Annotated in this window: 85 protein-coding genes, 1 tRNA gene, 1 pseudogene and 1 riboswitch (1 of these 88 only partly in view); of the genes and pseudogenes, 83 read left to right on the top strand and 4 right to left on the bottom strand. The window is 42.6% G+C overall.

Annotation, left to right across the window (positions count from 1 at the left end; translation table 11 throughout):
- From FXV78_RS00950 to FXV78_RS00605, 70 genes and pseudogenes are all read left to right on the top strand, one after another.
- Positions 1–4,984 carry the 3' portion of a leucine-rich repeat protein gene (locus tag FXV78_RS00950; RefSeq protein ID WP_159308429.1) on the top strand. It extends 86 nt beyond the left edge of the window, so 4,984 of the gene's 5,070 nt are visible here — the last part of the coding sequence; the start codon falls outside the window, past its left edge; the stop codon is at positions 4,982–4,984.
- A gap of 168 nt (positions 4,985–5,152) precedes the next feature.
- On the top strand, positions 5,153–6,628 hold the full coding sequence (locus FXV78_RS00945) for a UDP-N-acetylmuramoyl-L-alanyl-D-glutamate--2,6-diaminopimelate ligase (RefSeq protein ID WP_004844476.1): 1,476 nt from the start codon (positions 5,153–5,155) through the stop codon (positions 6,626–6,628).
- Positions 6,629–6,642: 14 nt separating this feature from the next.
- The gene (priA, locus tag FXV78_RS00940; protein WP_004844475.1) at positions 6,643–8,871 is read left to right on the top strand and encodes a replication restart helicase PriA; all 2,229 of its coding nucleotides are present in this window, start codon (positions 6,643–6,645) and stop codon (positions 8,869–8,871) included.
- Between the two features lie 38 nt (positions 8,872–8,909).
- On the top strand, positions 8,910–9,389 hold the full coding sequence (def, locus tag FXV78_RS00935) for a peptide deformylase (protein WP_004844474.1): 480 nt from the start codon (positions 8,910–8,912) through the stop codon (positions 9,387–9,389).
- Positions 9,390–10,322, top strand: a complete 933-nt coding sequence (gene fmt / locus FXV78_RS00930) for a methionyl-tRNA formyltransferase (protein WP_004844473.1) — start codon at positions 9,390–9,392, stop codon at positions 10,320–10,322.
- Positions 10,323–10,344: 22 nt separating this feature from the next.
- On the top strand, positions 10,345–11,043 hold the full coding sequence (locus FXV78_RS00925) for a zinc metallopeptidase (protein WP_004844472.1): 699 nt from the start codon (positions 10,345–10,347) through the stop codon (positions 11,041–11,043).
- Complete coding sequence (gene rsmB, locus FXV78_RS00920) at positions 11,036–12,382, top strand: 16S rRNA (cytosine(967)-C(5))-methyltransferase RsmB (RefSeq protein ID WP_004844471.1); 1,347 nt, start codon at positions 11,036–11,038, stop codon at positions 12,380–12,382. The genes FXV78_RS00925 and rsmB overlap by 8 nt, the downstream gene beginning before the upstream one ends.
- A 15-nt stretch (positions 12,383–12,397) precedes the next feature.
- Positions 12,398–13,438 (top strand): dual-specificity RNA methyltransferase RlmN, encoded by a 1,041-nt coding sequence (gene rlmN / locus FXV78_RS00915; protein ID WP_004844470.1) that lies wholly within the window; start codon positions 12,398–12,400, stop codon positions 13,436–13,438.
- Positions 13,439–13,450: 12 nt separating this feature from the next.
- Positions 13,451–14,194: a Stp1/IreP family PP2C-type Ser/Thr phosphatase gene (locus FXV78_RS00910; protein ID WP_004844469.1), complete on the top strand. Its 744-nt coding sequence runs from the start codon at positions 13,451–13,453 to the stop codon at positions 14,192–14,194.
- Positions 14,188–16,281 carry a Stk1 family PASTA domain-containing Ser/Thr kinase gene (gene pknB, locus FXV78_RS00905; RefSeq protein ID WP_004844468.1) on the top strand — a complete coding sequence of 698 codons (2,094 nt, stop codon included), beginning with the start codon at positions 14,188–14,190 and terminating at the stop codon, positions 16,279–16,281. Before FXV78_RS00910 ends, pknB begins: the two co-directional genes overlap by 7 nt.
- Before the next feature lie 14 nt (positions 16,282–16,295).
- The gene (gene rsgA / locus FXV78_RS00900) at positions 16,296–17,174 is read left to right on the top strand and encodes a ribosome small subunit-dependent GTPase A (RefSeq protein ID WP_004844467.1); all 879 of its coding nucleotides are present in this window, start codon (positions 16,296–16,298) and stop codon (positions 17,172–17,174) included.
- Positions 17,175–17,177: 3 nt separating this feature from the next.
- The gene (gene rpe, locus FXV78_RS00895) at positions 17,178–17,840 is read left to right on the top strand and encodes a ribulose-phosphate 3-epimerase (protein ID WP_004844466.1); all 663 of its coding nucleotides are present in this window, start codon (positions 17,178–17,180) and stop codon (positions 17,838–17,840) included.
- Positions 17,833–18,486 (top strand): thiamine diphosphokinase, encoded by a 654-nt coding sequence (locus FXV78_RS00890; RefSeq protein ID WP_004844465.1) that lies wholly within the window; start codon positions 17,833–17,835, stop codon positions 18,484–18,486. The genes rpe and FXV78_RS00890 overlap by 8 nt, the downstream gene beginning before the upstream one ends.
- A 404-nt stretch (positions 18,487–18,890) precedes the next feature.
- Positions 18,891–19,868 carry an Abi family protein gene (locus tag FXV78_RS00885; RefSeq protein ID WP_004844464.1) on the top strand — a complete coding sequence of 326 codons (978 nt, stop codon included), beginning with the start codon at positions 18,891–18,893 and terminating at the stop codon, positions 19,866–19,868.
- A gap of 193 nt (positions 19,869–20,061) precedes the next feature.
- On the top strand, positions 20,062–20,715 hold the full coding sequence (locus FXV78_RS00880) for a response regulator transcription factor (RefSeq protein WP_004844462.1): 654 nt from the start codon (positions 20,062–20,064) through the stop codon (positions 20,713–20,715).
- A gap of 1 nt (position 20,716) precedes the next feature.
- Positions 20,717–21,637 carry a sensor histidine kinase gene (locus FXV78_RS00875; protein ID WP_039960083.1) on the top strand — a complete coding sequence of 307 codons (921 nt, stop codon included), beginning with the start codon at positions 20,717–20,719 and terminating at the stop codon, positions 21,635–21,637.
- A 112-nt stretch (positions 21,638–21,749) separates the two neighbouring features.
- Positions 21,750–22,433: an ABC transporter ATP-binding protein gene (locus tag FXV78_RS00870; protein WP_039960081.1), complete on the top strand. Its 684-nt coding sequence runs from the start codon at positions 21,750–21,752 to the stop codon at positions 22,431–22,433.
- A gap of 11 nt (positions 22,434–22,444) precedes the next feature.
- Positions 22,445–25,195: an ABC transporter permease gene (locus tag FXV78_RS00865; protein WP_004844459.1), complete on the top strand. Its 2,751-nt coding sequence runs from the start codon at positions 22,445–22,447 to the stop codon at positions 25,193–25,195.
- 524 nt (positions 25,196–25,719) lie between these two features.
- A complete protein-coding gene (locus tag FXV78_RS00855; RefSeq protein WP_004844457.1) occupies positions 25,720–26,247 on the top strand; it encodes a replication initiator protein A in 528 nt (175 codons plus the stop codon).
- A complete protein-coding gene (locus tag FXV78_RS00850; protein WP_004844456.1) occupies positions 26,247–27,062 on the top strand; it encodes an ATP-binding protein in 816 nt (271 codons plus the stop codon). The genes FXV78_RS00855 and FXV78_RS00850 overlap by 1 nt, the downstream gene beginning before the upstream one ends.
- A 41-nt stretch (positions 27,063–27,103) precedes the next feature.
- Entirely contained in the window at positions 27,104–27,304 is a 201-nt protein-coding gene (locus tag FXV78_RS00845) for an excisionase (RefSeq protein WP_004844455.1), read from the top strand.
- A gap of 110 nt (positions 27,305–27,414) precedes the next feature.
- Entirely contained in the window at positions 27,415–28,545 is a 1,131-nt protein-coding gene (locus tag FXV78_RS00840; protein ID WP_004844454.1) for a tyrosine-type recombinase/integrase, read from the top strand.
- A gap of 83 nt (positions 28,546–28,628) precedes the next feature.
- Positions 28,629–29,726 (top strand): redox-regulated ATPase YchF, encoded by a 1,098-nt coding sequence (ychF, locus tag FXV78_RS00835; protein WP_004844453.1) that lies wholly within the window; start codon positions 28,629–28,631, stop codon positions 29,724–29,726.
- Positions 29,727–29,744: 18 nt separating this feature from the next.
- On the top strand, positions 29,745–30,632 hold the full coding sequence (lgt, locus tag FXV78_RS00830) for a prolipoprotein diacylglyceryl transferase (protein ID WP_004844452.1): 888 nt from the start codon (positions 29,745–29,747) through the stop codon (positions 30,630–30,632).
- A gap of 291 nt (positions 30,633–30,923) precedes the next feature.
- Complete coding sequence (locus tag FXV78_RS00825) at positions 30,924–32,597, top strand: M3 family oligoendopeptidase (RefSeq protein WP_004844450.1); 1,674 nt, start codon at positions 30,924–30,926, stop codon at positions 32,595–32,597.
- 131 nt (positions 32,598–32,728) lie between these two features.
- Complete coding sequence (locus tag FXV78_RS00820) at positions 32,729–34,462, top strand: ABC transporter substrate-binding protein (protein WP_004844449.1); 1,734 nt, start codon at positions 32,729–32,731, stop codon at positions 34,460–34,462.
- Between the two features lie 192 nt (positions 34,463–34,654).
- Positions 34,655–35,617 carry an ABC transporter permease gene (locus tag FXV78_RS00815; protein ID WP_004844448.1) on the top strand — a complete coding sequence of 321 codons (963 nt, stop codon included), beginning with the start codon at positions 34,655–34,657 and terminating at the stop codon, positions 35,615–35,617.
- A gap of 15 nt (positions 35,618–35,632) precedes the next feature.
- Positions 35,633–36,565, top strand: a complete 933-nt coding sequence (opp4C, locus tag FXV78_RS00810; RefSeq protein WP_004844447.1) for an oligopeptide ABC transporter permease — start codon at positions 35,633–35,635, stop codon at positions 36,563–36,565.
- Between the two features lie 25 nt (positions 36,566–36,590).
- Positions 36,591–37,577 carry an ABC transporter ATP-binding protein gene (locus FXV78_RS00805; RefSeq protein ID WP_004844446.1) on the top strand — a complete coding sequence of 329 codons (987 nt, stop codon included), beginning with the start codon at positions 36,591–36,593 and terminating at the stop codon, positions 37,575–37,577.
- The gene (locus FXV78_RS00800) at positions 37,578–38,552 is read left to right on the top strand and encodes an ABC transporter ATP-binding protein (protein ID WP_004844444.1); all 975 of its coding nucleotides are present in this window, start codon (positions 37,578–37,580) and stop codon (positions 38,550–38,552) included.
- A gap of 86 nt (positions 38,553–38,638) precedes the next feature.
- On the top strand, positions 38,639–38,965 hold the full coding sequence (locus tag FXV78_RS00795; protein WP_004844443.1) for a hypothetical protein: 327 nt from the start codon (positions 38,639–38,641) through the stop codon (positions 38,963–38,965).
- A complete protein-coding gene (locus FXV78_RS00790; RefSeq protein ID WP_039960079.1) occupies positions 38,959–39,150 on the top strand; it encodes a hypothetical protein in 192 nt (63 codons plus the stop codon). The genes FXV78_RS00795 and FXV78_RS00790 overlap by 7 nt, the downstream gene beginning before the upstream one ends.
- A 67-nt stretch (positions 39,151–39,217) precedes the next feature.
- Complete coding sequence (gene nifJ / locus FXV78_RS00785; protein WP_009244813.1) at positions 39,218–42,766, top strand: pyruvate:ferredoxin (flavodoxin) oxidoreductase; 3,549 nt, start codon at positions 39,218–39,220, stop codon at positions 42,764–42,766.
- 449 nt (positions 42,767–43,215) lie between these two features.
- Positions 43,216–43,569, top strand: coding sequence for a hypothetical protein (locus FXV78_RS00780; protein WP_004844436.1), 354 nt, complete (start codon positions 43,216–43,218; stop codon positions 43,567–43,569).
- A gap of 16 nt (positions 43,570–43,585) precedes the next feature.
- Positions 43,586–44,071 (top strand): PH domain-containing protein, encoded by a 486-nt coding sequence (locus FXV78_RS00775; RefSeq protein ID WP_004844435.1) that lies wholly within the window; start codon positions 43,586–43,588, stop codon positions 44,069–44,071.
- Positions 44,061–45,542, top strand: a complete 1,482-nt coding sequence (locus FXV78_RS00770) for a PH domain-containing protein (RefSeq protein WP_004844434.1) — start codon at positions 44,061–44,063, stop codon at positions 45,540–45,542. The genes FXV78_RS00775 and FXV78_RS00770 overlap by 11 nt, the downstream gene beginning before the upstream one ends.
- Positions 45,543–45,604: 62 nt before the next feature.
- The gene (locus FXV78_RS00765) at positions 45,605–46,309 is read left to right on the top strand and encodes a LytR/AlgR family response regulator transcription factor (RefSeq protein ID WP_004844433.1); all 705 of its coding nucleotides are present in this window, start codon (positions 45,605–45,607) and stop codon (positions 46,307–46,309) included.
- 2 nt (positions 46,310–46,311) lie between these two features.
- Entirely contained in the window at positions 46,312–47,610 is a 1,299-nt protein-coding gene (locus FXV78_RS00760) for an ATP-binding protein (RefSeq protein WP_004844432.1), read from the top strand.
- 175 nt (positions 47,611–47,785) lie between these two features.
- The gene (locus tag FXV78_RS00755) at positions 47,786–50,776 is read left to right on the top strand and encodes a beta-glucosidase (RefSeq protein ID WP_004844431.1); all 2,991 of its coding nucleotides are present in this window, start codon (positions 47,786–47,788) and stop codon (positions 50,774–50,776) included.
- Between the two features lie 547 nt (positions 50,777–51,323).
- Positions 51,324–51,902 (top strand): glycerol-3-phosphate responsive antiterminator, encoded by a 579-nt coding sequence (locus FXV78_RS00750; RefSeq protein ID WP_004844429.1) that lies wholly within the window; start codon positions 51,324–51,326, stop codon positions 51,900–51,902.
- A gap of 14 nt (positions 51,903–51,916) precedes the next feature.
- Positions 51,917–53,425 carry a glycerol kinase GlpK gene (gene glpK, locus FXV78_RS00745; protein WP_039960076.1) on the top strand — a complete coding sequence of 503 codons (1,509 nt, stop codon included), beginning with the start codon at positions 51,917–51,919 and terminating at the stop codon, positions 53,423–53,425.
- Positions 53,422–54,345 carry a LacI family DNA-binding transcriptional regulator gene (locus tag FXV78_RS00740; RefSeq protein ID WP_009244530.1) on the top strand — a complete coding sequence of 308 codons (924 nt, stop codon included), beginning with the start codon at positions 53,422–53,424 and terminating at the stop codon, positions 54,343–54,345. The genes glpK and FXV78_RS00740 overlap by 4 nt, the downstream gene beginning before the upstream one ends.
- Positions 54,346–54,657: 312 nt before the next feature.
- Complete coding sequence (locus tag FXV78_RS00735; protein ID WP_233447391.1) at positions 54,658–55,992, top strand: carbohydrate ABC transporter permease; 1,335 nt, start codon at positions 54,658–54,660, stop codon at positions 55,990–55,992.
- 10 nt (positions 55,993–56,002) lie between these two features.
- Positions 56,003–56,821, top strand: a complete 819-nt coding sequence (locus FXV78_RS00730) for a sugar ABC transporter permease (RefSeq protein WP_004844424.1) — start codon at positions 56,003–56,005, stop codon at positions 56,819–56,821.
- 23 nt (positions 56,822–56,844) lie between these two features.
- Positions 56,845–58,116, top strand: coding sequence for a sugar ABC transporter substrate-binding protein (locus FXV78_RS00725; protein WP_004844423.1), 1,272 nt, complete (start codon positions 56,845–56,847; stop codon positions 58,114–58,116).
- 11 nt (positions 58,117–58,127) lie between these two features.
- Positions 58,128–59,981: a glycoside hydrolase family 13 protein gene (locus FXV78_RS00720; RefSeq protein ID WP_004844422.1), complete on the top strand. Its 1,854-nt coding sequence runs from the start codon at positions 58,128–58,130 to the stop codon at positions 59,979–59,981.
- A 140-nt stretch (positions 59,982–60,121) separates the two neighbouring features.
- Positions 60,122–61,564, top strand: a complete 1,443-nt coding sequence (locus tag FXV78_RS00715; protein WP_039960075.1) for an NAD(P)/FAD-dependent oxidoreductase — start codon at positions 60,122–60,124, stop codon at positions 61,562–61,564.
- Positions 61,551–62,825 (top strand): NAD(P)/FAD-dependent oxidoreductase, encoded by a 1,275-nt coding sequence (locus FXV78_RS00710; RefSeq protein WP_004844420.1) that lies wholly within the window; start codon positions 61,551–61,553, stop codon positions 62,823–62,825. Before FXV78_RS00715 ends, FXV78_RS00710 begins: the two co-directional genes overlap by 14 nt.
- Position 62,826: 1 nt before the next feature.
- Positions 62,827–63,195: a DUF1667 domain-containing protein gene (locus tag FXV78_RS00705; RefSeq protein WP_004844419.1), complete on the top strand. Its 369-nt coding sequence runs from the start codon at positions 62,827–62,829 to the stop codon at positions 63,193–63,195.
- A 94-nt stretch (positions 63,196–63,289) separates the two neighbouring features.
- The gene (locus FXV78_RS00700) at positions 63,290–66,217 is read left to right on the top strand and encodes an insulinase family protein (RefSeq protein WP_039960074.1); all 2,928 of its coding nucleotides are present in this window, start codon (positions 63,290–63,292) and stop codon (positions 66,215–66,217) included.
- A gap of 30 nt (positions 66,218–66,247) precedes the next feature.
- The gene (gene era, locus FXV78_RS00695) at positions 66,248–67,147 is read left to right on the top strand and encodes a GTPase Era (RefSeq protein ID WP_004844417.1); all 900 of its coding nucleotides are present in this window, start codon (positions 66,248–66,250) and stop codon (positions 67,145–67,147) included.
- Positions 67,148–67,247: 100 nt separating this feature from the next.
- On the top strand, positions 67,248–67,439 hold the full coding sequence (locus FXV78_RS17750) for a hypothetical protein (RefSeq protein ID WP_009244523.1): 192 nt from the start codon (positions 67,248–67,250) through the stop codon (positions 67,437–67,439).
- Entirely contained in the window at positions 67,381–68,121 is a 741-nt protein-coding gene (gene recO / locus FXV78_RS00690) for a DNA repair protein RecO (RefSeq protein ID WP_009244522.1), read from the top strand. The genes FXV78_RS17750 and recO overlap by 59 nt, the downstream gene beginning before the upstream one ends.
- Positions 68,122–68,228: 107 nt before the next feature.
- Positions 68,229–69,620 (top strand): glycine--tRNA ligase, encoded by a 1,392-nt coding sequence (locus FXV78_RS00685; protein WP_004844415.1) that lies wholly within the window; start codon positions 68,229–68,231, stop codon positions 69,618–69,620.
- Between the two features lie 285 nt (positions 69,621–69,905).
- Entirely contained in the window at positions 69,906–71,690 is a 1,785-nt protein-coding gene (locus FXV78_RS00680; RefSeq protein ID WP_004844414.1) for an adenine deaminase, read from the top strand.
- A 19-nt stretch (positions 71,691–71,709) separates the two neighbouring features.
- Positions 71,710–73,446, top strand: a complete 1,737-nt coding sequence (gene ade, locus FXV78_RS00675; protein WP_004844413.1) for an adenine deaminase — start codon at positions 71,710–71,712, stop codon at positions 73,444–73,446.
- A 29-nt stretch (positions 73,447–73,475) separates the two neighbouring features.
- On the top strand, positions 73,476–75,041 hold the full coding sequence (locus tag FXV78_RS00670) for a hypothetical protein (RefSeq protein WP_004844412.1): 1,566 nt from the start codon (positions 73,476–73,478) through the stop codon (positions 75,039–75,041).
- A gap of 77 nt (positions 75,042–75,118) precedes the next feature.
- Entirely contained in the window at positions 75,119–76,486 is a 1,368-nt protein-coding gene (locus tag FXV78_RS00665) for an aminopeptidase (protein WP_004844410.1), read from the top strand.
- Positions 76,487–76,805: 319 nt separating this feature from the next.
- Complete coding sequence (gene ppdK, locus FXV78_RS00660) at positions 76,806–79,439, top strand: pyruvate, phosphate dikinase (RefSeq protein ID WP_004844409.1); 2,634 nt, start codon at positions 76,806–76,808, stop codon at positions 79,437–79,439.
- 101 nt (positions 79,440–79,540) lie between these two features.
- Positions 79,541–80,167 carry a peptidylprolyl isomerase gene (locus FXV78_RS00655; protein ID WP_004844408.1) on the top strand — a complete coding sequence of 209 codons (627 nt, stop codon included), beginning with the start codon at positions 79,541–79,543 and terminating at the stop codon, positions 80,165–80,167.
- Between the two features lie 109 nt (positions 80,168–80,276).
- Positions 80,277–80,696 (top strand): hypothetical protein, encoded by a 420-nt coding sequence (locus FXV78_RS00650; protein ID WP_004844407.1) that lies wholly within the window; start codon positions 80,277–80,279, stop codon positions 80,694–80,696.
- 31 nt (positions 80,697–80,727) lie between these two features.
- Positions 80,728–82,806, top strand: a pseudogene (secD, locus tag FXV78_RS00645) (protein translocase subunit SecD); the annotation flags it as partial.
- 104 nt (positions 82,807–82,910) lie between these two features.
- On the top strand, positions 82,911–84,215 hold the full coding sequence (locus FXV78_RS00640; RefSeq protein ID WP_004844405.1) for a TrkH family potassium uptake protein: 1,305 nt from the start codon (positions 82,911–82,913) through the stop codon (positions 84,213–84,215).
- 22 nt (positions 84,216–84,237) lie between these two features.
- Positions 84,238–84,900 carry a potassium channel family protein gene (locus FXV78_RS00635; protein WP_004844404.1) on the top strand — a complete coding sequence of 221 codons (663 nt, stop codon included), beginning with the start codon at positions 84,238–84,240 and terminating at the stop codon, positions 84,898–84,900.
- Between the two features lie 18 nt (positions 84,901–84,918).
- Positions 84,919–85,974, top strand: coding sequence for an inorganic phosphate transporter (locus FXV78_RS00630; RefSeq protein ID WP_004844403.1), 1,056 nt, complete (start codon positions 84,919–84,921; stop codon positions 85,972–85,974).
- Positions 85,975–85,988: 14 nt separating this feature from the next.
- Entirely contained in the window at positions 85,989–86,612 is a 624-nt protein-coding gene (locus FXV78_RS00625; protein WP_004844402.1) for a DUF47 domain-containing protein, read from the top strand.
- Positions 86,613–86,641: 29 nt separating this feature from the next.
- Entirely contained in the window at positions 86,642–87,490 is an 849-nt protein-coding gene (locus tag FXV78_RS00620) for a DUF368 domain-containing protein (RefSeq protein WP_004844401.1), read from the top strand.
- Positions 87,491–87,668: 178 nt separating this feature from the next.
- Positions 87,669–88,499: a MerR family transcriptional regulator gene (locus tag FXV78_RS00615; protein WP_004844400.1), complete on the top strand. Its 831-nt coding sequence runs from the start codon at positions 87,669–87,671 to the stop codon at positions 88,497–88,499.
- A gap of 82 nt (positions 88,500–88,581) precedes the next feature.
- Positions 88,582–89,361 carry an SseB family protein gene (locus FXV78_RS00610; RefSeq protein ID WP_004844399.1) on the top strand — a complete coding sequence of 260 codons (780 nt, stop codon included), beginning with the start codon at positions 88,582–88,584 and terminating at the stop codon, positions 89,359–89,361.
- A gap of 51 nt (positions 89,362–89,412) precedes the next feature.
- Positions 89,413–89,511: riboswitch (THF riboswitch) on the top strand.
- 82 nt (positions 89,512–89,593) lie between these two features.
- A complete protein-coding gene (locus FXV78_RS00605; RefSeq protein ID WP_004844397.1) occupies positions 89,594–90,145 on the top strand; it encodes a folate family ECF transporter S component in 552 nt (183 codons plus the stop codon).
- Positions 90,146–90,156: 11 nt separating this feature from the next.
- On the opposite strand, the gene FXV78_RS00600 is transcribed toward FXV78_RS00605, so the two are convergent.
- From FXV78_RS00600 to FXV78_RS00590, 3 genes are read right to left on the bottom strand one after another with little or no spacing between them, the layout of a single operon-like run.
- Positions 90,157–90,759 carry a glycerol-3-phosphate acyltransferase gene (locus FXV78_RS00600; protein WP_004844396.1) on the bottom strand — a complete coding sequence of 201 codons (603 nt, stop codon included), beginning with the start codon at positions 90,757–90,759 and terminating at the stop codon, positions 90,157–90,159.
- Entirely contained in the window at positions 90,756–91,910 is a 1,155-nt protein-coding gene (locus FXV78_RS00595) for an MGDG synthase family glycosyltransferase (RefSeq protein ID WP_004844395.1), read from the bottom strand. The genes FXV78_RS00600 and FXV78_RS00595 overlap by 4 nt, the downstream gene beginning before the upstream one ends.
- A 6-nt stretch (positions 91,911–91,916) precedes the next feature.
- The gene (locus FXV78_RS00590) at positions 91,917–92,363 is read right to left on the bottom strand and encodes a GatB/YqeY domain-containing protein (RefSeq protein WP_004844394.1); all 447 of its coding nucleotides are present in this window, start codon (positions 92,361–92,363) and stop codon (positions 91,917–91,919) included.
- 303 nt (positions 92,364–92,666) lie between these two features.
- On the opposite strand from FXV78_RS00590, the gene FXV78_RS00585 reads away from it, so the two are divergent.
- The 13 genes from FXV78_RS00585 to aspS all read left to right on the top strand — a co-directional run bounded on the left by FXV78_RS00585 (position 92,667) and on the right by aspS (position 114,780).
- Positions 92,667–94,298, top strand: coding sequence for a Na/Pi cotransporter family protein (locus FXV78_RS00585; protein WP_009244511.1), 1,632 nt, complete (start codon positions 92,667–92,669; stop codon positions 94,296–94,298).
- Between the two features lie 350 nt (positions 94,299–94,648).
- A complete protein-coding gene (locus FXV78_RS00580; RefSeq protein WP_004844391.1) occupies positions 94,649–95,035 on the top strand; it encodes a TIGR04086 family membrane protein in 387 nt (128 codons plus the stop codon).
- A gap of 175 nt (positions 95,036–95,210) precedes the next feature.
- The gene (spoVT, locus tag FXV78_RS00575) at positions 95,211–95,756 is read left to right on the top strand and encodes a stage V sporulation protein T (RefSeq protein WP_004844390.1); all 546 of its coding nucleotides are present in this window, start codon (positions 95,211–95,213) and stop codon (positions 95,754–95,756) included.
- 83 nt (positions 95,757–95,839) lie between these two features.
- Positions 95,840–95,983: a six-cysteine ranthipeptide SCIFF gene (gene scfA / locus FXV78_RS00570; protein WP_004844389.1), complete on the top strand. Its 144-nt coding sequence runs from the start codon at positions 95,840–95,842 to the stop codon at positions 95,981–95,983.
- A 96-nt stretch (positions 95,984–96,079) separates the two neighbouring features.
- Entirely contained in the window at positions 96,080–97,501 is a 1,422-nt protein-coding gene (scfB, locus tag FXV78_RS00565; protein WP_004844388.1) for a thioether cross-link-forming SCIFF peptide maturase, read from the top strand.
- Entirely contained in the window at positions 97,488–99,761 is a 2,274-nt protein-coding gene (locus FXV78_RS00560) for a protein translocase subunit SecDF (protein WP_004844387.1), read from the top strand. Before scfB ends, FXV78_RS00560 begins: the two co-directional genes overlap by 14 nt.
- Positions 99,762–99,968: 207 nt before the next feature.
- Positions 99,969–105,269, top strand: coding sequence for an alpha-L-fucosidase (locus FXV78_RS00555; RefSeq protein WP_233447390.1), 5,301 nt, complete (start codon positions 99,969–99,971; stop codon positions 105,267–105,269).
- Positions 105,270–105,551: 282 nt separating this feature from the next.
- Complete coding sequence (gene recJ / locus FXV78_RS00550; RefSeq protein ID WP_004844384.1) at positions 105,552–107,264, top strand: single-stranded-DNA-specific exonuclease RecJ; 1,713 nt, start codon at positions 105,552–105,554, stop codon at positions 107,262–107,264.
- A 56-nt stretch (positions 107,265–107,320) separates the two neighbouring features.
- Positions 107,321–109,627 (top strand): RelA/SpoT family protein, encoded by a 2,307-nt coding sequence (locus FXV78_RS00545; RefSeq protein WP_004844383.1) that lies wholly within the window; start codon positions 107,321–107,323, stop codon positions 109,625–109,627.
- 6 nt (positions 109,628–109,633) lie between these two features.
- On the top strand, positions 109,634–110,254 hold the full coding sequence (locus tag FXV78_RS00540; protein WP_004844382.1) for an MBL fold metallo-hydrolase: 621 nt from the start codon (positions 109,634–109,636) through the stop codon (positions 110,252–110,254).
- A 17-nt stretch (positions 110,255–110,271) separates the two neighbouring features.
- Positions 110,272–111,702 (top strand): coproporphyrinogen dehydrogenase HemZ, encoded by a 1,431-nt coding sequence (gene hemZ / locus FXV78_RS00535; RefSeq protein WP_004844381.1) that lies wholly within the window; start codon positions 110,272–110,274, stop codon positions 111,700–111,702.
- Positions 111,693–112,958 (top strand): histidine--tRNA ligase, encoded by a 1,266-nt coding sequence (hisS, locus tag FXV78_RS00530; protein ID WP_039960068.1) that lies wholly within the window; start codon positions 111,693–111,695, stop codon positions 112,956–112,958. Before hemZ ends, hisS begins: the two co-directional genes overlap by 10 nt.
- 22 nt (positions 112,959–112,980) lie before the next feature.
- On the top strand, positions 112,981–114,780 hold the full coding sequence (gene aspS, locus FXV78_RS00525) for an aspartate--tRNA ligase (protein WP_039960066.1): 1,800 nt from the start codon (positions 112,981–112,983) through the stop codon (positions 114,778–114,780).
- A gap of 220 nt (positions 114,781–115,000) precedes the next feature.
- On the opposite strand, the gene FXV78_RS00520 is transcribed toward aspS, so the two are convergent.
- Positions 115,001–115,073: transfer RNA gene (locus FXV78_RS00520), tRNA-Gly, on the bottom strand.
- Between the last annotated feature and the right edge of the window lie 270 nt (positions 115,074–115,343).

Below are 115,343 nucleotides of genomic sequence, written 5' to 3'. Positions count from 1 at the left end.
GAATGAAGTGCGGGCAGAAGAAGGAACAGTATCGGAACAAAACGAAGTGGGTGTGAAATACGAAGCACTTCCAAAGGAACCGATGAAAACAAGTGCAATTGCAAGTTCTTATCAGGATTCGGCTCAATGGGGAGACGGAAACGCATCACTTGCATTTGACGGAGATGTCAACAAAGGATGGCACAGTCAGTATGATTCCAAGACAGGACCTCACTGGATCCAGTGGTCGCTTGGAGGAGTTCACAACATAGGACGAATTGCTTATCAGGTAAAAGGGACTGGTGCCAACGGAAGATTTAAAGAAATTAAAGTCGAAGTTAAAAACGGAGAAGCTGACTGGCAGACAGTTAAGGAGGAGACACTTGCAGATGTTGGACAGGGCGGTTCCTGTAATATCGATTTTGATGCAGTAGAAGCTACAGATGTAAAGATTACGATCAAGAGTTCGTATAATACATACGAGAGCGGGGTACTGGCATCTGCCGGTGAATTGGAAGTATACAAGGTTGTACAGGAAGTTCTCCAGGGAACAGTCAATGCAAAAATTAATGGTGTAGAAGTGGGCGGAGAGAGTCTGTCAGATGTGATCACAAAGTCCGGTGTGACAGATGAGATTACATCCATTGAATTTGTATCGGGAACAGTGACATCAGAAGATCTGGCATTGTTAAAGGCGAAAGAAAAAGGAATTTTCAAAACCATTGAGACATTCAAATTAAATTTGAGTGATACATTGAAATTTGTGGATAAGAATGGAAAGAACAGCAAGGTGCTCCCGAATTCTGCATTTTATAATTTCTGGGCACTTCATACAGTAGAATTGGGCGGATTTGAGGAGATTGGAAGTCAGGCATTTGAAAATACTTCCTCTTTGGTATCTGTTTCTATTCCGAATGCTGTAAAAATTCAGAATAGGGCTTTCTACAATGGAAAAAAGATTAAAGAGTTGAATTTGGATCATGTGAAAGAAATTGAGACAGAGGCATTTTATCAGTGTAATGCGCTGACAGCACTGAATGTACCAAAAGTTTTGAAAATTGGAGAAAAGGCATTTTACGGCTCTAAGAATCTGAAAGAACTTCAGCTTCCGGCAACACTGGAAACCTTGGGAGACAGTGCATTTGCTGTAGAGCAGAAAAACAGAAGAAAGCTGAATGTGACAAGTGAAAGAGTAACTCCTCCCGTGGTCACACCGGGGAAAAACAATCCGTTTGCGTATGCAGTGAATTCAACGCTGACTGTACCGGCAGAGGCTCGGGAAGCGTATGTCAATGCAGAGCGTTGGGGTGATCCAAAGAATTACAAATGGTGTTCTCTGCAGTTGGAAAAAGATATGACAGCAACGGACACTTATTACATTACCTATCATTGGGAAGATCAGGATAATCTGGCAGGTGTGAGACCGAATAGTGTTGCTCCAACTTTGATTGATGAGAGCAGTGCTTCTTATGGAGCGGATACACAGTATAGAAATGTAACGATTCAGCCGGGACCGGTAGGCCAGGATTATCAGTATGAATTTACAAAGGTTCCGAGGTACAATAAGCGCGGTGAGCCAGCAAAATGGAAGTTAAATCCGGGCAGTTACAGTACAAATTATGAGATCAAGACAGAAAAAACAGGAGATTATGAATTCAAAGCTACTTATACTCTGCGGACAAGAAAACAAGATAAAACAGTCAGTGTCAACTGGGTGGGAGGAGATGCAGAAAACAGACCTGAAATCAAGGTACAGATGAAACGCCAGAAATGGTCCAATACAAGTGCTTATGATGAGGGAGAAGAGATCACTTTAAATATGCAAAATAACTATACTCACACATGGGAGAACATGGTAGAGTATGAGTCCGGAAAAGACAAATATCCATACTATCCGATTTATAGTATTGAGGAAATCAGAGCTGTTGATGGATATGAAGTAACTTACAGTGTGGAGAAGAATGATAAAGATGTATATCCGTTTGATGAAACCGGCAATATTGTGATTACTTGTACAGGAGAAGCAATCCCGGAAGATGTTGTAAAAGTGAATATCAATAAGGAAAGAGAAGCAGGAGGAACCAGTCTGGAGGATGCAGTTGCAAAAGCAGGCATCACGGCAGATCAGGTGACTTCTCTGGAGTTTGTATCAGGTAAGGTGACAGCGGGGGATCTGGAGTACATCCAGAAAAATGTAAATCAGATCCAGGAATTTAAATGTAATCTGAAAAATGGTCTGACATATGAAGATAAGAAGGGGGCGCAGTCAACCGTATTTCCGGGATGGACGTTCTCAGAAAAAGCCAGTCTGACTACAGTTGAATTAGGCGGATTTACAGATATTGGAAGTTATGCATTTTGGAAGACAAAAAATCTGACATCTGTAAAAATCGAAGATGCACAGATAATCAAAGCGTCTGCTTTTTCCGGAGCAGAGAAACTGACAGAGGTTAATATACCAAATGTAACGAAGATTTCTCAGTGGGGATTTAGCAAATGTAGAAATCTGGTAACAGTCAATATGCCGAAAGTGGAAAAAATCGGACCGGGGGCATTTCTTGCTTCAGGATACTTAAATATTACACTGCCGGCAAGTTTGAAATCTATCAGCGGCGCCGCATTTGGAGTTGCAGAATCTTATGGACAGCCTGGAGAGAAAGTGGAGTTCCATGTAGTGATGGAAGGTGCGACACCTCCAACGGTAGAGCCAGAGCATAACGAGAATTCGCCATTTAAGGATGCAGCACAGACTTCTACGCTGGAAGTTCCAGAGGGCAGTGAGGATACTTATCTGAAGTCTGAATTTGGAGATGAGGAAAAAGGAACATGGTGCAATCTGCCATTAAAAGGTATCAGTACAGATGCTACGGTTACCTTTGATGTTAATGGAACACTGACAACAGAAAAAATTCCAGTTGGAGAAATGATCGGTGACAAACTCCCGGAAAATCCAGAGAAAAATGGATTTGTCTTTACAGGATGGAATACTGCAAAAGATGGAAGTGGTCAGGAAGTCACGGACCAGACAGTGGTGGAAGGAGATATGACAGTATTTGCAGTGTTTGATGATCTGAAAGCAACAGATACGTGGACACTCGTATATCACTGGGAAGATCAGGACAATCTGGCAGGTGTGAGACCAGCACTTCTGACACCAAGACTGATCGATGAAAGCAGTTCTGCTAATGCTGCAGATACACAGGGAAATAATGTCACATTCTCCCCGGGACCTGCACCTCAGGACTATGTATATACGTTTGAAAAGGTTCCGCGCTATAACAAGGTCGGTGAAAAAGCCCAGTGGAGAGTCAGCCCGGGAACTCCTGCTAAAAATTATAAGATTACATTAGAAGAGGCAGGAGAACGCGCGTATAAAGCAACCTATGCATTAAATGTCAGAAAACAAGACAAGACTGTCAAAGTAGAATGGGCAGGCGGTGATGAAGCAAACCGTCCGGAAATTAAAGTAAGTTTTGTGAAACGCGGATTTATCAATGACTGGGTAACTGAAATCGAAGAAGTTGTCTTGAATGAAGAAAATGGATATACCCATACATGGAAAGATATGGTCGAATATGAGTCCGGAAAAGAAGAATATCCATATTATCCAATTTATAGTATTGAAGCAATCGAGACGATTGACGGATATGAAACTACTTATAGTGTTGAGAAGATGAAAGATGAGGATGTATATCCGTTTGACGAAAATGGTCAGCTGGTAATCACGAATACGGCTATCGACAAACAGGCGCCGAATGTAAGTGTTAAGGGTGAAGGAAATGGTGACCGCTTCCGCAAGATCACGGGAATTGCTGTACATGATACAGAGGGAGTCAAGGAACTCAAAGTCAATAATACAATCACAGTCATCAACAGCAAATACAAATATCTCACAGATATCGAAAAACTCGGTGTAAAAGAAGGCGAAAACACAGCAGTTGTAACAGACAATGCAGGCAATGCGAAATCCGTGACATTCTACTATGACACAACTGCACCTACATTTAACTGGATCGTAGACAACAAGACACAGGCACAGTCCAAAGAAGTCCGTCTGGAAACAAGTGAAGAAATTCAGCTGCCGGATGAAGGATGGTCACTTAAGGGTGAAGAGAATGGCGTATTTGTTTACGTGAAGACATTCTATGCAAACTGGAAAGATAAAAACTTTACCGTAACAGACCTTGCAGGAAATGTATCAGAGCCACAGTTTGTAGAAGTAAAACGGATCGATAATTCGAGACCAATAGTTGTGGAACTGACACAGGATATTACAGACTGGACAAACAAAGACGTGACAGTGACAATTAAGACATCTACAGATTGTGTGGCACCGGAAGGATGGAAACAGGTTAATAAGAGAACATTCACAAAGGTATTTAATGCAAACGGAGAGTACAGTGTGACGCTGACAAGTGTGACAGGAGTGACAGGAGATGCTCATCTATTCAGTATCACCAATATTGACAAAGAAGCACCGGTTATTGATTATGCAGCTATCGAGGCAGCAAACGGATACAGAAAAGAGATCCCGGTCAATGAGGGTGAAGAGTATACCGAAGAAAAGTTGGTCGAGATGTTCACAAAACCAGAGTGGGTAAGTGACAATTCTGGGACAGCAACATTTAAGGTTGACAAATGGGGATTGGAACACGGTCTGGATGGATATCAGCCATTTACATCCAAGACACCTGGTGAATATAAAGTTCGCTTCTATGCATACGATGCAGCTGGAAACAACAGCAGTTTTGATGTTTATGTGAAAGTATTAGAGCCGGAAGTAGAAGAACGCACGACAACAGTAAATTATACGGTATTTATTGATGGCCGTGTTCGTACCGGACAGTGGACACATACAGGAACTGAGACGGGAGAATTTAGATTTGATCTGTCTATGGTAAAAGAAGATCTGCCGGCAAGCTATGAACTGGAAGAGGGAGAAGAAGGGTATCGGATGCTGCAGTATGGCGATACGACTTCTGTAACGTTCTACCTTACAAGATAGGAAATCTGCAGTATTATTTTGCAGAAGATAACAAACCCGGATGAAAAGGAAAAGATTTCCGATTCATCCGGGCTCTTTTTTCTATCAGCTTTTGCAACTGAGATTGTTTTATGGTATCCTATAGAATGTATGCAGGGATGAAAATCTCTTTGATCAGGAGGAACAGTTATGATTTTAAAACAGTTATTGGAACGTTTGGAATATGAAGTAGTACAGGGGAGTGACAAGATCGAAATTACAACATTGATCAATGACTCCCGTAAAGTAGAAGAAGGATCTGTGTTTGTATGCATCAGCGGCGCTGTCTCAGACGGACATCAGTATGTAGCTGATGTGGCAAAAAAAGGAGCAAAAGCCGTGATCGTGCAGCAGGATGTAGAGGCACCGGCGGGAATGACTGTGATCCGTGTGGAAGACACAAGGTACGCACTCGCACTTGCTTCTGCCGCTTATTTCGGCTATCCGGCAGAGAAGCTGCACATTATTGGAATTACAGGGACAAAAGGAAAGACGACCACGACCTATATGATCAAATCCATTCTGGAGGGAGTCGGACATAAAGTAGGACTGATCGGAACCATTGAGGCCATTATCGGAGAGGAAGTGATTCCGGCAGCGAATACGACACCGGAATCTTATACCATTCATCAGTATTTTGCTAAAATGGTGGAAGCCGGCTGTGACAGCGTGGTCATGGAGGTGTCATCCCAGGGACTGATGCTGCACCGGACAGCAGGGATTCCGTTTGAAATCGGGATTTTCACAAATCTTGGAAAAGATCATATCGGACCGAATGAACACAAGGATTTTGAAGATTATAAAAGATGCAAAGGCTTACTGTTCCAGCAGTGCAGGGTTGGAATTGCCAATGCAGATGACAGGTATTTTAAGGATGTATTTAAAAATGCTACATGTAAAGTGGAGACATTTGGTTTCTGCAAAGAGGCGGATCTGCGGGCTGAAGATGTAAATCTGGTGTCCAGACCGGGATATCTCGGTGTGGCATATCATGTGGCAGGAGTCATGGATTTTGATGTGGAGATTGATGTACCGGGAACATTCAGTGTTTACAATTCACTGACAGCGATTGCAGTGTGCAGACACTTTGATGTGCCGAAAGAGCACATTCAGGCGGCTTTGAAAAAGGCGAAGGTTAAGGGCAGAATCGAGATGGTGAAAGTGTCTGATGAATTCACTCTGATGATCGACTATGCACACAATGCCATGAGTCTGGAGAGTCTTTTGACCACGTTAAAAGAATATCATCCAAAACGTCTGGTATGTCTGTTCGGATGCGGTGGAAACCGTTCCAGAGACCGACGCTTTGAGATGGGAGAAGTGTCCGGCCGTCTGGCAGATCTGACGATCATCACTTCCGATAATCCGAGATTTGAAGAGCCGCAGGCGATCATCGATGACATCAAAGTGGGAATCGAAAAGACGGACGGAGCGTATGTGGAAATCATAGACAGGAAAGAAGCCATCCGTTATGCGATCACACACGGGCAGACCGGGGAGGTGATCGTGCTTGCAGGAAAAGGGCATGAAGATTACCAGGAGATCGAAGGTGTGAAGCATCCGATGGATGAGCGGGTTCTGATTGCGGAGATCTTAACAGAACTGGAAGAGGAACAGAAAAAATAAGCAGGGGAAATGGATTGTTTGCAGATATTATTGTAGATATAAAACATGAAAAACTGGATCGGATCTTTCAATATCGAATTCCGGAGTGGTTAAAAGAAGAGCTGAATGTGGGAATGGAGGTTGTGATTCCGTTTGGGAAAGGCAACCGGCAGACGAAAGGCTATGTGGTAGGAATTTCAGAGACTTGCGACTATGATCTTTCCAAAGTCAAGGAGATCGAAGATATTTCCAGAAATAGTGTAGAGATCGAGGCGAAGCTGATCGCGCTGGCGGCATGGATGAAAGAACATTATGGCGGAACGATGATCCAGGCACTCAAGACGGTATTGCCGATCAAACAAAAAGAGAATGCCAAGATCAAAAAGTATGTCCGTCTGCTGCTTGGCAAAGAACGGGCAGAAGCGCAGCTGCATTATTATCAGCAGAAGAATCAGAAGGCGAGAGCAAGACTTCTGGAAGCACTTCTGGAGGATCCGGTCATTGAATACGAACTGATTACGAAAAAACTGAATATTACGCGCAGTGTCGTCAATGCATTGGAAGAACAGCAGGTGGCAGTTCTGGAATCAGAGCAGGTGTTTCGAAATCCGGTGAAAGAAAAAGAGCAGAGAGCAAAAACTCTTGTGTTTACGGCAGAGCAGGAGCATGCGATCGAGTGCTTCTGGCAGGAGTACAGCAGAGATGTGCGGGCAGCTTATTTGTTGTACGGTGTGACCGGCAGTGGAAAAACGGAAGTTTATATTGAGATGATCCGCCGGGTGGTCAGTGAGGGAAAACAGGCGATTGTCCTGATTCCTGAGATTGCACTGACGTATCAGACAGTGATGCGGTTTTACCGGCGTTTTGGAAATCGGGTATCCATCTTAAATTCCAGAATGTCTGCCGGAGAGCGTTATGATCAGTTGATGCGGGCAAAAGCGGGAGAGATCGACGTGATGATCGGCCCGCGGTCCGCCTTGTTTACACCATTTCCGGAGCTGGGGCTGATCGTTATTGATGAGGAACATGAAACAACTTATAAAAGTGAACAGATACCAAGATATCATGCCAGAGAGACTGCCATAGAGCGGGCAAATCTGGAACATGCCAGCGTAGTACTTGGCTCGGCAACCCCGTCTCTGGAAGCAATGTATCGCTCAAAAAACGGGGAGTACCGCCTGCTGGAATTGAAGAACCGTTCGGGAATGCAAAAGATGGCGAGCGTCTATGTAGCGGATCTCAGGCAGGAGTTAAAAGAAGGCAACCGTTCGATCTTAAGCCGGCATCTGCAGGAGTTGATGGAAGACCGGCTGGAAAAACAAGAACAGATCATGTTGTTTTTAAACAGGAGAGGGTATGCAGGGTTTCTTTCCTGCAGAGAGTGCGGCCATGTGGTAAAGTGTCCGCACTGCGATGTTTCGCTGTCGTATCACAGAAACGGAAAGATGGTCTGTCATTACTGCGGATATGAAGAACCAAGGACACCTGTCTGCCCGGAGTGCGGCTCCAGACATATCGGAGAATTTCGGGCAGGAACACAGCAGATCGAAGACATTGTAAAAGCACAGTTTCCGCAGGCAAGAGTTCTTCGTATGGACATGGACACAACAAGACAGAAAGACGGCCATGAAAAAATCTTGTCTGCATTTGCGAATGGAGAAGCAGATGTACTGGTCGGAACGCAGATGATCGTAAAAGGACACGATTTTCCGAATGTTACGTTAGTTGGTGTGCTGGCGGCAGATATGTCGTTGTATTCAGATGATTATCGTTCCGGGGAGCGCACCTTCCAGCTTTTGACACAGGCGGCAGGGCGAGCCGGACGGGGGCAGAAAGAAGGAGAAGCTGTGATCCAGACCTACACTCCCACGCATTACAGTATCGTAACCGCCGCAGCACAGGATTATGAGGCGTTTTATGAGGAGGAGATCCGGTATCGGCAGATCATGGGATATCCCCCGGTAGAAAATCTGCTTGCAGTTCTGGTAAGCTGTGAGGATGAGGTGCTGTTAGAGACAGGGTGTAAGTATTTAAAAGAGTTTTCGATCCGGATTGCTCCGAAAGAAACTGCGAAGATCATCGGACCTGCAAGTCCGGGAATCGGAAAGATTAATGATGTGTATCGCAAAGTAATCTACATAAAAGATGAAAATTATGATACACTTGTGAGGATAAAGAACGGATTGGAACAATATATTGAAGTAAATCCGGGATATCGCAAGATGCGGATTCAGTTTGATTTCAATCCGATGCATGTTTTTTAAAAGATAACAAAGAATAAATAGAAGGGAACAGTGAAATTATGGCAATCAGAGAAGTCAGGATCATGGGAGATGACATTTTGGAAAAACAGTGCAAACCGGTCACAAAGATGACGATGCGCACAAAAATTTTGATCGAGGATATGCTGGATACGATGTATGAAAAATATGGTGTGGGACTGGCAGCACCTCAGGTGGGAGTCTTGAAGCAGATCGTTGTGATCGATGTGGGAGAAGGCCCGATCGTGCTGATCAACCCGGAGATCATTGAGACATCCGGAGAGCAGACAGGCGAAGAGGGATGCTTAAGCCTGCCGGGCAAATGGGGGATCGTGACAAGACCAAACTATGTGAAGGTACGTGCACTCAATGAAGAAATGGAAGAAGTGGAACTGGAAGGCGAAGGTCTTCTTGCAAGAGCATTCTGTCATGAGATCGATCATCTTGCAGGACATATGTATGTAGAACGTGTGGAGGACGGACTGCATGATGTAGAACCACCGGAAGAGGAGGTAGAATAGATGCGTGTGATTTTTATGGGAACACCGGATTTTTCGGTGGGAACACTGGAAGCGCTGATTGAAGCCGGGCATGAGGTGTGTCTGGCAGTGACGCAGCCGGATAAGCCAAAAGGAAGAGGCAAGGAGATGCAGTTTCCGCCGGTGAAAGAGGCGGCACTTTCTCATGGAATCCCGGTATTTCAGCCGATCAAGGTAAGAGAAGCGGCCTGTGTGGAAGAACTGGCAGGATATAAGGCAGATGTGATCGTAGTGGTCGCTTTCGGACAGATTCTTCCGAAAGCAATTCTGGAACTGACACCATATGGATGTGTCAATGTACATGCGTCTCTGCTTCCGAAATATAGAGGAGCGGCACCGATCCAGTGGGCGATCATTGACGGAGAAGATGTGACAGGTGTGACCACCATGCAGATGGATGAAGGTCTGGATACGGGTGACATGTTGCTTAAGACCGAAGTGCCGATCACGGCAGAAGAGACGGGAGAGAGTCTTCATGACAAATTGTCAAAAGCCGGAGCAGCACTTTGCGTGGAGACATTAAAAGCACTGGAAGAAGGAACCATCGTTCCTCAAAAACAGGGAGAGACTCCTACACATTATGCAAGTATGTTGAACAAAAAAATGGGAAACATCGATTGGAATGCTTCCGCAGAAGCAATCGAGAGACTGATCCGGGGATTAAATTCCTGGCCGAGTGCGTATACACACTGGGAGAATAAAGTGGTGAAGATCTGGAGTGCAAAAGTCTCAAAAGAGCAGACGAAGGCACAGCCGGGAACGGTTACAGATGTGACAAAAGACAGTTTTTCTGTGCAGACAGGAGATGGAACTTTAATCGTACAGGAATTGCAGATTCCGGGAAAGAAGAGAATGAAGACAGATGCATTTTTAAGAGGATATCATCTCGAAGAAGGAACGTTGTTTCATTCATAAATAAAAGGATTGGAGGAAGAGCATGTTTTTTTACTATGATCCTACTTATATATTAGTGATTATCGGAGCCGTAATATGTATGGCAGCTTCGGCGCATGTCAACAGTACCTATCGAAGATATGCACAGGTGCGGAGCCGGTCCGGTATGACAGGGAAGGATGCAGCAGAGCGAATCCTGCATGCAAACGGGATTTATGATGTAACAGTACATCACATTCCGGGCAATCTGACAGATCATTATAATCCGGCAAATAAGACGCTGGGGCTTTCTGATGCAACCTATAACTCAGCATCGGTGGCCGCCATCGGTGTGGCTGCGCATGAATGCGGGCATGCAATCCAGCATGCGAAAGGGTATGCGCCTCTTCAGATCAGAGGTGCTCTGGTACCTGTTGCGAATTTCGGCTCTATGGCAGCCTGGCCGCTGATCATTATCGGATTATTCATGAATGGAAATACAGCAAGTCTGCTGATCAATCTCGGAATTTTGCTGTTTTCGGCTGCAGTGCTGTTTCAGATCGTGACATTGCCGGTAGAATTTAATGCCTCCAGCCGTGCAATCCGTATTTTGGAAACATCCGGAATGTTATATCCGGAAGAATTAAGTCAGACAAAGGCAGTGCTGCGGGCGGCAGCGATGACGTATGTGGCAAGTGCCGCATCTATGATTCTGCAGCTGCTTCGTCTGTTGATCATAAGCGGAGGAAGAAGAGATGACTAAACAGGTGACAGAGAGAGAACTGGTGCTGGCGATCCTGATGGAGGTGACACAGCAGAATGTCTACAGCCATCTTGCATTGAATGCCGTCCTGGAAAAATATCAGTATCTGGAGAAAAAGGAACGCGCATTTATCACGAGAGTGACTGAAGGAACACTGGAGCACATGATCGAACTGGATTATATTTTGAATCAGTTTTCCAAAGTGAAGGTCAACAAGATGAAGCCGGTTATCCGCAATATTTTGAGAAGTGCTGTATATCAGCTGAAGTATATGGACAGCGTGCCGGATTCGGCAGTGTGCAACGAGGCAGTAAAGCTGGCAGTGAAAAAAGGATTCGGCACCCTGCGTGGATTTGTAAACGGAGTGCTCCGCAATGTGGCGCGAGGTCTGGATCAGGTAGAGTATCCCACAGAGGGGATCGAACGGCTGTCTGTTGTGTATTCCATGCCGGAGTGGATTTTAAAATTGTGGAAGAAGACTTATGATCTGGATGTGATCGAATCCATGCTGCAGGCCTTCCAGGAAGAGACACCGGTGACGATCCGGTGTAATCTGGCAAAGACAACGCCGGAAAATCTGAAAGAAAGCCTGCAAAAGGAAGGGGTTACGGTAACGCCGCATCCATATCTGTCCTACGCGTTCTGGATTCAGGACTATGATCATCTTTCAGAGCTGGAAAGTTTTCAAAAGGGAGAGTTTTATGTCCAGGATATCAGTTCCATGCTGGTGGGAGAACTCGCAGATCCAAAGAAAGGGGATCGGGTGATCGATGTCTGTGCGGCACCGGGCGGAAAAGCACTTCATGTTGCAGAAAAACTGCGGGGAACAGGAAGTGTAGAAGCCAGAGATCTAAGCCTGTATAAAGTAGGATTGATCACGGAAAATATCGAGAGAAGCGGTCTTACGAATATTCACGCAGTACAAAAAGATGCGACTGTCTGTGATGCGGATGTAAAAGATGCGGCGGATCTTGTGATTGCAGATCTGCCCTGTTCCGGATTAGGGGTTCTTGCAAAAAAGACAGATTTAAAATATAAAGCAACCGAACAGAGCACCAAAGAGCTGGCAGGACTGCAGAGGGAGATTCTGAAAAATGCTGCGTCCTATGTCCGGCCGGGAGGAACGCTGATCTACAGCACCTGTACGATCAATCCGGCAGAAAATATAGAAAATGTACACTGGTTTTTAAAAGAATTTCCGGAATTTGTACTGGATCCGATCGCGGACAGACTGTGCAGCACTCTTCAGAATAGTGTGGAAGAAGCAGGATGTCTGCAGCTGCTCCCGGGAATTCATAAAAGTGACGGCTTTTTTATTGCCAGATTTGGAAAGAAATAAAAGGATAGAAAAAGGATGAAGAAAGATATTCGCGCATATACATATGAACAATTGGCCGCAGAGATGGAACAGATCGGGGAAAAGAAATTTCGTGCAAAGCAGATTTATGAATGGCTGCATGTAAAGCTTGCTGACAGTTTTGAAGAGATGACGAATCTCTCCAAAGCGCTCCGGGAAAAACTGGAGGCGGAATATGAGATCCTTCCGGTAAAAATGCTGGAGCGTCAGATTTCGAAGATTGACGCAACGAATAAGTTTTTATTTCAGCTTTCTGACGGAAATGTGGTGGAAAGTGTGCTGATGCGCTACAAGCACGGAAATTCCGTCTGCATTTCTTCTCAGGTGGGCTGCCGGATGGGATGCAGATTCTGTGCTTCTACCATCGGTGGGCTGGAGAGAAATCTGTCGCCGTCTGAGATGCTGGGGCAGATTTATCAAATCCAGAAGATCACAGGAGAAAGAGTCTCCAATGTTGTTGTGATGGGAACCGGAGAACCCATGGATAATTATGAGAATTTCCTGACATTTGTCCGTATGCTTACAGATGAACACGGACTGCATATCAGCCAGAGAAATCTCACGGTTTCCACCTGTGGGATCGTGCCGAAGATCCGCGAGCTTGCCATGGAGCATCTGCAGATCACACTGGCACTTTCTCTGCACGGCTCTACTCAGGAAAAGAGAAAGCAGCTCATGCCGGTGGCAAATAAATATGACTTGCAGGAAGTGCTCAAAGCATGTGATTTTTATTTTCAGGAGACAGGAAGAAGGGTGACTTTTGAATACAGCCTTGTTCACGGAGTGAATGACACACAGGAAGATGCAGAGGAACTGATCGGAATCTTAAAATCCCGCAACTGCCATTTGAATCTGATTCCGGTCAATCCGATCAAAGAGCGTGATTTTCAGCAGCCTTCCCGTAAAAATGCGTTGAATTTCAAAAATAAACTTGAAAAAAGCGGAATAAATGTTACTATAAGAAGAGAAATGGGCGCAGATATTGACGGCGCCTGTGGTCAGCTCAGAAGACGCTATGTAAAAACAGAGAATGAGTAAAGGAGAGAGCGTATGAAGACATTTTCCATTACAGATGTTGGGATGGTAAGACAAGTGAATCAAGACTATGTCTATATGACAGACAATTCTCTGGGACCTCTTCCGAATCTGTTTGTTGTAGCAGACGGAATGGGCGGTCATCAGGCAGGTGATTATGCTTCTAAGTATACAGTGGAAGTTTTAAAACGCGAGCTGGAGAATACCAGTGAGCAGGACGTAGAGAGAGCGCTTGTTTCGGCGATCAAGACAGCCAACAGAGAGATCATCAAAAAAGCTTCCGAGGATCCTCATTTAAAGGGGATGGGGACTACGGTAGTACTGGCAACGATCGTCAACCAGATGATGTATTTTGCAAATGTGGGAGACAGCAGGCTGTATCTGATCAATCAGGGTATCGTACAGCTTACAAAAGACCATTCTCTGGTGGAAGAGATGGTACGCCTTGGCGGGATCAAGCCGGAGGAAGCAAAGCATCACCCGGATAAAAATATTATTACGAGAGCAATCGGTGCAAAAGACAGCGTAGAGGTTGATTTTTATGAGCACCGTCTGAAAAAGGGAGACATCATTCTGATGTGTACAGACGGACTCAGCAATATGGTGGAGGATGAAGAGCTGTTCCATATTGTACAGGGGGGCAGAGATATTGTGGAATCTGCACAGTCTCTGGTAGAAACGGCAAAAGAGAACGGTGGTACGGACAATATCGGGATCGTACTGGTAGAGCCGTTCGCAGATGAGGTGAGTATATGTTAAAAGAAGGTATCTTTTTAGGAAAGCGCTATGAGATCCTGGATCGTATCGGTTCCGGCGGTATGGCGGATGTGTATAAGGGCAAAGACCATAAGCTGAACCGGTATGTGGCGATCAAGGTGCTGAAGAGCGATTTTCGCTCAGATGAGACTTTTATCAAAAAGTTCTTAAGCGAAGCTCAGGCAGCAGCAGGTCTGATGCATCCGAACGTAGTCAACGTATATGATGTGGGGCAGGACCGCGGAGTTTATTATATGGTGATGGAGCTTGTGGAAGGCATCACATTAAAAGAATATATCGAGAAAAAAGGCAGACTCTCTGCAAAAGAGACGATCAGCATTTCCATTCAGATGGTGACGGGAATTCAGGCAGCCCACAACCAGCATATCATACATCGGGATATCAAACCGCAGAATATCATTATTTCAAAAGACGGAAAAGTAAAGGTTACAGATTTTGGAATTGCAAGAGCAACGACTTCGTCCAATACGATCAGCACCAGCGTGATGGGATCGGTTCATTACACATCGCCGGAGCAGGCAAGGGGCGGCGTGGTAGATGAAAAAAGTGATATTTATTCTGCCGGTATCAGTATGTATGAAATGGTGACAGGGCATGTTCCGTTTGATGGCGAGTCTACGGTCACTGTGGCGATCAAGCACTTGCAGGAGGAAATTATTTCTCCAATTGTGGAAGTGCCGGATACGCCAAAGAGCCTGGAGAAGATTATTTTAAAATGTACACAGAAGAGTCCTATGTATCGGTATCAGAACTGCGAAGAGCTTTTGCTTGATCTGAAACGGGCACTGGTAGATCCGCAGGGAGGATTTATTTCAAACGGACCAAAAGTGAACAATGTGGATGAGACTGTGGTCATGGATACGCAGGAGATCGCAAGAGTTCAGAATCGGGATTATGACGGTGAGGACTATGATGATCCGGACGAATCCTATGACGACGAGGAGTATGATGATGATTCATACGATCGAAGAAATCGTCGGGAAGATGGCAGAAAAGGCAAAAAAGAAGAAGTCGATCCACAGATGAAAAAGGTCACAAAGATTTTGATGATCGTTGTGGCAGTTATTGTTGCGATCGGAGTGATCTTTGGAATCAGTAAGGCAGTCGGCGGATTCATGCCTGGCAAGGTAGTGACCGAAGAGAAGGAAAAGAAGGTTTCTGTACCGGATATTCGGGGAATGACGGAAGAAGAGGCAAGAAAAGCACTCACAAAGAAGAACATCGGATATCAGTCAGCAGGTCAGGTCGCTTCAGACAAATATGAAAAAGGCGAGATTGCGGAACAGGATCCAAAACCAGGAGAAAAAGTAAAAGAGAATTCGACGGTCACTGTGAAGATCAGCAGCGGACCGGCAGAAAAAACTGCCAAAGTACCGGATGTAACAGGAAAATCTGAGGCGGATGCACAAAAGCAGCTGGAAGACAAAGGGTTTGTTGTGGCATCTGAGACAGATTACAGCGACAGTGTGCCGCAGGGATATGTGATTTCCACAAATCCGACAGCCGGAACAGAGTGGGCAGAGGGCAATACAGTGACAATGGTTGTCAGCATGGGCAAAGAGAAGATCAGTGTACCGGATGTATCCGGTGCGGATCCGGACAGTGCCCAGACTACGCTGCAGGGAGTGGGACTGACACTTGGAAGTGAAAGCTCCAGTGAGTATAGTGATGAGTATGAGGAAGGCACCATTATCCGGACAGTGCCGGCAGCCGGTGAACAGGTGGAAAAAGGAACGACTGTCAATTATGTCCTGAGCAAAGGCAAGAAGACAGAGACTGTAGAAGTACCGACTCTCTCCGGTCTGACAAGAAGTCAGGCAGAAGCAAAGCTTTCCGGATTAGGTCTGACAGCGAATGTGACAGAATCTTATGATTCTACTGTTACAAAAGGATATGTAATCAGTCAGTCTGTGACACCTGGAAGTCAGATCGAAAAAGGGTCAACAGTTGATATTGTGGTCAGTCTCGGACCGGAAAATGTGACACCGGATCCGCCGACAGACGGAGATAACAATAATGGAAATGACAGCGGATCAAACGGTGGTTCATCGTCAGGAGCGAACCACTGACAGCAGAGGAAATTATGCAGGGAAAAATAATCAAGGGAATTGCCGGATTCTACTACGTAAACGTAGTAGAATCCGGTGTTTATGAGTGTAAGGCAAAAGGCGTGTTCCGAAAAGAGAAGATCAAGCCTTTAGTAGGGGACAATGTCCGAATAGAAATACTGGATGAAGAAAATAAGACAGGGAATATTGTGGAGATTTTTCCCAGAAAGAATGAGCTGATCCGTCCGGCAGTGGCAAACATCGATCAGGCACTGGTGGTGTTCGCAGTGACAAAGCCGACGCCGCATTTCAATCTTCTGGACCGGTTTCTGGTCATGATGGAGCGAAAAGAGATACCGGTAGTTTTGTGTTTTAATAAGAAAGACATTGCGACCAGTCCGGAAATTGCAGAATTAGAAGCAATCTATGAGAAATGTGGATATCCGATCGTATTTACCAGTGCACTGGAGCAGGAGAATATAGAAGAAATCCGTCGTCTTCTGCTGAAAAAGACAACGGCGATCGCAGGACCTTCCGGAGTCGGGAAATCGTCTCTGATCAATCTGCTTCAGAATCAGGTGCAGATGGAAACCGGAACGATCAGCAGAAAGATTGAACGTGGAAAGCATACCACAAGGCATTCTGAGCTGATCGCAGTAGATGCGGATTCCTACATTATGGATACGCCGGGATTCAGCTCGCTTTATGTCAATGATTTTGAAAAAGAAGAATTGAAGTACTATTTTCGGGAATTTGCTTCCTATGAAGGGCAGTGCCGGTTTCAGGGATGCGATCACGTGCATGAACCGGGATGTGCGGTAAAAGAGGCGCTGGAAGAGGGAAAAATCCATCCGATCCGATATAAAAATTATCTGGAGATGTATACAGAATTGAAAGAAAAGAAGAGGTATTGATTTATGAAAAACAGAATTGCACCATCGATTTTGTCGGCAGACTTTAAAAGACTTGGCGAGCAGTTAAAAGAGACAGAAGCAGCAGGAGCGGAGTATATCCATTTTGATGTGATGGATGGAATGTTTGTGCCGAGTATTTCTTTCGGAATGCCGGTTCTTGCATCCATCAAAGGGCATACACAGCAGGTGATGGATGTGCATCTGATGGTTACAGAGCCGATTCGTTATGTGGAAGATTTTGCAAAAGCAGGAGCTGATATTCTGACGGTTCATGTAGAAGCATGTGAGAATCTGGTGGAAACTGTGGATAAGATCCATGCATGCGGAATGAAGGCGGGAGTATCGATTAAACCGAATACACCGGTATCTGCACTGGAACCGGTACTGGATAAAACGGAGATGTTTCTGATCATGTCTGTAGAACCGGGATTTGGCGGACAGGCATTTATTCCGGAGTCGTTGGACAAGATCAAAGAATTAAGAAATCTGCTGAATGCAAGAGGGATCCAGGCAGACATTGAAGTGGATGGAGGAATTTACCACAGCAATGTCAAAGAAGTGCTGAATGCGGGAGCGAATGTGATCGTGGCAGGCTCTGCTGTGTTCAAAGGAAATGTGGCAGAGAATGTAAAAGGATTTATGGAGATTTTAAGCGCCAATGAATAGATGGACTGTGATCGTAAGCGGCGGGATGCTGGAAGAAGAATTTGCAAGATCTGTTCTGGAAAATCCGGAGATTGAGTTTATCATAGGAGTGGACAGAGGACTGGAGTTTCTTTACAGGCATGAAATCTGCCCGAATTATATTGTGGGAGATTTTGACAGCGTATCCGGTGAAATTTTAGGGTACTATGAGAAAGAAACAAAAGTGCCGATCCGCAAGTTCAATCCGGTCAAAGATGCCTCAGATACAGAAATCGCACTGCGTTTGTGTCTGGATCTGGGAAGAAAGAATATCCTGATCCTGGGGGCGACCGGAAATCGGATCGATCATATATGGGCGAATGTGCAGTGTTTAAAAATCGGACTGGATGCAGGAGCAGATGTGCGGATCGTGGACAGTCGTAATCGGATCCGGCTCTTGGACCGGGAGATCACACTTTCAAAGAAAGAGGCATACGGACCGTACTTTTCGGTGTTTCCACTGGGAAAGAGTGTGGAGAAATTTAATATTGAGGGCGCGAAGTATCCGCTGAAAAATCATAAATTAACGGCGTATGACAGTCTCTGTGTAAGCAATGCATTTGCAGAGGAGGCGGTCAGGATCACGTTTCCGGAGGGAATCGTGATCCTGATGGAGACGCGGGATTAGAGGAGGAAATAGAAAAAATGAAATTAGGAATCGTTATTATGAGGCCAATTTCATAAATGTCCATATAAGTTGTTAAATGCCTTTAAATGCTGATAGCTAGAGCATTTAGCGGATTTTAGACGTGGATAAAACTCTATATAAATTCATGTAAGTTTTTGAAAAATGGCCCACTTTGTGGCCCACTGACTTTTTGATCGAAGTCCTAATATGGTAAGAAGAAGCGCCTGTATGAGCGCTTCTTTTTTGGAAAAATATTGTAAATATTTTAAGTGATTCTTTGCTGGAAAATTATGAAGTGGCTACAGCTATTAACGAAGTATAAACAATAGTTGCTATTTGTAAAATTCATTGCTATGATATTTATGGAAATGATATAAATAACGGAAAAAGGTTGAGCTTTTACGATGAAAAAGAAACTTACAATAGATGAGCAAATTGAAGATCTCAAGAAAAAAGGAGTTACTTTTGAAATAATGTGTGAAGAGGATGCAAAAAAATTTCTTCGCTACAATAATTATTATTTCAAATTGAAATCATATGCAAAAAATTATCCTATTAATCCGAAAAATGGTAAGTATGTAAATTTAGAATTTGCGTACTTAGTGGAATTGTCGAAGCTAGATATGTATCTTCGAAAAATAATTTTGGGTATGTGTTTAGACGTAGAGCACATACTAAAAACAAGGATGTTATATGATGTCAGTCGAAATGAAAAAGAAGATGGATATAATATTGTCAAAAAATATTTTTGGGCATATCCTAATACAAAGATAGAAATACTACAGAAAGCAAATTCATATAATTTCACATCTGATTTAGCAGAGAAACATTCAATGGATGAGGAATATTCCGTTTGGAATTTGGTTGAATTATTATCATTTGGGAAATTTGTGGAGTTATATACCATATATTATCAAGAGTATAAATCAGCAAATTACAGTGATTATTTACAATCTATTAAATTTTTAAGAAATGCGGCAGCTCATAGCAATTGTTTGATGAGTTCAATTATGAAACCTAAGGGAGAGAAAAAATTTCGAAAGACCATCAAGTTGACAAATGCATTATCTCAGGCTCAAAAGGAAATTAGTTTACATGCTCGTAGTAAATATATGGCTTATCCTGCATTTCATGATTTTGTAGCACTGCTATTTGTTTATAATGACCTTTTAAAGGAGGCTGCTAACCGTAATATGCGTGATAAAACAATGGATGAATTGTACCATTTTTTCTGTGAAAAAGATGGAAGAGTTTTGAAGTACAAAGAGTATTTTGAAAAAAATCAGGTTATTGCTGAAGCGTATAAATTCATTAGTGGAGTAATACAATATATTAAGAAGCAAAATAATAATCCAAAACATAAAAGGTACTTGAAAATTTAGTAGAAAACATATTGACTTTGTGAATGAAATTGGGTAATATATGCACATAGAACAAAAACTTTCGAGGTTTTTATCAGAAATGGTGCTTGCACCAAGTCTGGGTTTGAAAAAAGTCCGTTACAATATGCAGAGGTGTTATGTATATTGTAATGGGCTTTTTTGTATTATATTCTAGAAAAATCAGGAGGTGTGTATGGTAATAGGAATTATAGAAGATGACAATTTGTTGAGAAAAGCCTTAGATACATCATTGCAAAATCAAGGTTATACAACGATTCTTGCTGCTTCAAGAAAAGAAGCAATTAAAAATATAGATAGTTCTGTAGATTTGTTGATTGTAGATATTGGATTACCGGATGGAGATGGAATAAATCTATATCAGGAACTTCAAAAAAATGGAAGAATCCCGGCAATTTTTTTAACTGCAAAAGATGATGAAAAAGATATGTTAAAAGCGTTTGATATAGGAGCAGATGATTATGTGGTCAAACCATTTTCAATAAGAGTATTGTTAAAACGTATTGAAGTTGTTTTAAAGAGAAAGTCAAATGAAAATACTTTTATGTGCGGACAAGTCATTTTGTATTCTGATAGAAAACAGGTTTTTGTTGGAGAGACGGAAATATTTTTGACAGTCAAAGAGTATCAGCTTTTAGAATATCTTATTATGAATCAGAATCAGGTTCTTACAAAAGAGATGATAATGGAAAATATATGGGGAATCGATAGTGAATTCATTGATTCTAACACAATTAGCGTTATGATCAGCAGATTGAAAAAGAAATTAAATGATTCATCGAATGTTATCAGTAATGTATTTGGAATGGGATATAGAATGGGAGATTAGCATGGTTGTAGCAATTTTTACAGTACTTTTAGCAGGTTTCATGCTCGGAGGAAGCACTGTATATTTAGTTGAAAATCATTTTAGAACAAAGGAAATGAACAAAATATATAAACTGACCGAATCTTTAATAAATGGCAATGACTTAGATGATTCTGATATAGGGAAGGAAACGCTTTATTCCAAAACTACCAATCAATTAATCCGTTTACAGGAAATGCTAGAGGGAAGAAGAAAAGAGGCCGAAAAAAGTCGATATGAGATACAGAAATTGATTTCTGAAATTGCACATCAATTGCGGACACCGCTGTCAAATATAAAAAATTATACAGAATTGCTGCAAGAGTCATTGGATGAAACGCAAGAAGTATTGAATACAGAATACATGAAAGACTTGCGAACAAGTGAAGAACAATTATGTTTTTTAGTGGAGAGCTTTATAAAAACTGCTCGATTAGAGCAAGGGATTATACAAGTTCACATGCAAAAAGAAAATCTTGTCGAAACGATTCTAAATGCGTTGGGGCAAATACAGAAAAAAGCAGAAGATAAAGATATCTTTTTTCAAGTAGAATTGCCGGAGAAAATCATTTGCGAACATGATAAAAACTGGATGTGTGAGGCGTTTTATAATGTGTTTGATAATGCAGTCAAATATAGCAAAAGCAACAGTACGATCGATATCACAATGAAACAAACGGAAATGTTTTATAAGATCCAAATAAGAGATTATGGAATCGGGATAAAAGACGGAGAAGAAAACAAAATTTTCCAAAGATTTTATCGAGGCGAACAGGCAAGAGGTCAGGAAGGATGCGGAATTGGTTTATATCTTTCCAGAGAGATTGTTCTATTGCAAAAAGGGATTATGAAAGCAACACAAATGAAGCCCGGGTTGCTCATAGAAGTGAATCTTCCGGTATAGACATTTCAATAGACATTTCGTATGCAATCTGTAAGAAGTTTGTAAGATGTACCATGTAAAATAGAGTATGGCTGAAAAAAGGCAACATTTGCGAAGGGAGTTTACAGAAAAGATGGATATAATTAAAGCCATAAATCTTAAAAAATATTATACATCCGATACATATGAAGTGCGTGCTTTAGATGGTGTGTCGTTGACTGTGGAGGATGGTGAATTTATAGCAGTTGTCGGTACGTCCGGATGCGGAAAGACAACACTTATGAACATCTTAGGAGGTCTTGATACTCCGGATTTTGGAGGTGTCTGGATCAGAAATACAAGTTTAAAAGATCTTAACAAGGAAGAAAGAACGATATTCAGAAGAAGAAATATCGGATTTGTATTTCAGCAATATAATTTGATACCTTCTCTTAGTATACGTGAAAATATTGTCCTCCCAATGAGACTGGATGGCAAGGAAATAGATATAGATTTCTTTAATGAGATTGTAGAATCGCTTGGACTAAAAGATAAATTAGAACGTCTTCCGTCAACACTGTCCGGCGGGCAGCAACAGCGAGTTTCTATAGCACGGGCATTATTAACGAAACCGGCAATTGTCCTGGCGGATGAACCGACCGGAAATCTGGATTCTGTTACAAGTATGGAAGTCGTAGGATTACTAAAATCCTGTGCCGCAAGATTCCATCAGACGACATTGATCGTGACGCATCAAGAGGAAGTAGCGCAGATGGCAGACAGAGTAATACGTATGTCTGATGGGAAAATCTATACAAGAGATTGTAACGATTGTTAGGAGGTATCACTATGTTTCATAAGAATATTCCAAATAACAATAAAGACATAATCCGATTTTTGGCTAAAAATTTTGCGGGCACAAAAAAGGTGAGAAATGCGATTTTATTTTGCTCAGTAGTAATCGGTATTGTTGCTATTACCATGGTATTCGGAATCTCCGTTGGGAAAATACAGGCGGAAGAAATAAGGCTGATCAGAGAAAATGGAACTGCTTCTTCGGGCAGAATAGAAGATGGAACAGAAGAACAATATGCAAAATTAAAACAACTGGATTATATAAAACAGGTTGGGAAAAGCATTTTTGTAGGTGAAGCTACAGACGTTTCAGAGGATAATGCAAAAACGATATGCAACGTAGTGTGGGCTGACTCAGAAAGTTGGAACTTTTTTTTAAAGCCTGCATATACCAATATAATTGGAAGCTACCCACAGAAAAAGGATGAAATTCTATTATCTGAGAGAGCATTGAAAAAACTAGGTATTTCTGAACCAGAACAAGGAATGGAAATAAACTTAGATGTATACAAAGGTGTGTTCGAACATTCGAAAGAAAAATTCAAGCTATGTGGCTGGTATACGGACTCTGGAAATAAATTAGCAATCGGATATATTTCACATGACAAAATTAATGAGTTAAACCTGGAAAAGGGTCCCTATACTTTACTTTTCAGTCAGAGCAATCATTTAAGTAGAAGCAAAACAGAAGAAAAATTATATCAGACATTGCCGATGAAGAGTGCAGATCAGAAGATATACGTTTCTGATACAGCACAATATACTGCCGTTTCTAAATTCGCAGGTGGATATGAGCTGGTGATATTGGGAACGCTAGGTATTTTGTGTGGAATATATTTCCTTGTGCGTAATGTTCTTTGGATATCCATGAGTGAAGATATTCAAAATCTCGGATTGCTTCACACAATTGGAGCTACAGAAAGACAGATTACGAAAATTTACCGGAAGCAAATGAGGTCACTTATGTTAAAAGGTTCTGTCTTGGGAAGCTTGCTCTCTGTAGTGATTTTAGTCTTAATGATACCGGAAATATTAGGGTTTCATTTTTATCAGGAAATGGGAGGAAACACGATACTTTCCTTTTTCAGACCGTGGATTCTTTTGCTTTCTGTTGTATTTGTAAATGGAATTTTGTGGATGGCATCAGAAGGAGTTATTAGAAAAATAACGAAGCTGTCTTGTATTGAGAGTGCAACTTATGATGGAAAAATGGGTGACAGAAAAATAAAACATCCTGGGAAACTGGTGTTGAAACGCTCTGAAACAGGAGAAATGTTTTATATTGCATTGGGAAATATAATGCGTCATAAAGCACGATTTATCATTACAAGTATTTCCATATTTTTAGGAGTCCTGTCTTTTATTCTAATGAATGTACTTACAAATGGATGCGATTATAAGCATCTTCTTGAGAAACGTCCTGATTTTTTGCTGGCGGGAGAGTTTAGTGAATTCGGGAAAAGCCAGGGATGTGGGGAAGAATATAAAACCAGAGAAATCGATGTTGATCCTTTACTGACACAGGGAGATGGTGTAGAACTGTTGTATGACAATGATTATGATGAATTTTCACCAATCTCTCAAGAGTTAGAGAAAAAACTATACGAGATAGATGGTATTGATTGGGAGAAGTCCAATCTGATTGAAGGAGCCTATGTAGATACGGTTATATCTAAGAAAGGCATTCGTCCCTATGACGAGGGGCTTTCGAATCTTACAAATGACAATATGGTGGAAGGATTCAGCTGGGACACTGTGCAGATTTTAAATGAAAATCAAATCTTGTCGATTAAGAAATACGTGCAGGATAATCAATTGAATATTGACGTAAAATCTTTGGAAGAAGGAAATGGCGTATTAATTATACATGATCATATGCTGACTCCGGAACAACAAAAACTTGCAGATAAAGCAATTGGAGAACCGGTATATTTTAAAACGCTGCTTTCAAAAGAAGATGCGATTCGTAGAAAAGAACAAAATAATTCTGATAGTAAAGAGAAACAACAGGAAGACGATTTCCTAGAAAAGGAATCAGAAACATTTACTCTATGCGGTTATTTAGACAGGCAAAGCGAGAATTTCCCGGAAATACATCAATCTTGGCATGGAGAAGGCAACTTATATTATTTTATCAGTGAGAAAGGCTTTCAAAAGATACCGACCGAGAAAAAGATATTAACAATGGAACTAACTGCCAATCCGGAAAAAGAACCTTATGTGAAAACACAGATCAGCGAGCTGATATCCGAGGAAAATAAGAAACGATCCGAAATGACAGAAGTATCCATGGATGAAGGAACCGGCGAAGCAGGAGTTTTTGTTATCTGTAAATCAGATCTGATGCAGCAAAAAGAAACATATATGAGAGGAAATCGAATCCTCTTAGGTGCTGTAAGTATCATATTATTCATTGCGGGATTGACCAATTATTGTAATGTTATATTTACAGGGATGTACGCTCGGAGAAAAGAATTTGATATTATGAAAAGTATCGGGATGACCGATAAGCAAATGAAATTAATGCTTTTTGGAGAAGGCAGTTATTATTTTATGTGTGTGATGGGATTGTTGTTTACTGCGGGAGTGGCAGTCTTGGTTGGTGTGAAAATTTATATGGAAAATAAATTGTCATATTTTACATTTCATTGGCCGATTCATGTTATGGTAGGTGTAATGTTTTCTTTAGTGCTTATTAATGTTATGGTTACACATTTTTTGAGTTATTATCCAAAAGACATATAATATATAGGCTCAAATGGTGAAAGTACCCATTTGGGCCTATTATTGTATGAATTCATGCGTTACAACCAGAGCAAGATCCACCCGTGTATTACAGTATTGTCATTTTGACAATTTTGTATTACTTACGAGTAGCAGACTTGATGGGGATTACGTCCCCATACCCACGTGAAAATATAATTGCAAGCAATTACATTTTAGCAGATACGCAAGCGTTTCTGAGTAAGCGTCACAGACAACAAAATAATGAAATTTTGATAAGGCATTCACCTGGAATAGGTGAGTGTTTTTTGTTTTTAAGTATTCAATTAACCGAAAAAATAAAAAAGTTTTTCATCAGGGGGCTGTAAAAATGCCTCTCAGCGTTTCGTTTTATGTAAGGGTGTTTTGGACAGGAAAAAATAAAAAAATTTTATCAAGAACCTGTATTTATGCTCTTCATCTTTTGTATATGTATAAGAACATTTTTTAGCCGGCATAAAAATGATTTTTACAACAATTAGAAACAGAAACGAGGCGAGAAAAGAATGAAATATGAATACATGAAGGAGTCAGAGAAGATGCTTCAGTACTTCCAGTTTCCGAAGTTTTTGCTCAAACTGCGCATTTCCCAAACTGCAAAATTTCTTTATATGATTTTGTATGACCGGGCACGGATATCGAGAAAGAATAGCTGGATAGACAAGTATGGAAATGTTTATCTGATTTTTCCGATAGAGGAATTGTCTGTTCAAATCGACAAATGCAAATCTTCTGTAAAAACAGCATTGAAGGAATTAGATGATGTGGGACTATTGGTTCGCAGATCTGGTGGTTTTTCAAAACCCAATCATTTATATGTAAAAATTCCATCTGATGAGATAGGTTTACAGCCGGTTGACGATAAGGCGGTTGAAAAGATGGTTGCAACAGAGTCGGAAAAGCAACCTTCATCTGGTCGTAAAAATGGCTGTACAGGAGTCGGAAATGTGGCACCTAGTAAAGTAACTGAGAAATATAAAAGAAATAAATATCATGAAGTAAATTATTGCTATGTGGAAGGAGAGAGTTTGTGATGAGAGAAGAAGATACCGTATGTGTAGGCAGTGATGGTTTGCAATATTGCAAAGTCTGTGGGGAAGCGAAAGAAGCATTTTTTCCTAAGGGTGACTTTATGGGGATGAAGAAACATTCCAGGCAATGTGCTTGTGACAGAAAAGCGTATGAAGAAGAACAAAAATATTTTAAAGACAAAGAACACCGGGAATTAGTCAGCAGAAATACGAGTATCTGTTTTGACGAGAGCAGAATGGAAGAGTGGACATTTGAGAACGCAGATATGTCGGATGCAGTCATGCATAGAGCAAAAAATTACGTTGATAACTGGAATGAAATGAAAAGAAATCATATAGGTTGTTTGTTCTGGGGACCGGTTGGTACCGGGAAAAGTTATGTTGCCGGATGCATTGCCAATGAACTTCTTAAGCAGGAAGTAACGGTGAAGATGACAAATTTCAATACCATTATCGATGATATATTTCCACTGGCAGACAAAACGGAATATATCAATGCATTGGCTTCTTATCAGCTTTTGATTATTGATGATCTTGGAGTGGAACGAAATTCGGAATATGCGTTAGGAATTATTTTCAGTGTCATAGACCGCAGGATCCGTTCGGGACGCCCTTTGATTATCACAATGAATCTTCCGCTAAATGAAATAAAAAGCGAGACCATGTTGGATAAAAAGCGTATCTATGACCGCATTTTAGAAATGTGTACGCCAATGTATGTTGGAGGCACAAGCAAACGAGAAGTGATTGCAAGTATGAAAATGGAGAAAGCAAAAACGTTGTTGAATACAAAGAATGATTGTGTGTATTGCGGATAGAAGTGTATGCTACACACGTTAAACAATAAGGAAAGGATTTTATGAACAAACAATATGTTGCAATATGTGAAAAAGTGGCTCTTACAATTGAAGAGGCAGCAGAATACAGTAATATCGGACAAAATAGAATAAGTAGTCTTTTGAAAGAACCGAGATGCCCTTTTGTGCTTTACGTAGGCACGAAAAAACTTGTAAAGAGAAAAGAATTTGAAAAATTCATTTCGGAAAGTGTGGAAATATAAATGAATGACAGTAGATGGGAGATGAGATGAAAATGAATATTCACAAAAATAAGATGCTATGGTATAATACAAGGTACTGTATTAGGGCTTCTTATGAGAGGAGCTGAAATATGGGAAAAGATTTAAAAGGCAAAGAACTTGGCAAGGGAATATCCCAAGAAAGTACGGGATTATACTCAGCCAGATTTGTAGATCGGTTTGGAAAGAGAAAACATAAACGATTCAAAAAGCTGCAAGAGTGCAGAGCATGGATTGCAGATGCGACTTATGTGGATGAACATAGTGATATTTCAATGCCATCAGATATGCTGGTCAATCAATGGTTTGATTATTGGATTGGGATAAAAAAGAAAATAGTCCGTTCCAATACTGTTCGCAATTATACGGAGAGATATATTAAAAATATTAAACCGGTAATTGGGGAGATGCCACTATCAGACGTGAAACCACTTCACTGTCAGAAAATATTTTATGATATGGCAGATCAGGAGTATCGTACATCTACAATTTATCAGGCAAGAATTGCATTATACAACATGTTTGAGTATGCAAAAGAAAATGAAGTCTTGTGTAGCAATCCCTGTAAAAAATCTGTGAAAAGTGATATGGGAAAGCCATCTGAGAAGAAGGTTGCATTAACAAGAGACATACAAAAAACATTTTTACAATACGCAGAAGGTCAAAGCTATGAAAATCAGTATCGTTTTATACTACAAACCGGATTGCGAACAGGCGAATTGGTAGGATTGAAATGGAAAGATGTCGATTTAAAATCCAAAACAATTCAGATTCGCAGAAGTATGGAATATCGTTACAGTGCAAAGAAGTGGCGTATCGGAGAACCAAAGAGTAAATCAGGTTACCGCACGATACCCTTAACAGAAGAAGCGGTTGCTATACTAAAAAAACAAAAAGAAAAGAATAAGAGGATTTCAGAAATTTCAACAGAATGGGAAGAATTTGTGTTTCTGTGTCGAAAAGGAACGCCTGTCAAGAACAGTACATATGATACAGCGTTGTTTAAAATCTGTGATAAAGCAAAAATTCCAAGATTTTCGATGCATATCTTGAGACATACGTTTGCTACCAGATGTATTGAAGCAGGAATGAAACCGAAAACACTTCAGATGTTACTGGGCCATTCGAATATTGGAATTACGATGAACTTATATGTTCATACTACTGAGGAAGAAAAGAAAAAAGAAATGGACTTGGTGGCAGAAGCGCTTATGGCAATATAATGGCCCACTAAATGGCCCACTTGCAAAAATAAGTGTGCTGAAATCCCTTGAAATCAAAGGATTTATAGGAGGAAATATAAAAAATGAAATTAGGAATCGTAGGATTACCAAACGTAGGAAAGAGTACATTATTTAATTCGTTGACAAAAGCCGGAGCAGAATCCGCAAACTATCCGTTCTGTACCATTGACCCGAATGTGGGAGTTGTGACCGTACCGGATCACAGACTGGATGTTCTGGGTGAGATGTACAATACAAAGAAGATCACACCGGCAGCCATTGAGTTCGTAGATATTGCAGGTCTGGTAAAGGGGGCATCAAAAGGAGAGGGACTTGGAAACCAGTTCCTTGCCAACATCAGAGAAGTAGATGCAATTGTGCATGTTGTGAGATGTTTTGAGGACAGTAATATTGTACATGTGGACGGAAGTATCGATCCGCTGCGTGATATCGAGACGATCAACCTGGAACTGATCTTTTCCGATCTGGAGATTTTGGAGAGAAGGATCGCAAAAGTGGTAAAGCTTTCCAGAAATGATAAGACAGCAGCAAAAGAGCTGGAGCTGTTAAAACGCATCAAAGAGCATCTGGAAGAAAATAAGATGGCGAAGAGCTTTACAACAGACGATGAGGAAGAACAGGAGTGGCTGACAAGCTACAATCTTCTGACATACAAGCCGGTGATCTTTGCGGCAAATGTGACAGAGGACGATCTGGCAAATGACGGTGCAGACAATGCCGGAGTACAGAAAGTGCGGGAATACGCAGCAGAAGAGAACTGTGAAGTATTTGTAGTCTGCGCACAGATTGAACAGGAGATCGCAGAGCTGGATGAGGATGAGAAAAAGTTATTCCTGGATGATCTTGGTCTGGAGGAGTCCGGTCTGGAAAAACTGATCAAAGCAAGTTATCATCTGCTCGGACTGATCAGCTATCTGACAGCGGGAGAGCAGGAGTGCCGTGCATGGACGATCACAAAGGGAACAAAGGCACCTCAGGCAGCAGGAAAGATCCATACAGATTTCGAACGTGGATTTATCCGTGCGGAGGTGGTAAGTTATGATGATCTGATGGCATGCGGAACACATGCGGCTGCCAAAGAGAAAGGTCTGGTAAGACTGGAAGGAAAAGAGTATGTAGTTCAGGACGGAGATATTATCGTATTCCGCTTTAACGTATAATAATTGGAGGCAGGAAGCATGCACTATGATATTAGTTTTCCCCATCTGGGAATCCATTTGGAACATGTCGGAAAGACAATCTCGGTATTTGGATTTGAGATCGCATATTACGGAATCATCATCGGCACGGCGATCCTTCTGGGCTTTGTGATCGCGACATCAGAGGCGAAGCGTACCGGACAGGATCCGGAGAGTTATCTGGATATGGGAATGTTCGGTGTTGTATTCGGGATCATCGGAGCAAGATTATATTATGTGCTCTTTTCCTGGGATATGTACAAAGACAATCTTCTGGAAATTTTGAATATCCGGGAAGGCGGTCTTGCAATCTACGGCGGTGTGATTGCAGCAGTACTGACTGTGATCATTGCAGCGAAGATCAAGCATTTGAGTGCGCCCCAGATTTTTGATACGATCGCGCTTGCCCTGTTAAACGGACAGATGCTGGGACGCTGGGGGAATTTCTTTAACAGAGAGGCGTTTGGCGGATATACGGACAGTTTGTTTGCGATGCGGCTTCCGATCGATGCAGTGAGAAGCTCTGATGTGACAGAGCAGATGAGAGCACATATCCAGATGATCGATGGCGTAGAATACATTCAGGTGCATCCTACTTTTTTATATGAATCTTTGTGGTGCTGTGCTCTTTTGATCTTGCTGTTTGCATATCGAAAGCATAAAAAATACGAGGGAGAGTTGTTCCTTCTTTATATGTTCGGGTATGGACTTGGACGCGCTTGGATCGAAGGACTCCGGACAGATCAGCTTCTCCTGCCGGGAATCGGACTTCCTGTTTCCCAGCTTCTGGCAGGTGTGCTGGTAGTGACAACAGGTGTTTTGCTTGTGTATCTGAGAAAAAATCATTCCAGATATTCGATGCTTGCAAAAAAAAGTACAGGAAAATAAAATTTGTTAAATAAAGGACAAAAACGAAAAACTGCAGTGCTTTCGCTGCAGTTTTTTGTTCTTTTATCTCTCAATAGAAGTTAAAAAAGTGCTAAAATGCAAGAAAACAAGATTGAAATTGCAAAAATAAAATTAAAAATAACTTGAAATCGTGTTGGAAGTGGTATATAATAAAAAAATCTGAAAACCAATTTATAATAATAACACTTTAGCGCGGTGATTTATTATCACTAGGAACGAGAAAAAATATAAAAGGGCAAAAGCAGATAGATAGAATAAGGAGGAAAGGCTATGAAGTTTGCAGAGATGCCTTATCAGAGGGTTGATACAGATGCCGTTGTGGCAGGGCTCAAAGAGCTGACACAGGAACTGAAGGCTGCAAAGAGCGGAGAAGAGCAGTTTGCGATTCATCAAAAGTTTTATGAGCTGCGTGACGAGTACAGCACGATGATTCAGATTGCGATGATTCGCAGTGATGTAGATACTGCTGATGCATTCTACAGTGAAGAGAAGGACTATTATAATGAAGTACTGCCTACGATCAGCAATCAGGAGACTGAATACAGAAAAGTACTTTATTATTCTCCATACAAAGCAGAACTGGAAGAGAAGATCGGAAAAGTGGCATTTAAGAGTATGGAGCTTGAATTCAAGGCCATGGACGAGAAGCTCATTCCGTTGATGCAGGAAGAAAATGCGCTGACAACCCGGTATGACAATTTGATTGCGAGTGCGAAGATTGACTGGGATGGTGAGACATTGAATCTGTCCCTGTTGCGTCCGTATATGACACATGAGGACAGAGAGATCAGACGCAGAGCGCATGAAAAGTACAGCGCGTTTTTCCAGAGTAAAGCAGAAGAGCTGGATGAGATCTATGATAAACTGGTGAAAAATCGTACGGCACAGGCAAGACTCCTCGGATATGAGAATTATGTAGAACTCGGATATTACCGGATGAACCGCAATTCTTACGGAAGAGAAGAGGTGGAGAATTTCCGCAGACAGATCAAAGAGTATTTCGTACCGCTTGCAGAAAAGATGCATGAGAGAAGACGGGAACGACTTGGTCTTCAGAAGCTTTCTTATATTGATGAGAACATGTATTTCGTGGACGGAAATCCAAAACCACAGGGAACTCCGGAAGAGATCATGGCGAATGGACAGAAGATGTATGAGGAGCTTTCACCGGAGACAAAAGAGTTCTTTGAATTTATGATGGAGAATGAACTCTTTGATGTGCTCGGCAGAAAGACAAAAAAGGCCGGCGGTTATATGACATATCTTCCGAAATATCGCGCACCGTTTATTTTTGCCAATTTCAATGGAACAAGCGGAGATGTGGATGTTGTGACACATGAGTGCGGTCATGCGTTCCAGGGATATGTTTCTGGAAGTGATCCGATCGAAGAGCATTGGGATATCACGATGGAGACAGCAGAGATTCATTCTATGTCTATGGAATTCTTTACAGAACCATGGATGAATTTGTTTTTTAAAGAAGAAGCTGACACATACAGACAGATGCATCTGGAAGATGCGATCGCATTTATTCCGTACGGATGCATGGTGGACGAATTCCAGCATATTGTCTACAGCAATCCGGATCTGACACCGGATGAGAGACATGCGGCATGGAAGAAGCTGGAGGAAGAATACAAACCACATCTTGATTACGAAGGAGATCCATTTATGGAAAAAGGTGGTTTTTGGCAAAAACAGCTTCACATTTATGATACTCCGTTTTATTATATAGACTATGTACTGGCACAGACCTGTGCGATGCAGTACAAAATCTGGATGGATGAAGACTACAAAGCGGCATGGCAGAGCTATTTGAAGCTGTGCAGGTTATCTGCAAGTGATTTCTATACAGAGATGTTAAAAGAAGTGGGACTTCAGGTTCCGTTTGAAGAGGGATGCGTACGCACACTGACAGAAAAACTGGGAGTAATGATGAAATAAGAGCCCGGTCGATGAATCGTGTTTGTTTCCGCATTTTCAGCAACAGATGGGTAATACGGCTATGAAAAAACAGAGTAAATAAATCGGAAGATGCAGGAATCAACATAAATATTTTTCAAGGAGGAAAAAATATGAAAAAGAAAGCATTAGCTTGCCTTTTAGCGGCAGTAATGGCACTTTCACTTGCGGCTTGCGGCAGTGGGTCAGACAATAAGAAAACAAGTGAAAAAACAGAATCACAGGACACAAATACTTCATTAGAAGCAACAAACCAGCTGATCGAAGCAGAGGATCCTTCTGCACTTCCTGAGACAGCAGCAAAGAGAAAAGACACACTGATCGCAGGTGTTGCAGACTTTGCAGGTGTATTCAACCCGGTATACTGGGAAGCAAATGAGGATTTCCAGGTTGTGACAGCTACAACGGCATCTCTGAGTGTCAATGATGACAAAGGAGAGATCGTTGACGGTACAGCCAGCATGTCAGTTTCTGATGACGGTAAAGTTTACACATACAAGCTGACAAAAGAAAAATACAACGATGGATCAGACGTAAAAGCGGAAGACTATGTAAACTGGTATAAAGTCGTATCAGATCCAAGCTATGATGGATATCAGGATATTTCCAAAGTAAACGTTGTAGGATATGAAGATTACAAAAACGGAAGTGCAACTGAGATTTCCGGTATCAAGGTAGTAGATGAAAGCACAATCCAGATTACTCTGGAAGCAGCAAACACAAGTGCACCTTATGTATTAGGTTCTGCAGTGCCGATCTCTACAGCAAAATATGGAGATCTGATCAAGAAAGGTGACCTTTCTAAATTCAAATCATTGAATATGGTTGACTATGTATCGAATGGTGCATATGTATTGAAAGAGTACAAAGAAAAAACATCTGCGACTCTGGAAGCAAACCCGAACTTCTACCTGGGAGAGCCTAAGACAAAGAACCTGATCTTCAAAGTTGTTGCTACAAATGCAGAGCTTCAGGCAGTAGAGACAGGTGATGTAGATATCCACGATCAGGTTGTCTGCGATGATGACCACATCGAAGAAGCACAGGCAGCAGGATTCATCAACATGAAGATCCAGCCGACTCTTGGATATGGATATGTGGCAGTAAACCATAAAAATGAGATTTTCCAGGATGCAAAAGTGCGTCAGGCGCTGCTTCATGCAATCGACCGTAAGTCTCTGAACCAGGCTGTTTACGGACAGTATGCAATCACACTGAATATTCCTCAGGCGCCGATTTCATGGCTGTATGATGACGAAGGTCTGGAAACATACGATTATGATCTTGACAAAGCAGCAGAGCTTCTGAAAGAAGCCGGATGGGAAAAAGACGGCGACAAGCTGATGAAAGACGGAAAACAGATGAAGATCGTCTTCAGTGCAATGTCTGGAAACATCGTAACAGATACTATGATCCCACTGATGATCGACGCATACGGACAGCTTGGTATCGACTTCCAGGCAGAGTATGTTGACTGGCCGACACTGCAGTCTAAATCTCAGAACGGTACATTTGATATGCTGTTCATGGCATGGGGACTGACAGCAGATCCAGATCTGACAGGAACATTTGCAAGTCCGGAAGCAGGCGGATCTCAGAACCACACAGGATATGCAAATCCAGAACTGGACAAGATGCTCGCAGAGGCACTGGCTTCTACTTCGAAAGAAGAGCAGAAAGAAAAATACAAAGAAATTTACAAACTGATCAATGAAGATCTTCCGACATACCCGATTTACGAGAGATGTGACCTGATCTGCTACAACACTCGTGTACAGAACATCGAGCAGAGCTCATATGTAAAATGGTATCAGCAGGATAAGATTGTCAACATTGAAGTTGAGTAATCGAAGTACTCTAAAAAAATAACAAAGCCGTAAGACTTGAAGCTCAAATAGGGATCCAGCGAGGTTTCCCTTCGAACAAACGGCCCGCAGGGGGTGGATACGAACTCGATTCGTTCTATTTCCTGCGGGCAAAATTAAGTTATTTGATCATGAGCAAAACAGAGTCAAATAAAGATTGGAGGTTTTTAACAAATGTGGAAATATGCAACTCGCCGTGTTCTCACGATGATTCCTATTCTGATTGGTGTATCTATGGTTGTATTTCTTTTGGTAGCAAGCCTGCCGGGAGATGCCGTTGATGCTCATGCAGGCGGAAACATCACAGCGGAGAAGATAGCGCAGAACAAAGCACTTTTAGGATTAGACAAACCGATACCGGAAAGATACGTAAACTGGGCAAGTCATGCGATCAGAGGAGATTTTGGTATCTCGATCAGTTACAAGATTCCGGTAACAGAAGTCATCGGTAAATTTGTATGGAACTCGTTTTTAGTAGCTGCTGTAGCGTTCATACTGCAACTATTGATCGCGATTCCAATCGGCGTTATTTCGGCGACCAAGCAATATTCAATTTTTGACAATACATTCTCGGTAGTAGCATTTGCCGGTATTTCACTGCCATCATTCTTCCTGGCAATGATTCTGCGGCATGTGTTCTCTGTCAAGTTGGGGGTTCTTCCTCTTGACGGTATGATAACTGCCGGAGCAAACAATACAGGCGGGGCTTATGTTTTAGACGTAGTGCTTCATATGATCCTTCCGGTTGTGACACTGACAGTGATCCAGTTGGGTGGTACCATGCGTTATGTGCGTACATCCATGCTTGAGGTAATCAATCAGGATTACATCAGAACTGCCCGTGCAAAGGGACTTCCGGAAAAAGTGGTAATTTACAAACATGCGTTAAAGAATGCGATGATTCCGATTGTAACTTATGTTGGTGGTGCGATCCCTGGACTTTTCGCAGGTGCGATGATCACAGAGACTGTATTTGCATGGCCTGGAATCGGTAAAGTATTCCTGGATTCTATCGGAAAGAGAGATTATCTCTTTATGATGGGATTCACAATGTTCCTTGCAGTACTTACAATGCTCGGAAACTTACTTTCCGACCTGTTATATGGTGCGGTTGACCCACGTATTCGTTTGAAGTAGAAAGGAGGAGGACACGTGAAAAAAACACAAGATGCAAATAAGAAAATTGCAAAACAGGCAGCAGAGAATAAAAGCATGGAATCCCCCTGGAGACTTGCGATGAAGCGCCTGTCCAGAAACAAGCTGGCGATCGCCGGACTGATCTTTTTAGGAGTCATGATCGTTCTTTGTATTGTGGGACCAATCGTATCTCCGTATTCAGATATTACAGCAACTGATATTGCGAATGCAAAACAGCCGCCGAGTGCACAGCACTGGTTTGGAACAGACGAAAATGGACGAGATGTCTTTACCCGTCTTCTTTATGGAGGACGTATTTCCATGACAGTTGGTCTGGCGGCGACAGCACTTCAGATCTTTATCGGTGCATTATTAGGTTGTACCGCAGCATACTATGGCGGAGTTGTGGATTTTGTCATCATGCGTGTAGTAGACGTTATTCTGTCTCTGCCGACGATGCCGATTCTGATCATGCTCAGTGCCATGATGTCAGACTGGAAAGTGGACACCGGAGTTCGTGTATATTATCTGATGGTAATCCTTGCGGCGATCGGATGGGCCGGTACGTGCCGGTATATCCGAGGTCAGGTACTTTCGATCCGTGAGATGGATTATATGTCAGCAGCGGAATCACTTGGTATCCGCGATCTGCATAAGATTTTCAAACATATTATGCCGAATGTTATCCCGATCATCATTGTTACAGCAACACTGGCAATCGGTGATACGATCATCATGGAATCCACCATGTCTTATCTGGGAGTCGGTGTACTTCCTCCGATGTCCAGCTGGGGACAGATGGTATCTGCAGGAACAAACCTGATGACATTCAAACTGCGTCCATGGCTGTGGATGCCGGCAGGATTCTGTATCTTATTGACAGTACTTGCGGTGAACCTTGTAGGTGATGGCCTCAGAGATGCATTTGACCCGAAAATGAAACGCTAAGTAAGTTTTGACAAGGAGAAAAGTTATGGCATTTATAGAATTTAAAAATCTTCATACATGGTTCTATACAGACGCTGGAATTGTCAAGGCAGTCAACGGCGTTGATTTTGAGATCCGCAAAGGAGAGACAGTCTGTGTAGTAGGAGAATCCGGATGTGGAAAGAGTGTTACTTCACTCTCTCTGATGCATCTGGTTCAGTCACCTCCGGGAAAAATCGTGGATGGTGAGATCCTGATGGATGGAAGAGATTTACTGAAGCTGAGCAAGAGCGAAATGGAGCATGTCAACGGAAAAGATGTTGCAATGATCTTCCAGGAGCCGATGACTTCTCTGAATCCGGTACTCAAAGTCGGACATCAGATCATGGAAAGTATTCTTTTCCATACAGATGCAACAAAAGAAGAAGCAAGAGCAAAAGCTCTGGAAATGATAAAACTGGTTGGTATTCCGAGAGCGGAAGAAATCATGGAATGCTATCCTCACGAGCTTTCCGGTGGTATGCGTCAGCGTATCATGATTGCAATGGCTCTGGTATGTAATCCGAAGCTGTTGATCGCAGATGAGCCGACGACTGCGCTGGATGTAACGATTCAGGCACAGATTCTGGATCTGATGCGCAAGCTGAAAGAGGAAATGGATATGTCCATCATGCTGATCACGCATGACCTGGGCGTCGTTGCAGAGATGGCAGATTACGTGGTTGTTATGTATGCCGGAAATGTTGTGGAAAAAGGAAAAGTACTGGATATTTTCCAGAATCCGATGCATCCATATACAATCGGGCTGTTAAAATCAAAACCGATCATCGGTAAGACCAATCACAATGAGCGTCTGTATTCGATCCCGGGACAGGTTCCGAACCCGATCAATATGCCGGAGAACTGCCATTTCAATGAGAGATGTGAGTTCTGTCAGGAAGGCTGTAAAGAAAAAGAACCAAAACTGGTACACGTTGGAAACGGTCATTATGTTGCATGCTTTGTCAACGCACCGGAAAAGGAGGAAGTATAAATGAACAGAGAAAATGAAATCATTTTGGATGTCCAGAATCTGAAAAAATATTTCCCGATCCGTGGCGGTCTGATCACAAGAACAGTCGGACATGTCAAAGCTGTAGATGGAATTTCTTTCAAACTGAGACGTGGTGAGACACTGGGAATCGTAGGTGAGTCCGGATGTGGAAAATCAACAGCCGGAAGAACGATCTTAAGACTGCATGATATCACAGACGGAAAGGTCATTTTCAAAGGAGAGGACCTTGCAAAATGTTCCAAAAAGGAAATGCGTGCAAAACGTCTGCAGATGCAGATGGTATTTCAGGATCCTTACGCTTCTTTGAATCCCCGTATGACGGTCGGAAACATCATCGGGGAGGCTCTGCTTGATCACAAATTGATGAGTAAGGCAGAAGCACGTGAAAAGGTATTGGAGACAATGGAAATCTGCGGACTTCCTACGTATTATATCAACCGTTACCCGCATGAGTTTTCCGGTGGACAAAGACAGCGTATCGGAATTGCACGAAGCCTGATTCTGAATCCGGAACTGATCGTCTGTGATGAGCCGGTATCGGCGCTGGACGTGTCTATTCAGTCACAGATCATCAACCTGCTCGGAGATCTTCAGGAGAGAAACAACTTCTCCTACATTTTCATTTCGCATGACTTGTCAGTTGTAGAGTACATCAGTAATCGTGTGGCAGTTATGTATCTTGGAAATATTGTGGAGATGGCAGATAAAAATGAAATTTTCGACAATCCGCTGCATCCATATACAAAAGCGCTGATGTCAGCGATTCCGGTGCCGGATCCGACAAGAAAGAGAGATCGTATCATTTTGAGCGGAGATCTTCCTTCTCCGTCGAATCCGCCGTCCGGATGTAAATTCCGTACACGCTGTCCATATGCGACAGAGAAATGTGCACAGGAAGCACCGGAGTACAGAGATGTAGGAAATGAACACTTTGTAGCTTGTCACTATGTATGAAATCTTTTGACAATACAAAAAATGTAAGGAAAACTTAAATTTCGCCCCCGGTAATCGCATCGGGGGCATTTTTCAAAGAGGGCATTATGAAAAATCTATTGAAACTGGGACAGGGACCAAGGCCGGATCTGCTGTTTGAAGAGGAAGAAAAAGCGAAAAAGTCAGACACACAGCCGGATGGACAAAAGCAGAAAATCGAATTTGAAAAAGGTCTTCGCACAGTCAGAAAAGAAGCCAAAAAGAAAGCGCGTGAAGAAAAGAAAAAGCAGGAACCGATCGAGATGAGCCGAAAAGACAAACTGGCAGTTATTCTGGCATTCTGTGAACTTCTGCTTCCGCTTGCAATCGGAGTGATGGCAATTTTTGCATTTCTTATCTGGTTTTTAGGAAAATTCTGGCTGCATGCATGGTAAATGGAAAAAGAGAATACAAGAGGGGACAGGCACTTCCGTGGGAGGTGCTTTTTATTTTATACGAAAAGCTGCAGCCGGTCTGCATGGAAATAGAATTTCCAAAAGAAAATCAGAAAGAGAAACCAGACAACTGCACCAAAAAAGAAACAAGAAATGGGACGGCTCGTATGGACTTTTACAACTAATCGAGATATAATGAGATTACATGTAAAAAATTCGTTTTACAATGTAATTTCGAAGGAGGAACAAGAAATGGCAAGAAAAATGAAAACCATGGACGGTAACCAGGCAGCAGCTCATGTCTCTTATGCATACACAGAAGTTGCAGCTATCTACCCGATCACACCGTCATCCGTTATGCCGGAGCATATTGATGAGTGGGCAACAGAAGGAAGAAAAAATATTTTCGGAACAACTGTTCATGTAACAGAGATGCAGTCTGAGGCAGGTGCGGCAGGAGCAGTACACGGTTCTCTTGCAGCAGGAGCGTTGACAACAACATTTACAGCATCTCAGGGATTACTGCTGATGATTCCTAACTTATATAAAGTGGCAGGAGAGCAGCTCCCGGGTGTATTCAACGTATCCGCACGTGCACTTGCAAGCCATGCGCTTTCTATCTTTGGAGATCACTCTGACGTTTATGCATGTCGTCAGACAGGTGCAGCGATGCTGTGTGAATCCAGTGTGCAGGAAGTTATGGATCTGACACCAGTTGCACACTGTGCAGCACTGGAAGGAAAGATTCCGTTTATCAATTTCTTTGACGGATTCAGAACATCTCATGAGATTCAGAAGATTGAGACATGGGATTACGAAGATCTGGAAGATTTAGTAAATAAAGATGCAATTGACGAATTCCGTGCACACGCACTGAATCCAAACCATCCATGTCAGAGAGGTTCTGCTCAGAACCCTGATATTTTCTTCCAGGCAAGAGAAGCATGTAATCCATATTACGATGCACTTCCTGCAATCGTTCAGAATTATATGGATAAAGTAAATGAGAAGATTGGAACAGACTATAAACTGTTCAACTACTATGGAGCAGAAGATGCAGAGCACGTGATCGTTGCAATGGGTTCTGTCTGTGATACGATCGAAGAGACAATCGATTATCTGATGGCAGCCGGAGAAAAAGTCGGTGTTGTAAAAGTTCGCCTTTACAGACCATTCTCAGCGGAAGCACTGATCAATGCAATTCCGGATTCTGTGAAGAAGATTTCTGTTCTTGACAGAACAAAAGAGCCGGGAGCACTTGGCGAGCCACTGTATCTGGATGTTGTTGCAGCATTAAAGGGAACAAAATTTGATGCAGTTCCGATTTATACAGGACGCTATGGATTAGGTTCTAAAGATACAACACCTGCACAGATCGTTGCAGTATATCACAACGATGAAAAACAGAAATTTACAATCGGTATTGAAGATGATGTGACACACCTGTCACTGAAAGCTGACGAACCTCTGGTAACAACACCGGAAGGAACGATCAACTGTAAATTCTGGGGACTTGGAGCTGACGGTACTGTTGGTGCGAACAAAAACTCCATCAAGATCATCGGAGATAACACAGACATGTATGCACAGGCATATTTTGACTATGACTCCAAAAAATCCGGTGGTGTTACAATGTCTCACCTGCGTTTCGGTAAGTCACCGATCAAATCAACATATTTAATCCGTCAGGCAAACTTTGTAGCATGTCACAATCCTTCTTATGTTGACAAGTACAACATGGTTCAGGAACTGGTTGATGGAGGTACATTCCTTCTGAACTGTTCATGGGATATGGAAGGACTGGAAGAGCACCTTCCGGGACAGGTTAAGAGCTACATTGCAAATCACAATATCAAGTTCTACACGATCGACGGTATCAAGATTGGTAAAGAAATCGGACTTGGCGGACGTATCAATACAGTTCTTCAGTCAGCATTCTTCAAACTTGCAGCGATCATTCCGGAAGAGGAAGCGATCGATCTGATGAAAGCAGCTGCAAAAGCTACTTACGGAAGAAAAGGTGACAAGATCGTACAGATGAACTACGATGCAATCGATGCAGGTGCAAAACAGGTTGTAGAAATCGCAGTTCCGGAAAGCTGGAAAGATGCAGCAGATGAAGGTCTTACAACTCCTCACGTTGGAGAAGGCGGAAGAGCAGACGTTGTAGATTTTGTAAAAAATATCCAGGCAAAAGTAAATGCACAGGAAGGAAATACACTTCCGGTATCTGCATTTAATGAATATGTAGATGGTTCTACACCATCCGGTTCTTCAGCATATGAGAAACGTGGAATCGCAGTAGATATCCCGATCTGGCAGCCGGACAACTGTATCCAGTGTAACCGCTGTGCATATGTATGTCCGCATGCAGTTATCCGTCCGATCGCGCTGACAGAAGAAGAGGCAGCAAACGCACCGGAAGGTATGGATATGATCGACATGATGGGTATGCCGAACATGAAGTTCTCGATCGCAGTATCTGCTTATGACTGTACAGGATGTGGATCTTGTGCAAATGTATGTCCAGGTAAGAAGGGTGAAAAAGCACTCGTTATGGGCAACATGGAAGCAAATGCCGGAAAACAGGATTTCTTCAATTATGGAACAGAGCTTCCGATCAAACCGGAAGTGGTTGCAAAATTCAAAGAGACAACCGTAAAAGGAAGCCAGTTCAAACAGCCATTGCTTGAGTTCTCAGGAGCTTGTGCAGGTTGTGGTGAGACACCTTATGCAAAACTGATCACACAGTTATTCGGTGACAGAATGTACATTGCAAATGCAACAGGATGTTCTTCTATCTGGGGTAACTCTTCACCGTCTACACCTTATACAGTAAACCCACAGGGAAGAGGTCCGGCATGGTCTAACTCACTGTTTGAGGATAATGCAGAGTTTGGATATGGTATGCTTCTTGCACAGAATACGATCCGTGAAAGACTCAAAGCATCTGTAGAAAAACTTGCAGAGAACGGCGTAAACGACGATGTGAAAGCAGCAGCTCAGGAATATCTGGATACATTCTCAGTAGGTGCAACAAACGGAACAGCTACAGACAAGCTTGTAAAAGCTCTGGAAGACTGTGACTGCGGATGTGCTGAGAGAGCAGAACTGCTGAAAAATAAAGACTTCCTTGCTAAGAAATCCCAGTGGATTTTCGGTGGTGACGGATGGGCTTACGATATCGGATTCGGTGGAGTTGACCACGTACTGGCAAGCGGTCAGGACATCAACATTATGGTATTTGATACAGAAGTTTACTCCAACACAGGCGGACAGTCCTCAAAAGCTACTAAGACAGGTGCGACAGCACAGTTCGCAGCCGGCGGTAAAGAGACGAAGAAGAAAGACCTTGCAGGAATCGCTATGAGCTATGGTTATGTATATGTTGCACAGATCGCAATGGGTGCAGATTTCAACCAGACAGTGAAGGCAATCGCAGAGGCAGAGGCATATCCGGGACCATCCCTGATCATCGCTTACGCTCCATGTATCAACCATGGAATCAAGAAAGGTATGAGCAAAGCACAGACAGAGGAACAGCTTGCAGTAGAATGCGGATACTGGAACAACTTCAGATTCAATCCGGAAGCTGAGAAGAAATTTACTCTGGACAGCAAAGAGCCTAAGGGAGATTATCAGGAATTCCTGAACGGAGAAGTTCGTTACAATGCCCTGATGAGAGCAAATCCTGAAAAAGCACAGAGACTCTTCGCGCAGAATGAGGCTGAGGCTATGGAAAGATACGAATACCTGAAGGGATTGGTAAATCTCTATGACGGTACAGCAAAAGAAGACTAATTCTTTTGAAAAGTAAAATTGAATCAATGGTTTGAAAGAAACGGCGCCGGGGAAAGTCCGGCGTCGTTTTTTGGAAACATGAATTATACGGTTAGATAGCATTTCAGATGAATACATTGGATATTTACTGAAAAAGAAAAAATTCTTCTTCCTCTTTCTGTGCAATCGTGTTACAATACAGGAAAGCATTATTTCTGGTTTTCTAAGCGGAACCATTCCGCATCTTTTATTCTAAAGTCATATCGGAAAATCTCTATGCTTTGATATCAACTTAAAACAGCAGAGAGGTTTTTAGAAGAAAGATGTCGGATTGAAAACCTCCTGTAACGATTCAATTAAAGGAGGAAGCTTTATGAAGCAAACCACAGAACTCCCGGCAAACAGACTGTACAAGTCACGTATTTTTGCCATGCTCTATCAGGATAAGAAGGAATTGCTCGATCTGTACAATGCCCATCAGTGAGGCTGTGGAGCAGGCAATCCGCGAATGTATTGAGGAAGATATTCTGGCAGAGTTTTTGACACAAAACCGAGCGGAGGCGAAGCAAGTGAGTATCTATGAATATGATGAAGAAAAGCATATGAGGCAGGAGCGGGAGGCATCCTGGGAAGAGGGATGGGAAGAAGGCAGACTATCCGGTATAAAGGAAGGAGAAGAGAGAGGAAAATTGTCCGGCAGACGGGAACTTCTAAAGGAACTGATTCAAAAGAAATTGCTAAAGAAAATGTCGGTTTCTGAAATTGCAGAAGAGTTGGAAGAGGACGAAAAGTTGATTTCTGAATTGATACAGGAATTGGAATAAAAGGGAGAAGAAATGTATGGCATATGAAAAGCTTTCCAGACGGGCATTGGGGTGCATGTATACTGCGGAAATAATCGGCGATGTGATCTTTATTGTTTTAATCGGGATCGTGAATATCTTCTGGCTGATTCCAAAACAGATTGAAATTGGAAGATGGATTTCAGCTGTTCTGCTGATTTATGCGGCAGTCTCCATGCTGGTAGAACCTTATTTCCGTTATAACAGATATCGATACAGTATTAATGAGGAATGTATTGATATACGGGAAGGGTATCTCTTTGTGAAGAGAAATATTGTGCCGATTGAACGTCTGCATAAGCTTGAGATATCAAAAGGTCCGATTGATCAGATCTTTCATGTGGCAAAAGTGACTGTTACTACCGCAGGAGGAGATGTAACGCTTCGCTTTCTGGAGGAAGAAAAGGCGGAAAAAATTGCAGAAAATCTACAGAAACGTATCAATGAGATTGTGAAAGAACAGAGGGAAGAAGATGGAGAATAAGATCAGATTTCGCAATCACATTTCCGTGATACTGGAGCAGTTGGGAGCAACATTTGGAATTCTTTTTGTGTTGTCTTTTACGAACATCGACGATGTAATTGATTATATTGAAAAGGGGTCATCGGAAGAATTAAGTCTCACGGTATATATTGGCGGCGGAGTGATATTGGCGGTTTTTCTGCTGATATTTTTATATCAGTGGATCATCTGGTCGAAGACTTACATTTCGATCTGTGACAACAGTATCGTGATTGAGCGTAATACATGGAATAAAAAGAAAAATACAATTGGTCTCAAAAATATTTCGAATGTAAATACAGAGCAGAATTTGTTGGAAATGCTTCTTGGAACATGTAAAGTGAAGCTGGATACGAACAGTATGTCTACATCAGATAAAACAGATGTAAAGATCATATTGAAAAAGGCGGAGGCTGAGCAGTTTCGATTATATGTGATGAAGTTAATGCAGGGACAGGAAGGAGGCTTTGAGGAGAAATATTCGAAAGAAGACAAAGATCACTGGGCGATTCAAACGAATATGGGGGATATTTTTACACATGGGCTGTTTTCTGTCAATCTGCTTTCCGTATTGGTAGTAATTGGATGCGTTGTCGGAGCGGCAGGGATGGTTCTGCAAGTGATACATTCTGTCAGTGTGGGAGAAAGTATTGTAAAAATGCTGTTAAGCGTTCTTATGCTGATCGCCATATTCAGTTCTGCCATATGGAATATTGTAAAAGGATTTATTCAGTATTATGATTTTAAAATCGATCGGAATGAAAATAAATTATACATTCGTTATGGGATTTTGAAAAAAGTAAATTACACAATTCCGGCAGAGAAAATCAGCGCACTGAAGTTAAAGCAAACATTTTTTGCAAGACTGACCGGGAGATATACAGCAGAGATCATCAATATCGGAATGGGGGATGATGCCGCGGAAACCCAATCTTTTTTTCTTCCGTACTGTAAACGAAATCAAATGGAAGAGCGGATTCGCTTATTACTTCCTGAATTTTATGAAGCAGTACAGATGCAGACTGTACGGCAGCCAATAGCAACATGGATTGCCTGGATTTGGCCGGCAGTTCTTTTTGCATTGTTTCTTGTCGCAGGAGCACTGCTTTCTGTTTATTATTTTCCGGAGTTCCAAAAGGAAATTATTTTGGGAGTGCTTATTTTTAGCATATGGATGATATTGCTTGTTCTTGCATATTTCCTGACGGCGGGAAGCACTGTGGGGGTAAGCCATATGGCGATTGTAAATGGATATTTTGGAAGAGCAATTTGTTACATATCTTACAAAGATATTCAATATGTAGAATTTTCACAAAACATATTTGCCAGAGTGGTGAAGCTTCAAAAAGGAGAGGTTCATCTGCTTGCATCGACTGCAAACCGGAAACAGGAGATTCCATATATCTCGATGGAAAACGGAGAGACAATCAAAAAACGGCTTTTGAATCGGTGAAAGGATCTTGAGACAGGTTTTATAGTACAACAAAAAGAAATACAAAAAATGGAGGTGAGAGAGTGATTCGGATTGCAATTGCGGATGATGATGCAGCGTTTTTAGCAAAAATTGAAAAATATATACAAAAATATCAGAAAGAGAATGGTGAGGATATTCAGTTGACTGCTTTTTCAGATGCGAAAGAGCTGATTGAGGGGTACAGTCCCGTTTATGATATTGTGATTCTGGATATTGAGATGCCCGGGATGAATGGGATGGAAGCCGCGGAGAAAATCCGTCAGGCAGATGAAGACGTTGTACTGATGTTCATCACGAATATGATCCAGTATGCAATTCGCGGATATTCTGTGGGAGCTTTAGATTTTGTCATGAAGCCGGTAAATTACTACACCTTTTCATTGAAGCTTACAAGAGCTATCGGGCGGATTCAGAAAATAGAAAAAGAGATTCTCTTAAAGCAGCAGGATTCGGTCAAGAAGGTTCCTGTGGAGGAAATCTATTATGTGGAAATACAGAACAGAATGTTGTATTATCACACGAGTGAAGGCGAATATGTGGTACGTGGGACGATAAAGAATGCGTTGGATATGCTTTCCCCCTATCACTTTGTAAAGTGTAACCACTGGTATATCGTAAATTTGAAATATGTGACAGAGGTCAGGGACAGTACGGTGATTGTAGCAGGAAAAGAGCTGGAGATCAGTCAGCGTAAAAAGAATACCTTCCTGAATGCACTGATGGACTACGTAGGAGAAGGAAATTAACGATGAGTTGGATTGTGAATATACTGGCGACATTGATCTATCTTGGATTTGGTATTATTTATGCAGTAGGTTTTTCAAAAAGAAAGCATTTTCGATATTCTATTGTAGTGACAGCGGCAGCAATTTTTCTGGCACAGGCAGGGATGTTTTTATTGTTTCAGGTGGAAAACTGGTTTGGAGCGATGATGTGGATGGCACTGGGATATGTGATGATGCTGCTGTCACTGTGGGTGAATGTAAAAATGACGATGGCGGTCGCATCTTATTATGCAGTATGGGCATCCTGTACCTGGTGTCTTGCTTATGAACTCAGTATGGTATTCTGCTGGCTACTGCGAAAACGCTGGGAGATCCCGGCAGAAGTATTTCCGATTGTTTTGCTGCTGGTAGGAACAGCCGGGGTGATTGTCTGCCGTTACACAGTGGCAATCTGGATTCCGGAAAATAAGCGGTTTATGATTGGGCCGAGACAGCTGACCTCAGCGCTGGTTTTGCTGGCTATGCAGGGATACCTGTTTTTGTGGTTTGTAAAACAGTGTGTGAACAACCGAAGCGGAGGACTGCAGGGAGGAAACTGGTTCAGTATTTTGCAGATGCAGATATTGTGTGTGGTTGTATTGTATCTGCAGAATGAGTTATTTAAAAAGAGTGCCATGCGTCAGGAGCGGCTGGTTTCGGATCTTCTCTGGAGACAGCAAAAAGAGCACTATCGGATCGCGAAAGAGAATATTGATATCATCAATCGAAAGTGCCATGATCTGAAACACCAGATTGCAGCATTGCGGGACATGTGCACCAAGGAAGAACGGGAAAAATACATCGAAGAGATTCAGGATTCCATTCAGATTTATGAAGCAATGGTAAAGACGGGAAATGATGTGTTGGATACGATCCTGACAGAGAAGAGCCTTGCATGCAAGGAGAATAATATTGTGGTTTCCTGCGTGGCAGATGGAAAAGGTCTGGAGTTTTTGCATCCTATCGATCTGTATACGATCTTTGGAAATGCAATGGATAATGCCATTGAGTGTGTGAAAAATTTACAAAAACAGGAAAAACGTCAAATCGATGTACTGATCCACAGACAACATCAGTTTCTGATCGTCCAGATCATGAATCCGGTAGAGGAAGAGCTGGAATTTGAGGACAATCTTCCGGTAACAACAAAACATGACAAGGCTTATCACGGATATGGACTGCGCAGTATTAAGAACAGTGTGAAAAAGTACAATGGGGTATTTCAGGTAAAGATCAAGGATGGATGTTTTTGCCTTAAAATTTTATTTCCGATAAAAGAATAGTATCAAAAAGTTCCAATGCATTTCGGACATTGGAACTTTTTTGCACTTATGCGTGCAAAAATACCACTTAGTCAAAAGCGGTTGAGTAAAAATTGTGGAATTGTTAAGATAGTATCAATGCGAAAAGAATGCTCTTATGTTTTAAGCTAAGAGTGCAATTGGGAGGAATTGAGTAATGAATGAAACAAAACAAGAGAAAAAAGTGCGAAAGAAAGCCTATCGCAAGGCGCGCAGAAAAGCAACACGTCCGTGGAAGGGGCTGACGTTTTTTAGCGGGATCATTTCCATTGTACTGATTCCGATATTAGTATTTTTGTCGATGTTTGACAATACAGTTGCAGCGTTTGTCGGCGGTTCATTCTGGAAGTTGAAGAATGAAGATAAAAATGCAGTATACTATGAATCTGATTTTGAAACAACAGAAGAAATGAATCAGTATGGTCTGGAGCTCTGTGAAACAGTAGAAGAAGAGGGTGCAGCACTTCTGATGAATGAAAATAACGCACTTCCGCTGGAGAAAGGCGCGAAGGTAAGCTGCTTTTCAAACTCTTCTGTAAACCTGGTTTACGGAGGTACCGGTTCCGGTAATATCGATGCATCTTCGGCAGATACATTGAAGACAGCACTTGAAAAAAGTGGATTTGAGGTCAATAAAAAACTCTGGAACTTCTATAGTAAAGGAGAAGGAAGCAAGTACGCCAGAAAAACTGCAGGTATGGTTGCAGAAGAAGGGGAAAAGACAACAGAGGTTCCGTGGAATGTGTATACAGATGATGTAAAAGATTCTGTCGCATCCTATGGAGATGCAGCAATTGTGGTATTGTCCCGTATTGGTGGAGAGGGTGCAGATCTGGATTTCAAAGAGACAAATTATCTGGCACTTGATGACAATGAAAAAGAAATGCTTCAGAACGTTGCAGAAATGAAAAAAGCCGGTCAAGTGAAGAAGATTGTTGTTCTGATCAACTCGGCAAATACACTTCAGGTAGATTTTCTGAAAAATAATGAATATGACGTGGATGCATGTATGTGGATCGGGGATGTTGGAATTTCAGGAATCAATGCAGTGGCAGAGATTCTTGCAGGAAATGTGACACCTTCAGGAAGCCTGGTGGATACCTATCTGTATGACAACTTCTCTGCACCGGCAATGATGAACTTTGTGCCGACAGTGTATGAAGGATATGAAGAAGGAATCATTCCGGAACATGCAAAAACATACATGATCTATCAGGAAGGTATTTACGTAGGATACAAATATTATGAGACACGTTATGAAGATTATGTGATGCAGTCTGGAAACTCAGGAGCGTACGAATATCATGATGACGTGGCATATCCATTCGGATATGGTATGAGTTATACCGATTTTAAATACAGTGATTTGAAAGTTTCTTACAACAAAGAAAAAGATGTATTTGAAGTCTCTGTAAAAGTAACAAATACAGGAAAAGAGTATTCTGGAAAAGAAACTGTTCAGGTTTACTTCCAGTCTCCATATACAGCATATGACATTGAGAATGGTGTAGAAAAATCTTCCGTTGCATTGTGTGGATTTGGAAAAACAGAAATCCTTGCACCGGGAGCATCTGAGACGCTGAATATGACAGTAGATAGAAGAGAACTGGCTTCTTATGATACATATGGAGCAGGAACTTATATTCTGGATGAAGGGGACTATTATCTGACAGTTGCAACAGATGCCCATAATGCAGTGAACAATATTCTTGCAGCAAAGGGATACACAGTAGACAACACAGACGGACGTATGGATACAGACGGAAATTCCAGTCTGACATACAAATACAACAATCCGAAATTTGACAGCACAACATATGCAGTTTCCGCAAACGGAACAGAAATCAAAAATCAGCTTTCTGATGCAGATATCAATCTGTATGGAGGAACAGAAGATGAGATTACATATGTATCCAGAAATGACTGGGAAGGAACACTTCCGCAGTCCATCCTGAAAATGAAGCTGACAGAGCAGATGATCGAAGATCTGCAGGATGTACAGTATGATCCAGATGATTATGAAGAAGCAAAGATGCCGACAATGAAAGCGAAAAACGGCAAAAAACTGGTTGATATGATCGGGCTTTCCTATGACGATGAAGCATGGGACGAGCTGTTAGATCAGCTGAGCTTTAAAGATATGGTTTCTCTGATCGGAGATTCCTTCCACTGGACAATGCCTTTGGAATCTGTACAGGCACCGGGAACAAGAGATGAGAATGGTCCGCAGGGTCTGACAGCTTCTCTGATCGCATCGGATAAGACAGAGATGGATGCAACTGCATTTACATCGGAGGACGTAATGGCAGCAACATTCAACCGCGATCTGATGACAGAAATTGGAAAGGTAATTGGAAACAACTGTCTGAAAGCAGGCGTTTCAATCCTTTACGGACCGGGAAATAATATTCACAGGACACCTTATGGTGGACGTAACTTTGAGTATTACAGTGAAGACGGATTCCTTTCTGGAGAAATGTCAGCATATGAAGTGGCAGCAATCGAAGAAAAAGGTGTTGGTGTTGTTATGAAACACTTTGCACTCAATGACAGTGAGCAGGATCGAATCGGTCTTGGAGTCTGGGTGAATGAGCAGGCAGCCAGAGAAATTTATCTTAAGGCATTCCAGGCTCCTGTGGAAAAAGGAAATGCGAACGGTGTCATGATTGCCTACACACGCTGGGGATGTACCTGGTCAGGTGGAAGCAAGCCGCTTGTAACAGGAATTCTCAGAGAAGAATGGGGATGTGACGGACTGATCATTACAGATAACGTACTTACAACGTATGTAAATGGTGTGGATGGAGTATTAGCAGGTGTATCTACATTTGACGCGATGCTTCCATATGTTACAAAGCAGCTCCCAGACTATAAAAATGATGCAGTCATTGTCAACGCAATGAGAGAGGCATGTCACAGAAACCTGTATGCAATTGCAAATTCCAGCGGAATGAACGGTATCGGAAAAGATACAGAGATCAAAGATACCGGCCTTTTAGTGGTAGATGTTGTAAGGACACTGCTGATCGTATTTGGAGCATTGTTTGTACTTTCCCTGGTGATGTGGATCACAAGAAAGCGCAGATTCAAAAAGAATTATGTGTATGCGCCGGTTGTGGAATCTGCAGAAAAGAAAAGTGAAGCATAAAAATTCATAAAAGATCACAGAAAAAGAAAAAATGCTGTATCCCTTGAACAGAAAGGGAGCAGCATTTTTTATCTTATTGATAGAGATTTGTTTACAGAGTAATAAAAATTCTGTAACCTATAATTGCAAAACGGTATATAATTTATTTTTCCAGTTTGTCAATTAAATATACTTCTAAAGTCGACTGATCAGTTGGGGTACTATTAAAATAAGAAAACTCTATTTTTCTTTGATGTTCCGCTATTTTCTTTACTCAGTAGCGAAGCCCCTGTTATGATTAATAAAAAAATGAAAAGTAATAATGGTAACAATTTTTTCATGGTATTCCCTATCTACTAAAAGTATTGCGTGTATTCTTGTATAGAAAACTTACTAAAATAATTATAAGATATACTACAGGAATCAGCAACAAAATGTGTAAATGATTTCCAGGCTTTTCTTGTAAAAGTTAACACAGGATATGAGTGGATGAAAAATAGACATTCTGTTGCTTTCCTACAGCCAGAGTGTTAAAATAAGAAAAAAGAAAGACATGGAGAGGTGAGCGATGAATCAGGAGTTTTATGATGCAGTAGAAGCAAATCCGGTCATTGCCGCAGTAAAAAGTGATGCCGGATTACAGGCGGCAGTAGAGATGGAAGAAATTCAGGTGATCTTTGTGCTTTATGGAGATGTCTGTACGATTCCGGAGATTCTGGAGAGAATCAAAGCTGCGGGAAAAAAGGCAATGGTACATATCGATCTGATCGCGGGACTCAGTGCAAAAGAGATATCCGTGGAATTTATCGCCAGGCAGACAAGAGCTGACGGGATCATCACGACAAAACCGGCACTGGTGCGGCGGGCAAAAGAACTGGGGATTTTTGCGGTACTTCGCTTTTTTGTGATTGATTCACTGGCACTCAAAAATATCGAAAATCTGGAAATGCAGTGTGGGACATCGAGACCGGATTTTATTGAGGTGCTTCCGGGAGTGATGCCAAAAGTACTTGGAAGAATCGCAAAAGTGAGCAGGATTCCCATGATCGCCGGCGGGCTCATCACAGAAAAAGAGGATGTGATCGCAGCACTGTCAGTAGGGGCGATCGCGGTTTCTTCGACCAATCAGGATGTCTGGAAATTATAATGGAGGGCATAAAAATGGCAAAATATGTAATGGCACTGGATGCGGGAACAACCAGCAACCGGTGCATTTTGTTCAATGAAAAAGGGGAAATCTGCAGTATGGCACAGAAAGAGTTTACGCAGTATTTTCCAAAACCGGGCTGGGTGGAGCATGATCCGAGGGAAATCTGGTCTACACAGCTTTCTGTAGCGAGACAGGCAATGAATCAGATCAATGCATCGGCAGCAGATATTGCGGCGATCGGAATTACGAACCAGAGAGAGACAGCAATCGTGTGGGACAAGAATACAGGAAAACCGGTGTATAATGCGATTGTCTGGCAGTGCAGAAGAACTTCGGAGTACTGTGACAGCCTGAAAGATAAAGGGCTGACAGAGATGTTTCAGAAGAAGACCGGGCTTGTGATCGACGCTTATTTTTCCGGAACGAAAGTGAAGTGGATCTTAGACCATGTGGAAGGTGCAAGAGAACGGGCAAAACGGGGAGAATTACTGTTTGGTACAGTGGAGACCTGGCTGATCTGGAAGCTGACAAAGGGGGCGGTGCATGTCACAGATTATTCCAATGCATCCCGGACGATGTTGTTTAATATCAATACGCTGGAGTGGGATGATGAGATTTTGGAAGAGCTGGATATTCCAAAATGCATGCTGCCCCAGGCAAAGCCGAGCAGTGCTGTTTACGGAGAAGCAGATCCCGGATTTTTCGGAGGAAGGATTCCAATTGCAGGAGCGGCAGGAGATCAGCAGGCAGCGCTGTTTGGACAGACCTGTTTCGAAGAGGGAGAGGCGAAGAACACGTACGGAACCGGATGTTTCCTGCTGATGAACACCGGCGAAAAACCGGTCTTTTCCGAGAATGGTCTGGTCACTACCATTGCCTGGGGGATGGAAGGAAAAGTTAATTATGCACTGGAAGGCTCCGTGTTTGTGGCAGGTGCTGCGATTCAGTGGCTGCGGGATGAGCTGCGTCTGATTGATTCAGCGTCAGATACAGAATATCTTGCACAGAAAGTGGAGGATACCAATGGCTGCTATGTGGTTCCTGCATTTACCGGGCTTGGAGCACCTTATTGGGATCAGTATGCCAGAGGAACGATCGTGGGACTGACCAGGGGCGTGAACAAAGATCACATTATTCGCGCCACACTGGAATCACTCGCTTATCAGGTAAATGATGTGCTGGAAGCAATGGGAGCAGATTCCGGAATCGCTCTTTCTGCGCTGAAAGTGGATGGCGGTGCAAGTGCCAATAATTTCCTGATGCAGACACAGGCAGATATCAGCCGGGCGCCGGTGCACAGGCCGAAGTGTGTGGAGACGACTGCCATGGGAGCTGCTTATCTGGCAGGTCTGGCAGTGGGATACTGGAAGGATAAGGAAGATGTAAAACAGAACTGGGACATTGACAGGGTGTTCCAGCCAGACATTGAAATCGAAAAACAGCAGAAAATGCTCAAAGGATGGAAAAAAGCTGTGCAGTACGCACATGGATGGGCAAAAGAAGAGGAAATAATGAAATGAAAGATAAGCGCATTACGATGAAAGATGTTGCTAAAGAGGCAGGAGTGTCGACAGCCACTGTTTCTTATGTACTGAATTATTCTGATACAGAAAGAATTAGTCATGAGACACGACTGAGAGTTTTTGAGGCGGCAAATAAATTGAATTATGTGCCGAATATGGCTGCAAAAGCATTGTCAGAAAAAAAGAGCTATCTGGTGGGGATGATTATTAATAAGAGGGCTCGTAGTAAAAAAAGTAAGATATACCAATATTATGATCTGGCAGATGAGATACGTGTGATTTTGCATGCTCTGGGGTATGATATGTTTTTGATTTCAGCAGAAGAAATAGAAGAAGGCGTATCTATTGGGATTAGAAGAACGTTAGACGCGGTTTTTATTGTTGATCTGGAAGAATCACTTTTTAAAAAAATTGCTAATAAATTTTTTGTTCCAGCTATTTTTATAGACGGATATGTAGCAGATCCTTTATTTTGCAAAGTATTAGTGGATTCAAAAGAACTTTTGGATAAAGCACAAGAAATTTTGGGAGAAGAATTTTATGTTGTATTGGAAGATTACTTTAATGATTATCTATTAGAATATATCAGAAAAAGAGTAAAACAAGAAAATATTTTTGTTAATAAAAGTGGAAGTAATCTTCCAGAATTTCTCCAGTCACATCAACAAAAAAAAGGATTGATTATTGGAGAAATTCTGGGAGTACAGGTAGAAAATTATGTGGATAATAGGAATATTTGCGTTGTGGTTCATTCAGAGAAAGATATTATGCTTCTTCCAGACACGAAGATCATAGTTGTAAGTAATAAAGAAAAAGCAAGAAAAGCAGTAGAAGTGATGCAGAAATTATTATGTATAGACGGAAATAACAGTAGATTAGATATGCCAAGTGGTACTAATTATATAAAGATCAATTAGTGAAATGAAAACAGAGTGAAGGAAAAGGAATTGTGAGAAGTGACTAAAATCATGGTTTCTTTTCTTTTTTTGTACAATTTTATTAAGTACTTAATAGAATTTAAAAATGCAGAAAAATACGGTCTTATAGTTTGTTCAACGCACTTAATAAAAAAATGTTAAGTTAACATAAGTAAAAATGCATAAATAACAATTATATACAATGCTGAAAAATGTGAAAAAGATTGAAGTGTTACAAAAATAAGTGTATACTACAGTTAGTTAAACGCATAAGTGATTGCTGATAAAAAACCACATGAGAGGAAAACGAGGATGGAAAAAAGAGAGATGAAGAGAAAGAAAAATGCCCTGTTGTTATCCATTGTTTGTTGCGGAAGCGGACAATTTTTTGTCTATAGACAGCGTATTAAAGGAGGCGTATTATTTTTGCCTCAATTTCTGATTATGCTGATTGAACTGTTGAGTGGGTACTGGATAGAATATTTTCAGGGAAGAATACCAGAATTTTCTTTACGGCTTCATGGTGGATTTTTTACAAAAGGAATATGGGGCATGATCACATTAGGTGAAAAAGCAGGTGGAAGATATGGAGATCACTCGACAATGCTTCTGATTAATGGGGTTATTGCAATACTTATATTGGGAATTGCTTTTGCAACATATGTATGGAATATTTACGATATACAGGCAGGAAACAAAAAAATAGAAAGCAAAGTATCTTGGCAAAAAAGTTTTTCAAAGAATTTACCTTATTTTATCTTAATTCCTATAGGTATTGTTTTTATTTTTGTTGTCTTAATGCCAATTGTTTTTACTTTTTTGACAGCATTTTTGAATTACAACAGGAATCATCTTCCACCTGGACAATTATTAGACTGGGTGGGGTTTGAAAATTTTAAAAAATTATTTACTGTTTCAATCTGGTCTGAGACATTTTTTAAGGTGTTGGGATGGACGATAATTTGGACATTGTGTTCTACATTGTTACCTTATTTTTTTGGATTGATTCAGGCACTGATATTGAACCATAAATCGGTAAAATTAAAAAAGGTATTTCAGTCAATTTTAATTCTTCCGTGGGCGATTCCTCAAATGGTAAGTTTACTCGTATTTAGAAACCTTTTGAATGGTCAGTTCAGTCCGGTGAATCAATTGTTGTTACGTTTAGGACTTATTTCAGAAAATATAGGATTTATTTCGGATCCGATATCAGCTAAGATTGTAGTTATTTGTGTTAGTTTTTGGTTGGGATTTCCGATGTTTATGCTTATGATGATGGGAGTGCTTTCCAATTTAGATCATAGTCTTTATGAAGCGGCAGCAATTGATGGGGCTAGTAGCATACAACAATTTGGGAAAATTACGCTTCCGCTTGTATTTAAAGCTACAATGCCCAATTTAGTTATGAGCATGGCAGCAAACTTTAATGGATTTGGGCTCATATATTTCCTGACACAAGGAGGACCAATTAATACAGAGATGCAGTTTGCAGGTGATACAGATATTTTAATTTCTTGGATTTATAAATTGACACTAAATCAACAAATGTATGATATTGCAGCTGTCATGAGTGTATTGCTTTTTATATTTGTAGGAGTGGTATCTTTATGGAACTTCAGAAGAACCACATCATTTAAAGAGTTGTAGGAGAAAAGAAATGAAGAAAAAGATCATTGCTATTTTAGTGAATGGAGAATTGATGTTTATGTCTATTGTAGTATTGGTTCCGGTAGTATGGATTATTCTTTCTGCTTTTCAGTCAGGGAATGCATTAGGAAATCTCTCATTGTCTCATTTGACACTAAATAATTTTCAGCGATTATTTTCAGAAACAAACTATGGAACATGGTTTGTTAATACATTGGAAATTGCGGTAGTCAGTACATGCTGTTCTGTTATATTGATCATGCTTACATCCTGGGTGATGTCACGGTTTCAGTTTAAAGGAAGGAAAACAGGGCTCTTGACAGTGATGATTCTATCGATGTTTCCTACATTTTTGTCTATGACAGCAATCTATACGCTGTTTTTGGCATTGGGATTAGTAGGCAAGCCCATTTCGATGGTTATCGTGTATTCAATAGGAGCAATCCCATATAATACATGGCTTGTGAAAGGATATCTGGATGGATTGCCGATAGCGGTTGATGAGGCAGCGTATATTGATGGATGTACAAAAATTCAGACATTTGGAAAAATTGTATTGCCTATGTCAAAACCTATCATCACATACTGTGCGGTATCACAATTCATGATGCCGTGGATGGATTATATTTTGCCCAACATTCTTTTATCTGGAAATGATAGCAAAACATTGGCTGTTGGGTTATTTGAACTGATCAATGGAACAGATACGACAAATTTTACTGTTTTTGCAGCAGGAGCTGTTCTGGTTGCTGTTCCAATTACAATTGTATTTATATTGTTTCAAAAGTATCTAGTCCAGGGCGTTGCTTCTGGTGCAGATAAAGGCTAACGAGCAAAAGGAGGAGAAAAAGTATGAAAAAAAGGATTATTTCATTAGTTTTAGTAGGTGTACTGACACTTAGTATTCTTGGAGGATGTGGAAAGAAAGAGATTCCTCTGGAAGAGAGTACAACAGAAAGTACAGATGAATTAATTGCAGAAGAAGGTGCACAGTTGAAATTTCGGGTAGGCGGAGGAAAGCTGGAATACGGAGAATCGGTTGCAAAAGCATTTGAAGAGGAATATGGTGTTCCAGTGGAGGTAGAAGAAGCTGGAATGGACATTGTAAACAAGATGACACTGGATGGACCAAGCGGAAATGGAGCAGATGTGTTTATGGCATCTCATGATGCATATCTGACGGCAAAAGATGCAGGACTCCTTCTGAAGTTAAATGATCAAATAGAAGAATCTGTCAGGGATGATGTCAATGAAATTGCAGTGGAAACCGTAGAAACAGATGGGGATTTATATGGAGTTCCAGTGACGATAGAATGTTATGCAATGTTGTACAACAAAGACCTTGTACAGGGAGAGCCGGCAGAGACTATGGAGCAGATTATTGAGGAAGCAAAGTTATTTAATAATCCAGCAGAAAATAAGTTTTGGTATCTTTCGGTAGTGACAGAAGCGTACAATATGTTTCCATTTTTAAGTGTAGATGGATTTAAGCCTTTTGGTGAGGATGGAAAAAATAACGATGATCCTGGATTTAAAACTCCGGAATTTCTGAAAGCATTGGAGCGAGTGCGCAATTTAAATGAATTAATTCCGGTGAAAGCAGATGATTTAAAAATTGAAACAATTACGCAACTGGAACAGAACTTTATAGATGGAAAAACGGCATATTACTTTATTGGTTCATGGTTGATTAAAACATTAAAAGAGCAGAACACAAATTTTGGTGTTTCGACTTTGCCGACTATGGACGGAAAACAGATGAAAACAATGGCCGGTGTTCAGAATGCATATGTTTCTTCTTATTCTGAATATCCGAATGCTGCACAGCTTTTTGCAGAATATCTGGTATCAGAGGAAGGTGCAGAAATTCTTTACGAGAAAGCTTACAATGTGACAGCAAGAAAAAATATTGAAAATATCAATGGATTGAAGGATGATGATGCTTTAAAAGTATATACGGAAGCATTTGACGACGCTGTTCCAATGCCGCAAGTAAAAAGAATTTCTTATTATTGGACCACTATGCAGAGTGTATTAAGTGCTGTATTTGACGGAAAAATAACACCAGAAGAAGGTGCAAAAAAGGCACAGGATGATTTTGAAGCGTTAGTAGCGAGTGAATAGAAGGAGAAATCATGAATTTTACAACAGTTTTGCATCAGGCAAAGAGTGAATATGCCTATGCATATAATGAAAATACATTACATATTCGATTAAAAACCGAACGTGGAGCGGTTAGAAAAGTAGAATTGTTGGCCCTGGATCCATTTAATTGGGTTCCTCGTAATGACGGTTCTATGATGTATGATTTAGATAAAGAATCCATTATTCGCTTGGAGATGAGAAAAGAGCAAATGACGGAAATGTATGACTGCTGGTTTGCAGAAGCAGGAAATCTGGATACAAAGCGGTGTAAATACTGTTTTGTGATTGAAACAGAAAAAGAAAAATATATTATGGGATGCCATGACAGAATTCCTTATAAAGAAGATGAATCGGAACTATATAACTTATTTAATTATTTCAATTATCCATATATTTGTAAAGAAGATCTGTATAAAGCACCGCATTGGGTAGCTCATACAGTATGGTATCAGATTTTCCCAGAAAGATTTTGTAATGGAACACCAGGAGATGGAAGGAATGTGCTTCCATGGGGAAGCGAAGAAATGGATGGCGCATTGAAAAAATTTGGGGGAAATCTGGAAGGAATTATCGAAAAGTTGGACTATATCCAAAAGGCAGGGTTTACAGGGATTTATTTAACACCTATTTTTAAAGCTACAAGTTCACATAAATATGATACGATTGACTATTTTATAATTGATCCAGAGTTTGGAACAAATGAAATATTTGAGAAGTTGGTAAAGGAAGCACATCAGAGGGGAATAAGGATTATGTTGGATGCGGTGTTTAATCACTGTGGATATCAGCATCCATTTTGGCAAGATGTGTTGATGCATGGAAAAGAATCAAAGTATTATGATTATTTTTATATTTTGGATGCAGATAAGCCGATTTTTGATGGTCAGGTACTCGATGGAGTTCCACAGGAGATACCAAGAGAAGAACTGAATTACAGAACATTTGCATATACACCGACAATGCCAAAGTGGAATACAGGTAATCCGGAAGTTAGAGAGTATTTGCTAGAGGCGGCGTGTTTCTGGACAGAAAAATATCATATTGATGGATGGCGTTTGGATGTCTCAAATGAAGTTCCACATGATTTTTGGCGAGAATTTCGAAAAAGAGTCAAAGATAGAAATCCTGAATTGTATATTTTGGGCGAAAATTGGGATAATTCGTTGCCATGGCTTATGGGGGATCAATTTGATGCAGTAATGAATTATGAATTTGCAATGCCTATATGGAAGTATTTCAGAAAAGAAAAGGAGGGAGAGAGGATATATTCTGAGGAACAGTTCCGTTATGCTATTGGAAGGCTTTTGACGTCTTACCCTAAGAATGTAACAGCAAATTTATTTAATTTGTTGGAAAGCCATGATACAGAGAGAATTTTGAACAGAGCAGGACAAGACGTTTCACTGGTAAAATTAGCATATTTATTCATGTTTATTTTTCCGGGAACTCCGTGTGTTTACTACGGCGGAGAAATAGGTATGGGAGGTGGAGAGCACAGTAATCGTCAGTGCATGATATGGGAAAAAGAGAAGCAGAACCGGGAATTATTTGAATTTATAAGTAGGATGATTGAACTAAGAAAGAAATACGATAGTTTTTGTTCAACAGAACTACAGTGGATTAATTCGGAAAATAGTTTGGCATTGAAAAAAGAGGGAGCCAAAGAAACACTTTATGTATTTATGCAAAAAGAAGGAAAAACACAGGAATATGTACTTCCTGAAGAATTAAAAGAAAAGTGTTGCATGGAGTGTATAAGTGGCAAGATGGTAAAATTAGGAAAAAGTATTCGATTAGAAAGAAATGGATACCAAATGTATCTGATTTTTAAAGAAACTGAATAAAGCACTTGCCAATACCAGAAGAAAAGGTATATAGTAATTATAACAGAATAGAAAAGCCAAAGAGAAGAGAGTCTGGCGGATAACGCATCGAAGGATGTGTTGTTTGTCAGGCTCTTTTGTGTTGTATGGGAGGTAGTCAAATGTATGATGTGATCATAATCGGAGCAGGAGTAAGCGGAGCGGCTATTGCAAGAGAGTTGTCCCGTTATCAGGGAAAATTTTGTGTACTGGACAAAGAGGCAGACGTCTGTTGTGGGACATCCAAGGCAAACAGTGGGATTGTTCATGCAGGATTTGATGCAAAAGAAGGCAGTTTGATGGCAAAATTAAATGTAGAAGGCAGTAAAATGATGGAAAAACTTTCAAAAGAGCTGGACTTTCCATATCAGAAGAATGGTTCTCTTGTGGTTTGTACGAACGAAAAAGAAGTGGAAAGGTTATATGAATTATTGGAGAGAGGCAGGCGAAACGGAGTGGAGGAGCTGCAGATTCTTGACAGAGCTGCATTGAAAGCGATGGAACCCAATATTGCTGACGAGGCTGTTGCGGCGTTGTATGCACCGACAGGCGGGATTGTCTGTCCGTTCGGCTTAAATATCGCACTGGCAGAGAATGCAGCGCAAAATGGTGTGGACTTCTGTCTGGAGCAGGAAGTGAAAACAATTGAGCGAAGCGTGAAAGGTGGATATCGGATCAGCACACAGGATACAGTGTACGAAACAAAAGTGGTCGTCAATGCAGCCGGGGTATATGCAGATGAATTCCACAATATGGTCAGTGAAAAGAAGCTCCACATTACGCCGCGAAAAGGGGAATATTTTCTGTTGGATAAAACCACAGGAGCACATGTCAGTCATACGGTGTTCACCTTGCCCGGAAAGTATGGAAAAGGGGTGCTTGTCACACCGACTGTGCATGGAAACCTTCTGATAGGACCGACCGCAACGGATGTGGAACAAAAGGAAGGAACAGACACAACCATGCAGGGAATGGAAGAGATTTGCAAAAAAGCACAGCACAGTGTCAAGGAGATTCCATTCCGGCAGGTGATTACCGGATTTGCGGGACTTCGGGCACATGAGGATGGACATGAATTTGTGATCCAAGAAGTTGAGGATGCACCAGGATTTATCGATTGCGCTGGCATTGAGTCACCGGGACTGACCAGTGCCCCTGCAATTGGAAGGCTGGCGGCAGAAATTGTGAGAAATGTGTTGGAGTTGAAAGAAAACCCTGCATTTTGCAAAACCAGGAAGGGAATTTTAAATCCGGCAGAATTGACAGCAAAAGAGAGAAATGAGCTGATCAGAAAAAATCCGGCTTATGGAAGAATTGTCTGCCGCTGTGAGATGATTTCCGAGGGCGAAATTTTAGATTCCATTCACAGACCTCTGGGAGCAACGACTATGGATGGAATCAAGCGCAGAACGAGAGCTGGAATGGGCAGGTGTCAGGCAGGCTTTTGTACACCGAAGAGAATGGAGATTCTGGAACGGGAATTGAAGATCAGACAGGAAGAGATTACGAAAAACGGAGCAGGTTCCGAGATGATCGTGGGGAGGAATAAAGATGGTAAGATATGAGATTGTGATTATCGGCGGAGGACCGGCAGGACTGGCAGCGGCAGTGGCAGCCAGAGCTGCGGGAGCCAAAAAGATTGTGATCCTGGAGAGGGATGAGAGACTTGGCGGTATTTTGAATCAGTGTATCCATAATGGGTTTGGGCTGCATACATTCAAAGAAGAACTGACAGGTCCGGAGTATGCGGCGAGATTTATCGAACAGGTGGAAGCGCTTGACATTGAATATCGATTAAACACCATGGTTATGGATATCACAAAAGAGCGGGTTGTGACAACGATGAGCAGCGAGAGGGGAATCTGTCAGATACAGGCAGATGCGATCGTACTTGCCATGGGATGCAGAGAACGTCCAAGAGGCGCCTTAAATATTCCGGGATATCGTCCGGCAGGCATTTATACAGCAGGAACGGCACAGCGTCTGGTCAATATGGAAGGATATCTGCCGGGAAGAGAAGTGGTGATCTTAGGTTCCGGTGATATCGGCCTGATCATGGCGCGGAGGATGACGCTGGAAGGTGCGCACGTCAATGTCGTTGCAGAACTGATGCCATATTCGGGAGGTTTGAAACGAAATATCGTGCAGTGTCTGGATGATTATGGAATCCCGCTGAAATTGAGCCATACGGTTGTAAAAATACACGGGAAAAAACGAGTGGAGGGAGTTACACTGGCACAGGTGGATGCACAGGCAAGACCGATTCCGGGAACAGAAGAGTTCTATGCCTGTGATACCTTGCTGTTATCCGTGGGGCTGCTGCCGGAAAATGAGCTTTCCAGACAGGCGCAGGTCAGTTTGAATCCTGTGACAAACGGTCCGTTGGTGGATGAAAATCTGGAAACAGATGTGGAGGGGATTTTTGCCTGTGGCAATGTGCTGCATGTACATGATCTGGTGGATTTTGTGTCAGAGGAAGCCACGCGGGCAGGAAAGGCAGCTGCAGAGTATGCGCAGAGAGCAGTTCAAAAGACAGAACATTCTGTCACAGAAACGTTCGTCCGGATTCAGTCAGAGGGAGGCGTGCGCTACACAGTACCGTCCCAGATTCACAGAAAACAGGAGAAAGGATTGAATATCCGATTTCGGGTGAACAAAGTCTTCGGGGCGTGTAAAGTGCAGGTATATCTCAATGGAGAGCTGGCGTTGGAGAAAAAGAAAAAATCAGCAGCGCCGGGAGAGATGGAACAAATCCTGATCCCGGAGAATGTGTTTGAAAAAGTGGCGGAAATAAAGGAAATCAGACTGCAGATGGAGGAATTGTGATATGAAAGAGAGAGAGTTGACATGCATCTGCTGCCCTCTGGGATGTCAGATCACAGCAGTGACAGAAAATAAAACCGTGGTCAGTGTTTCCGGCAATCATTGTCCGAGAGGGGCAAAATATGCCGAAGCAGAGATTTTGCATCCGGTTCGGATCGTAACGACGACGGTGCCTGTGACCGGGGGAACGCAGCCTCGTGTTTCGGTAAAAACAAAGAAAGAAATCCCAAAAGAGAAGATCATGGACTGTATTCGGCAGTTAAAGGATGTGCATGCAGATGCACCGGTAGAAATCGGAGATGTTCTTCTTGAAAATGTGGCGGGAACAGGTGCAGACATCGTAGCGACTGCAAGTGTAAAGCTGCAAGTGTGAATGCAAGCGTGAAATCAGTTCGCCCCTTTTAAAGTTGTGCAGATAATGGTATAATGCCTGTATGCAATTACAGAATACAGAGGAGCGAATGAAGATGAGTATTTATGATTTGAATGCATATGAAGTAATTCGGGAAGAAGATTTATCTGACCTGAAATCAAAAGGGATCCTGTTAAAACATAAAAAAAGCCAGGCAAAGATCTTACTGTTTGCCAATGATGACGAGAATAAGGTATTTACGATCGGATTCCGCACACCGGCTCCGGACAGTACCGGAGTTCCTCATATTATGGAACATTCCGTGCTGTGCGGCTCGAAAAATTTTCCGGTGAAAGACCCGTTTGTGGAACTGGTAAAGGGATCACTGAATACGTTTTTGAATGCTATGACCTATCCGGACAAGACATTATATCCGGTTGCAAGCTGTAATTCGAAGGATTTTCAGAATTTAATGCATGTATACATGGATGCAGTATTTTATCCGAACATCTATGAGCATGATGAAATCTTCCGTCAGGAAGGGTGGAGCTACAAACTGGATACGGCAGATGGAAAGCTGGAGTACAATGGCGTGGTATACAATGAGATGAAGGGAGCGTTTTCGTCTCCGGAAGGTGTGCTGGACCGTGTGATCCAGAATTCTCTGTTCCCGGACACTTCTTACGCCAATGAATCCGGCGGTGATCCGGATGTGATCCCGGAGCTGACGTACGAGCAGTTTTTGAATTTCCACAGGACATATTATCATCCGTCTAACAGCTATATCTATCTTTACGGAGATATGGACATGGAAGAAAAGTTAAGATGGCTGGATGAAAATTATCTGTCAGCATTTGATGCGATCGAAGTGGATTCCGAGATCAAATATCAGAAACCGTTTGAAGAGATCAGAGAACTGGAGATGGAGTATTCGATCTCCAGTGAGGAGTCTGAGGAGGATAATACGTATCTTTCTTATAATAAAGTCATCGGGACAAGTCTGGATGAAAAGCTGTATCTGGCGTTTCAGATTCTGGACTATGCACTGCTCTCTGCACCGGGTGCACCGCTGAAAAAAGCGCTTTTGGATGCAGGAATCGGAAAAGATATCATGGGTTCTTATGACAATGGAATCTATCAGCCGATCTTTTCTATTGTCTCTAAAAATGCGAATCGTGATCAGAAAGAGGCATTTATCCGTGTGATCGAAGAGACACTCCAGTCGATCGTGAAAAACGGAATGGATAAAAAATCTCTGGAGGCAGGGATCAACTATCACGAGTTCCGCTTCAGAGAGGCAGATTTTGGAAATTATCCAAAGGGACTGATGTACGGCCTGCAGATCATGGACAGCTGGCTGTATGATGAGAACGAGCCATTTATGCATATGCAGGCAATCCCGACCTTTGAATATTTGAAAGAACAGATTTCTACCGGATATTTTGAAAAACTGATCCAGACTTATCTGCTTGATAATCAGCATGGCTCCATCGTGATCGTAAAGCCGGAAAAAGGGCGGACAGCTCGGATGGACAAAGAGCTGGAAGAAAAACTGGCAGCTTATAAAGCGGGGCTGAGTGAGGAAGAACTTAACAGACTGGTGGCAGCTACAAAAGAGCTGGAAGCGTATCAGGAGTCAGAAGATGCTCCGGAAGATATGGCAAAGATTCCGGTATTAAACAGAGAAGATATCACAGAAGAGATCGCTCCTGTTTATAATACAGAAAAGGAAATCGACGGCATCAAACTGGTGCATCATGAAATCGAGTCGAACGGAATCGGTTATGCCACTCTGATGTTTGATCTTTCCGGCGTGTCGGAAGAGCTGCTTCCATATACCGGAATTCTGCAGAGCGTGCTTGGGATTATTGATACGAACAACTATGGGTATGGAGAATTGTTCAACGAGATCAATGTGCATACAGGAGGGATCGGAACTTCTCTGGAATTATATCCGGATGTGACAAAGGCAAAAGAGAAGGATTTTCGTGCAACATTTGAGATCAAAGGAAAGGCATTGTATCCGCAGATGAAGATTCTGTTTGCGATGATGCGTGAGATTCTGATGGAATCCAGACTGGATGATGAAAAACGGTTAAAAGAGATTCTGGCAATGCTCAAATCCAGACTGCAGATGTCCTTCCAGTCTTCCGGACATACGACATCCGCACTGCGCGCATTGTCTTATGGATCTCCGCTGTCCAAATTCAAGGATGATACCGACGGCATCGGATTCTATGAGGTAGTCCGTGGCATCGAAGAGCATTTTGAAGAGAAAAAAGCAGAGCTGATCCAAAACTTAAAACAGCTCTCCCGTCAGATTTTCCGTGTGGACAATGTGATGATCAGTTATACCTCCTCAGAGGACGGACTTACTCCTATAGAAGCAGCATTTCGTGAGATCAAGGATACACTGTATCCGGAACTGGACGGGGAAGAGACGCCGTGTGTATTACACTGCAGAAAACGCAACGAAGGCTTTAAAACGTCTTCCAAAGTGCAGTATGTGGCAAGAGTTGGAAACTTTATCGATTATGGAGCACAGTATCATGGCGCGTTGCAGATTTTGAAGGTGATCTTAAGTTATGATTATCTCTGGCAGAATGTCCGTGTCAAAGGCGGTGCATACGGATGTATGAGCAACTTTAACCGAATCGGAGAGGGATATCTGATCTCCTATCGGGATCCGAACCTGAAAAAGACAATGGAAGTGTACGAAGGCGTTGTAGACTATCTGAAGAATTTCACAGTCGATGAACGGGATATGACAAAATATATCATTGGAACGATCAGTAATATTGACCGCCCGATGAATCCGGCTGCAAAAGGGGATCGCTCGATGAATCTGTATATGAATCATGTATCCCAGGAGATGATCCGTACAGAGCGCAGTCAGATCCTGCATGCAGCACAGGAGGATATCCGTGCGCTTGCAGCAGTAGTGGAGGCAATGCTGAAGGCAGAGCAGATCTGTGTGATCGGAAGCGAAGAAAAGATCGAGGAAGAAAAAGAGATGTTTCTGGAAGTGAAGACGTTGTTTTAGGAAACACAGGATAAGGAGAACGTAAAATTGATGAGAGATGATTTTAAATCAGGATTTGTGACACTGATTGGAAGACCAAATGTGGGAAAATCAACATTGATGAACCAGCTGATCGGGCAGAAGATCGCGATCACGTCTAACAAGCCACAGACGACGAGAAACCGTATTCAGACAGTTCTGACAACGGAAGAAGGGCAGATTGTATTCGTGGACACGCCGGGAATCCACAAGGCGAAAAATAAGCTGGGAGAATATATGGTAAATGTGGCGGAACGCACGTTGAATGAAGTAGATGTGGTACTGTGGCTGGTAGAGCCGTCCACCTTTATCGGAGCTGGGGAGAAGCACATTATTGAACAGCTGAAACGTGTAAAAACACCGGTGATCCTTGTGATCAACAAGATCGATATGGTAAAGAGAGAGGAAGTTCTGCTGTTTATTGATGCATACCGCAAAGAGTATGATTTTGCGGAGATTGTTCCGGTATCTGCGAGAAACGGGGACAATACGGATGAACTGGTGAACGTGATTTTAAAATATCTTCCATATGGTCCTCAGTTCTATGATGAAGACACTGTGACAGACCAGCCGGAGCGTCAGATTGTGGCAGAACTGATCCGGGAAAAGGCACTTCATTGTCTGCAGGAAGAAATCCCGCATGGAATCGCAGTGGCGATTGATCGCATGAAAATGCAGAACAAAGTCATGCATATTGATGCTACGATCATCTGCGAGCGGGATTCCCACAAAGGAATCATCATCGGAAAACAGGGCAGTATGCTAAAAAAGATCGGAAGTACGGCGCGCTATGAAATCGAGCGGATGCTGGACTGTAAAGTGAATCTGAAGCTCTGGGTAAAAGTACAGAAAAACTGGAGAGACAGTGATTTTCTAATGAAGAATTTCGGATACCACGAGGACGAGATGTAGTATTTGGCAGATTTTATATAGTATATCCGGGAGAGAATCGGACACCCTAATTGTATACTCAACAAGGAACAGATGAGAAAGCAATTAAAGAGGTGAACCGATGAAAGAAGAATACTGGGAACAGTTTATGACAACAGGACGCATTGCAGATTATCTTTCTTACAAAGCAGAAAGTGGCAGCAGCGAGAGTCGCTGTTTGGAAGAACAGAAGGAACAGGCAGGAGTTAGATCAGGTGAATCAGATTGTTTTGACAGGGATGGTGCTTTCAACGGCACCGGTTGGAGAGTATGACAGACGGGTTGTGATACTGACAAAGGAACAGGGAAAGATTTCTGCATTTGCCAGAGGGGCGAGAAGACCAAACAGTCCGCTGGTAGGTGCAGTCAATCCGTTTTCTTTCGGGGAGTTTACGATGTATGAGGGGCGTTCCTCTCATACGATCCAGTCTGTGAAGATCACAAATTATTTTTCGGAGCTTCGGGAAGATATGATCGGTGCTTATTACGGGTTTTATTTTCTGGAGTTTGCGAATTATTATACAAAAGAGCAGAATGATGAACGGGAGATGTTAAAGCTTTTGTATCAGACCATGAAAGCACTGACCAGCCCGCATATTCCGAATCTGCTGATCCGCCGCATTTTTGAACTCAAAGCGTTCTGTATCAATGGAGAGGGACCTCAGGTCTTTCAGTGTGTCCGGTGTCAGAAAAAAGACGGACAGATGGTGTTCAGTGCCAGAGAAGGCGGACTGGTCTGTACAGATTGTGCCAGGAATATTTCAGACGGGATTTCGTTGGACAATTCCACGCTTTATACGATGCAGTACATAGAGATCAGTACGATCGAGAAGCTGTATACATTTACAGTCAGCAGGGAAGTACTGGAAAAGCTGTCCGGGATCATGGAACGATATTGTCTGCTTTATGTGGAAAAAAGGTTCAAGTCCCTGGAGATTCTTGAGACATTGGTGTAGCAAATCGAGTGAAAATGGCAGGGAATCCAGGAATGGCTTGAAAAAACGGGATGAAGCCGTTATAATAGTTACCAGTTGATGAAAAAGAATGTGAGGAACAAAGAATTATGGTAGAAAAGACAATGGATAAAATTGTAGCTCTGGCAAAATCAAGAGGTTTTGTTTACCCGGGGTCTGAAATTTACGGGGGGCTTGCAAATACATGGGATTATGGAAATCTCGGAGTAGAACTGAAGAACAACGTGAAAAAAGCGTGGTGGAAAAAATTCGTACAGGAAAGTCCGTACAATGTAGGTGTGGACTGCGCGATCCTGATGAATCCACAGACATGGATCGCATCCGGACATCTGGGCGGATTCAGCGATCCGTTGATGGATTGTAAAGAATGTAATGAAAGATTCCGTGCAGATAAGCTGATCGAAGATTACGCACAGGAGAATGGAATCGAACTGGAAGGAAGCGTGGATGCATGGAGCAAGGAGCAGATGTCTGCTTATATTGAAGAGCATGATATCAAATGTCCTTCCTGTGGAAAACACAACTTTACAGAGATCCGTGAGTTCAACCTGATGTTCAAGACATTTCAGGGTGTTACAGAGGACGCAAAGAATGTCGTATATTTAAGACCTGAGACAGCACAGGGAATCTTTGTAAACTTTAAGAATGTACAGCGTACATCAAGAAAGAAGATTCCATTTGGGATTGCGCAGATCGGAAAATCTTTCCGTAATGAGATCACACCGGGTAACTTTACATTCCGTACAAGAGAGTTTGAGCAGATGGAGCTGGAGTTCTTCTGTGAACCTGGTACAGATCTGGAATGGTTTAACTACTGGAAGAGCTTCTGCCTGAACTGGCTGAGTTCTCTGGGACTCAAGGACGACGAAGTCCGTTATCGTGACCATGATGCAGAAGAATTGTCATTCTACAGCAAAGCGACTACTGACGTGGAATTTTTGTTCCCGTTCGGATGGGGAGAGCTGTGGGGAATCGCTGACAGAACAGACTACGATCTGACACAGCATCAGGAAGTATCCAAACAGGATCTTACTTATTTTGATGATGAGAAGAAAGAAAAATATATCCCATACGTGATCGAGCCGTCTCTTGGTGCAGACCGTATGGTACTGGCATTCCTTTGCAGCGCATACGACGAGGAAGAACTGGAAGGCGGAGATACACGTACGGTTCTGCATTTCCATCCGGCACTGGCTCCTGTCAAGATTGGTGTGCTTCCGCTGTCTAAAAAGCTCAATGAAGGCGCTGAGAAGGTGTTTGCAGAACTGAGCAAGACTTACAACTGCGAATTTGATGACAGAGGAAATATCGGAAAACGCTATCGCCGTCAGGATGAGATCGGTACACCGTTCTGTGTAACTTATGATTTCGATTCAGAAGAAGATGGTGCAGTGACTGTTCGTGACAGAGATACAATGGAACAGGAACGTGTAAAAATTGAAGATCTGAAAGCATACTTTGAGAAAAAGTTTGAGTTTTAGTATGAGGCTGCCGCACATGTTGTGCGGCAGTTTTTTTGGCAGAAGTACTTCTCCAGCTACTCTGGCAAAAAAAAAATATATATAAGATGTGCTTCTTAATAATGATAGGAAATATTCATAACAGCTTATATTTTCATTTTGAAAACAATGTGCTATGATGAACATATGTTGAAGACAACAGAATATTGAAAATTCTTCAAGATACATTTGCAGGACGGGAAACCTGTTTAGCCTCTGGCCGGTGTATCTTTTTTGTTACTCAAAACAACAGGAGGATTTAAAAGAATGGAAAGAACAACAGTAGAAAATCTGAAGGAACTGATTCGTGCAGGACGTGCAAAGACACCTGCAACAAAAGTGATCATGGGAGGAACTCTGGTCAATGTTATGTCTGAGGAGATCTATCCGGCAGATATCGCAGTTTACAAAGACACGATTGTAGCAGTGGGAGATGTGAAAGAGTATATCGGGGAAGAGACAGAAGTGATCGATGCAAAGGGCAGATATCTGGTGCCGGGTATGATTGATGGTCATATTCACAGTGAGTGCAGCAAGCTGAGCATTACAAGCTATGCAAAAGCAGTTGTGCCAAGAGGGACTACAAGCATGATTTCCGGTCTGGACGAATATATTTCCGTATCAGGTCTGGAAGGACTGCAGGAAGTACAAAAGGAGGTACAGGCGAGTCCTCTGAAAGTGTTCTGGGGAGCACCGTATAAGACACCATATACAATTCCTCAGTCTACTGTAGCATTTAACTTTACAAAAGAGGTACATGAAGAGGTACAGAAATGGCCGCAGTGTTACGGAGTATGGGAGACAGTAAGAGAGTTTATCCAGGAAGAGGATGAAAACACACTGGGAGCAATCGCAGAAGCATTCAAGAACCGTCTGCCGGTATTTGGATGTGCACCGATGGCAAGAGGCAATGATCTGAACGGATACCTGTGTGCAGGAGTGCGCCTGGATCATGAAAGCTACGACCACGAGGAAGTTGTAGAGAAGATGAGAAAAGGAATGCACATGCTGATCCGCGAGTCTTCCGTAACACATTTCCTGGCAGAGAATATCAGAGCAGTGACAGAGGTAAATCCGGCATTTGCAAGAAGAGTCAGCTTCTGTACAGATGATGTGACAGCAAGTGATGTTCTGGAAAAAGGACATCTGGACAATGTGGTACGTCTGGCGATCCAGGCAGGAGTCAAACCGATGACTGCGATCCAGATGGCAACGATCAACAGTGCGGAAGCATACCGCATTGATCACATGGTAGGATCCATCTGCCCGGGAAGAATTGCGGATATCCTGTTTGTAGACGATCTGGAAGCATTTGGAATCAAAGAAGTCATGACAAACGGAAAGATGGTGGCAAAAGACCATAAGCTTACGTATGATCTGAAAGCACCGGAGAGAAGCTCTGTGTTAAAAGGCGAGTTAAAATGTAAACTGACAACAAAAGAAGATTTTGAATACAAGACATCTGTTCAGAACGGAGAAGCAAAAGTACTTTCCATGGATGTAAAAGGACCGTTTGTGAGAAAGAGAAAAGATGTTGTTTTAAAAGTTGAAAACGGAATCGTACTTCCGGATGTGGAGCAGGACGTGGCAATGGTATCTGTTCTGGAGAGATTTGGAAGAAACGGAAATAAATCACTTGCATTTTGTTCCGGATGGAAATTAAAGAAAGGTGCCATGGCATCTTCTGCAGCACCGGATGACAACAATCTGGTCGTGATGGGAGTCAGCGCAGAGGATATGTCGATCGCAGCCAACTATCTGATTGAGCAGGGCGGCGGTCAGGTTGTTGTGGCCGACGGAGAAATTTTGGAATTCCTTCCTCTTCCAGTCGGAGGAATTGTCAGTGATGAAGAACCAGAGGTCATTGCCGCACAGGAGAAGAAGATCGATCAGGCAGCGAGAATGTTAGGATCTGATCTGCCGGATCCAATGATGTACATGTTCTTTTTGCCAATCACGGCAATCCCGGATTACGCGATCACGGATGTAGGACCGGTTGACTATCTTGCACTCACAACATTTGATCCGGTTTTGGAAGTAAACGAAAAATAAATCCAAGGAGGACATTGGTATGAAGAAAGAAGAATTAAAAAAACTGATCGACACAGCAGCGGGAAGAATCCCAGCAGACACGGTGATCAAGAACTGTCAGGTAGTGAATGTTTTTTCCGGAAAGATCCAGAAGGGCGATATCGCTCTTTGCGGAGATAAAATCGCAGGAATCGGAGAGTATCAGGGTGTGAAAGAAATTGATGCGCAGGGAAGATATGCGGTTCCGGGATTTATTGACAGCCATATTCATATTGAATCTGCCTATGTCAGCCCGGAAGAGCTTGGAAGACTGTTAGTACCTCATGGAGCTGCCACGATCATCGCAGATCCTCACGAGATCGTCAATGTCTGCGGGATCAGAGGACTCGATTATATGATGGAGGCGGCAAAAGGAACAGCACTTGATATCAAATATATGCTGCCATCCTGTGTGCCTGCAACTCCGTTTGAACACGCAGGAGCAGAGATCAATGCGCCGGAGATGGAAGAGCCGATTCAAAGAGAGGGCATTCTTGGACTTGGAGAATTTATGAATTTCCCGGGAGTTATTCAGGCAGATGAGAGTGTACTGGACAAGTTGATGACTGCAAAAGAGGAAGGGAAACTGATCGATGGTCACGGACCTGGAATTGATGGAAAGGATCTGAATGCATATTCTGCAGCAGGTATTCTGGCAGACCACGAGTGTTCTACGGTGGAGGAGATGGAAGCGCGTCTGGAACGTGGTATGTATATTCTGCTCAGACAGGGATCTGCCTGCCATAATTTGAGACCGCTGTTAAAAGGAGTGACACCGGAGAACAGCAGAAGATGTCTGCTCTGTTCAGACGACAGACAGCCAAAGACGATCTTAAAAGACGGACATCTGGACAATCACTTGAAGATCTGTGTGGAAGAAGGGCTGGACGCAGTGACAGCAATCCGGATGGCAACATTGAATGCGGCGGAATGCTTCCGGCTTCATGACAGAGGTGCGATCGCACCGGGATACCGTGCCGATGTCGTGCTTCTGGATGACTTGAAAGACTTCCGGGTGGAGAAGGTATGGATCGCAGGAGAGCTGACTGCAGATAACGGAAAGTATCTGCCGGAGGTTGCACCATACGATATTTCTTCTGTGAAAGGAAGCGTGATCGTAAAAGATTTTTCAGCAGAAAAGTTTAAAATGCATTTGACAAGTGATGAAGTGAATGTGATCGAGATTCTTCCGGGAGGAGTTGTGACGAAAAAGGCAGCAGCGCACATTCAGTTGGATGAAAACGGTGAATTTGTAAGAAATCCCAAAGAAGATCTTGTAAAAGTAGCGGTTGTAGAACGGCATCAGGGAACCGGCAATGTAGCTTGCGGATTCTTAAAAGGATATGGAATCAAAGAGGGTGCTGTGGCACTGTCTGTTGCGCATGATTCTCACAATATTATCGTGGTCGGAGTCAATGACGAAGAGATGGAATTTGCAGTAAACAGCCTGATTGCGCAGGAAGGCGGGATTGTCCTTGTAAAAGAAGGAAAGGTGATCGAACAGATGCCGATGCCGATCGCAGGACTGATGAGCGATCAAAGCGGCGAGTGGGTAGATGAAAAGCTTACAAGTATTCATGAAAAAGCATATACAGAGCTTGGCATCTGTGGAGATGTGGAACCGGTGATGACATTATGTTTTATGTCCCTGGCAGTGATTCCGGAGATCAAACTGACAGATATGGGCTTGTTCGATGTCACAACGTTTTCATTTATTCCGGTAGAAATCTCCAGATAGAGAAACAAAGAAGATAAAGGAATGGGAAAATGGGAAAACAAAAGACATTAGTGCCGTGGTTTCAGCGCGGTGACATTGGTGGAATGACATATTCCATCACCAATAATATTGTAAATTACCTGATCGTGATTGCAACACTTTCGGGAGTACTGGAGTGGCCGGACAAAATTGTATACGGGTATGTGATCCCGGGAATGTCTATCGGACTGCTCTGTAGTGGAGTTTACTATGCTTATATGGGAAGAAGATTATCCAAAAAAGAAGGTCGTGCGGATGTTACGGCACTTCCTTCCGGAGTTTCCACACCGGCAATGTTTGTGATGCTATACGGCGTGATCATGCCGCTTCATTATGCATTGAATGATGCAGAACTTGCATGGTCAGCTGCTGTGGCAGCCTGCTTTATCGGCGGAGCAGTCGAGTTTTTGGGTGGATTTATCGGATCATGGATGAAGAAAAAACTGCCGAGAGCAGCGCTCCTTGGAACTGTGGCGGGAATCGGATTTATCTGGATGGCAACACAGGGTGTGTTTGATGTATTCGGCGATCCGCTGATCGGACTTCCGATTTTGTTTGTGGCAATGGTCGGTATTTTTGGAGGCTATTTATTTCCAAAGCAGATTCCTCCGCTTGTCGTTGCGATTGTAGGTGGGATCATTTATGCATTCTGCCTGGGAAGAACAACCGTAGATTTCAGCGGAATCGGTTTCTATATTCCGAATCCTGTTAACGGAATCCAGCATCTGATCAATGGTGTGGCAGTTGTTGCTCCTTATCTGACGATCGTGATTCCGGTGGAAATCTACAATTTTATCGAGACCATGGACAATGTAGAGGCGGCAAATGCAGCGGGAGATAATTACAGTGTCAGAGAAACACAGTTTGCGGACGGAATCTGTACGATGCTTTCCGCAATTTGCGGAGGTGTCGTGCCAAATACAGTATGGCTTGGACATGCAGGCCTGAAAAAAGCCAAAGCAGGTGTTGGATATGCACTGGTGTCAGGTCTGGTACTGGGAGCGGCAGGAATCTTCGGTCTGTTTACGTTCTTAAGCAACATGGTTCCGCCGGCAGTATGTGCAGTGACATTTTTATGGTGTGCGATCGTCATGGTTGCACAGGCTTTTAAAGACTGTGACAAAAAGCATTATGCGGCAGTTGGAATCGCGATGGTTCCGCCGGTTGCTGATTATCTGTATACACAGATCACAGGAAGTGTGGGACTGGCAGGGTATATGACAGAGGTAATGCCGTCAGGACTGGCAGAATACAATGCAGAAGTAACGCAGATGATCAAGGATGCGGGGGTTATGTGGAACGGAGTACCTGCGGTGAAATCAGGCGCAATCATCATTGGAATTCTGTTAGGAACAATGACAGTGTTCATTATTGACAAGCAGCTTCATAAAGTGGCAATCACGGCAGTAGTAGGCTATGTGCTTGCGTGTTTTGGATTTATTCACAGTGCAGGACTTGGATTCAATCCTGCTTCACCGTTTGCAATTGGATATCTGATCGTGGCGGTACTGGCTATCATCCTTCATCAGGGACGGAAATCCTGGTTTGAGGGACCGGATGATTTTGATTATGTATAAAGCAGGCAGTCTCTTGTATTTCGGAACAGGAAATAGTATACTAGGGAAAAAGACAACAGAAAGGAATCAAAACAGCTATGGAAAAAACATTATGGCAGATATATGATGATGCACAGCTTGCAGAGCTTGATACTCTGACAGCAGATTACAAAAAATTTCTGGATGCAGGAAAAACAGAGAGAGAATGTGTGACAGAAGTGATCCGCATTGCAGAAAAAGAAGGTTATGTAGACTTAAATAAGAAGGATACACTGCAGGCAGGAGATAAAGTATATATGGATTGGATGGGGAAATCCATCGTGTTATTCCAGATTGGAGAGGATTCTCTGGAAAAAGGAATGAACATTCTTGGAGCACATGTTGACTCTCCTCGTTTGGATCTCAAACAGAATCCATTATATGAAGAAAGTGGATTCGCATACTTTGATACACACTATTATGGCGGAATCAAAAAATATCAGTGGGTGACACTTCCGCTTGCAATTCACGGAGTTGTAGTGAAAAAAGATGGAACAAAGGTCAATGTTGTGATTGGTGAAAAAGAAGAAGATCCGGTATTTGCAATTACAGATCTTCTGCCACATCTCGGATCTAAGCAGATGGAGAAAACAGCAGCCACAGTGATCGAAGGAGAGGCTCTGGATATCCTGGTTGGAAGTGCTCCGCTTTGCGGCGAAGAAAAAGATGCAGTTGCAGCGAATGTTCTGAAATTGTTAAAAGAGACATATAGTATGGAAAAAGAAGATCTCATGTCTGCAGAGCTGGAGATTGTTCCGGCAGGAAAAGCACGTGACTGCGGTCTGGATAAGAGTATGGTGATCGGATACGGTCAGGATGACAGAGTCTGCGCATTCACTTCCCTGATGGCAATGCTGCACACAGAGAATAAGAAAAGAACATCCTGCTGCATCCTGGTGGATAAAGAAGAGATCGGAAGCGTTGGAGCAACTGGAATGCAGTCCCGCTTCTTTGAAAATGCAGTTGCAGAGATTCTGGACAAGTGCGGAGAGTTTTCTGAATTAAAACTTCGCCGTGCGATGGCAAATTCTACAATGATCTCATCAGACGTAGGAGCTGCATTTGATCCGATGCACGCAGACGTTTATGACAAGAGATCCAATCCGTTCTTTGGAAAAGGTATGGTGCTCAACAAACACACAGGTGCCAGAGGAAAAGGTGGTTCCAATGATGCGAATGCAGAATACATCGCAAAATTGAGACATGTATTTGATGAAAATAAGGTTGCGTTCCAGCTGACAGAGATGGGCAAGATTGATGCCGGCGGCGGCGGAACGATCGCTTATATTCTTGCAAACTTCGGAATGGAAGTGATCGACGGCGGTGTTGCAGTGCTGAGCATGCACTCCCCTTGGGAAGTTTCAAGCAAGGCAGATGTATATGAAGCTTACCGCGGATACTGTGCATTCTTAAAAGATATGAAATAAGATATAAAAAGGGAGATGTTCGTGTGGGACATCTCCCTTTTGTAGTGGCACGAAAGAAACATGTGTTCCTGATAGAGTGGCATGAATGAAGTTTACTGGTATTATGCAAAGTGTATAAAAATGAGGTGGGAATTTCAATATTTACCCTTGTAAATGCTGAAAAATGAAAGCTGGAATGATAAAAGTAACTAAAAAACAGATGTAAAAATTGTACATAATTATGTACAAAAGTCTTGACGTATTTCGGCAAAACCATTAAAATATTATATGCGACTTAGTGCAAATTTATTTGAAAAAAATTATAGGAGGTCGTTGAAAAATGGCAACAAAATGGGTGTATATGTTCACCGAAGGTAACGCAACAATGAGAAACCTTCTCGGTGGAAAAGGCGCAAACCTTGCAGAAATGACAAGTCTGGGACTCCCGGTACCACAGGGATTCACAGTTACAACAGAAGCTTGTACACAGTATTACGAAGATGGCAGAAAGATCAATGATGAGATTATGGCGCAGATCATGGATGCAATCGTAAAACTGGAAGAAATCACAGGAAAGAAATTCGGAGATAAAGAAAATCCGCTGCTCGTTTCCGTACGTTCCGGAGCAAGAGCTTCTATGCCTGGTATGATGGATACAATCCTCAACCTTGGATTAAACGAAGAAGTTGTTGAGACTCTGGCAGAGGCATCTGGAAATGCACGCTGGGCTTGGGACTGCTACAGAAGATTCATTCAGATGTATTCTGACGTAGTTATGGAAGTAGGTAAAAAATACTTCGAAGAGCTCATCGACAAGATGAAAGAAGAAAAAGGTGTAAGCCTTGACGTTGAACTGACAGCAGAAGACTTAAAGACTTTAGCAGGACAGTTCAAAGCTGAATATAAAGAAAAAATCGGTACAGATTTCCCTTCAGACGCAAAAGAGCAGTTGATGGGAGCTGTAAAAGCTGTATTCCGTTCATGGGACAACCCAAGAGCGAATGTATACCGTCGTGACAACGATATCCCATATTCATGGGGAACAGCTGTTAACGTACAGATGATGGCATTCGGTAACATGGGAGATGACTGTGGAACAGGTGTTGCATTTACAAGAGACCCTGCTACAGGAGAGAACGGACTCTTTGGAGAGTTCCTGACAAACGCACAGGGAGAAGACGTTGTTGCCGGAGTTCGTACTCCAATGCACATTTCCGAAATGGAACAGAAATTCCCGGAAGCATTTGCTCAGTTTAAAGAAGTATGCAATACTCTGGAGAAACACTACAGAGATATGCAGGATATGGAGTTTACTGTAGAACATGGTAAACTGTATATGCTTCAGACACGTAATGGTAAGAGAACAGCACAGGCTGCTTTAAAGATCGCTTGTGACCTTGTTGATGAGGGAATGAGAACAGAAGAAGAAGCTGTTGCTATGATCGATCCTAGAAACCTTGACACTCTGCTTCACCCACAGTTTGATGCTGCTGCATTAAAAGCTGCAACACCAATGGCAAAAGCACTCGGAGCATCTCCAGGAGCTGCTTGCGGTAAAGTTGTATTCACAGCAGATGACGCTGTAGAGTGGGCTGCAAGAGGAGAAAAAGTAATCCTTGTTCGTCTGGAGACATCTCCGGAAGACATCACAGGTATGAAATCTGCTCAGGGTATCCTGACAGTACGTGGTGGTATGACATCTCACGCTGCCGTTGTTGCACGTGGAATGGGTACATGCTGTGTATCTGGATGTGGAGACATCGTGATGGACGAAGCAAACAAGAAATTCACATTAAACGGAAAAGAATACCACGAAGGAGATGCAATTTCTCTGGACGGATCTACAGGAAATATCTATGACGGAATCATCCCTACAGTTGATGCTACAATCGCTGGAGAATTCGGAAGAATCATGGGATGGGCTGATAAATACAGAACAATGAAAGTTCGTACAAATGCAGATACACCTGCAGATGCTAAGAAAGCTCGCGAACTGGGAGCAGAAGGTATCGGACTTTGCCGTACAGAGCATATGTTCTTCGAAGGAAACAGAATTGATGCATTCCGTGAGATGATCTGTTCTGAGACTGTAGAAGAAAGAGAAGCAGCACTTGAGAAGATCCTTCCGGAACAGCAGGGAGACTTCGAAGCACTGTATGAGGCACTGGAAGGAAATCCGGTTACTATCCGTTTCCTTGATCCACCGCTTCATGAGTTCGTTCCTACAGAGGAAGAGGACATCAAGAAACTGGCTGACGCTCAGGGCAAAACTGTTGAGCAGATCAAAGCAATCATCGATGGACTTCATGAGTTCAACCCAATGATGGGACACCGTGGATGCCGTCTGGCAGTTACATATCCGGAGATTGCTAAGATGCAGACAAAAGCTGTAATCCGTGCAGCTATCAATGTACAGAAAGCGCATCCGGACTGGACAGTAAAACCAGAGATTATGATTCCATTGGTTGGAGAGATCAAAGAGCTTAAATACGTGAAGAAATTCGTAGTTGAGACAGCTGACGCTGAGATCGCTGCTGCAGGAAGTGACCTGAAATACGAAGTTGGTACAATGATCGAGATCCCAAGAGCTGCTCTTACAGCTGATGAGATCGCGAAAGAAGCTGACTTCTTCTGCTTCGGTACAAACGACCTGACACAGATGACATTCGGATTCTCTCGTGATGATGCAGGAAAATTCCTGGATGCTTACTATGATGCTAAGATCTTTGAAAACGATCCATTTGCAAAACTGGATCAGACAGGTGTTGGTAAACTCATGGATATGGCAATCGCATTAGGAAAACCGGTAAATCCAAACCTGCACGTAGGAATCTGTGGAGAGCACGGTGGAGATCCAAGCTCTGTTGAATTCTGCAACAAACTTGGTCTTGATTATGTATCCTGCTCACCATTCCGTGTGCCGATCGCTCGCCTTGCTGCTGCACAGGCTGCTATCGCAGAAAAGAATGCATAATTCTTTATCACACTGTTGAGAATAAAATATGTAATATAAAAGGGGGTTCTGTTCGGTATATGCCGGGCGGAACCTCTTTTGTCTGAAAGGATTATGGAAGGATGAAAAGAAAAATAGGAATTGCGGCGGCAATCATTCTGGCTTTATTTGTCGTAACGGGATGCCAGAAACAGGAAGCGACTCCAAAGAAATCAGAACAGAAGAAAACAGAAGCTTCTGAAGAACTTTTAAGCGGAACACACCACGCAGAAATCCAGGTCAAAGATTATGGAACGATTACAGTGGAATTAGATGCGGATACAGCACCGATCACTGTAACCAATTTTGTGAATCTTGCAAAAGACGGATTCTATGACAATCTTACATTTCACAGGATCATGGACGGGTTTATGATTCAGGGAGGTGATCCGAATGGCGACGGAACAGGAGGAGCGGATCAGACGATCAAAGGAGAATTTTCCAGCAATGGAGTAGAGAATGAAATCTCTCATACAAGAGGAACGATTTCTATGGCCAGAGCGCAGGATCCGGACAGCGCAAGTTCACAGTTTTTTATTGTTCAGGAGGACAGTGACTATTTGGATGGGAATTATGCAGCGTTTGGGCATGTGACAAGCGGCATGGAGATCGTGGATCAGATTTGCAAGGATGTTCCCGTAGAAGATGATAATGGAACAGTCAAGGCTGAAAATCAACCGGTCATCGAGAAAATCACGATAACAGATTAAAGTCGGCAGAGCCTTTGACAGAGTAAAATCTGAAAAGCAAATCATATATTGACATATGAAGAATTTAGTGTTACTCTCAATATACTTTTAGGAATCAGGAGGAAGAAAAATGAATCATAGAGTAAGATCTGTTTTAGCAGCTGTTTTGATCATGGTTGTCAGCATTTTGCTTCCTTCTGATTTTCAGTTTGAAAATACAGATAGATTTGTGAAAGAACAAAGCTCAAGTATACAGATGACGGCACAGTATACCGATGGCATAGAAAAGAAAGTTCTTCATGATAATTATCTGCGTTTGGAGAATCCAAGAGAAGCAATTTCTGCGCAGAGTGCGGAACAGCGTAAGAGCACGCAGAGATTGCCGATGGAACTGCTTTTATTTCTGATATTCTCTTTTGTGGTATGCTTAAAGAGAGTCTTTTTTTCGTGCATTCAATTCTATACACTTCCTTTCACGCGATTTCTGTGTGAATACGATATCCTATTGGAGAAGGATGGAAAAAAACGAGATCTTGCTTTCGGAATCTAAAAATATGAAATATTGAAAGAAAGCGGGAAAAATGAAAAATAAAAAATTACATATATGGATTGCTCTTGCAGTAATCGTCTTTTTTGTGTGCATTGCAGTTTTTGGATGCGGAGAGGATATTAAAGGAATTCGCGACATGCGTTTTGGGATTGATATCCGCGGAGGCGTAGAGGCGGTTTTTGAACCGTCAGGTTTGAAGAAAAAGCCGACAGCAGAACAGTTGGAGATGGTAAGAGAGGTCATCGAAACTCGTCTGGATTCACAGAATATATTAGATCGTGAAGTAACGGTGGATGAGAAAGCAGGAGATGTGATTGTCAGATTCCCATGGAAATCTGATGAAAAGAATTTTGATCCGGAAACAGCGATCCAGGAACTGGGTGAGATGGCCGAGCTGACATTTCGCGGACCGGATAATACAGTTTACATCAAAGGTTCGGATGTTTCCAGAAGTCAGGTTGCAGTAGACCAGCAGAAAAACTATGTCGTAGAACTGGAATTTAGCAGCGAAGGTGCGAAGAAATTTGCAGATGCAACAGAGAAGCTTGTAGGACAGCAAATGGGAATTTATATGGATGATGACCTGATCTCCAATCCTACAGTCAATGCCAAGATAACAGGAGGAAAAGCAGAGATTACCGGAATGTCTTCCAAAGAAGAGGCACAGAGCCTTTCTGATAAGATTAATTCAGGCTCTCTTCCGTTTTCCATGAAGACGACCAACTACAGTACGATCAGCCCGACACTTGGCGGAAAAGCGTTGAATGCAATGGCACTGGCAGCGGAAATCGCAATGGCGCTGATCTGTTTATTTATGATCATATGGTACCGGCTGCCGGGAGTGATCAGCTGTCTGACACTGACGTTTCAGATTGCACTTCAGATTCTTGTTATTTCAGTTCCGCAGTACACGATCACGCTGCCGGGAATTGCAGGTTTGATCTTATCAGCCGGTATGGCGGTAGATGCGAATATTATTATCAGTGAGAGAATCAGTGAAGAATTGAAAAAAGGAAATTCCGTCAGAAATGCAGTTAAGAATGGATATAAGCGTGCATTCTCATCTGTTTTAGATGGAAATGTCACCACTGCGGCAGTAGCGGGGATTTTGATGATCTTCGGATCAGGTACAATGCTAAGTTTTGGATATACCCTGTTGACAGGTGTTATCATCAATCTGCTTGCAGGAGTCTGGATGTCCAGATATATGCTGAATTCAGTGATCAGATATAAGCTGTTCAATCAGGAAAAGTGGTTTAGAAAGAAAAAAGATAAGAAGATTTTGAAATTTGCAGAGGCAAAAAAATATTTCTTCCTGACAAGTGTTGCACTGCTCCTTACAGGAACGATATGGAGTTGCGTAAATGGAATGAAACTGGATACGCAGTTTACGGGTGGAGTAATCTTAAGATATACATATACCGGAAAGGCGGATACAGGACAGATTCAAAAAGAGGTAGAAGATATTGTGGATCGCAGTGTCAGTGTACAGACTTCTGAAAACTCTGCCACAGGAGAAAAGAGTCTGGTCATTACACTTTCAGGCAAAAAAGGGTTGACGCCCGAACAGCAGAAAGAGATTCTAAATACCATCAATCAGGGAAATAAGAATCAGTTTGAGACCTCGGAAACATCAGCGGTAGAACCATATATCGGAGCAAAGGCATTGAAGAATTCGGCAATTGCGATTGTTCTCTCATTCCTCTTCATTGTGGTATATATCCGGCTTCGCTTTTCGGCATTGGGAGGTCTTGCATCCGGAGTCACAGCTGTGATCGCGCTTGTTCATGATATTCTGATCGTGCTCTTTATTTTCGGAATCTTCAGAATTCCTGTCAATGATGCGTTTGTAGCGGTGACGCTGACGATCATCGGATATTCGATCAACGACACGATTGTTCTGTATGACAGGATCCGTGAGCACAGAAGCAACATGAAAAAGAAAAGTACACTGGCAGAACTGGTGGATATCAGTACGACAGAAACTTTGCAGCGTTCGATCAATACAGCGTTTACGGTTGTGTTATGTGCATTTATCATTTTTGTTGTCTCAGTAGTTTACAGAATGGAATCTATCACAAACTTCTCACTGCCTCTTTTAGCCGGCCTCATTTCAGGATGCTACTCGTCCATTTGCATTGCCGGTCCTCTGTGGGTATGGTGGGAAGAGCATAGAGAAAAAATTCAGAAAAGAAAGACAGGGCAAAAAAGAAAATGAAGAAAATAAATATGTTTTTGAGAAATCAGCCGCCCGGCAGAATGATCGTGGCAGGATTTGCGGCAGTGATTCTGTTAGGGATGCTTGTGCTGCTTCTTCCCATATCGGTAAAGGATGGTGCAGAGGTCACTCTGATCGATGCACTGTTTACCTCTACAAGTGCAGTGTGCGTGACAGGGCTGATCGCGATTGATACGGCGGATCATTTTACTGCCTTTGGTCAGGGCGTTGTTGCAGCTTTGATACAGGTCGGCGGACTGGGAGTGACTTCTCTGGGCGTGGGCCTGATGCTTGTGGCAAGAAAACGAGTTGGAATTAAAAGCAGAATGATGGTAAAAGAGGCGCTGAATATTGAAAGCTATAAGGGAATTGTAAAATTAGTAAAATCTGTATTATTAATGACCTTGTGCTTTGAAGCGGGAGGTGCGCTCTTAAGCTTTCTGGTTTTCAGCCGGGATTACAGTACCGTGCATGCGATCGGAATTAGTATTTTCCATTCTATTGCAGCCTTTAATAACTCGGGGTTTGACATTTTGGGAGGACTTAGAAACCTGACGCCTTATCAGGATGATGTCCTTTTGAATCTGACCACATGTACACTGATCATTTTTGGCGGATTGGGATTTCTTGTTATTCTGGATATAGGAAAACAAAAGTGTTTCAAGAAGCTTACTCTGCACTCCAAGGTGGTGATCGTTACCAGTTTGGTTTTGCTTGTTGTCGGAACACTGACACTTAAACTGACAGAGAATGTAACATGGCTGGGGGCGTTCTTCCAGAGCGTTTCGGCGAGAACCGCCGGATTTTCCACCTATCCGATTGGGCAGTTTACGGATGCCGGCCTGTTTGTACTGTGTATCCTGATGTTTATTGGTGCCTCTCCGGGATCTACCGGTGGAGGTATCAAGACGAGTACATTTTTTATCATGTTCCAGAAAATAAGAGGAACATGTACGAAAGGAACAGTGCATGCGTTCCATAGAAATATATCAGAGCAGAATATTTCAAAGGCATTTATGATTACGATACTTTCGGGAACAGTGGTATGTGTTGCAACGTTCTTTATGTGTGTACTCGAACCGGAATATAGTTTTATGCAGCTGTTGTTTGAAGTAGTTTCTGCGTTTGGAACGGTAGGTCTTTCTACCGGTATCACACCGGCGCTCAGTGTGGCAGGAAAGGCGGTGATCATTCTTGTCATGTTTACAGGAAGAGTCGGAGCATTTACTTTAATTTCCATGTGGGTGAACCGTACAGAACCAAGAGCAAGGTATTCAGAAGAAGAAGTTTCAATAGGATAATAAAAAGGGAGAATTCAAAAAAATGAAAAAGAAAGTAGAAACAGCATATGGAGTCATCGGGCTGGGGCGTTTTGGAGAAGCGCTGGCAATGATGCTGGCACAGTCAGGGCATGAGGTCATCGCAGTTGATAAGGATGAAAAAAAGGTAAAAGAGATGCGGCAGTATACAGACTGTGCATTTGTGGCAGACAATCTCAGCTCTGATACATTAAAAGAAATTGGAATACAGAATTGTGATGTTGTGATTATTTGTATCGGAGAAAAAGTGGACGTCAGTGTATTGACCACCATGAGTGTGATAGAGATGGGAGTGCCGCGTGTGATTGCAAAAGCGCTGAGTCCGGAACAGGGAGCGGTGCTGAGCAAGCTCGGAGCAGAGGTTGTATATCCGGAGAGGGATATGGCTCTGAGACTTGGGAAGAAACTGTTGTCCAATAACTTCCTGGAGTATGTTTCTTTATGTAACCAGGTAGAGATCCGTCAGATAGAGGTCCCGAACCATTTGATCGGGAAGAGCATAGAAGAGACGGAGATCCGTCAGAAGTACCGGTTGAATATTATTGCAATTGAAAACGGAGATGAGACGAATATTGAAGTGATGCCGGAATATCGTCTGCGTCAGGGAGACATCATTGTGGTGATCGGAAAAGTAGATAACATTGATGTGTTCGTGAATGAAGTTTAAGGGCCGGAGGAAAAGAGTATGGAATTGACATTTGTAAATTTCTGGCAGGATATTATAAGTAACCCGATGCTGTTTATCACAGTCCTACTCACTCTGGGGGTAATCTTTGTAAATGGCTGGACCGACGCACCGAATGCGATCGCCACCTGTGTGGCGACCAGGTGTATGCCGGTGCGTGCCGCAATCATGATGAGTGCAGTGTTTAATTTTCTCGGCGTTTTTGTAATGACGCAGATCAACAGCTCCGTTGCATCTACGATCAGCAATATGGTGGATTTTGGGAACCATACCGATGAGGCGCTGATCGCATTGTGTGCAGCGTTGTTGTCCATTGTGATATACAGTACAGCAGCCTCATTTTTCGGAATTCCGACCAGCGAAAGTCACAGTCTGATTGCAGGGCTTTCCGGAGCCGCGATCGCAATTCAGCAGGGCGTGGGCGGAATCAACTTTGATGAATGGGTCAAAGTTCTGTATGGTCTTGTACTGAGCCTGATCCTTGGATTTGCAACAGGATGGGTGGTATGTAAACTGATTACCGTCTTTTGCCGTTCCATGGACCGCCGCAAGACGAATCGCTTTTTTGGAGGTGCGCAGATTGCAGGTGCGGCAGCCATGAGTTTTATGCATGGAGCACAGGACGGTCAGAAATTCATAGGTGTTTTGTTTTTGGGAATCGCATTTGCAGGAGGACACAATTCCGTAAGCGGGATGGAAATTCCGGTGTGGCTGATGCTTCTGTGCAGTATTGTTATGGCTGTTGGAACCAGTATCGGAGGAGAAAAAATTATTAAATCAGTGGGCATGAACATGGTAAAGCTGGAGCGTTACCAGGGATTTTCCGCGGATCTTGCCGGGGCAATCTGTCTTCTGTACTCCAGTCTGATGGGAGTTCCGGTTTCTACGACACACACAAAGACAAGTGCGATCATGGGAGTCGGCGCAGTAAAAAGGGTTTCTGCGATCAATTTTGGAGTTGTAAAAGATATGATGCTGACCTGGATTTTTACGTTTCCGGGCTGCGGACTGATTAGTTTTTGTATGGCAAAAATATTTATGTACATATTTGGATAACAGGAGGAATACCAATGTCAAAAAAACAGGATGATTATTATTTCGATAACTTTATGAAATGTGCAGAATACTCATGTAAAGCAGCATATTTATTAAAGGAGATACTGACAGAGTTTCAGCCGGAAGAGATTTCAAAGAAGATGGAAGAGATTCATGAGATCGAGCGTCAGGCAGATACACAGAGACACGAGATTACAGATAAGCTGGCAAAAGCATTTATCACTCCAATTGAAAGAGAGGATATTATTGCTCTCAGCCATCATATTGATGATGTGACGGATAAAATAGAAGAAGTTCTGATCCGTGTTTACATCAACAATGTACAGGAAATGCGTCAGGAAGTATTTCTTATGCTGGATGTAGTGATCGAATGCTGTGAAGAACTTCAGACTCTTTTGAAGGAGTTTAAGAATTTCAAACATTCCAAAGAACTGAAGCCAAGCATTATCCGGATGAATACATTAGAAGAAAAAGAAGATGAACTGTTTATTTCCAGTATGAGAAAACTTCACGTGGAAGAACAGGATGTGAGAAATATCATTGCATGGAGAGAGATTTATACTTATCTTGAAAAATGCGCAGATGCATGTGAGCATGTGGCAGATATCGTAGGAAGCGTTGCAATGAAAAACAGCTAAAAAAGAGATAGAGACAGGAGAAAGATATTATGATGAAAGAACACAAAGAGGGAAGTTTGCCTTTGTGCACATTTCTAGTTCGAATGCTTCAGGGGATGCTCATAGGCCTTGGAGCTGTCCTTCCGGGAATTTCAGGTGGTGTCCTGTGCGTCATTTTCGGAATTTACAGACCTGTAATGGAGTTATTGTCCAATCCGCGAAAGTACTTTTTTACCCATATCCGTAAATTACTTCCGGTTATTTTGGGCGGCGCAGTCGGTTTCCTTGGAGTTGCCAATATATTGTCGTTTTTCCTGGAAAAGTATCCGGATCCATCCGTGTGTCTTTTTGTCGGATTGATCGCAGGTATGCTGCCGTCTCTGATGCGTGAGGCGGGAAAAGAAGGACGGACCAACGGATCATGGATCTCTATGGTGGCAGCAGTGGTGATCTTTGCCATACTGACAACATTGAACCTGCTGTCAGTCAGCCTTGTGCCGAATGTAGGATGGTACGTTTTTTGCGGCGTGTGTCTGGCATTGAGCGTGATTGTTCCGGGAATGAGTTTTTCTACCCTTCTGATGCCTCTGGGATTGTATACTCCGTTTGTTGACGGGCTGGGACATCTGAATCTGAGCATTATGATCCCAAGTGGAATCGGTGCAGTTGTTACGGTAATATGTTTCGCGAAGATGATAGATGCTCTTCTGGAAAAATTTTATTCCTATGTGTTCCATGCCATTGTCGGAATTGTAGTAGCGGCAACGGTTATGATCATACCATTTGGAAGTTTTACAGTATCTTTAAGTGCGGCAATCGTAAATGTGATCTGCCTGGGACTTGGAGTTCTGTGTTCACTTTTATTGAATCGGATTGACAAAGATGATCTTTTAGCGTAAAAGAAAAAATACCGCCACATCAACCTGAAAATGCAGGAGATGCGGCGGTATTTTTCGTATGTTTATTTGAGGTAGTGATAACAATTTGTCATGGTAAAAGCTCCTGTCAGTTGTTTTTTCTTACAATCCCTGTTATCATAAACTATGGAGTAAGTCTATAGTCAAGAGGGGAATACCAATGAATCAGGAAAGATATATTAAAACCGGAGAATTTGCAAAGCTGGTTGGAGTGACAAAGCATACGCTGTTCTATTACGATAAGATTGGATTGTTTTCTCCGGAGATCAAGCTGGAGAATGGCTATCGCTTTTATTCTTTTGATCAGCTGGATGTGTTCGATGTGATCCAGACATTGAGAGAACTGGATGTGTCTTTAGAGGAGATCAAAGGATATATGAATCAGAGAAGTCCAAAGAGACTGCTGAAGTTGTTTCGAAAAGAACAGAGCATAATCAGGAAACAGATGCAGCAGCTGAAAAAGATGGAAGAGTGGATTGTAAAGAAGAGTGAGATTATTGAGAAGACAATGCAGACAGATACGGAAGCAATCAGAATCGAGGAAGAACCGGACAGATATATGATCCAGTCCTGTGCAACGGATACAAATGAACGGGTATGGGCAGAAAAAATCGGAGAATTATTTGAGTATTGTGCGAGGAATGGGATCAAAAGCGCATATTCCATTGGATACCGACAAAATACGAAGGAGATTCAAAGCGGTATTTTTGATCAGTATTCTGTTTTTTATGAGCTTTTGGATGAGAAACCGCAAAAAGTCAACTACAGTGTCAGACCCGCGGGAATGTATCTGATCGCCTATCATAAAGGAAAATGGCAGACGCTGGAGGATACCTATAAGAAAATTTTAGAATATGGGAAAGAGAATAAAATCCAGTTGGGCGCACATTGCTATGAAGACATTCTGTTTGACAGCCTCACCATGTCTGAAGAAGAGGAGTATCTGACACGGATTGTCTTTGAGATCCAGAGTTCGAAAAGTGGAAGATAATCCAGAATCTTGTTGGTATCAGAGTAAAATTTTGGTATAATTAAAAGATAGGGAATATCAACAGAAGAAAGGAATCAGTTTCATGAAAGAGGAAAATAAAAACGGACAGTTACCGGAAAAAGAGCAGCTTTTGAGCAGTCTGCGAAATGCAGAGGAGATGTATGTCTTTATGTCTCTGTGTACAAAGATGCCGTATGTCCTGTGTGATGAAGAAACATTTGATGATGAAGTGCTGTTATATTATACAGAGGAGGATGCACAGAGAGAGGGAAAGAAGCTGATTGAACAGCGGATTCCGATCCAGATCGCAAAGATTGAAAAGAAACAGCTGCTTGGATTTTTCTCAAGCCTGTATCCGATGGGCGTCAACGGGCTTTTGATCAATAAAAATATGGAAAGTGAAGCAAGACTTCAGTTGGGAGAACTGGTGATACGACCAAATACCGAGGACCTTCCGGATGGAAAAGTATGGGTAGAGAATCCGCAGCTTCATCTGACCGCTCTGTATTTTATGCAGGAGATGCGCAGACAGGAAAAGCCGGAACTGACAGAAGAGCTGAAAGGTCTGCAGGAAGAGATACTGGTCAACTATGGAAGAGGCAGATTTATCGTAGCCGTTCACAAAGAAAACGGAATGCCGATGCTCAAACAGAAGAACGGAGATGCATATCAGCCGATTTTCACAGATATCCTGGAGTTTCGAAAATTCAATAAAGAGGATCAGTTTAAGACAATGGCTATTGAAGCAAAAAATGTTCCGAAGATGTTGGTAAACGAGGCAAAAGGGGTTGTGATCAATCCGTACGGAGTCAATCTTCAGATTCCGATCGTGAGACCGGAAGAGCCGCAGGAGAAAAAATAGTTGTCCGTCTTTGAAAATTGTGCTATAATCACCACGAAAAATGAAAACAAAAGCAGAGTAGAAGTATGTGCGTTAAGTGCCGGTTGGACGGGGAGTTGCCAGCAGGACGAAAAGTGAATGCTTGCGGTACATATTTCGCATCCCGCTGCTGCACATAGACAGATATACCAGTTTGATATAAGGATACCTTCTGTGAGTAGCTTGAGGATTACTGCAAAGGAGGTATTTTTTTATGAAACAATTAAAACAGCAGTTTGTAGACTCCTGGCATGAGTTGAGGAAAACAAAAGTTATGGCAGTGGCTGCCATGTTGATCGCGATCGGTGTGATATTAGGCTTTTTCTCTGTTCAGCTTACGGAGTTTATCCGGATTGGTTTTTCCGGTATTCCTAATGAGCTGGCATCGATGCTGTTCGGTCCGGTGGTTGGCGGGATCATGGGAGGAATCGGGGATATCCTGAAGTTTCTGATCAAGCCGACGGGACCGTATTTCTTTGGGTATACACTGAATGCGATGCTGGGACCTGTTATTTACGGAATTTTTTTCTATCATCGTCCGATTCAATTGGGAAGAGTCGTGGCAGCCAAAATTACGGTTGCTTTACTTGTAAATCTTCTGCTCGGTACCTGGTGGCTGACGATCCTGTATGGAAAAGGATTTCTGGCAATCCTTCCGGCGAGATTTATAAAACAGGTAGTTTCCGTTCCGATTGATTCCGTAATCTTTTATGTGCTTGCAAAAACACTGGAACGATCAAAAGCGATTTCTATGATCAAAAAATAAAAGAGAGCCTTTCAGCTCCGCTGTAAAAAGCGAATGCTGAAAGGCTCTTTCTGATGATGTACCAGATGTCGGATGATGACCACGCAGGAAATGAAAAATGTGCCCATGCTGATCACCGCATCATGGAAATAAAACAATCCGGTCAGAGAAAACAGTGTAAACGTAAGAATGCTTCTGTAAAGATGCGGCTTTACAACGATCAAAAAAGAAAATAACAGATAAAAGAAGATGAGAAGCAGCACCGGGCGGTATCGCGGCAGCAGTCCCAATAATACTCCAAAAGAAACTGCGATGGCTTTTCCGCCACGTTTCGGATAAAACAGGGGAAACGCATGCCCTGCAACAGGTGCACAGAGAACAAATGCAAACATCCATCTTCTTGTATCCAGAATATGTGAAGCCAGCCAGATCGGAAGAAATCCTTTCAAAAGCTCCAATGCAATCACAAGAATACCAACCTGTGTACCTGCCAGTGCAAAAGCATTGAATGTACCGGGATTGTGATCGTCACTGTCTTTCATGATATCGATATGGCAAATATATTTGGGAAGCAGATAGGCATATAAAATACTTCCCGAAAGATATCCGACTAAAATAAAGAATAACTCATTCATAAAGTCTCCTTTTTTGCAGTATCATCTGAGACGGCATACGCAGAAGAAAGCTGGCAGAGAAGCTGGTAAGTCTTCTCAGCAGCATTTGGTGGGATGACAGTGTGCTGCGCTGTACACATGGAATGCCGCAGTTCATCGTTTGACATCAGTTTTCGGCCGGCAAGAATCTGTCCGTGCAGTTTTTGGGAAGTCAGGGACAATCCCCGTTCTGTATAAAAAGCCAGATTTTTTGTCTCACAGCCGGGAATTGGGCGTGTGTGTACGATCGGAATCCCTTTGACAGCTGCTTCGGTGGTAGTCAGACCGCCGGGTTTGGTGAAAAGCACATCGGCAGCAGCCATAAAATCTGCAATTTTTTCAGTGTATCCCAGAATCTGAACACCTTCTTGTTTTCCAAATTCCGCAAGGAGGATTTTTTGCAGGCGACGGTTGTTTCCGCAGATTACAACAACATATTCTCCGGGCTTTCGGGTACGGAGCAGTTCGGCAACAAAGAGCTGAATCTTTCCAAATCCCATACTGCCGCTCATGATCAGATAAACCTGGGCATGCGTTGGAATCCCACAGCGTACGCGCGCTTTTTGTCTGTCAGATTGGTCAGAAAATGCCGGACGAACCGGAATCCCGTATGGTTTCAGACGTTCTCTGGGAATTCCTTTTGCTGTAAATTCGTCGATCAGTTCATAGTGAGGGATGATGTAGTAATCGCAGTCTGTCTCTTCCCAAAATGGAATACAGGTATAATCTGTTTCTACAGCCACGACTTTCTGGGACAATAGGTTCTTTTTCTTTATATAAGTCAGTGTCTGGGCGGGAAAAAGATGGGGCGTTACGATTACATCGTAATGGTGTGTATCCAGATAGCGCGTTAGCTTTTTGGCGAGAAGAGCATTGGCATAATAAACCGGAGAATGATGTCTGGCGGAACTGACAAGTCCGCCCAGTTTGTATAAACACTGAAAAAGGCGGGGAGCATGCCGGACAATATTGACATAGCTGTTCCCCACCAGTTTTGATACTCTGGGACTGGCAAGCATCATAATATCCAGCATATCTGCGGTATCATGATGCGATTCGATACACTCTTTGAGTGCCCTGCCGGCATAATTGTGTCCTTCTCCGGTATTGCAGGATAAAATCAGAACTTTCATAGTGAATCAGGACAGGAAGGAAGCAACGACTTCACTGACTAACTTTCCGTCGGCTTTTCCTTTGACTTTCGGCATCAGTTCTTTCATGATCTTGCCTTTTTCTTTTGCGGTCGGCGCATCCAGACCGAGAGAGGTAAGTACTTCTGAAACTACTGCTTTGATTTCCGCTTCATCCATCATCTTTGGAGCGTATTCTTCGAGGACTGCGAGACGGCTGTTGCATTCCGTGAGGATATCCGTGCGGTCTGCAGGTGTCATCTCAATGGTTTCTTTGAGCTGTTTAATCTCTTTTAAGATTACCTGTGTTTCCTCTTCTTCAGTCAGGTCTGCGCGTTTGTCGATCGCCTTGTTCTTCAATGCAGTGAGCAGTGCGGAAAGCGCATCCTTTCTTTCTTTATCTTTTGCTTTCATAGCAGCCATCATGGCGCTTCTTACTTCATCAATCTTACTCATCGTATTCACTCCTTAAAATTTCTTAAAATTCCGTTGTTTTCGGAATCTTCTTTGATTTTAACAGAATCAGGGAGGCTTTTCAATACTTGATGGAAAGACTGAACTGTGAAGGCTTATGTTAAGGTTATGCTAAGAACTTGTTAAAAAAGTGTAAAAGAATGTTGACCTGGAAAAATGCGGTGTGCTAGAATCAAAATTGTAAAATTTGCCAGAAAACGAGACTGCTGTGATACCATTTGCGGCAGTCTCGTTTCGAGCGAAAAAATAAAATACAAAAAGAGAAGAAAAAAGGAGAAAGATACAATGGGGATAACAGATATACTTTCCTTGCTGGGGGGACTTGCACTGTTTCTGTACGGAATGCATATGATGAGCAACGGCCTGGAAGCTGCTGCCGGAAACAGAATGAAGTCGATTTTGGAGAAGCTGACTTCCAACCGTATTAAAGGAGTTCTGGTTGGAGCTGTGATCACAGCCGTGATTCAGTCTTCTTCCGCAACCACAGTTATGCTGGTTGGATTTGTAAATTCCGGTCTGATGACATTAAGTCAGGCAGTCTGGGTAATCATGGGTGCAAATATCGGTACAACGATCACAGGTCAGTTGATCGCACTGGATATCTCGGCAATCGCTCCGATTTTTGCAATCGGCGGTGTAGCTGCGATGATGTTCATTAAAAATGAAAAGGTACATCATATCAGCGGGATTTTTTCCGGACTTGGAATTTTATTTATGGGAATGGCAATGATGGGAGATGCCATGGTTCCGCTTCAGGATTCACAGACATTTATCAACTTTATGACAACAGTTGAGAATCCGCTGGTAGGTATTCTGATCGGTGCGATTTTTACGGCGATCATTCAGTCATCATCTGCATCTGTCGGAATCCTGCAGGCGCTTGCGGCAACTGGAATGGTGCCGCTCTCCAGCGCAGTATACATTTTGTTTGGACAGAACATCGGTACCTGTATTACTGCAGTTTTAGCATCGATTGGAATGAAAGTCAATGCAAAGCGTACAACCGTGATCCATCTGATGTTCAATATTTTCGGATCGATCCTGTTTACGGTCATCTGTATGACAACTCCGTTTGTCTCCTGGATGGAAGCACTCACACCTGGAAATCCGGTGGCACAGATTGCCAATGTGCATACAACATTTAATATTGTAACAACATTGATCCTGCTTCCATTTGGCAATGTCATGGCAAGAATCGCAACCCAGATCCTGCCGGACAGCAAGAAAGAAGACGATGGAGATTACAGACTCAAGTACATCACACGGTTTGAATCCAACTATGCGATCGGCTCCAGTGCGGTAGCACTTTCACAGGTTCGGGATGAAATCGAGAGAATGCGCGATATGGTATCGAAGAATATTGCAAAAGCATATGATGTTCTGATTCAGTATAATGAAAAAGATATGGAGAAGATTTCAGAAAGAGAGACCTATATCGATTATTTAAACCGTGAGATTTCAGAGTATATCGTATCTCTGATCTCCAATGAGAAATCGACAGAGGATTCCAAGATCATTAATGGATATTATGCTGTGATCGGAAACCTGGAGCGTATCGGGGATCATGCCATGAATCTGGCAGGATATGCAAAAGATCTCAAAGAGTGGAATCTGTCATTTTCTGATGTAGCACTGGAAGAAATCGAAGAGATGAAAAAACAGTGTCTGACAGCACTTGATATCGTGAAAAACGAAGAGGGCAGCGATATGACGCAGGTTCTTTTTGAAGCCAGTGCGGCAGAGCAGAAGATCGATGATCTGAGAGATAAGTACTTTAAGAAACAGATGCAGCGTATGAAAAAAGGAAAATGTAAACCTCAGAGCGGAATCATTTTTACAGAGATGTTGACAGATTTTGAAAGAATGGGAGACCATGTGAAAAATATCGCACAGCAGTATAAGCAGATGAGCGAATAAAAATAGAAAACCCTTCATTTACAAATTTTATTTTCAAGCGGGAAAAGGATTGTAAATGAGGGGTTTTCCCTTTTAAATATCTTCTGGTAGATTGGCAAACTATTGCAGATGATGAAATGATAAAATTTTTAGAGAATGATATTGTTAGTCAGTTGATGCATATCATTGACACACCGCTACATGAGTTGGGAAAAGAGACAATGATAGGGGAACATTGTGAGTGTGACAGACAACAATGTGTTGCCTGCTGGATACAGAAAAAAAGCTGATACCAATGGAACGATGGACATAAAACGCTTTTCGGACTCATACAGTGTATTAGCTGTAAATGAGCCGGGAGGAGAGCGTATATGGAAAAGAAAGCAAATGTTGAAAATTCAATGCAGAAAAAAGGACTTTGGATTTTAAAATCCCTGTTGTGTGCATACCTTGTAACAGGTGTGCTCCTTTTGATTTTGACAGTACTGCTTTACAAATGTGGACTGGAGGAAAAACATGTTTCAGCAGGGATTTTGACCGTGTATATTTTGTCTACACTGGCAGGTGGTTTTGTAGCAGGGAAAATGGCAAGGGTCAGGAAATTTGTCTGGGGGCTTGGAATCGGTGTGCTGTATTTTCTGCTTCTTGTATTGATTTCCTTTGGTATTTACCACAGCATTCAGGAGCCGTTTCCTCAGCTTTTGATCGTGTGTATTCTTTGCACAGGAGGTGGAATGATCGGCGGTATGATTTCGTGAGGAAGTAAACGTACAGAGAGAACGATAGAAAATCTCTTGTAGTTACTCTTTTCGGAAAAAATACATCCCTCATGAATTCTTATAAAACTGGTAAAATAACTCATAATTTCTAAAAAATGAGCGATACTAATAGCAGATTGTTATCGATAAAAACCAGATATAAGGAGAAGATAAGATGAAAGCGACAGGAATTGTACGAAGAATTGATGACCTTGGCAGGGTGGTGATTCCAAAAGAAATTCGAAGGACACTTCGTATTCGGGAAGGAGATCCACTGGAAATTTTTACCGAGAGAGAAGGCAGTGTGATTTTAAGAAAGTATTCTCCGATCGGAGAAATCGGTGCTGTTGCCGGACTGTACGCAGAAAGCCTTGCACATACCATGAACTGTATTGTGTGTCTTACTGATATGGATCAGATTGTAGCAGCATCGGGAAATGGGAGCAAGGAGCTGCTGAACCGTTATATCAGTAAAGAACTGGAGTATGCAATACAGGCTCGAAAGCAGATCCGTACAGAAAAAAGGAAAGCGGACTATATTCCGATATTCGCCGGGGGTGAGGAATATTCTCAGGAAATTATTTGTCCGATTATCAGTGGCGGGGACGTGATGGGAACAGTGGTGTTTTTACACAAAGAAGAACACAAAAAATTCAGTGAAGTGGAAGAAAAAATGGCAGCTGTGGCAGCAGAATTTCTGGGCAGACAGATGGAACAGTAAAAAAATACTTTAAAAAGTGATCAGGATGTGTTATAATTCTAAGAAAACTAGATGCTTATGCATACACATTAGGAGGAATAGAAATGAAACATATCAAAACATTAAATACTCAGACATTGAATCATACAGTGAAAAAAGGTGGATGCGGAGAATGTCAGACATCTTGTCAGTCAGCATGTAAGACATCCTGTACAGTAGGAAATCAGGTTTGTGAACACAAAAAATAAGAAACTGAATATCAGACATGAGGGCAGCGGCCGTGGTCGCTGCCTTACGTGTGTTATGCAAAAATATAAAATTTAAATGAAAGAGGGGTAACTGTTGTGATTCATCAGTACCAGAATAATGGATATCATATTGTCCTGGATGTGAACAGCGGATCTGTGCATGTCGTGGACAAGATTGCGTATGATGTGATCGGCTGTCTGGAGGCCATGAACCCTGCCCATACGCCGGAAACGTTAAAAGAAGAGAAGACGGCAGAATATCTGCTCGAAAAGCTTGGCGATATTTATGCAGAAGAAGATTTGAGAGATCTTCTGGAGGCAGTGGCAGAGCTGACAGCGGCAGGTCAGTTGTTTACACAGGATGTTTATGAGAGCTATATCGGAGAGGTAAAAGAAAGAAAGACAGTTGTTAAGGCACTTTGCCTGCACATTGCGCATGATTGTAATCTTGCCTGCAAATACTGCTTTGCGGAAGAGGGTGAGTATCATGGACGCCGTGCGCTGATGTCTTTGGAAGTCGGAAAGAAAGCGCTGGATTTCCTTGTGGCAAATTCAGGAAAGAGAAGAAATCTCGAGGTTGATTTCTTTGGCGGAGAGCCGTTGATGAACTGGCAGGTAGTAAAAGATCTGGTTGCCTATGGAAGAGAGCTGGAGAAGACAAACGACAAGCATTTCCGTTTCACATTGACAACAAATGGAGTTCTGCTCAATGATGAAGTGCAGGAATTTGTCAATAAAGAGATGGACAATGTGGTGCTCAGTCTGGATGGAAGAAAAGAAGTCAACGACAGAATGCGTCCGTTTAGGAATGGAAAAGGAAGTTATGATCTGATCGTTCCGAAATTCCAGAAACTGGCAGAGAGCAGAAATCAGGAAAAGTATTATATACGAGGAACATTTACAAGAGAAAATCTGGACTTTTCAGAGGACGTCCTGCATTTTGCAGATCTGGGATTTGAGCAGATTTCAATTGAGCCTGTAGTCGGGGAAGATACAGATCCGTATGCGATTCAAAAAGAAGATCTTCCGAAGATTTTTGCAGAGTATGATAAGCTGGCAAAAATCATGGTAGACAGAGAACGGGAAGGCAGAGGGTTTACGTTCTTCCACTTTATGCTGGATTTAGAAGGCGGTCCTTGCGTGGCAAAACGTCTGTCCGGATGTGGTTCCGGAACAGAATATCTGGCAGTTACGCCTTGGGGAGATCTGTATCCGTGTCATCAGTTCGTTGGTCAGGAAGAATTCCTGCTGGGAAATGTAGAGGAAGGAATTACAAAGCCGGAGATTCCGGAAGAATTCAGAGGATGCAGTGTGTATTCCAAAGACAGTTGCAGAAACTGCTTTGCAAGATTTTACTGCAGCGGCGGATGTATGGCGAATTCTTATAAATTCCATCATACGATCAATGATACATACGAGGTAAGTTGTGAGATGGAGCGCAGGCGTGTGGAATGTGCGATTATGATCAAGGCGGCACTGGCTGATCAGGAGAGGATGGCAGATCATGAAGAAGAGTAAAGGGATTATCAGTCTGATTCTGACCGTGGTGCTGATTGCACTTCTTGGATTTACAACGGTGGTCGGATTTGGAAAAGGACAGACGGGGGCAGCAAAGAATATCAAGCTTGGACTTGACCTGGAAGGCGGAGTCAGTATTACCTATCAGGTAAAAGGGGATACTCCTTCCAAGGAGGATATGAGTGATACAATCTACAAGCTTCAGAAGCGTGTAGAACAGTACAGTACAGAAGCAACGGTTTATCAGGAAGGGGATAACCGGATCAGTATCGAAATCCCTGGTGTGACAGATGCGAATGAAATCTTAAGTGAGCTGGGGCAGCCGGGATCCCTGTATTTTATCAAAGAGAAGGACAGTGACGGAAATCCGAATTATGGACTGGATACCTCAGGACACTATGTGCTTGCAAAAAGTATGGATGAGTTAAAGGAAGAAGGATCTGTCGTTTTGACCGGAACAGATATCAAGAGTGCAAAGTCCGGTTCTTATCAGGATTCCACAACAGGAGCAAATGAAAATGTTGTTCAGCTTTCTATGACAAAGGAAGGTACTGAAAAGTTTGCAGAGGCAACGAAAGCGGCAAAGGAAGCGGAAGAGACGATTGCGATCTATTATGATGGTGAATTGATCAGTGTCCCAAGAGTAAATGCAGAAATTACAGATGGTCAGGCAATCATTGAAGGATCCATGGAATATGAAGAGGCAGAGCAGCTGGCTTCTACGATCCGTATCGGTGGCCTGAGTGTAGAATTGGAAGAAATCCGTTCTAATGTAGTTGGAGCGCAGCTTGGTGAAGAAGCAATCAGTACCAGTCTGATGGCAGGTGCGATCGGACTTGCGATTGTATTTGTATTTATGTGCATGGTATATCTGCTGCCGGGACTTGCATCCAGTCTTGCACTGGTAATCTACACTGGATTGATCCTGGTGTTGCTCAATGCATTTGATATCACACTGACGTTGCCGGGTATCGCGGGTATCATTCTTGGTATCGGTATGGCGGTCGATGCGAATGTAATTATCTTTGCGCGTGTAAAAGAGGAGCTGACGGCTGGAAAATCTGTAAAATCTGCGCTTAATGCAGGTTTTCATAAAGCAATGTCTGCGATTTTAGATGGAAATATTACAACACTGATTGCGGCAGCAGTGCTTTGGCTGAAAGGAAGCGGTACTGTCAAAGGATTTGCACAGACACTGGCGCTTGGTATCGTAGTTTCCATGTTTACAGCTCTGGTGATCACCCGGATGATCGTGTATGCGTTCTATGCAGTTGGAATTCGAAATACAAAGCTTTACGGACGGATTAAAGAAGAGCGTGAGCCGATTGATTTCCTTGGAAAACGTAAGATTTTCTTTGCGGTATCGGTCGCAGTGATTCTGGTTGGATTTGTGTTTATGGGAGTGAATGCAGGAACAGGAAAAGGTGCCCTCAATTACAGTCTGGAATTTAAGGGCGGTACATCTACAAATGTAACATTTGACAAAGCATATACGTTGAAAGAGATTGATGAAACAATGATTCCGGATCTGGAGAAGGTGACAGATGATCCAAACATCCAGGTACAGACCGTTGCAAACAGTAATCAGGTCATTTTCAAGACACAGACGCTGGATCTGGAAAAACGAGAAGCATTTGCAAAATATATGGCAGATGAATTCGGAGTAGAAGAAAAGGATATTACGACTGAAAACATCAGTTCTACCGTAAGCTCCGAGATGCGTGTGGATGCAATCATTGCGGTTGCCATTGCCACAGTCTTTATGCTGCTTTATATCTGGCTGCGGTTTAAAGATATCCGGTTTGCGACAAGTGCAGTAGTTGCACTGATCCATGATGTACTGGTGGTGCTTGCTTTCTATGTGATCGCAAGAATTTCAGTAGGAAATACATTTATTGCATGTATGCTGACAATTGTCGGATATTCTATCAATGCAACAATCGTTATCTTTGACCGAATCCGTGAGGAGATGAAGACAAAGAAACGTACAGAAGAGCTGGATACGCTGGTAAACAGATGTATCACAAGAACTCTGACAAGAAGTATTTATACCTCTCTGACAACATTTGTTATGGTGGCGGTACTGTTTATTATGGGGGTAAGCTCCATTAAAGAATTTGCACTTCCTCTGATGGTAGGTATTATCTGCGGAGCGTATTCTTCCGTATGTATCACAGGTGCTCTGTGGTATGTGATGAAGACGAAGATCGGGAAAAAAGCAGAACCTGCAAAAGTTGGAACATCAAAAAAGAAAAAATAACGAAAAGTAAGTGAGAGAACCCTTGGTTTATGTGGAAAACAGACACATAATCTAAGGGTTTTTTGTGTGCCATGGTGAAAATGGTTAAAAATTTACCCTGAACTGGAAAAATTTAACTAAAAATTGGAAAATAATAAATTGATAAAAATTTAAGTGAGGGAGTATAATCCCATATATAAATATGGTATGTCAGAAAGGAGAAAAAAGGTGAAAAAGAAAGCTTTGTACAAAAAGTGGATGTCAATGCTGCTTGCCGGTGTAGTGACAACAACAGGTTTCATGGGGGGAACGGTAACACTAAGAGCAGCAGAAACAACAAACTGGATCGGGGATGAAGGTCTGAGCGGAACAGCGGACGCTCCAAAACCGGACGATGTAGTGCCGGATGCAAACCAATTTAGGTATCAGAAAGAGGAACTTGCAGCGTTCTGCCATTTTGGACCAAATACGTTCAATGAGATTGAATGGGGTGAGCACTACGGAAATAAAGCACCAAGCGAGATCTTTACATTAAAAAATGATTTTGATGCAGAAACTTTAGTAAAGACTTTGAAGGATGCCGGATTTAAAAAGCTGATCGTAACAGCAAAACATCATGATGGATTCTGTATTTGGGACAGTAAATATACAGATTATGATGTGAAAGAGTCTGGCTATAAAGATAAAAATGGAGAATCAGATATTCTGGCAGAGATATCCAAAGCATGTACAGATCAGAATATGGATATGGGATTATATCTGTCTCCGTGGGATATTCATGAACCGAGTTATGGCTACAAAGATGAGAATGGGCAGCCGACAACACCAGAAAATGATAAAAAGGATTATAATGAGTTTTATAACAACCAACTGGAAGAGATTCTTGGGAATCCAAAGTATGGAAATAACGGGAAGTTTGTAGAAGTTTGGATGGATGGAGCCAAAGGAAGTGGAGCCAATGCGCAAGAGTATAATTTCCAAAAATGGTTTGATACAATTCAGAAATACGAAGGTAAAGGTGTAGACGGACGAGATGCAGACTGTATGCTATTTGGGGCAGAAGCATACACTACGGTTCGTTGGATTGGAAATGAGTTGGGAATCGCTGGAAAAGATACATGGTCAAAGTCGAAAGTAGATAAAAATGCAAATACGATTAACAGCAATAAGCAGGGAAATGCGACAGTTGGTTTTGAAGATGGAAACCAGTGGACCGTTCCGGAAGCAGATGCTCGTATTACTTCTGGTTGGTTCTGGGGAACACAGAAAAACACTCCAAAAACGATGGAAGAACTGAGCGATATGTATTTCAATTCTGTCGGACATAATGCAACATTACTGTTGAATGTGCCACCAAATAATCAGGGAACAGTAGATGAAGCGATTCTGAAACGTGTAGAAGAGTTTGGTAAGAATGTCAAAGAATCATTTGATGAAAACCTGGCAAAAGCAGAGGGGGCATCTGTAAAGGTATCTTCTGTCAGAGGGAATGCTCAAACCTACAAACCAAGCAATATGATTGATGAGAATGACGATACATATTGGACGACAGATGATGGAACAAAGTCAGGTGAAATTTTAATAGACTTAGGAAAAGAAACGAAGTTTGATGTTGTATCAGTTGAGGAGGCAATTCAGAACGGTCAGAGAATCAATAATTACAAGGTAGAGTATCGCAATGGAGACAGTGGTGCATGGACTCTGTTGGAAGAAGGAAAAACTATTGGTGCGAAACGCCTTTGTAGAACAAGCGAGACAACAGCGCGTCAGATTAAAATCACAGTAGGGACAACAGATGGAAAGGTTCCAATGATTAGTGAAGTTGGAGTGTATAAAACTACAGAAGGTATGGAAAAAGCCAATCCGATTCCAAAGGGTATGGAAGTGATTGATGTAACAGATAAAAATGTGGAAGATGGAAAAGGATTTACTTTTAAGGGAACATGGCATGATGAAAATCAACCACAATACATCAATGGTACAAATACATGGGCAAATAAAGATGCAGAATTTGAATTGAAATTCCATGGAACGAAAGCATATCTCTTTGGAACAGTGGATCCAGGACATGGAACAGTTGAAATTACAGTGGATGATGGTAAACCAGTTACGGTTGATACAAAAGCATCAAAACGTGCTGTTGGACAAAAATGGTTTGAGACACCTGATCTGGAAGATGGAGATCATACGATTAAATTAAAGGTTACAGGAAAAGCCGCTGGAATTGAGGCTGCAGCTGTTATCAACAATGGCGGAAAAGGTATGATCGAGCTGGAGTCTGATTCATATACGATGAATGAAGATGAAACAAAATCTTTAAAGGTAAAACGTGTTGGTGGAACAAAAGGTAAAATAACAGCAAAATTACAGCCAAATCCGGGGACAGCAATTCAGGATGATTATGATACGACATTGATTCCGGAAATTGTGTTAGAGGAAGGTCAGACAGAAACAACTGCAGACGTTAAAACAAGACGTAATAAGAACAAAACAGGTGATCAGTATTTCACAGCTGAAATTACAGATGTGAGCGAAGGAGCAATCCTTGGATTTAACAAAAAGGCAAAAATTAACATCAAAGATATGGAGAGCAGCGAAGGCTCATTGGCTGCACTTGTAAAGGAATGTGAATCGTATAAGAAAGACTGGTTTACTTCTGGATGGGATGAATTTGATTCAGCTCTGAAACAGGCAAAGATTGTTTTAGAAGATAAAAATGCAACTCCGGAAAAGAGAAATGAAGCAGAAACAGCTCTGAAAAAAGCGAAAGATGGATTAGTAAAACGTGAAAAATACACAGCAGAAGATCCGTTTGTATTCCCATGGAGAGAAAAAGCCAATGCAACATTGGAAGCTGAATTTGCGGAATTACATAACACTGGTGCAGCAGACGAAAAATGGAAGTTGTCAGTATCAGATGGTGACTGGGCAAGTAATAAGAAATTTATCAATTGCTTGAATGGAGATGATACGATTGCAATTCCGTATAAGGTAGAAAAACCAGGGACATATCATGTTAAACTGACTTATAGAAGCGGATCTGCAGACAATAGTTTGGCATGGAAAGATGATGCGGGAAATATCAAAGCCGGATCTGTTGTAGCAGGAAATACAAATGCGAATGAAACCAAAACAGTAGATTTTGATATTGTGGCAACAAAAGCAGGATCAGGTATTTTGACATTAGAAGGAGACACAAAAGATGCTCCACAGCTCGATATGTTTGAAATCACACCTGGGGATGATATTCAGAGAGCAGAGTTTACTGTGAATGCTTCCGTAGAAGGAGACGGTGGTACAATTACACCAGATGGAGCTACAACAGTTACAGAAGGAAATGATGTTACATTCAAGATCACACCAGACAAGACACATAAGGTAGCGGATGTTCTGGTAAATGGTGAATCTGTAGGAGCTGTCACATCTTATACATTAAAAGATGTGAAGGAAAATGCAACGGTTGTTGCTAAATTTGCTCCGGCAGCATATACAGAAGAAAACCGTTTCAATTTCCCGACAGAAGTAAATGGAACAGCAATCACAGCAGAGGCAGAGCATTTTGCATTAAAGAATGTAGGAACAGGTGAAGCATGGCCATTACAGGTGTCTGCAGCCGATTGGGCAAGCAATGGATACTTTGTAAATGCAATGAATAGTGGTGATCAGATTACTTTACACTATCATGCAGAAAAACCGGGGAAATATAAAGCAACTGTACAGTTCCGTAGCGGTGATACAAATAATGGATTGACTTGGTCTGAGGCTGATAATAAAATTGCGGCTCAGACAGAAGTTATGAAAATAGGAGCTGGAGATCAGGCAAAAGCAACACACACACAAGATATCGAGTTTGTAGTAAATGAAGCAGGTGATGGAACACTGGTATTTACAGCACCAGAAAAGAATGCGCCACAGCTTGATAAATTTGACATTACTCTGGTAGAAGAAAAAGCGCCAGTTGTAGTGAACAAAGATGCATTGAAAGCAGCAATCGATGCAGCCAAAGAAGCGCTGAAAGAAGAGGACAAGTATACAGAAGAGTCCGTGAAAGCGCTGAAAGATGCAGTAGCAGAAGCAGAAAAAGTAGCAGCAGATGAAAACGCAACACAGGAAAGTGTAGATGCAGCTACAAAAGCAGTAGAAGAAGCAACAAAAGGTCTGGCAGAAAAACCGGCTGTACCAGAAGCAGATAAGACAGCCCTGAAAGCAGTTCTTGCAGATGCGGCTCAGAAACTTGCGGGAGCAGATGCTTACACAGAAGAATCTGTAAAAGCGCTGAAAGACGCAGTAGATCTTGCGCAGAATGTATTTGATAATTCGGATGCGAGCCAGACAGAGGTTGATGCAGCTGTGACAGCTGTACGAGATGCAATTGGAAAATTGCAGGAAAAACCACCGGTACAGAAAGAATTTACGATCACAGCAGTTGCACATGGCGGTGGAACCATTGATCCAAGCGGTGCAGTGAAAGTAGAAGAAGGAAAAGATCAGGTATTTACAATCCAACCATATGAAGGATTTGAAGTAAAAGAAGTATTTGTAAATGGAGAATCCGTTGGAGCTGTTACAGAGTACAAATTTGAGGCAGTTCGTGCAGATGCAAGCATTGAAGTATTCTTCGCAGAAAAAGAAGCAGTACAGGCTGACAAGACAAAACTCAACGAGTCCATTGCAGCAGCAGAAGAACTTCTGAAACATGCAGAGGACTATGTTCCGGAAGATGTTCAGAATCTGATGGAAGTACTGGATGCAGCGAAAGCAGTAGCAGCAGATCCGGCAGCGACACAGGAAACAGTAGATGCGGCACAGAATGCACTGGATGCAGCAATGAATATTGCACCGATCCAGAAAGAGTTTGCAATTATGGCAGCAGCAGGAGAGGGCGGAAGCATCACTCCATGCGGTACTGTAAAAGTAGAACGCGGTATGAGCCAGACATTTGTGATCCAGCCGGAAGAAGGATATGTGATCAGTGATGTACTGGTAAATGGACAGTCTGTTGGTGCAGTGGCAGAGTATACATTCTGTGATGTCAATGCAGATGCCAATATTACAGCACTCTTCCAGAAAGCAGCTGTTTCTACAGATAAATCAAAGCTTACAGCTGTTATAAAAGAAGCAGAGGAACGTCTGGAACAGGCAGATAAGTATACCGAAGAGACAGTAAAAGCACTTCAGAAAGAAGTGGAGGCAGCGCAGTTTATTCTTGCAGACAAAGAGGCATCTCAGGCAGACATTGATACAGCAGTACAGAAAGTAAGAACTGCGATCGATGCACTGGAGGAAAAAACGCAGACTGAAAAACCAGAAAATCCAGACAATAATAAACCGGATAACAACAAACCGGGAAATGGAAACAATGACGGACAAAATAATGGAAACAATAGTCAGTCTACAACACAGAAACCGTCAACTGGTACTCCAAACAAAGCAGTGAAGACAGGAGATGCCACTCCGATCGCCGGAGCAGTATCCGGACTTCTTGCAGGAGGAGCAGCACTTCTGGCATTCCTGAAAAGACGCAAATAAATAAAAATAAAAAATTCTTCCTAAACATGAGCAGTGCTCTGTGCCGAAAGGCATGGGGCACTGTTTTATGGTACGGGAAATTTGGCTTTGGCGGAAGATGTTTGAATAAAATATTCGCTGGCAGAACAGTTCTTGTTACCGTTCACACCATTCCCCACCTATCCATGCGCAATCGTCGTGCTTGCGCACTCCAGTTCTGGACAGATTTACAGAAAATTTTTAGTATGCTACAATAAAAATTAACAGCTAGAAAAACAAGAAAGATACTTGGGAGGAACTGACATGGAAAAGTGGTTTGTATCCATGAAGAAAGCGGATTTTACGCAGATTGCGGAAAAATATCATATTTCCCCGATCATCGCGCGCCTGATCCGAAACAGGGATATTTTAGGCGATCAGAATATTGACTATTATTTAAATGGAACGATTGCAGATCTGCACGATGGGATGCTGATGAAAAATATGGATACGGCAGTGGAGATTCTGGAGGAAAAAATCCGGGAAGGCGAAAAAATCCGTGTGATCGGAGATTATGATATCGACGGAGTCAATGCGACGTATATTTTGAAAACAGGATTAGAAAGTCTGGGAGCTTTGGTGGATACGGATATTCCGGATCGGATGAAGGATGGATACGGCCTCAATCAGATGCTCATTGACAGGGCATTGGAGGACGGTGTAGATACGATCATTACCTGTGACAATGGGATCGCAGCCGCTTCAGAGATTGCTTACGGGAAAGCGCAGGGGATGACGATCATTGTGACAGATCACCATGAAGTACCTTATCTAGAAGCAGGAGGAGAGAAAGAATATCTGATTCCCGATGCAGATGCAGTGGTCAACCCGCATTTACCGGGAGATCCTTATCCGTTTAAAGGTCTGTGCGGTGCGGCAGTTGTGTATAAAGTGGTGGAAGCGTTATATAATGTCATGGGGCAGGATGCAGATGATGTAGATTTTCTGATGGAAAATGTGGCGATTGCGACCGTGGGGGATGTGATGGATCTGGTGGATGAGAACCGGATTTTTGTAAAACAGGGGCTGGAAATGCTGAAACGCACGCAAAATGAAGGTCTGAAAGCATTGATGGAATGCACGCAGGTACCGATAGAGAGATTGTCTGCCTATCACATCGGATTTGTCATCGGACCATGTATCAATGCGAGCGGGCGGCTGGATACGGCAAAGCGGGCATTGGAGCTCCTTGAGGTGAAGAACAGAAGAGAAGCTGTCATGATGGCAGAAGATTTAAAAGCATTGAATGACAGCCGTAAGGAAATGACAGAAAAAGGGGTAGAGCAGGCAGTTGAACAGATCGAGACAACGGATTTGAAAGAGGATCGAGTACTGGTCGTGTATCTGCAGGACTGTCATGAGAGTATTGCGGGGATCATTGCCGGAAGACTGAAAGAAAAATATTATAAGCCGGTGTTTGTTCTGACGCAGGGAGAACATGGCGTCAAAGGGTCGGGGCGTTCCATTGAAAGCTACCATATGTTTGAGGAAATGTGCAAATGCAGGGCGTTATTCACAAAATTCGGAGGCCATAAGCTGGCGGCAGGGCTATCTCTGGAAGAGGAGAATGTGGAACGTTTCCGCAGAACGATCAATGAACTCTGTGAGCTGACCAGTCAGGATCTGATGCCGAAGGTATCCATTGACATGCAACTTCCTCTTGCGTATGTAACAGAAGAGCTGATTGAAGAACTGGAACTTCTGGAGCCTTTCGGGAAAGGAAATACAAAGCCGTTGTTTGCGGAAAAAAACTTAAAAGTACAGAATCTCCGTGTGATCGGGAAGAATCAGAATGTCCTGAAATTTCAGGTTCTGGATCGAAATGGACGGAAAATGGAGGCGATCTATTTCGGAGAGGTACAGGAGTGTATGGAGTATCTGCAGGGAAAAGAAGAGGTGGCGCTGACATTTTATCCGTCGGTCAATGAATACAGAGGAAACAAAAGCATACAGATTACAGTGGTAAATTATCAATAATGATGATATACTAATCCATATGGAATTTTACGATAAAAAGAAAAGGGGGATTTGATATGGCAGGTACGCTGGAATATGAACTTCTGAATAAAAATCTGGAAATGGTGGATGGCCATGCCGTGAAAGCACCTGAAGATTATCAAAACCCTGAGCAGTTATATGAAGCGTTGATTGCAAGGGTAAGAAAGTATCATCCATCCGCAGATATTTCTCTCATCGAGAAGGCGTATAAGCTTTCCAGAGAGGCACATAAAGAGCAGGTCCGCAAGTCCGGAGAGCCTTATATCATTCATCCGCTCTGGGTGGGGATCATTCTGGCGGATCTGGAGATGGATAAGGAGACGATCGTGGCAGGAATGCTCCATGATACGGTTGAAGATACAGAGATGACAGTGGAGGATATTACAAGAGAGTTTGGCGAAGAGGTAGCGCTGCTTGTAGATGGAGTCACAAAGCTGGGCCAGTTGTCTTATTCTAAGGATAAATTGGAAGTGCAGGCAGAAAACCTGCGCAAGATGTTTCTTGCCATGGCAAAAGATATCCGTGTGATCATTATCAAGCTGGCAGACCGCCTGCACAATATGAGAACGCTGGAGTTTATGGTTCCGGCAAAACAGAAGGAAAAAGCCAGAGAGACGATGGATATCTACGCTCCGATCGCGCAGAGGCTGGGTATTTCCAAAATCAAGACAGAGCTGGATGATCTTTCTTTAAAATATTATCAGCCGGAAGTGTATTTCCAGCTGGTAAAGGATTTAAATGAGAGAAAGACAGAGCGGGAAGAGTTTGTGCAGCAGATCGTGGCAGAGGTCTCTCACCATATGGAGAATGCCCATATTCAGGCAAAGGTATATGGAAGAGTGAAGCATTTCTTCAGTATTTACAAAAAGATGGTCAATCAGAATAAGACTCTGGATCAGGTGTATGATCTGTTTGCCGTGCGCATTATCGTAGATTCGGTCAAAGACTGTTATGCGGCGTTGGGTGTGATCCATGAGATGTATACACCGATTCCGGGGCGATTCAAAGACTATATCGCCATGCCGAAAGCGAATATGTACCAGTCTTTGCATACGACTCTGATGGGGCCGGCAGGACAGCCGTTTGAAATTCAGATCCGTACAGAGGAGATGCACAAGACGGCAGAGTACGGTATTGCGGCCCATTGGAAATATAAGGAGAGCGGCGGTTCGGCTAAGAATAATAAGAGCCGTGAGGAAGAAAAGTTAAGCTGGCTTCGGCAGATTCTGGAGTGGCAGAGGGATATGTCGGACAACAGAGAGTTTTTGAGTCTCTTAAAAGGCGATCTGGATCTGTTTGCAGAAGATGTGTACTGTTTCACTCCGAACGGAGATGTGAAGAACCTGCCGAACGGTTCTACTCCGGTGGATTTTGCCTATGCAATCCACAGTGCAGTGGGCAACAAGATGGTAGGTGCACGTGTCAACGGCAAGCTGGTCAATATTGATTACAAAATCCAGAACGGAGACCGTATTGAGATTCTGACATCTCAGAATTCCAAAGGTCCGAGCCGGGACTGGCTGAGCATCGTAAAGAGCACACAGGCAAAGAATAAGATCAATCAGTGGTTTAAGCATGAGTTTAAAGAAGAGAATATTATTCGAGGAAAAGAGCTGATTGCCGCATACTTTAAATCCAAGTCGATCGCACAGGCGGATATCATGAAGCCAAAATATCTGCAGATCGTCCAGAGAAAGTATGGATTCCGGGATTGGGATGCAGTTCTGGCAGCAATCGGACACGGTGGACTAAAGGAAGGTCAGGTAGTCAACCGTCTGGTAGAAGAGTATGGAAAAGATCACAAAAAAGAGATTACGGATGCGACGATCCTGGAGAAGATTTCTGAGGCAAACAATCAGAAGGTGCATATTGCAAAATCAAAGAGCGGGATCGTGGTTAAGGGAATCGATGACATGGCGGTGCGCTTCTCCAAGTGCTGCAATCCGGTTCCGGGTGATGAAATCGTAGGATTTGTGACCAGAGGAAGAGGTATGACGATCCACCGTACAGATTGTGTGAATATGCTGCATCTGTCTGCTGTGGAGCGGGAGCGTCTGATCGATGCAGAGTGGGAGAATAATGCAGAGACGGAAGGCGGAGGTCAGTATCTGGCAGAGCTGAAGATGTATGCAAACGACAGGCAGGGACTGCTTCTGGATGTAACAAAGGTATTTACAGAAGAAAAGATCGATGTCAGATCTATGAATACACGAACCAGCAAAAAAGGAACTGCTACACTGGAAATGGGATTTATTGTAAAGGGCAGAGAACAGCTGAATCTTATCATAAAAAAACTGCGAAATGTAGAAGGAGTTCTGGATATTGAACGGACAGCGGGGTAGAGAAAAATGAGAATCAAAAAATTTGTGATCGGAATGGTCGGCACCAACTGTTATGTGGTGTACAATGAAAATACAAAAGAATGTTTTGTTGTGGATCCGGCGGCACCATCTGCGCCGCTTGTCGAATTTATCCAGACAGAAGGTCTTCAGTTGCAGGGAATTCTCCTGACACATGGTCATTTTGATCATATTATGGGAATTGACACACTGCGCAGGGAATGGTCAGTTCCTGTCTATGCCAGTGCACTGGAGCAGAAGGTTCTGACAGATGCCAATGTGAATCTGTCTGTTGCATATGGAGCGGGCTATGTGTTTGCGGACGCCAAGTTTCTGGAAGATGGGGCATCTCTCGCACTTGCAGGATATCAGATCCGTATGATCTCCACTCCGGGGCATACGGCGGGAGGATGCTGTTATTATATAGAAGAAGAGGAGGTTCTTTTCAGCGGAGATACACTGTTTGCAGGCTCTGTTGGAAGAACAGATTTTCCGACAGGCAGTATGAGTACACTGGTGCGTTCGGTAAAAGAGCGATTGCTGAGCCTTCCGGAAGATACACAGGTGTATCCGGGACATATGGAGGCAACAACGATCGGATTTGAAAAGGAGAATAATCCGTTTTTGTAAGAAAACGGAAGAGAAATATGATGATACAGATCAGCAGTAAAGATACGTTATATATGTATAATTTATATCATATTGTGAAGGCTTTTTTCCCGAATGAGGAGATCAGCCAGAATCTGGACGAAAAGCAGGAATCTCTGGTTTCAGTGAAACTGGAAGAGAATTCTTGCTTTTATGTTCCTGTTTCAGAAATTGCAGACTGTCCGGACCGCCAGGATGGAAAGAAGAAGGTGACAAAGCTTGTCTATGACTGGCTGTCAAAAGTGACCGGACGGATACTTGCCTGGGGGATGCTGACAGGTGTCAGACCGACAAAGCTGGCTATGCAGAAACTGGAAGCCGGTATGAGCCGAAAAGAAGTCTGCACATTTTTAGAGCAGGAGTACGGAGTCAGTCACCAGAAGGCAGAACTTGGCATTGCGATTGCAGAGCGGGAAAAAGAGCTGCTTGGCAGACTGGACTATGAGCAGGGATTCAGTCTCTATGTAGGGATTCCGTTTTGTCCAAGCATCTGTTCGTACTGTTCTTTCAGTTCGTCCCCTCTGGCGGAGTGGAAAGACCGGGTAGATGATTATTTAAAGGCGCTCTGTCAGGAAATCCGGGCACTGGGAGAGCGGGCAGAAGAAAGAAAGCTTAATACGATCTATATCGGAGGAGGGACTCCGACAACACTGGAGGCAGAGCAACTTTTTGAGCTTTTGGATACGATACAGAAGTCGTTTTCATTTGAGTATCTGCAGGAGTTTACGATCGAGGCGGGAAGACCGGACAGCATTACAAGAGAAAAGCTGGAAGTGATGCGAAGATTTCCGGTGACCAGGATTTCTGTCAATCCCCAGACCATGCAGCAGAAAACGCTGGATCTGGTGGGAAGAAAGCATACCGTTCAGGATGTAAAAGACATTTTCCATGCAGCCAGAGAGCTTGGATTTGACAATATCAACATGGATCTGATCGCAGGACTTCCGGGAGAGACGGCGGAGGATATGAGGGATACGCTTTGTCAGATTGAAGAGCTTTCGCCGGACAGTCTGACGGTTCATGCGCTGGCGATCAAGCGGGCGGCGAAGTTCGGCCAGGAGCAGCGCAAGATTGATCTGCATTCTGAGATCGAACAGATGGTAGAAGAGAGTGCCAGGGCGGCAGAACGCATGGGACTTGTGCCGTATTATCTGTACCGGCAGAAAAATATTGCGGGAAATTTTGAAAATGTTGGATATGCAAAGGTTGACAAAGCCGGAATATACAATATACTTATTATGGAAGAAAAACAGACGATCCTTGCAGCCGGGGCAGGTGCCTCCACAAAGATCGTGCTTCCGGAGAAGATCCGTCTGGACAATGGACGGGAGACGAATCTGATCCGCATAGAAAATGTGAAAAATATTACGGAGTATGAAAGCCGTATTGATGAGATGATAGAGAGAAAAGGAGAATGGTTATGGCGCTGAAAAAGAAACCGGTAACCGGAATGAAAGATATGATGCCGGCGGAGATGGAGATCCGCGATTATGTGATCGGACAGATCAAAGAGACATACCGCGCATTTGGGTTCTCATCCATTGAGACTCCATGTGTAGAGCACATTGAAAATCTCTGCAGCAAACAGGGCGGAGACAATGAAAAACTGATCTTCAAGATTTTAAAAAGAGGAGAAAAGCTGAAGATCGAAGAAGCAAAAGAAGAAAAAGATGTTGTGGACGGAGGACTTCGTTACGATCTGACAGTACCGCTGTCCAGATACTATGCGAACAATGCAAATGAACTGCCGTCTCCGTTTAAAGCACTTCAGATGGGAAATGTCTGGAGAGCGGACAGACCGCAGAGAGGACGATTCCGTCAGTTTATGCAGTGTGATATCGATATTCTGGGAGAGCCAGGTAATCTGGCAGAGATCGAGCTGATCCTGGCAACGACGACGCTGCTTGGAAAACTGGATTTTAAAAACTTTACGATCCGTATCAATGACAGAAGAATCTTAAAAGCAATGGCAGCATACAGCGGATTTGCAGAGAGTGATTATGAAAATGTATTCATCATCCTGGACAAGATGGACAAGATCGGTCTGGATGGTGTGGCAGCAGAATTAGAGGAAAACGGATATGCAAAAGAGTCTGTGGAAAAATATTTGCAGTTATTCAAAGAGATTACGAATGACGTGGAAGGCGTACGTTACTGTAAAGAAAAACTGGAAGGCTTTCTTGCGGATGACGCGGCGGCTTCGCTCGAGATGATTATTACAAGTGTGGAAAGTGCAAAGGAAGCGGATTTTTGCATGAAATTTGATCCGACACTGGTTCGGGGAATGTCTTACTATACAGGGACGATCTTTGAGATTTCTATGGACGAGTTCGGCGGTTCGGTAGGCGGCGGTGGACGTTATGATGAAATGATCGGAAAATTCACCGGACAGAATACACCGGCAGTCGGATTTTCCATCGGATTTGAACGGATTGTCATGCTGCTTTTAGAACGAGGATATCAGGTACCGACAGCCGCACAGAAGAAAGCATTTCTGATCGACAAGAAGATGCCGAAGGAAGGCATGCTCAAGATCCTAAATCTGGCAAAAGCAGAGCGCGCACTTGGAAAACAGGTGATGATCGTCAACATGAAGAAAAATAAAAAGTTCCAGAAAGAACAGCTGATGGAACAGGGATATACAGAGATTGTAGACTGCTATGCTGACAATGTGGAGCAGTTGTAGAGAAGAAGGGAGAAACAGAGAAATGGCAGAATCAATGCAGGGACTCAAAAGAACACACCGATGCGGGGAACTGTCCAGTGCAAACATTGGAGAGAAAGTAACCGTCATGGGATGGGTACAGAAGAACAGAAATAAAGGCGGAATCGTATTTATGGATCTGCGTGACCGCTCCGGAATCCTTCAGATCGTATTTGAGGGAGAAGAACAGGCAGAGCTGATGGAAAAAGCTTCAAAATTAAGAAGTGAGTTTGTAGTTGCAGTTGTAGGAAATGTGGAGAAGAGAAGCGGTGCAGTCAATGAAAACCTGGCAACAGGAGAGATTGAAGTGCGTGCTGAAGAACTTCGCATCCTCTCAGAATCCGAGGTACCGCCGTTCCAGGTGGAAGAAAACAGCAAGACAAAGGAAGAGCTTCGTCTGAAATATCGTTATCTGGATTTAAGAAGACCGGATCTTCAGAGAAACCTGCGTATGAGAAGTCAGGTCACAACACTGGCACGTCAGTTTTTCGCAGAAGAAGGCTTCCTTGAGATCGAGACCCCGATCCTCGGAAAGACAACACCGGAAGGGGCAAGAGATTATCTGGTGCCTAGCCGTGTACATCCGGGAAGTTTTTACGGACTTCCACAGTCACCACAGCTTTACAAACAGCTTCTGATGTGTTCCGGATGTGACCGCTATATCCAGATCGCAAAATGTTTCCGTGACGAGGATCTTCGTGCAGACAGACAGCCGGAGTTTACCCAGATCGATATGGAGCTTTCCTTTGTGGATGTAGATGACGTGATCGAAGTCAACGAGCGTTTCCTTGCAAAACTGTTCAAGGAAGTTCTGGATGTGGATGTACAGCTTCCGATCCAGAGAATGACATGGCAGGAAGCGATGGACCGCTACGGTTCTGACAAACCGGATACCCGTTTCGGTATGGAACTGGTGAATGTGACAGAGACTGTGAAAGACAGTGAATTTGTTGTGTTCAAAGGGGCGATTGAGAACGGAGGAACAGTCCGTGGTATCAACGCAAAAGGACAGGGAGCAATGCCGCGTAAGAAGATTGACAAGCTGGTGGCATTTGCAAAAGATTTCGGTGCCAAGGGACTTGCTTATATTGCAATTCAGGAAGATGGAACCGTGAAATCCTCTTTCTCCAAATTTATGACAGAAGAAGAGATGAACAATCTGATTGCAGCAATGAACGGAGAAGCAGGAGATTTACTGCTCTTTGCGGCAGACAAGAACAAAGTTGTATGGGATGTTCTTGGAAATTTACGTCTGGAACTGGCAAAACAGATGGAACTTCTGGACAAGAATCAGTACAATTTCCTGTGGGTTACAGAATTCCCGCTGCTTGAGTGGAGCGATGAGCAGAATCGTTATCTGGCAATGCATCACCCATTCACGATGCCGATGGAAGAAGATCTGCAGTATATTGATTTCGAGCCGGGCAGAGTCCGTGCAAAAGCGTACGATATCGTCTTAAATGGAAATGAGATCGGTGGAGGAAGTGTAAGAATCTTCCAGAACGACGTACAGGAGAAGATGTTTGAGGTGCTTGGATTTACAAAAGAGCAGGCATATGAGCAGTTTGGCTTCCTTCTGGATGCATTCAAATACGGAGTACCGCCTCACGCAGGACTGGCATATGGTCTGGACAGAATGGTCATGCTGATGGCAAAAGAAGACAGTATCCGTGATGTGATGGCATTCCCGAAGATCAAAGACGCATCCTGCCTGATGACACAGGCTCCAAGTATGGCAGACAATAAACAGTTGGAAGAACTGGGACTGAAGTTGGATGCAAAAGATGTAAAAACAGAAGAATAATGTGAAGAAGTGTGCATTTTTTGAAAAATGGTGCATACAGAACGTGAATTATGGAGAGCTCTCAACTACACAAGTAGTAAGAGCTCTTTTTGTATTGCTTTTGATTTATCAAAGGAAACGGAGAGGGAACTCAAGCAGGGATTGAACTGGAAGTGGAAGAAATGCCGGGTTTTGAAAATATAAAAAAGACTGTAAATCTTTCGATCTACAGTCTCTTAAGAGCGATAGACGGGGTTCGAACCCGCGACCCCGACCTTGGCAAGGTCGTACTCTACCAGCTGAGCCACTATCGCGTTTGTTTTGTGTTCCCCTCGGAACAATATATACTATACTACAGGAGTTCTTATCTGTCAACAACTTTTTTGAAAAAAATTAATTTTTTTGAAATTTCTAATTGTATGTTCAAATCGTACTGTTTACACCAATCCCTGCCTGTATATTACAATATTCAAAAAGAGAATTATTCTCATCGACTTTTTTGCTATGATGTGTTAAAATCGAAAAGAATCATTCTTCAGTCCAAAAGAGGAGAATGAAATAGAGATCAAAAGGGATAAGGGAGC

Source organism: Mediterraneibacter gnavus ATCC 29149 (assembly GCF_008121495.1).
In the GTDB taxonomy this organism is placed as follows: Bacteria; Bacillota; Clostridia; order Lachnospirales; family Lachnospiraceae; genus Mediterraneibacter; species Mediterraneibacter gnavus.
Note: the sequence above shows the minus strand (reverse complement) of the source record. Positions and strands in the feature narration are given on the sequence as shown.

What these genes read in the sequence shown, in the direction of transcription:
- FXV78_RS00945 (WP_004844476.1), top strand. Translation starts at nt 5,153, where the DNA reads ATGATTTTAAAACAGTTATTGGAACGTTTGGAATATGAAGTAGTACAG.
- def (WP_004844474.1), top strand. Translation starts at nt 8,910, where the DNA reads ATGGCAATCAGAGAAGTCAGGATCATGGGAGATGACATTTTGGAAAAA.
- fmt (WP_004844473.1), top strand. Translation starts at nt 9,390, where the DNA reads ATGCGTGTGATTTTTATGGGAACACCGGATTTTTCGGTGGGAACACTG.
- FXV78_RS00925 (WP_004844472.1), top strand. Translation starts at nt 10,345, where the DNA reads ATGTTTTTTTACTATGATCCTACTTATATATTAGTGATTATCGGAGCC.
- rsmB (WP_004844471.1), top strand. Translation starts at nt 11,036, where the DNA reads ATGACTAAACAGGTGACAGAGAGAGAACTGGTGCTGGCGATCCTGATG.
- rlmN (WP_004844470.1), top strand. Translation starts at nt 12,398, where the DNA reads ATGAAGAAAGATATTCGCGCATATACATATGAACAATTGGCCGCAGAG.
- FXV78_RS00910 (WP_004844469.1), top strand. Translation starts at nt 13,451, where the DNA reads ATGAAGACATTTTCCATTACAGATGTTGGGATGGTAAGACAAGTGAAT.
- pknB (WP_004844468.1), top strand. Translation starts at nt 14,188, where the DNA reads ATGTTAAAAGAAGGTATCTTTTTAGGAAAGCGCTATGAGATCCTGGAT.
- rsgA (WP_004844467.1), top strand. Translation starts at nt 16,296, where the DNA reads ATGCAGGGAAAAATAATCAAGGGAATTGCCGGATTCTACTACGTAAAC.
- rpe (WP_004844466.1), top strand. Translation starts at nt 17,178, where the DNA reads ATGAAAAACAGAATTGCACCATCGATTTTGTCGGCAGACTTTAAAAGA.
- FXV78_RS00890 (WP_004844465.1), top strand. Translation starts at nt 17,833, where the DNA reads ATGAATAGATGGACTGTGATCGTAAGCGGCGGGATGCTGGAAGAAGAA.
- FXV78_RS00885 (WP_004844464.1), top strand. Translation starts at nt 18,891, where the DNA reads ATGAAAAAGAAACTTACAATAGATGAGCAAATTGAAGATCTCAAGAAA.
- FXV78_RS00880 (WP_004844462.1), top strand. Translation starts at nt 20,062, where the DNA reads ATGGTAATAGGAATTATAGAAGATGACAATTTGTTGAGAAAAGCCTTA.
- FXV78_RS00875 (WP_039960083.1), top strand. Translation starts at nt 20,717, where the DNA reads ATGGTTGTAGCAATTTTTACAGTACTTTTAGCAGGTTTCATGCTCGGA.
- FXV78_RS00870 (WP_039960081.1), top strand. Translation starts at nt 21,750, where the DNA reads ATGGATATAATTAAAGCCATAAATCTTAAAAAATATTATACATCCGAT.
- FXV78_RS00865 (WP_004844459.1), top strand. Translation starts at nt 22,445, where the DNA reads ATGTTTCATAAGAATATTCCAAATAACAATAAAGACATAATCCGATTT.
- FXV78_RS00855 (WP_004844457.1), top strand. Translation starts at nt 25,720, where the DNA reads ATGAAATATGAATACATGAAGGAGTCAGAGAAGATGCTTCAGTACTTC.
- FXV78_RS00850 (WP_004844456.1), top strand. Translation starts at nt 26,247, where the DNA reads ATGAGAGAAGAAGATACCGTATGTGTAGGCAGTGATGGTTTGCAATAT.
- FXV78_RS00845 (WP_004844455.1), top strand. Translation starts at nt 27,104, where the DNA reads ATGAACAAACAATATGTTGCAATATGTGAAAAAGTGGCTCTTACAATT.
- FXV78_RS00840 (WP_004844454.1), top strand. Translation starts at nt 27,415, where the DNA reads ATGGGAAAAGATTTAAAAGGCAAAGAACTTGGCAAGGGAATATCCCAA.
- ychF (WP_004844453.1), top strand. Translation starts at nt 28,629, where the DNA reads ATGAAATTAGGAATCGTAGGATTACCAAACGTAGGAAAGAGTACATTA.
- lgt (WP_004844452.1), top strand. Translation starts at nt 29,745, where the DNA reads ATGCACTATGATATTAGTTTTCCCCATCTGGGAATCCATTTGGAACAT.
- FXV78_RS00825 (WP_004844450.1), top strand. Translation starts at nt 30,924, where the DNA reads ATGAAGTTTGCAGAGATGCCTTATCAGAGGGTTGATACAGATGCCGTT.
- FXV78_RS00820 (WP_004844449.1), top strand. Translation starts at nt 32,729, where the DNA reads ATGAAAAAGAAAGCATTAGCTTGCCTTTTAGCGGCAGTAATGGCACTT.
- FXV78_RS00815 (WP_004844448.1), top strand. Translation starts at nt 34,655, where the DNA reads ATGTGGAAATATGCAACTCGCCGTGTTCTCACGATGATTCCTATTCTG.
- FXV78_RS00805 (WP_004844446.1), top strand. Translation starts at nt 36,591, where the DNA reads ATGGCATTTATAGAATTTAAAAATCTTCATACATGGTTCTATACAGAC.
- FXV78_RS00800 (WP_004844444.1), top strand. Translation starts at nt 37,578, where the DNA reads ATGAACAGAGAAAATGAAATCATTTTGGATGTCCAGAATCTGAAAAAA.
- FXV78_RS00795 (WP_004844443.1), top strand. Translation starts at nt 38,639, where the DNA reads ATGAAAAATCTATTGAAACTGGGACAGGGACCAAGGCCGGATCTGCTG.
- FXV78_RS00790 (WP_039960079.1), top strand. Translation starts at nt 38,959, where the DNA reads ATGGTAAATGGAAAAAGAGAATACAAGAGGGGACAGGCACTTCCGTGG.
- nifJ (WP_009244813.1), top strand. Translation starts at nt 39,218, where the DNA reads ATGGCAAGAAAAATGAAAACCATGGACGGTAACCAGGCAGCAGCTCAT.
- FXV78_RS00780 (WP_004844436.1), top strand. Translation starts at nt 43,216, where the DNA reads ATGCCCATCAGTGAGGCTGTGGAGCAGGCAATCCGCGAATGTATTGAG.
- FXV78_RS00775 (WP_004844435.1), top strand. Translation starts at nt 43,586, where the DNA reads ATGGCATATGAAAAGCTTTCCAGACGGGCATTGGGGTGCATGTATACT.
- FXV78_RS00770 (WP_004844434.1), top strand. Translation starts at nt 44,061, where the DNA reads ATGGAGAATAAGATCAGATTTCGCAATCACATTTCCGTGATACTGGAG.
- FXV78_RS00760 (WP_004844432.1), top strand. Translation starts at nt 46,312, where the DNA reads ATGAGTTGGATTGTGAATATACTGGCGACATTGATCTATCTTGGATTT.
- FXV78_RS00755 (WP_004844431.1), top strand. Translation starts at nt 47,786, where the DNA reads ATGAATGAAACAAAACAAGAGAAAAAAGTGCGAAAGAAAGCCTATCGC.
- FXV78_RS00750 (WP_004844429.1), top strand. Translation starts at nt 51,324, where the DNA reads ATGAATCAGGAGTTTTATGATGCAGTAGAAGCAAATCCGGTCATTGCC.
- glpK (WP_039960076.1), top strand. Translation starts at nt 51,917, where the DNA reads ATGGCAAAATATGTAATGGCACTGGATGCGGGAACAACCAGCAACCGG.
- FXV78_RS00740 (WP_009244530.1), top strand. Translation starts at nt 53,422, where the DNA reads ATGAAAGATAAGCGCATTACGATGAAAGATGTTGCTAAAGAGGCAGGA.
- FXV78_RS00735 (WP_233447391.1), top strand. Translation starts at nt 54,658, where the DNA reads ATGGAAAAAAGAGAGATGAAGAGAAAGAAAAATGCCCTGTTGTTATCC.
- FXV78_RS00730 (WP_004844424.1), top strand. Translation starts at nt 56,003, where the DNA reads ATGAAGAAAAAGATCATTGCTATTTTAGTGAATGGAGAATTGATGTTT.
- FXV78_RS00725 (WP_004844423.1), top strand. Translation starts at nt 56,845, where the DNA reads ATGAAAAAAAGGATTATTTCATTAGTTTTAGTAGGTGTACTGACACTT.
- FXV78_RS00720 (WP_004844422.1), top strand. Translation starts at nt 58,128, where the DNA reads ATGAATTTTACAACAGTTTTGCATCAGGCAAAGAGTGAATATGCCTAT.
- FXV78_RS00715 (WP_039960075.1), top strand. Translation starts at nt 60,122, where the DNA reads ATGTATGATGTGATCATAATCGGAGCAGGAGTAAGCGGAGCGGCTATT.
- FXV78_RS00710 (WP_004844420.1), top strand. Translation starts at nt 61,551, where the DNA reads ATGGTAAGATATGAGATTGTGATTATCGGCGGAGGACCGGCAGGACTG.
- FXV78_RS00705 (WP_004844419.1), top strand. Translation starts at nt 62,827, where the DNA reads ATGAAAGAGAGAGAGTTGACATGCATCTGCTGCCCTCTGGGATGTCAG.
- FXV78_RS00700 (WP_039960074.1), top strand. Translation starts at nt 63,290, where the DNA reads ATGAGTATTTATGATTTGAATGCATATGAAGTAATTCGGGAAGAAGAT.
- era (WP_004844417.1), top strand. Translation starts at nt 66,248, where the DNA reads ATGAGAGATGATTTTAAATCAGGATTTGTGACACTGATTGGAAGACCA.
- FXV78_RS17750 (WP_009244523.1), top strand. Translation starts at nt 67,248, where the DNA reads ATGAAAGAAGAATACTGGGAACAGTTTATGACAACAGGACGCATTGCA.
- FXV78_RS00685 (WP_004844415.1), top strand. Translation starts at nt 68,229, where the DNA reads ATGGTAGAAAAGACAATGGATAAAATTGTAGCTCTGGCAAAATCAAGA.
- FXV78_RS00680 (WP_004844414.1), top strand. Translation starts at nt 69,906, where the DNA reads ATGGAAAGAACAACAGTAGAAAATCTGAAGGAACTGATTCGTGCAGGA.
- ade (WP_004844413.1), top strand. Translation starts at nt 71,710, where the DNA reads ATGAAGAAAGAAGAATTAAAAAAACTGATCGACACAGCAGCGGGAAGA.
- FXV78_RS00670 (WP_004844412.1), top strand. Translation starts at nt 73,476, where the DNA reads ATGGGAAAACAAAAGACATTAGTGCCGTGGTTTCAGCGCGGTGACATT.
- FXV78_RS00665 (WP_004844410.1), top strand. Translation starts at nt 75,119, where the DNA reads ATGGAAAAAACATTATGGCAGATATATGATGATGCACAGCTTGCAGAG.
- ppdK (WP_004844409.1), top strand. Translation starts at nt 76,806, where the DNA reads ATGGCAACAAAATGGGTGTATATGTTCACCGAAGGTAACGCAACAATG.
- FXV78_RS00655 (WP_004844408.1), top strand. Translation starts at nt 79,541, where the DNA reads ATGAAAAGAAAAATAGGAATTGCGGCGGCAATCATTCTGGCTTTATTT.
- FXV78_RS00650 (WP_004844407.1), top strand. Translation starts at nt 80,277, where the DNA reads ATGAATCATAGAGTAAGATCTGTTTTAGCAGCTGTTTTGATCATGGTT.
- FXV78_RS00640 (WP_004844405.1), top strand. Translation starts at nt 82,911, where the DNA reads ATGAAGAAAATAAATATGTTTTTGAGAAATCAGCCGCCCGGCAGAATG.
- FXV78_RS00635 (WP_004844404.1), top strand. Translation starts at nt 84,238, where the DNA reads ATGAAAAAGAAAGTAGAAACAGCATATGGAGTCATCGGGCTGGGGCGT.
- FXV78_RS00630 (WP_004844403.1), top strand. Translation starts at nt 84,919, where the DNA reads ATGGAATTGACATTTGTAAATTTCTGGCAGGATATTATAAGTAACCCG.
- FXV78_RS00625 (WP_004844402.1), top strand. Translation starts at nt 85,989, where the DNA reads ATGTCAAAAAAACAGGATGATTATTATTTCGATAACTTTATGAAATGT.
- FXV78_RS00620 (WP_004844401.1), top strand. Translation starts at nt 86,642, where the DNA reads ATGATGAAAGAACACAAAGAGGGAAGTTTGCCTTTGTGCACATTTCTA.
- FXV78_RS00615 (WP_004844400.1), top strand. Translation starts at nt 87,669, where the DNA reads ATGAATCAGGAAAGATATATTAAAACCGGAGAATTTGCAAAGCTGGTT.
- FXV78_RS00610 (WP_004844399.1), top strand. Translation starts at nt 88,582, where the DNA reads ATGAAAGAGGAAAATAAAAACGGACAGTTACCGGAAAAAGAGCAGCTT.
- FXV78_RS00605 (WP_004844397.1), top strand. Translation starts at nt 89,594, where the DNA reads ATGAAACAATTAAAACAGCAGTTTGTAGACTCCTGGCATGAGTTGAGG.
- FXV78_RS00600 (WP_004844396.1), bottom strand. Translation starts at nt 90,759, where the DNA reads ATGAATGAGTTATTCTTTATTTTAGTCGGATATCTTTCGGGAAGTATT.
- FXV78_RS00595 (WP_004844395.1), bottom strand. Translation starts at nt 91,910, where the DNA reads ATGAAAGTTCTGATTTTATCCTGCAATACCGGAGAAGGACACAATTAT.
- FXV78_RS00590 (WP_004844394.1), bottom strand. Translation starts at nt 92,363, where the DNA reads ATGAGTAAGATTGATGAAGTAAGAAGCGCCATGATGGCTGCTATGAAA.
- FXV78_RS00585 (WP_009244511.1), top strand. Translation starts at nt 92,667, where the DNA reads ATGGGGATAACAGATATACTTTCCTTGCTGGGGGGACTTGCACTGTTT.
- FXV78_RS00580 (WP_004844391.1), top strand. Translation starts at nt 94,649, where the DNA reads ATGGAAAAGAAAGCAAATGTTGAAAATTCAATGCAGAAAAAAGGACTT.
- spoVT (WP_004844390.1), top strand. Translation starts at nt 95,211, where the DNA reads ATGAAAGCGACAGGAATTGTACGAAGAATTGATGACCTTGGCAGGGTG.
- scfA (WP_004844389.1), top strand. Translation starts at nt 95,840, where the DNA reads ATGAAACATATCAAAACATTAAATACTCAGACATTGAATCATACAGTG.
- FXV78_RS00560 (WP_004844387.1), top strand. Translation starts at nt 97,488, where the DNA reads ATGAAGAAGAGTAAAGGGATTATCAGTCTGATTCTGACCGTGGTGCTG.
- recJ (WP_004844384.1), top strand. Translation starts at nt 105,552, where the DNA reads ATGGAAAAGTGGTTTGTATCCATGAAGAAAGCGGATTTTACGCAGATT.
- FXV78_RS00545 (WP_004844383.1), top strand. Translation starts at nt 107,321, where the DNA reads ATGGCAGGTACGCTGGAATATGAACTTCTGAATAAAAATCTGGAAATG.
- FXV78_RS00540 (WP_004844382.1), top strand. Translation starts at nt 109,634, where the DNA reads ATGAGAATCAAAAAATTTGTGATCGGAATGGTCGGCACCAACTGTTAT.
- hemZ (WP_004844381.1), top strand. Translation starts at nt 110,272, where the DNA reads ATGATGATACAGATCAGCAGTAAAGATACGTTATATATGTATAATTTA.
- hisS (WP_039960068.1), top strand. Translation starts at nt 111,693, where the DNA reads ATGGCGCTGAAAAAGAAACCGGTAACCGGAATGAAAGATATGATGCCG.
- aspS (WP_039960066.1), top strand. Translation starts at nt 112,981, where the DNA reads ATGGCAGAATCAATGCAGGGACTCAAAAGAACACACCGATGCGGGGAA.